The sequence below is a fragment of the Synechococcus sp. O70.2 genome, assembly GCF_047462135.1.
In the GTDB taxonomy this organism is placed as follows: domain Bacteria; phylum Cyanobacteriota; class Cyanobacteriia; order Thermostichales; family Thermostichaceae; genus Thermostichus.
The window spans coordinates 54,923-165,346 of record NZ_JANSIS010000005.1 but is presented as its reverse complement, the minus strand read 5'-3'; the positions used below and the strand labels follow the sequence as shown (position 1 = coordinate 165,346).

General features: G+C 59.4%; 112 protein-coding genes, 1 tRNA gene and 2 pseudogenes (2 of these 115 only partly in view). 55 read left to right on the top strand and 60 right to left on the bottom strand.

Annotated features, from left to right (window positions below):
- The 5 genes from NW812_RS07470 to menA form a co-directional block, all read right to left on the bottom strand.
- Positions 1-985 carry the 5' portion of an LL-diaminopimelate aminotransferase gene (locus NW812_RS07470; RefSeq protein ID WP_414395482.1) on the bottom strand. It extends 251 nt beyond the left edge of the window, so the window shows 985 of its 1,236 coding nt (coding positions 1-985); it begins with the start codon at positions 983-985; the stop codon falls past the left edge of the window.
- Positions 986-1,056: 71 nt separating this feature from the next.
- Positions 1,057-4,143, bottom strand: a complete 3,087-nt coding sequence (locus NW812_RS07465; RefSeq protein WP_414395480.1) for a hypothetical protein — start codon at positions 4,141-4,143, stop codon at positions 1,057-1,059.
- An 80-nt stretch (positions 4,144-4,223) separates the two neighbouring features.
- Positions 4,224-5,402 (bottom strand): LptF/LptG family permease, encoded by a 1,179-nt coding sequence (locus tag NW812_RS07460; RefSeq protein WP_414395478.1) that lies wholly within the window; start codon positions 5,400-5,402, stop codon positions 4,224-4,226.
- Between the two features lie 81 nt (positions 5,403-5,483).
- Positions 5,484-7,226 carry a hypothetical protein gene (locus NW812_RS07455; RefSeq protein WP_414395476.1) on the bottom strand — a complete coding sequence of 581 codons (1,743 nt, stop codon included), beginning with the start codon at positions 7,224-7,226 and terminating at the stop codon, positions 5,484-5,486.
- A gap of 169 nt (positions 7,227-7,395) precedes the next feature.
- The gene (menA, locus tag NW812_RS07450; protein ID WP_414395572.1) at positions 7,396-8,262 is read right to left on the bottom strand and encodes a 2-carboxy-1,4-naphthoquinone phytyltransferase; all 867 of its coding nucleotides are present in this window, start codon (positions 8,260-8,262) and stop codon (positions 7,396-7,398) included.
- A 330-nt stretch (positions 8,263-8,592) separates the two neighbouring features.
- On the opposite strand from menA, the gene NW812_RS07445 reads away from it, so the two are divergent.
- A complete protein-coding gene (locus NW812_RS07445) occupies positions 8,593-10,092 on the top strand; it encodes an isochorismate synthase (RefSeq protein ID WP_414395474.1) in 1,500 nt (499 codons plus the stop codon).
- 85 nt (positions 10,093-10,177) lie between these two features.
- A complete protein-coding gene (thrC, locus tag NW812_RS07440) occupies positions 10,178-11,290 on the top strand; it encodes a threonine synthase (RefSeq protein ID WP_414395472.1) in 1,113 nt (370 codons plus the stop codon).
- 108 nt (positions 11,291-11,398) lie between these two features.
- On the opposite strand, the gene NW812_RS07435 is transcribed toward thrC, so the two are convergent.
- The 3 genes from NW812_RS07435 to NW812_RS07425 form a co-directional block, all read right to left on the bottom strand.
- Entirely contained in the window at positions 11,399-12,043 is a 645-nt protein-coding gene (locus NW812_RS07435) for a (2Fe-2S) ferredoxin domain-containing protein (protein WP_414395470.1), read from the bottom strand.
- Positions 12,027-12,299: an Asr1405/Asl0597 family protein gene (locus NW812_RS07430; RefSeq protein ID WP_414395469.1), complete on the bottom strand. Its 273-nt coding sequence runs from the start codon at positions 12,297-12,299 to the stop codon at positions 12,027-12,029. Before NW812_RS07430 ends, NW812_RS07435 begins: the two co-directional genes overlap by 17 nt.
- A 140-nt stretch (positions 12,300-12,439) precedes the next feature.
- Positions 12,440-12,991, bottom strand: a complete 552-nt coding sequence (locus NW812_RS07425) for a Dps family protein (RefSeq protein ID WP_414395467.1) — start codon at positions 12,989-12,991, stop codon at positions 12,440-12,442.
- A gap of 236 nt (positions 12,992-13,227) precedes the next feature.
- Between NW812_RS07425 and NW812_RS07420 the strand changes: the two genes are divergently transcribed.
- Positions 13,228-14,454 (top strand): YcjF family protein, encoded by a 1,227-nt coding sequence (locus tag NW812_RS07420; protein ID WP_414395465.1) that lies wholly within the window; start codon positions 13,228-13,230, stop codon positions 14,452-14,454.
- A 9-nt stretch (positions 14,455-14,463) separates the two neighbouring features.
- On the opposite strand, the gene NW812_RS07415 is transcribed toward NW812_RS07420, so the two are convergent.
- Positions 14,464-15,471: a glycosyltransferase family 2 protein gene (locus NW812_RS07415; RefSeq protein WP_414395463.1), complete on the bottom strand. Its 1,008-nt coding sequence runs from the start codon at positions 15,469-15,471 to the stop codon at positions 14,464-14,466.
- A gap of 213 nt (positions 15,472-15,684) precedes the next feature.
- Positions 15,685-16,644 (bottom strand): Hsp33 family molecular chaperone HslO, encoded by a 960-nt coding sequence (gene hslO / locus NW812_RS07410; protein ID WP_414395461.1) that lies wholly within the window; start codon positions 16,642-16,644, stop codon positions 15,685-15,687.
- Between the two features lie 219 nt (positions 16,645-16,863).
- Here hslO and NW812_RS07405 point away from each other — a divergent pair, with 219 nt between their 5' ends.
- From NW812_RS07405 to NW812_RS07380, 6 genes and pseudogenes are all read left to right on the top strand, one after another.
- A complete protein-coding gene (locus NW812_RS07405; RefSeq protein ID WP_414395459.1) occupies positions 16,864-17,151 on the top strand; it encodes a DUF6464 family protein in 288 nt (95 codons plus the stop codon).
- Between the two features lie 138 nt (positions 17,152-17,289).
- Positions 17,290-17,763 (top strand): M67 family metallopeptidase, encoded by a 474-nt coding sequence (locus tag NW812_RS07400; protein ID WP_414395457.1) that lies wholly within the window; start codon positions 17,290-17,292, stop codon positions 17,761-17,763.
- 111 nt (positions 17,764-17,874) lie between these two features.
- The gene (locus tag NW812_RS07395; protein WP_414395455.1) at positions 17,875-18,156 is read left to right on the top strand and encodes a MoaD/ThiS family protein; all 282 of its coding nucleotides are present in this window, start codon (positions 17,875-17,877) and stop codon (positions 18,154-18,156) included.
- A gap of 2 nt (positions 18,157-18,158) precedes the next feature.
- Complete coding sequence (moeB, locus tag NW812_RS07390) at positions 18,159-19,319, top strand: molybdopterin-synthase adenylyltransferase MoeB (protein ID WP_414395453.1); 1,161 nt, start codon at positions 18,159-18,161, stop codon at positions 19,317-19,319.
- Positions 19,320-19,388: 69 nt separating this feature from the next.
- Positions 19,389-20,552: pseudogene (gene ribB / locus NW812_RS07385) on the top strand (3,4-dihydroxy-2-butanone-4-phosphate synthase); the annotation flags it as partial.
- 391 nt (positions 20,553-20,943) lie between these two features.
- Entirely contained in the window at positions 20,944-21,525 is a 582-nt protein-coding gene (locus NW812_RS07380; protein ID WP_414395451.1) for a DoxX family protein, read from the top strand.
- A 33-nt stretch (positions 21,526-21,558) separates the two neighbouring features.
- Here NW812_RS07380 and NW812_RS07375 read toward each other — a convergent pair whose 3' ends face one another.
- The 3 genes from NW812_RS07375 to NW812_RS07365 are packed head-to-tail and all read right to left on the bottom strand — an operon-like array spanning position 21,559 to position 25,600.
- Positions 21,559-23,724 (bottom strand): RNA degradosome polyphosphate kinase, encoded by a 2,166-nt coding sequence (locus NW812_RS07375; RefSeq protein WP_414395450.1) that lies wholly within the window; start codon positions 23,722-23,724, stop codon positions 21,559-21,561.
- A 41-nt stretch (positions 23,725-23,765) separates the two neighbouring features.
- Positions 23,766-24,743, bottom strand: coding sequence for a branched-chain amino acid ABC transporter permease (locus NW812_RS07370; protein WP_414395449.1), 978 nt, complete (start codon positions 24,741-24,743; stop codon positions 23,766-23,768).
- Positions 24,743-25,600: a branched-chain amino acid ABC transporter permease gene (locus NW812_RS07365; RefSeq protein ID WP_414395447.1), complete on the bottom strand. Its 858-nt coding sequence runs from the start codon at positions 25,598-25,600 to the stop codon at positions 24,743-24,745. The genes NW812_RS07370 and NW812_RS07365 overlap by 1 nt, the downstream gene beginning before the upstream one ends.
- A gap of 89 nt (positions 25,601-25,689) precedes the next feature.
- Here NW812_RS07365 and lptC point away from each other — a divergent pair, with 89 nt between their 5' ends.
- Both lptC and NW812_RS07355 read left to right on the top strand, forming a co-directional pair.
- The gene (gene lptC / locus NW812_RS07360) at positions 25,690-26,661 is read left to right on the top strand and encodes an LPS export ABC transporter periplasmic protein LptC (RefSeq protein WP_414395445.1); all 972 of its coding nucleotides are present in this window, start codon (positions 25,690-25,692) and stop codon (positions 26,659-26,661) included.
- Between the two features lie 76 nt (positions 26,662-26,737).
- A complete protein-coding gene (locus NW812_RS07355) occupies positions 26,738-28,399 on the top strand; it encodes a sulfatase (RefSeq protein WP_414395443.1) in 1,662 nt (553 codons plus the stop codon).
- 3 nt (positions 28,400-28,402) lie between these two features.
- On the opposite strand, the gene NW812_RS07350 is transcribed toward NW812_RS07355, so the two are convergent.
- The 3 genes from NW812_RS07350 to NW812_RS07340 form a co-directional block, all read right to left on the bottom strand.
- Entirely contained in the window at positions 28,403-28,888 is a 486-nt protein-coding gene (locus tag NW812_RS07350) for a DUF3531 family protein (RefSeq protein WP_414395441.1), read from the bottom strand.
- A 134-nt stretch (positions 28,889-29,022) separates the two neighbouring features.
- Positions 29,023-29,238 (bottom strand): zinc ribbon domain-containing protein, encoded by a 216-nt coding sequence (locus tag NW812_RS07345; RefSeq protein WP_414395570.1) that lies wholly within the window; start codon positions 29,236-29,238, stop codon positions 29,023-29,025.
- Between the two features lie 8 nt (positions 29,239-29,246).
- Positions 29,247-30,233, bottom strand: coding sequence for an RNA-guided endonuclease InsQ/TnpB family protein (locus NW812_RS07340; RefSeq protein WP_414395439.1), 987 nt, complete (start codon positions 30,231-30,233; stop codon positions 29,247-29,249).
- A 57-nt stretch (positions 30,234-30,290) separates the two neighbouring features.
- Here NW812_RS07340 and tnpA point away from each other — a divergent pair.
- Positions 30,291-30,696, top strand: a pseudogene (gene tnpA, locus NW812_RS07335) (IS200/IS605 family transposase).
- Positions 30,697-30,852: 156 nt separating this feature from the next.
- Positions 30,853-31,596 carry a 3-oxoacyl-[acyl-carrier-protein] reductase gene (fabG, locus tag NW812_RS07330; protein WP_414395568.1) on the top strand — a complete coding sequence of 248 codons (744 nt, stop codon included), beginning with the start codon at positions 30,853-30,855 and terminating at the stop codon, positions 31,594-31,596.
- Between the two features lie 44 nt (positions 31,597-31,640).
- Here the strand turns inward: fabG and NW812_RS07325 are convergent, their stop codons facing one another.
- The 6 genes from NW812_RS07325 to NW812_RS07300 all read right to left on the bottom strand — a co-directional run bounded on the left by NW812_RS07325 (position 31,641) and on the right by NW812_RS07300 (position 35,919).
- Positions 31,641-32,339, bottom strand: a complete 699-nt coding sequence (locus NW812_RS07325; RefSeq protein WP_414395437.1) for an HAD family hydrolase — start codon at positions 32,337-32,339, stop codon at positions 31,641-31,643.
- Between the two features lie 39 nt (positions 32,340-32,378).
- Complete coding sequence (locus NW812_RS07320) at positions 32,379-33,041, bottom strand: YqiA/YcfP family alpha/beta fold hydrolase (RefSeq protein ID WP_414395435.1); 663 nt, start codon at positions 33,039-33,041, stop codon at positions 32,379-32,381.
- A gap of 5 nt (positions 33,042-33,046) precedes the next feature.
- Positions 33,047-33,286 (bottom strand): preprotein translocase subunit SecG, encoded by a 240-nt coding sequence (secG, locus tag NW812_RS07315; RefSeq protein ID WP_414395434.1) that lies wholly within the window; start codon positions 33,284-33,286, stop codon positions 33,047-33,049.
- A 78-nt stretch (positions 33,287-33,364) separates the two neighbouring features.
- Positions 33,365-33,673, bottom strand: a complete 309-nt coding sequence (locus tag NW812_RS07310) for a hypothetical protein (RefSeq protein WP_414395433.1) — start codon at positions 33,671-33,673, stop codon at positions 33,365-33,367.
- 155 nt (positions 33,674-33,828) lie between these two features.
- On the bottom strand, positions 33,829-34,548 hold the full coding sequence (locus tag NW812_RS07305; RefSeq protein WP_414395431.1) for a hypothetical protein: 720 nt from the start codon (positions 34,546-34,548) through the stop codon (positions 33,829-33,831).
- A 45-nt stretch (positions 34,549-34,593) separates the two neighbouring features.
- Positions 34,594-35,919 (bottom strand): FAD-dependent oxidoreductase, encoded by a 1,326-nt coding sequence (locus NW812_RS07300; RefSeq protein WP_414395429.1) that lies wholly within the window; start codon positions 35,917-35,919, stop codon positions 34,594-34,596.
- Between the two features lie 146 nt (positions 35,920-36,065).
- On the opposite strand from NW812_RS07300, the gene NW812_RS07295 reads away from it, so the two are divergent.
- Positions 36,066-36,419, top strand: a complete 354-nt coding sequence (locus NW812_RS07295) for a DUF6464 family protein (protein ID WP_414395426.1) — start codon at positions 36,066-36,068, stop codon at positions 36,417-36,419.
- On the opposite strand, the gene NW812_RS07290 is transcribed toward NW812_RS07295, so the two are convergent.
- Positions 36,416-37,870, bottom strand: a complete 1,455-nt coding sequence (locus NW812_RS07290) for a BCD family MFS transporter (RefSeq protein ID WP_414395424.1) — start codon at positions 37,868-37,870, stop codon at positions 36,416-36,418. The genes NW812_RS07295 and NW812_RS07290 overlap by 4 nt on opposite strands.
- Complete coding sequence (locus tag NW812_RS07285) at positions 37,845-38,039, bottom strand: hypothetical protein (RefSeq protein WP_414395421.1); 195 nt, start codon at positions 38,037-38,039, stop codon at positions 37,845-37,847. Before NW812_RS07285 ends, NW812_RS07290 begins: the two co-directional genes overlap by 26 nt.
- A gap of 390 nt (positions 38,040-38,429) precedes the next feature.
- Here NW812_RS07285 and NW812_RS07280 point away from each other — a divergent pair, with 390 nt between their 5' ends.
- Positions 38,430-39,896, top strand: a complete 1,467-nt coding sequence (locus tag NW812_RS07280; RefSeq protein ID WP_414395419.1) for a hypothetical protein — start codon at positions 38,430-38,432, stop codon at positions 39,894-39,896.
- Here the strand turns inward: NW812_RS07280 and NW812_RS07275 are convergent.
- The 7 genes from NW812_RS07275 to NW812_RS07245 form a co-directional block, all read right to left on the bottom strand.
- Positions 39,893-40,612 (bottom strand): class I SAM-dependent methyltransferase, encoded by a 720-nt coding sequence (locus tag NW812_RS07275; protein WP_414395417.1) that lies wholly within the window; start codon positions 40,610-40,612, stop codon positions 39,893-39,895. The genes NW812_RS07280 and NW812_RS07275 overlap by 4 nt on opposite strands.
- A gap of 108 nt (positions 40,613-40,720) precedes the next feature.
- Positions 40,721-41,452 carry an FAD-dependent thymidylate synthase gene (thyX, locus tag NW812_RS07270; protein ID WP_414395414.1) on the bottom strand — a complete coding sequence of 244 codons (732 nt, stop codon included), beginning with the start codon at positions 41,450-41,452 and terminating at the stop codon, positions 40,721-40,723.
- Positions 41,453-41,483: 31 nt separating this feature from the next.
- A complete protein-coding gene (locus NW812_RS07265; RefSeq protein WP_414395412.1) occupies positions 41,484-42,185 on the bottom strand; it encodes a DUF4397 domain-containing protein in 702 nt (233 codons plus the stop codon).
- Positions 42,186-42,361: 176 nt separating this feature from the next.
- The gene (locus NW812_RS07260) at positions 42,362-43,627 is read right to left on the bottom strand and encodes a bifunctional sterol desaturase/short chain dehydrogenase (RefSeq protein WP_414395409.1); all 1,266 of its coding nucleotides are present in this window, start codon (positions 43,625-43,627) and stop codon (positions 42,362-42,364) included.
- 124 nt (positions 43,628-43,751) lie between these two features.
- Complete coding sequence (locus NW812_RS07255; RefSeq protein WP_414395407.1) at positions 43,752-44,264, bottom strand: DUF192 domain-containing protein; 513 nt, start codon at positions 44,262-44,264, stop codon at positions 43,752-43,754.
- 420 nt (positions 44,265-44,684) lie between these two features.
- Positions 44,685-45,047 (bottom strand): FHA domain-containing protein, encoded by a 363-nt coding sequence (locus NW812_RS07250; RefSeq protein WP_414395404.1) that lies wholly within the window; start codon positions 45,045-45,047, stop codon positions 44,685-44,687.
- Between the two features lie 84 nt (positions 45,048-45,131).
- Positions 45,132-45,950, bottom strand: coding sequence for an SDR family oxidoreductase (locus NW812_RS07245; protein WP_414395402.1), 819 nt, complete (start codon positions 45,948-45,950; stop codon positions 45,132-45,134).
- A gap of 118 nt (positions 45,951-46,068) precedes the next feature.
- On the opposite strand from NW812_RS07245, the gene NW812_RS07240 reads away from it, so the two are divergent.
- Both NW812_RS07240 and NW812_RS07235 read left to right on the top strand, forming a co-directional pair.
- Entirely contained in the window at positions 46,069-46,560 is a 492-nt protein-coding gene (locus tag NW812_RS07240; protein ID WP_414395400.1) for a YajQ family cyclic di-GMP-binding protein, read from the top strand.
- Positions 46,561-46,692: 132 nt separating this feature from the next.
- Positions 46,693-47,373 carry a DUF3318 domain-containing protein gene (locus tag NW812_RS07235; protein ID WP_414395397.1) on the top strand — a complete coding sequence of 227 codons (681 nt, stop codon included), beginning with the start codon at positions 46,693-46,695 and terminating at the stop codon, positions 47,371-47,373.
- Positions 47,374-47,406: 33 nt separating this feature from the next.
- On the opposite strand, the gene NW812_RS07230 is transcribed toward NW812_RS07235, so the two are convergent.
- The 4 genes from NW812_RS07230 to NW812_RS07215 all read right to left on the bottom strand — a co-directional run bounded on the left by NW812_RS07230 (position 47,407) and on the right by NW812_RS07215 (position 51,383).
- Entirely contained in the window at positions 47,407-48,642 is a 1,236-nt protein-coding gene (locus tag NW812_RS07230) for a BREX system ATP-binding domain-containing protein (RefSeq protein WP_414395394.1), read from the bottom strand.
- On the bottom strand, positions 48,639-49,589 hold the full coding sequence (locus tag NW812_RS07225) for a hypothetical protein (protein ID WP_414395392.1): 951 nt from the start codon (positions 49,587-49,589) through the stop codon (positions 48,639-48,641). Before NW812_RS07225 ends, NW812_RS07230 begins: the two co-directional genes overlap by 4 nt.
- Complete coding sequence (locus NW812_RS07220; protein ID WP_238376915.1) at positions 49,586-49,855, bottom strand: hypothetical protein; 270 nt, start codon at positions 49,853-49,855, stop codon at positions 49,586-49,588. The genes NW812_RS07225 and NW812_RS07220 overlap by 4 nt, the downstream gene beginning before the upstream one ends.
- Before the next feature lie 574 nt (positions 49,856-50,429).
- Positions 50,430-51,383, bottom strand: a complete 954-nt coding sequence (locus NW812_RS07215) for an asparaginase (protein WP_414395391.1) — start codon at positions 51,381-51,383, stop codon at positions 50,430-50,432.
- Positions 51,384-51,519: 136 nt separating this feature from the next.
- On the opposite strand from NW812_RS07215, the gene NW812_RS07210 reads away from it, so the two are divergent.
- From NW812_RS07210 to NW812_RS07195, 4 genes are all read left to right on the top strand, one after another.
- Entirely contained in the window at positions 51,520-52,278 is a 759-nt protein-coding gene (locus NW812_RS07210) for a sirohydrochlorin chelatase (RefSeq protein WP_414395389.1), read from the top strand.
- A gap of 66 nt (positions 52,279-52,344) precedes the next feature.
- Positions 52,345-53,109 (top strand): uroporphyrinogen-III C-methyltransferase, encoded by a 765-nt coding sequence (cobA, locus tag NW812_RS07205; RefSeq protein ID WP_414395386.1) that lies wholly within the window; start codon positions 52,345-52,347, stop codon positions 53,107-53,109.
- Positions 53,106-53,894 carry an ABC transporter permease gene (locus tag NW812_RS07200; protein WP_414395383.1) on the top strand — a complete coding sequence of 263 codons (789 nt, stop codon included), beginning with the start codon at positions 53,106-53,108 and terminating at the stop codon, positions 53,892-53,894. The genes cobA (NW812_RS07205) and NW812_RS07200 overlap by 4 nt, the downstream gene beginning before the upstream one ends.
- Positions 53,895-53,979: 85 nt before the next feature.
- Positions 53,980-54,678, top strand: a complete 699-nt coding sequence (locus tag NW812_RS07195; RefSeq protein ID WP_414395381.1) for a response regulator transcription factor — start codon at positions 53,980-53,982, stop codon at positions 54,676-54,678.
- Here NW812_RS07195 and NW812_RS07190 read toward each other — a convergent pair.
- A complete protein-coding gene (locus NW812_RS07190; RefSeq protein WP_414395378.1) occupies positions 54,658-54,921 on the bottom strand; it encodes a sulfiredoxin in 264 nt (87 codons plus the stop codon). The genes NW812_RS07195 and NW812_RS07190 overlap by 21 nt on opposite strands.
- A gap of 212 nt (positions 54,922-55,133) precedes the next feature.
- On the opposite strand from NW812_RS07190, the gene NW812_RS07185 reads away from it, so the two are divergent.
- The 6 genes from NW812_RS07185 to NW812_RS07160 all read left to right on the top strand — a co-directional run bounded on the left by NW812_RS07185 (position 55,134) and on the right by NW812_RS07160 (position 59,620).
- Positions 55,134-55,475: a hypothetical protein gene (locus NW812_RS07185; RefSeq protein ID WP_414395376.1), complete on the top strand. Its 342-nt coding sequence runs from the start codon at positions 55,134-55,136 to the stop codon at positions 55,473-55,475.
- Between the two features lie 17 nt (positions 55,476-55,492).
- A complete protein-coding gene (locus NW812_RS07180) occupies positions 55,493-55,975 on the top strand; it encodes an ABA4-like family protein (RefSeq protein ID WP_414395374.1) in 483 nt (160 codons plus the stop codon).
- Between the two features lie 107 nt (positions 55,976-56,082).
- Complete coding sequence (locus NW812_RS07175) at positions 56,083-56,853, top strand: hypothetical protein (protein ID WP_414395372.1); 771 nt, start codon at positions 56,083-56,085, stop codon at positions 56,851-56,853.
- A 66-nt stretch (positions 56,854-56,919) separates the two neighbouring features.
- Positions 56,920-57,342 (top strand): archease, encoded by a 423-nt coding sequence (locus NW812_RS07170; RefSeq protein ID WP_414395369.1) that lies wholly within the window; start codon positions 56,920-56,922, stop codon positions 57,340-57,342.
- A 13-nt stretch (positions 57,343-57,355) separates the two neighbouring features.
- The gene (locus tag NW812_RS07165) at positions 57,356-58,786 is read left to right on the top strand and encodes an RtcB family protein (RefSeq protein WP_414395366.1); all 1,431 of its coding nucleotides are present in this window, start codon (positions 57,356-57,358) and stop codon (positions 58,784-58,786) included.
- A 204-nt stretch (positions 58,787-58,990) separates the two neighbouring features.
- Positions 58,991-59,620: a biotin transporter BioY gene (locus tag NW812_RS07160; RefSeq protein ID WP_414395363.1), complete on the top strand. Its 630-nt coding sequence runs from the start codon at positions 58,991-58,993 to the stop codon at positions 59,618-59,620.
- 208 nt (positions 59,621-59,828) lie between these two features.
- On the opposite strand, the gene gshB is transcribed toward NW812_RS07160, so the two are convergent.
- The gene (gshB, locus tag NW812_RS07155) at positions 59,829-60,776 is read right to left on the bottom strand and encodes a glutathione synthase (RefSeq protein ID WP_414395361.1); all 948 of its coding nucleotides are present in this window, start codon (positions 60,774-60,776) and stop codon (positions 59,829-59,831) included.
- A gap of 203 nt (positions 60,777-60,979) precedes the next feature.
- On the opposite strand from gshB, the gene NW812_RS07150 reads away from it, so the two are divergent.
- The gene (locus tag NW812_RS07150) at positions 60,980-61,708 is read left to right on the top strand and encodes a pentapeptide repeat-containing protein (RefSeq protein ID WP_414395358.1); all 729 of its coding nucleotides are present in this window, start codon (positions 60,980-60,982) and stop codon (positions 61,706-61,708) included.
- A gap of 48 nt (positions 61,709-61,756) precedes the next feature.
- Here NW812_RS07150 and rpmB read toward each other — a convergent pair whose 3' ends face one another.
- The gene (gene rpmB / locus NW812_RS07145) at positions 61,757-61,993 is read right to left on the bottom strand and encodes a 50S ribosomal protein L28 (RefSeq protein WP_414395357.1); all 237 of its coding nucleotides are present in this window, start codon (positions 61,991-61,993) and stop codon (positions 61,757-61,759) included.
- 23 nt (positions 61,994-62,016) lie between these two features.
- Positions 62,017-62,373 carry a hypothetical protein gene (locus NW812_RS07140; RefSeq protein ID WP_414395355.1) on the bottom strand — a complete coding sequence of 119 codons (357 nt, stop codon included), beginning with the start codon at positions 62,371-62,373 and terminating at the stop codon, positions 62,017-62,019.
- A 179-nt stretch (positions 62,374-62,552) separates the two neighbouring features.
- Between NW812_RS07140 and NW812_RS07135 the strand changes: the two genes are divergently transcribed.
- The 5 genes from NW812_RS07135 (at position 62,553) to cobN (ending at position 67,921) form a co-directional block, all read left to right on the top strand.
- On the top strand, positions 62,553-63,659 hold the full coding sequence (locus tag NW812_RS07135; RefSeq protein WP_414395353.1) for a dockerin type I domain-containing protein: 1,107 nt from the start codon (positions 62,553-62,555) through the stop codon (positions 63,657-63,659).
- A 400-nt stretch (positions 63,660-64,059) separates the two neighbouring features.
- Positions 64,060-64,734: an SBBP repeat-containing protein gene (locus NW812_RS07130; RefSeq protein ID WP_414395350.1), complete on the top strand. Its 675-nt coding sequence runs from the start codon at positions 64,060-64,062 to the stop codon at positions 64,732-64,734.
- A 6-nt stretch (positions 64,735-64,740) separates the two neighbouring features.
- Positions 64,741-65,211 (top strand): hypothetical protein, encoded by a 471-nt coding sequence (locus NW812_RS07125; protein WP_414395348.1) that lies wholly within the window; start codon positions 64,741-64,743, stop codon positions 65,209-65,211.
- Positions 65,212-65,369: 158 nt separating this feature from the next.
- Positions 65,370-65,666, top strand: a complete 297-nt coding sequence (locus NW812_RS07120; protein WP_414395345.1) for an SBBP repeat-containing protein — start codon at positions 65,370-65,372, stop codon at positions 65,664-65,666.
- 50 nt (positions 65,667-65,716) lie between these two features.
- Entirely contained in the window at positions 65,717-67,921 is a 2,205-nt protein-coding gene (gene cobN / locus NW812_RS07115; protein ID WP_414395343.1) for a cobaltochelatase subunit CobN, read from the top strand.
- A 1-nt stretch (position 67,922) separates the two neighbouring features.
- Here cobN and NW812_RS07110 read toward each other — a convergent pair whose 3' ends face one another.
- Positions 67,923-70,661, bottom strand: a complete 2,739-nt coding sequence (locus tag NW812_RS07110) for a valine--tRNA ligase (protein WP_414395340.1) — start codon at positions 70,659-70,661, stop codon at positions 67,923-67,925.
- Positions 70,662-70,828: 167 nt separating this feature from the next.
- On the opposite strand from NW812_RS07110, the gene NW812_RS07105 reads away from it, so the two are divergent.
- A complete protein-coding gene (locus tag NW812_RS07105) occupies positions 70,829-71,239 on the top strand; it encodes a heavy metal-responsive transcriptional regulator (protein WP_414395338.1) in 411 nt (136 codons plus the stop codon).
- A gap of 59 nt (positions 71,240-71,298) precedes the next feature.
- On the top strand, positions 71,299-71,745 hold the full coding sequence (locus NW812_RS07100) for a putative iron-sulfur cluster-binding metallochaperone (RefSeq protein ID WP_414395336.1): 447 nt from the start codon (positions 71,299-71,301) through the stop codon (positions 71,743-71,745).
- On the opposite strand, the gene NW812_RS07095 is transcribed toward NW812_RS07100, so the two are convergent.
- On the bottom strand, positions 71,735-72,556 hold the full coding sequence (locus NW812_RS07095; protein WP_414395334.1) for a phosphatidate cytidylyltransferase: 822 nt from the start codon (positions 72,554-72,556) through the stop codon (positions 71,735-71,737). The genes NW812_RS07100 and NW812_RS07095 overlap by 11 nt on opposite strands.
- A gap of 74 nt (positions 72,557-72,630) precedes the next feature.
- On the opposite strand from NW812_RS07095, the gene NW812_RS07090 reads away from it, so the two are divergent.
- The 3 genes from NW812_RS07090 to NW812_RS07080 all read left to right on the top strand — a co-directional run bounded on the left by NW812_RS07090 (position 72,631) and on the right by NW812_RS07080 (position 75,607).
- On the top strand, positions 72,631-72,789 hold the full coding sequence (locus NW812_RS07090; RefSeq protein WP_414395332.1) for a hypothetical protein: 159 nt from the start codon (positions 72,631-72,633) through the stop codon (positions 72,787-72,789).
- Between the two features lie 43 nt (positions 72,790-72,832).
- Positions 72,833-73,834 carry a pyruvate dehydrogenase (acetyl-transferring) E1 component subunit alpha gene (pdhA, locus tag NW812_RS07085; RefSeq protein WP_414395329.1) on the top strand — a complete coding sequence of 334 codons (1,002 nt, stop codon included), beginning with the start codon at positions 72,833-72,835 and terminating at the stop codon, positions 73,832-73,834.
- Between the two features lie 192 nt (positions 73,835-74,026).
- Positions 74,027-75,607, top strand: coding sequence for an NAD(P)H-quinone oxidoreductase subunit 4 (locus NW812_RS07080; RefSeq protein WP_414395328.1), 1,581 nt, complete (start codon positions 74,027-74,029; stop codon positions 75,605-75,607).
- 121 nt (positions 75,608-75,728) lie between these two features.
- Here NW812_RS07080 and NW812_RS07075 read toward each other — a convergent pair whose 3' ends face one another.
- Positions 75,729-75,908: a hypothetical protein gene (locus tag NW812_RS07075; RefSeq protein WP_414395327.1), complete on the bottom strand. Its 180-nt coding sequence runs from the start codon at positions 75,906-75,908 to the stop codon at positions 75,729-75,731.
- A 507-nt stretch (positions 75,909-76,415) separates the two neighbouring features.
- Entirely contained in the window at positions 76,416-77,414 is a 999-nt protein-coding gene (locus NW812_RS07070; RefSeq protein WP_414395325.1) for an ABC transporter substrate-binding protein, read from the bottom strand.
- Between the two features lie 130 nt (positions 77,415-77,544).
- Between NW812_RS07070 and cobA (NW812_RS07065) the strand changes: the two genes are divergently transcribed.
- The 4 genes from cobA (NW812_RS07065) to grxC are packed head-to-tail and all read left to right on the top strand — an operon-like array spanning position 77,545 to position 83,042.
- Positions 77,545-79,053, top strand: coding sequence for a uroporphyrinogen-III C-methyltransferase (gene cobA / locus NW812_RS07065; RefSeq protein WP_414395322.1), 1,509 nt, complete (start codon positions 77,545-77,547; stop codon positions 79,051-79,053).
- A gap of 36 nt (positions 79,054-79,089) precedes the next feature.
- A complete protein-coding gene (gene menB, locus NW812_RS07060) occupies positions 79,090-79,914 on the top strand; it encodes a 1,4-dihydroxy-2-naphthoyl-CoA synthase (protein ID WP_414395320.1) in 825 nt (274 codons plus the stop codon).
- A gap of 44 nt (positions 79,915-79,958) precedes the next feature.
- The gene (gene polA / locus NW812_RS07055) at positions 79,959-82,745 is read left to right on the top strand and encodes a DNA polymerase I (protein ID WP_414395318.1); all 2,787 of its coding nucleotides are present in this window, start codon (positions 79,959-79,961) and stop codon (positions 82,743-82,745) included.
- A gap of 36 nt (positions 82,746-82,781) precedes the next feature.
- Positions 82,782-83,042, top strand: coding sequence for a glutaredoxin 3 (gene grxC, locus NW812_RS07050; protein ID WP_414395315.1), 261 nt, complete (start codon positions 82,782-82,784; stop codon positions 83,040-83,042).
- A gap of 69 nt (positions 83,043-83,111) precedes the next feature.
- Here grxC and NW812_RS07045 read toward each other — a convergent pair whose 3' ends face one another.
- Positions 83,112-83,408 (bottom strand): DUF2470 domain-containing protein, encoded by a 297-nt coding sequence (locus NW812_RS07045; RefSeq protein ID WP_414395313.1) that lies wholly within the window; start codon positions 83,406-83,408, stop codon positions 83,112-83,114.
- A 110-nt stretch (positions 83,409-83,518) separates the two neighbouring features.
- Between NW812_RS07045 and NW812_RS07040 the strand changes: the two genes are divergently transcribed.
- From NW812_RS07040 to NW812_RS07020, 5 genes are all read left to right on the top strand, one after another.
- Positions 83,519-83,950 (top strand): DUF29 domain-containing protein, encoded by a 432-nt coding sequence (locus NW812_RS07040; RefSeq protein WP_414395310.1) that lies wholly within the window; start codon positions 83,519-83,521, stop codon positions 83,948-83,950.
- Positions 83,951-83,958: 8 nt separating this feature from the next.
- Positions 83,959-84,375 (top strand): DUF29 domain-containing protein, encoded by a 417-nt coding sequence (locus tag NW812_RS07035; protein ID WP_414395307.1) that lies wholly within the window; start codon positions 83,959-83,961, stop codon positions 84,373-84,375.
- A gap of 439 nt (positions 84,376-84,814) precedes the next feature.
- Positions 84,815-85,090, top strand: a complete 276-nt coding sequence (locus tag NW812_RS07030) for a hypothetical protein (protein WP_414395304.1) — start codon at positions 84,815-84,817, stop codon at positions 85,088-85,090.
- A 113-nt stretch (positions 85,091-85,203) separates the two neighbouring features.
- A complete protein-coding gene (locus tag NW812_RS07025; protein WP_414395302.1) occupies positions 85,204-85,872 on the top strand; it encodes an RNA-guided endonuclease InsQ/TnpB family protein in 669 nt (222 codons plus the stop codon).
- Between the two features lie 84 nt (positions 85,873-85,956).
- A complete protein-coding gene (locus NW812_RS07020; protein WP_414395300.1) occupies positions 85,957-86,250 on the top strand; it encodes a hypothetical protein in 294 nt (97 codons plus the stop codon).
- A gap of 3 nt (positions 86,251-86,253) precedes the next feature.
- Here NW812_RS07020 and NW812_RS07015 read toward each other — a convergent pair whose 3' ends face one another.
- Positions 86,254-87,618 carry a CRTAC1 family protein gene (locus NW812_RS07015; RefSeq protein WP_414395298.1) on the bottom strand — a complete coding sequence of 455 codons (1,365 nt, stop codon included), beginning with the start codon at positions 87,616-87,618 and terminating at the stop codon, positions 86,254-86,256.
- An 89-nt stretch (positions 87,619-87,707) separates the two neighbouring features.
- On the opposite strand from NW812_RS07015, the gene rpsT reads away from it, so the two are divergent.
- Positions 87,708-88,013 carry a 30S ribosomal protein S20 gene (gene rpsT / locus NW812_RS07010; RefSeq protein ID WP_414395296.1) on the top strand — a complete coding sequence of 102 codons (306 nt, stop codon included), beginning with the start codon at positions 87,708-87,710 and terminating at the stop codon, positions 88,011-88,013.
- A gap of 40 nt (positions 88,014-88,053) precedes the next feature.
- Here rpsT and NW812_RS07005 read toward each other — a convergent pair whose 3' ends face one another.
- A complete protein-coding gene (locus tag NW812_RS07005; RefSeq protein WP_414395293.1) occupies positions 88,054-88,497 on the bottom strand; it encodes a hypothetical protein in 444 nt (147 codons plus the stop codon).
- Between the two features lie 141 nt (positions 88,498-88,638).
- Here NW812_RS07005 and NW812_RS07000 point away from each other — a divergent pair.
- Positions 88,639-88,711: transfer RNA gene (locus tag NW812_RS07000), tRNA-Arg, on the top strand.
- A gap of 240 nt (positions 88,712-88,951) precedes the next feature.
- Here NW812_RS07000 and hemL read toward each other — a convergent pair.
- From hemL to NW812_RS06985, 3 genes are all read right to left on the bottom strand, one after another.
- Complete coding sequence (gene hemL, locus NW812_RS06995) at positions 88,952-90,259, bottom strand: glutamate-1-semialdehyde 2,1-aminomutase (protein WP_414395291.1); 1,308 nt, start codon at positions 90,257-90,259, stop codon at positions 88,952-88,954.
- A gap of 51 nt (positions 90,260-90,310) precedes the next feature.
- Positions 90,311-91,540 carry a (E)-4-hydroxy-3-methylbut-2-enyl-diphosphate synthase gene (ispG, locus tag NW812_RS06990; RefSeq protein ID WP_414395289.1) on the bottom strand — a complete coding sequence of 410 codons (1,230 nt, stop codon included), beginning with the start codon at positions 91,538-91,540 and terminating at the stop codon, positions 90,311-90,313.
- A 140-nt stretch (positions 91,541-91,680) separates the two neighbouring features.
- Positions 91,681-92,208: a bifunctional nuclease family protein gene (locus NW812_RS06985; RefSeq protein WP_414395286.1), complete on the bottom strand. Its 528-nt coding sequence runs from the start codon at positions 92,206-92,208 to the stop codon at positions 91,681-91,683.
- Between the two features lie 65 nt (positions 92,209-92,273).
- Between NW812_RS06985 and NW812_RS06980 the strand changes: the two genes are divergently transcribed.
- Positions 92,274-93,050, top strand: coding sequence for a cobalt-precorrin-6A reductase (locus NW812_RS06980; RefSeq protein ID WP_414395283.1), 777 nt, complete (start codon positions 92,274-92,276; stop codon positions 93,048-93,050).
- Here the strand turns inward: NW812_RS06980 and NW812_RS06975 are convergent.
- On the bottom strand, positions 93,047-93,403 hold the full coding sequence (locus NW812_RS06975) for a single-stranded DNA-binding protein (protein WP_414395280.1): 357 nt from the start codon (positions 93,401-93,403) through the stop codon (positions 93,047-93,049). The genes NW812_RS06980 and NW812_RS06975 overlap by 4 nt on opposite strands.
- A 209-nt stretch (positions 93,404-93,612) precedes the next feature.
- On the opposite strand from NW812_RS06975, the gene NW812_RS06970 reads away from it, so the two are divergent.
- On the top strand, positions 93,613-95,769 hold the full coding sequence (locus tag NW812_RS06970) for an NAD(P)H-quinone oxidoreductase subunit 5 (RefSeq protein ID WP_414395278.1): 2,157 nt from the start codon (positions 93,613-93,615) through the stop codon (positions 95,767-95,769).
- Between the two features lie 112 nt (positions 95,770-95,881).
- On the opposite strand, the gene NW812_RS06965 is transcribed toward NW812_RS06970, so the two are convergent.
- Positions 95,882-96,532: a peroxiredoxin gene (locus NW812_RS06965; protein WP_414395276.1), complete on the bottom strand. Its 651-nt coding sequence runs from the start codon at positions 96,530-96,532 to the stop codon at positions 95,882-95,884.
- Between the two features lie 316 nt (positions 96,533-96,848).
- Here NW812_RS06965 and NW812_RS06960 point away from each other — a divergent pair, with 316 nt between their 5' ends.
- Positions 96,849-97,895: a hypothetical protein gene (locus NW812_RS06960; protein ID WP_414395273.1), complete on the top strand. Its 1,047-nt coding sequence runs from the start codon at positions 96,849-96,851 to the stop codon at positions 97,893-97,895.
- Positions 97,896-97,902: 7 nt separating this feature from the next.
- Here NW812_RS06960 and NW812_RS06955 read toward each other — a convergent pair whose 3' ends face one another.
- From NW812_RS06955 to psbU, 4 genes are all read right to left on the bottom strand, one after another.
- The gene (locus NW812_RS06955; protein ID WP_414395270.1) at positions 97,903-98,763 is read right to left on the bottom strand and encodes an alpha/beta hydrolase; all 861 of its coding nucleotides are present in this window, start codon (positions 98,761-98,763) and stop codon (positions 97,903-97,905) included.
- Between the two features lie 70 nt (positions 98,764-98,833).
- Positions 98,834-99,418 (bottom strand): type II CAAX prenyl endopeptidase Rce1 family protein, encoded by a 585-nt coding sequence (locus tag NW812_RS06950; protein ID WP_414395267.1) that lies wholly within the window; start codon positions 99,416-99,418, stop codon positions 98,834-98,836.
- Between the two features lie 106 nt (positions 99,419-99,524).
- Positions 99,525-100,604: a polysaccharide pyruvyl transferase CsaB gene (gene csaB / locus NW812_RS06945; protein WP_414395265.1), complete on the bottom strand. Its 1,080-nt coding sequence runs from the start codon at positions 100,602-100,604 to the stop codon at positions 99,525-99,527.
- Positions 100,605-100,752: 148 nt separating this feature from the next.
- Positions 100,753-101,115, bottom strand: coding sequence for a photosystem II complex extrinsic protein PsbU (gene psbU / locus NW812_RS06940; RefSeq protein ID WP_414395262.1), 363 nt, complete (start codon positions 101,113-101,115; stop codon positions 100,753-100,755).
- Between the two features lie 195 nt (positions 101,116-101,310).
- Here psbU and gcvP point away from each other — a divergent pair, with 195 nt between their 5' ends.
- The gene (gene gcvP / locus NW812_RS06935; RefSeq protein ID WP_414395259.1) at positions 101,311-104,247 is read left to right on the top strand and encodes an aminomethyl-transferring glycine dehydrogenase; all 2,937 of its coding nucleotides are present in this window, start codon (positions 101,311-101,313) and stop codon (positions 104,245-104,247) included.
- A gap of 7 nt (positions 104,248-104,254) precedes the next feature.
- Here gcvP and NW812_RS06930 read toward each other — a convergent pair whose 3' ends face one another.
- The 3 genes from NW812_RS06930 to NW812_RS06920 form a co-directional block, all read right to left on the bottom strand.
- A complete protein-coding gene (locus NW812_RS06930; protein ID WP_414395257.1) occupies positions 104,255-105,037 on the bottom strand; it encodes a hypothetical protein in 783 nt (260 codons plus the stop codon).
- A gap of 295 nt (positions 105,038-105,332) precedes the next feature.
- Positions 105,333-105,902, bottom strand: a complete 570-nt coding sequence (locus NW812_RS06925) for a hemerythrin domain-containing protein (protein ID WP_414395255.1) — start codon at positions 105,900-105,902, stop codon at positions 105,333-105,335.
- A 96-nt stretch (positions 105,903-105,998) separates the two neighbouring features.
- Positions 105,999-106,871, bottom strand: a complete 873-nt coding sequence (locus tag NW812_RS06920) for a tRNA (5-methylaminomethyl-2-thiouridine)(34)-methyltransferase MnmD (protein WP_414395252.1) — start codon at positions 106,869-106,871, stop codon at positions 105,999-106,001.
- A gap of 117 nt (positions 106,872-106,988) precedes the next feature.
- Here NW812_RS06920 and accD point away from each other — a divergent pair, with 117 nt between their 5' ends.
- Positions 106,989-107,933 carry an acetyl-CoA carboxylase, carboxyltransferase subunit beta gene (accD, locus tag NW812_RS06915; protein ID WP_414395249.1) on the top strand — a complete coding sequence of 315 codons (945 nt, stop codon included), beginning with the start codon at positions 106,989-106,991 and terminating at the stop codon, positions 107,931-107,933.
- Positions 107,934-108,103: 170 nt separating this feature from the next.
- A complete protein-coding gene (locus tag NW812_RS06910) occupies positions 108,104-108,478 on the top strand; it encodes an STAS domain-containing protein (RefSeq protein WP_414395247.1) in 375 nt (124 codons plus the stop codon).
- A 33-nt stretch (positions 108,479-108,511) separates the two neighbouring features.
- Here the strand turns inward: NW812_RS06910 and NW812_RS06905 are convergent, their stop codons facing one another.
- Both NW812_RS06905 and NW812_RS06900 read right to left on the bottom strand, forming a co-directional pair.
- Positions 108,512-109,588, bottom strand: coding sequence for a potassium channel family protein (locus NW812_RS06905; RefSeq protein ID WP_414395245.1), 1,077 nt, complete (start codon positions 109,586-109,588; stop codon positions 108,512-108,514).
- Between the two features lie 2 nt (positions 109,589-109,590).
- On the bottom strand, positions 109,591-110,424 hold the 3' portion of the coding sequence (locus NW812_RS06900; RefSeq protein ID WP_414395243.1) for an NAD-binding protein. Its footprint extends 273 nt past the window's final position; the window shows 834 of its 1,107 coding nt (coding positions 274-1,107); the start codon falls outside the window, past its right edge — the gene reads right to left on this strand; it ends in the stop codon at positions 109,591-109,593.

The following is a 110,424-nucleotide window of genomic DNA, read 5'->3' as shown; positions in this document are numbered from 1 at the left end:
GAATGATGCGGGCATTCTCCAGGTAAAACTGCACCAGAGCCCGCACCTGCGCCTGCCCCTCCTCAGAGTAGACAGCCTCAGCCCCTCGCTGCACAATGTAGGCCACACCGTTGAACTTGGTGGACTGGCGGCGATACCACAGGCTCCACAGATCCACCCAGGAGCCATCGGCAGCTTGGCCTCGCAGCGACTTGGGCACCACCGTAAAGGCGCAGCGGGTGCCGGTAAAGCCAGCCGTTTTGGAGAAGGAGCGGAACTCGATGGCACATTCCCTGGCCCCTGGGATCTCGTAGATGGAGTGCGGGATCCCGGGCTCGGTAATGTAGGCCTCGTAGGCAGCATCAAAGAGGATGAGCGAGTTGTGGGCGCGGGCATAGTCCACCCAGGCCTGCAGATGCTCCCGCGTGGCGACTGCACCAGTGGGGTTGTTGGGAAAGCAGAGGTAGATGACGTCCACCTTTTGCTCGGGCAGGCTGGCGGTGAAGTGGTTTTCCGCCGTCAGCGGCAGATAGACCAGGCCCTCGTATTCGCCCCGCTCGTTGGCTGGCCCCGTATGGCCCGCCATCACATTGGTGTCCACGTAAACCGGATAGACAGGATCCGTGATGGCAATGGTGTTGTCGTGGCCGAGAATATCCAGAATGTTGCCGCAGTCGCACTTGGAGCCATCGGAGATGAAGATCTCGGAAGCGTCGATGTCGCAGCCGCGGGCCTGAAAGTCGTGCTGGGCAATGGCCTGGCGCAGCCACTCGTAGCCCTGTTCCGGTCCATAGCCGCGGAAGGTAGCCCGATCCCCCATCTCCTCCACGGCCCGGATCATGGCGGCTCGACAGGCTGCCGGCAGCGGCTCGGTGACATCGCCAATGCCCATCTTGATGATCTGAGCTTCGGGATGGGCGGCGGCAAAGGCCTGCACGCGCCGGGCAATTTCGGGAAAGAGATAGCCAGCCTTGAGCTTGAGGAAATGGTCGTTGATCCTGGCCATAGGAGTTGAGCGCTGCAAAGAACCGTCGGCCCTCCAGTGTAGCCGAAGCCAATTCCCCGCTGCTTACCAGCTCACAGCCCCAGCCTCTCCAGGCTGAAGGCGCCCACTGGCGAGGTCAGTTGAAACTCCCCCCGCTCTTGCGTCAGGCCCACCGGGCGACTGGGGAAGGCCACCAGGATCCCTTCCAGGCGCAGTGACCCCGCCAGGGGATCGTAGGCCAAGCGCAGCTCCAAGTCCCGCAGGTCGCGGCGTACCTCAAGGCGGCGGATCCCTGCCTCCGTCAGGCCCAGGCGGAGCCGCCAGTGGTTTTGCCACTGCGTGCCAAGGGTGGCATCCAGGTCAAGGCCGTAGGTGGAAATTCCTCCCGACCGGGGATCGTAAACTGCCTGCAGCGCGTAGCTAATCCCCGGCTCATAGCTGTCTAGACCCGAGCGTTGATCCCGGTTGAAGGTGGTGCTGCTGCGCCCCCGGTACTCCAGCCGAATGGGTTGCCATTGCCCCTTGTTGAGGTCGTAGGAAGTTTGCACCTGGACGTTGAACAGCTCGGGCACGGTGTTCCAGGTAAAGTTGGCGTTGAGGGCATCCCACCTTTGGGCAACGAAATCATAGCCAAGGGTGGTGTCAAAGCGCAGCAGGTTCCTCACTTGCGCCTGCAGCTCCTGCAGGTTACGGGAGGCAATTGCTTCCAAGTCCTCCGGCGTGTCGTCGGGAAAAGTCAGGGCTATGGGCAGCTCGCCGGGCAGGTCATCTTCAAAGGCAAGGTAGCCGGGAGGCACGTTGGGCAAGAAATTGCGCGGGGTGAAGAAGCTAATGCTGGCGTTGAGGCGATCTACATCTTGGGGGCTGGCGGAAAGGGTTTGAAAAGGAGCGGAGTTGTTGCCGTAGAAGGTGCGGCTGTAGCGCAGGTCGATGGTGTTCCATTCAGCAGGCTTGAAGCTAAGGCGGGGGTTGAGGCTGACGGTGGACTCCTGGTTGGGAGTGGAGTATAGGACTTGAGTGTAATCGATGGAACCCGGTATGAAGGTGATCCAAGGAGCCGGTTGAATGTCGTTGAACTGAAGGCTGGAGCGCAGCTCGTAGCGATTGAAAAAGTTGAGGCCAGATCCCCCTTCTCGATTCGGCTGTTGCTCTTGGGTCAGGGTGAGGGCGCTGCTGAGGAAGATATCGGGACTGAGGCGGAGGAGATCGGGGTTGAAGGCCAGCTCGAAATTGCGGCGCGGCTCGGTGTCGCCGTTGGAGCTGCTGTAGGCGCGGTAGGCCAGGCGGTAGGTGCCACCCCAGCCAGGGGGGGTGAGCTGGGTGCCCAGCGTCAGCCGTGCGTCGGCAAAATCTGGCCCGTCTTTGACGCTTACCCGCTGGTTGTAGTCCAAGCGCAGATCCGACTGCAGCCAAGGCACGCCCCCATAGCGCTGCACGTGACTAAGAGTGAGGGGAAAGGTGTAGGTGCCGTTCTCCTGGGATCCGCTGCGGTTGATGTTGAGGGTGGTGGTCGAGAGATCCCCCTGGAAGGTGGCATTGAGGCGGAGATCGGCATTGTCGTTGCGCCCGCCGGCAGGGCGGTAGGTGTTGTCCAGGTTGAGGTTAAGCTGTCCCCGCAGTTGGCCTTCTTGGCCGAAGATGTTGGCGGCGTAGAAGTCGAAATTGTGGTCAAGGCGGAGGCGGCCGGAAAAGCGCTGCTCGTCGGCCTCGGTTACCAGGTAAAACTGGGCCCGCCCATAGTTGACGCTGTCGGGGATGGGGAGGATGTAGTCGTGGACAAAGCCAAGGCCCAGGCCTTTCTTCTGCAAGACATCCAGCCGCAGGCCGCCAAAGTTGTACTCGTTGAAGCGGTAGGCCCAACTGGACTTGACAAACACTCCTTCCGCCTTGCTCCGCCCTGGCAGCACCCACTGGTGATCTCGCAGGCTGTAAATGAAAAGGGGCAGGTAGGCAATCTGCAGCCCCGCCCGCAGTTCGCCCTCCTTGCTCAGCTCGCCGCCAGCAAAGACGCGGGCATTGTAAACGATAACCTGGTTGTCGGGAAACACCTCCACCCGTTCCCCTTGCACGTAGTGGGTGATGGGCGGTTCTGGTGAGGTGGTGAGGGTTGCCTTCTCAAGGAAGATCTGATCCCCCAGCAGGGCGGTGGTCTTTTGGCTGCGCACAAAGATCTTGGTGCCCGGCTCCTCCCCAGGCAGGATCACCAGCGAGTTTTCAAATTGAGCCCTGCGACCGGGAATATCCAAGTCCAGGTTTTGCCCTTCAATTTGCCGGATCCCGCGCCCCTGCGGCCCAGGAGGCCACTCCATGCGAAAAGGGCCCTCGCTGCGCAGGCGCCGTTCCCGCCGGTAAAACACCAGCCGCTCGCCGCTGATGCGGGTGCCGTCAGCCAGCTGGATCTGGGCGTTCCCCTCGGCAATGCCCACATCTTGTTCAGCAAGGTAGCTGAGCACATCCCCGCTGACATTGACTTGATCCGGGTCAAGAGGGATCTGCCGTTGGACAGTGGTGGCCAGTTGCTGGCGAATTTGGGATCCCTGGCCGACAGGGGGAGCAGCTTCTGGGCTTAGGTCCCGCAGCAGGGGGAACCGCTCCAACAACTGGGGAGCTAGGAGGGATCCGGCAGTGGGGGTGAATACCTCCGTCCCGCTTTGAGCGGTTCTCTGAGGGCTAGTATTCAAGTTCCCACCGGCTGGCGAGGTCAATGCCGTCTTTTGCCCTTGAGCAGTGGCCAGGCCCTCGACAGGGGAGAAGCCCCTTGCTTCGTTGGGCTGCTCTTCTACCTGCAAGTCAGCAGCTCGGGAAGTTATAGGCCAAAAGGAGCGAAGGGAGTCCAGAGTAGGAATAGCTGTAGTAGGCCGGGAAGACGGTGTTGCCTGGGCCTGTTGCGCCTGCTGCCGTGCATGGGCTGCTGCCCCCTCGGCCAAGAGCCACTGTAGCCGCTGCCGGCTGAGCTCTTCTGGCGTGAGGGCCTTTTCAGGAGGGGTGCTAGACGGCGGGGAGGATGGAGCAATGGGATCCCCCAACAGGCTGGCGCCGGTGGGAGCAGCCGGTTCTGGATTGGGAGCTCGGTGAGCCAGTTGTAGCTGCTGGGCCGAGGTTTGCGCTGCCCAAAAGCGCTGATAGCCCTCTAGGTTGGTAGGCAGGGGATCCGGCTGGGCAAAGACCGCCCTCTCCATTCCCACCCACAGGGAGCTGCCCCAGCAAAGGGCTAGCCACCTTGCCCATGGGCTGAAGCCCTGCGAGAAGCTACCAGATCTCACCGCAAAAACCGCCACAGCAGACCGAGGCCCACCCCACCGAAAATCATGTTCGGCAGCCAGGCAGCTAGCCAGGGATCGATATACCCAACTCGACCCATCGCACGTCCCAGGCTCATCAGTACATAGTAAACAAACACCAGAACAATCGCTAGCGCCACACTGCCGTAGCGGCCAGTCTGCCGCACCGTCTGCAAGCCCAGGGGCGCCGCTACCAAGATGGCAAAAAAGCTGGCCAAAGGAATGGCGAACTTGAGGTGGTATTCCGTCAGGCAGCGGGCCACATCGGCAGCAGGACGTTGCTCCTTCCGGTATCGCTGACATTGCTCCCACAGCTCTGCTGCCCGTTGCTCCTGGGGCACCTTTTCGGCATACACCAGGCCCACCAACTGGTTGACAATGTTGAGCTCCATCTCTGCCACGTGGCCTTCGTAGTAGGTGCGCCCCTGCTCGTCATAGCGACGGATCACCACCCCTTGCAAATGCCACACCTGGCCCACCCGTTGGGCCCTTTGGGCTGAGATCACTTGCGGGTAGCGCAGATGGCCCGTCTCAGCCTTGCGATCCAAAATCAACAAGTCCTGCATCAAGCCTGTCTTTGGGTCCATCGAGCCAACGTGAAACCAGAGGTCGCTGTCCACCCGGACCACCTCTCCGGGGTTGAAGGGCAGAGCATCCTGGGCCAGGATGAGGTTGGTGTTGAGGGTCTTCACCTTTTGGTTGGTCTGGGGCACAATCACCTCATGGGTAAAGAGCGCTAGGCCGCTAATCAGCAGGCCAATGCAGAGCAGGGGAATTAACACTTTGCGGTAGGGGATCCCAGCCGCCCGCAGCGCCGTCATCTCGCTATCAGCTCCCATCCTGCCCAGGGTAAGCAGGGTGGCAAAGAGGGCAGCAATGGGAAAGGTAACCACCAAAATAGCGGGCAAGTTGAGGAGGAGAATGTGCAAAATTGTTAGAGGAGGAGCTCCTTTTTTCACCAGCAAATCGGCATAGATAAAAAGCTGGTTGCCCAGCATCATCACTGCGCCCCCCGCCACTCCCAGGAAGAAGGGGCGGATCATCTCCTTAAAAAGATAAAACTCCAAAAAAAAGCCTCCAAGCCTCAGGGATCCCCAAAAGCTCCCCTCCCCCGCAGCAGCTTTGCGCCGTTTACCCTTGGTCAATTGGGTGGGCATTTGCCTTGACCACCTCGGACTGGAGTGCAACTTTGGCCGCCCCAGCCGGCATAGACGACGGAAGGCAAGAGCTGGATCCCTTCAGAGGGCATCGGTGAGGCGAAATTGAACCATCCCCTGCCGCTCTCCGTCCCCTTCGACGGTGTACTCATCCTGCTTTATATTCAGGGTGACCAGCTTGCCGCTGAGGCGGTTGGCGCCTCGGCACAGGTGATCCAGAGCATCGCGGCCGGGCAGCCCCTCGGTCGTTTTGCGGGGAATTGGATTGAGCTCGCCGCGATCGCAAAGCAGAACAGGAGCCCGCTCAGCGGTAATTCTGAAAATCTGCTCTTGGTCGGAGTACTCCGCCCGATCCCCTTCGACAGCGCGGTTGGCTTGCACAATGACCACCTGACCAAAGAAACGGGCGTCGCCGCTGGCTTGCTCAATTTCCACGTGGTTGGCGTAGATCACCGTCGGTTGATCCACATCCGCTTGAGTCTGGGGGTTTTGGAGGCGCCGCGCCAGCCAGTCTCCCTCGATCTGCTCGATCACCACCTCTCCCCGCAGCTCCACCTTCTCAGGGGTGATGATGGCCTGGTTGGCCTTGGCTTTCCGCCCCCGCTGGATAAACTCGACGGCCCCACTGAACTCCGAGGTGCCGGTGCGGGAGTTGTAAACCAGGCGGGCAGCCCGCACCTCCGTTTCAGCCTGGCGCAGCTCCTCCGTCAGGGATCCGCCGCCGCCAGCCGGCGTGGAGGTGGCCATCTGCCGGTAGAGCACATTCTCTTCAAAGACGAAGATCTTGTCGCGGTGGTTGCCCTCCAAACGAGCAGCCGTGAGCACCCGCCCAGGCTCGCGCAGGGTAACTCCCCCTGTCAACAGGCTTTGGGACTCGCGACGGCGGTAGATGCCCTGAGCTGCCTGGATGGTGGTTTCCCCCTGTTGAACTTCCAGGTTGCCTTCCCCGCGGGCAACTTGCGTGTTGCGGTCGTAGGTGAGGCGGTCGGCAATGATGGTAACTTCCTGGTTCTGGGGGTTTGGAGTTGCCGCGGAAGCGGGAGCAGCCTGGGCCAAGCGCAGGTCGGCCAGGAGGGGATCCCGGCTGCTTTTAGCAGCCACCTCCTGCAACACCACGCCACCCGAGAGAATGCTTTGCGCCTGTTGGCGTAGGTAGGTGCCTTGGGGGGCGCGAATCTCAAGACCCCCTTCGCGGATGCGCAGGTTGCCCTTCCCCTCGGCCACCTGCTGGCTGCGGTCGTAGGTGAGCTGGTCAGCGGTAATGGTGGTGGAGGTGGCGCCGTCCAGGCCATCCCCCGGCAGGACAACGAGCTTGCCCTGCTCGGCCCTGAGGAGGGCAAAGGGAAAGTTAAACGAGCCGGAGCGGCCTTGCAGCACCATTTCTTGCCCTTTGACGGTAAACGCTGCTGGCACTTCTATGCGCTCTGCAGGGGTAATCCTCAAGGCGCTAGTCAGGAGCAAGCTGCCGTCGTCACTTCTAACCTCCACTTCTTCCTCCAGGTACAGCTCGTCGGCAGTGGCATCGTAGCGGGCTCGCTTGGCCCGCCAAGTCACCTGCTTGCTGCTGGCAAAAAACGGACTCGGCGCGCCTTCCCCCGCATCGACACCGTCTCCATAGAAGTAGCCCCGCGCTCCCTGCTCGAACACCTGTTGCCCGGCAGCCAGCTTTACCTGTTCGGCGATGAGTCGCCAACGACGGCGTCCCCCCTGCTGTCCGACAATGTCCACCTTGCGGCTGACCGAAAGGGGCTGATCTGGGGGAGAAGGCTCCACTTTCACTGCTTCAATTTCAAGAGCCAAGGCCCAGGCAACCAAAGCCGCCAAGAGCCCGCTCCCCAAGAGCGCTACCCCTAGATTGGAATGGAAAAATTGCCGCATCCTTACGACTTCTCCGCTTTGATCCCCAGCTCCTCAACCCGGCAGTTAGGCTGTAGCTTAGCGCAGTTTGCCAGCAGCAGGAGGATCTAGATCACAACCCCCGTCTTCCCCCTAACTAACCCAAGCGGCTGAGGATAAAGCCCAGCCCCAGAAACAGCCCCAGCCAAAAGTGGAGGCCAACAGCAATGAACTTGGAATGACTAATCCGCTGCGGCTGATCGTGATAGGTGCCCAGCAGCCGGGAAAGCCGCACGGCAGACGGGATCCCGGCACAACCCAGAAGCGTCCAAGCTGGGAAAATCCCCAGCCCCACAAACAGCAGCAGCAGGCCAAAAACACTGCCGCAGATCCAGGGGACGAGGCGGGCGGAGCGGCGGGTGCCCAGGCGAACCACTGGCGAGCGCTTGCCGGCAGCGCGATCATCTTCCACTTGATGGAAATGGGAGCAAAACAGGATCAAGCTGGTTGCTATCCCCACCACCACCGAGGCTGCCAAGGCCGGCAGCGACCAAGTCCGACTTTGGCTGTAGTGGGCAGCCAAAACCGCCAGTGGCCCAAAGCTCAAAAAGCAGAGGATCTCCCCAAGCCCTTGGTAGCCCAGGCGCAGCGGCGGCCCCTGGTAGGCGTAGCCTAGCCCGCAGGCCAGCAGCACCAACAGCAACACCGTGGGATCCCCCTGCCTCCAGCTCAGCCAGAGGATCCCGGCTAGCCCCAGGGCCAGAAAGGCGTTGCCAACCCAGAACACCTGCGCCGGCTTGCCCGTCAGGTTGACTAGCGAGTGGAGCTTGTTTTTGTCCACTCCTGTCTGGGCATCGAACACGTCATTGCTGAGGTTGACCCAAGCCAGGAGGCAAACGGCCGCCCCCAAAAACACCAGCAAAATCTCCACGTCCATTGCACCCACCTGGGCGTAGGCAATGGCGGATCCCACCCAAATGGGCATGATGGCCACGCTGTAGATGGGGGGCTTGAGGGCAGCCATCCACAGCTGTCGCCGCAAGGAAGCATCGCGGCTGCTCTCTTCCCCAAGCTGGCCTTGGCTAGCCTTTGGATTTGTCTTAGGCGGCTGCGGCTGGGCAGGCATGGTGGTATTGGCTTGGTCCCGTACTTGTTAGGTTAGGGGGCTCCTGTTCCCATCTCCAAAGATCTAAGGAACTTTGCAATCTGTGAAGAAGCTCCTCAAGTTTCGCCCCTGGCTCCTCTCCTTGTCTTGTTCGCGGAAGCGAACCGTAGGTTCAAGCGCCCTGCCAAGTCTCTATCGACGCTTGTCTTGTTTTCGGCCAAGGTGAGATTATCCCCCTCTTTTTTGCGCATGACTTCCTCTCTTTTCCCCTGGAATGTCCACGGCGCGGCAAGAGCCGGGCGGCCGCCGCTAAGCCCTGCTGATTGGCCAGAGAAGGAAAAGCCCCTCCTAGAAGCCTACCAACAGCTAGCGCGGGCAAAGGGGGTTCCTCAGATTCTCAGCTTGGCCTGGCCCTTCCCCGGGCTCAATCCCCTGGCGGCCCTGGCCCAAGAGTTGAGCTTGCTTCCTCTCCAGCACCTTCCTAGCTATTGCTACTTTGCCCACACGGTGCAGGGGGAACGGGTGCAAGTGCTGGGGTGGGGATCCCTGCGGCGGGCTGATCTTGCCGGAGAGAAGCGATTCCAGGTGGCGCGAGACTTTGTGCAAGCCCTGCAGCCTCATGTTCACACCGCTCCGGCTCCAAGTAGCCCCCAGGAGCGCCTATTGTGCTTCTGCCGTTTTGGCTTTGCCCCCCACAGTGGCGGCGGAGCAGCGCTGGTTCTGCCGCGCTGGCAGCTATGGCAGGTGCAGGGGAAGTTGACGGTGGCGCGGCTCAACCTAGAAATTGGCCCCGACAGCGACTTGGCAGCCTTAGCTGGCCAGATCGCCGCCTTTTTTGCCCACATGCAGCGCCTTGCCCAGGCCCCCTTGCCCGCCTGGAGGCCCCAGCCCCCTCTGGAGGTGGCCCTGGCAGAAGAGGCCCTCTTGGCGCGAATTGAAAAGGCCCTGCAAGTCATTCGGGCGGGATCCCTTGAGAAAGTGGTGCTGGCGGAAGCGGTAGACCTGGCGTTGCCCTCTCCCCCCGCCATCCCTTCGCTGCTGGCCTACCTGGAGGCCTATCATCCCGACTGCAGCGTCTTTGCCTTTGCCTCAGAAAGCAAGGGGGATTTGCCTCCCCAAGTCTTTTTGGGAGCCAGCCCAGAGCGACTGCTTTCGGTGTGGCAAGGCCGGGTGCAGATCGATGCCTTGGCAGGCTCGGCTGCCCGCGGCTCTACCGAGCCCCAGGATTGCCGCTTGGCCGAGGAGCTGCTCCGCAGCCCCAAAAACCGCCGCGAACACCAGTGGGTGGTGCGCTCAATTCAGGAGGCTCTGGGCTGGCTGGGGATGGATCCCTGGATCTCCCCTCAGCCACGGCTGCGCCGTTTGGCCCACATCCAGCACCTGCAAACTGTTATCGAAGCGGAACTTCCCGACCACGTCCACCTGTTTGACCTGTTGGCCCAACTCCACCCCACTGCCGCTGTAGGAGGCTACCCCCAGCAGGCAGCACTGCAGTGGCTGGCGCAGCTAGAGCCCTTTGATCGGGCAAGCTATGCCGCCCCCTTGGGCTGGGTGGACTTACAGGGCAATGGCGAGTTGGTGGTCGGGATCCGCTCAGCCCTGATTGAGGGAAAGCGGGCCCGCCTGTATGCTGGCGCTGGCATCGTAGCCGACTCCAAGCCCGAGCAGGAGGTGGCTGAGATCCGCCTCAAGCTGCACGCGCTGGTCCAGGCCCTGGCCCTCCGGCCGCCAGATCCCCTGGGTCCTTAGCCGAGAGCTGGCCAAGCCGCTACAACGGTCTTCGAACAGTTAAATTAGAGAGCTGGCCCTCCAACGGCCTCGACTTGTCGGCAGCATGGTTACCCTCAATCCCACCTATTCCCTGCCCAGGGCCGGATCCCGCGCCCAAGTGGGTCTCTGGCCCGGCGTTATCGAGCATTACCGGGAGTGGCTCCCCGTCAGTCCCAACACCCCCGTAGTGACGCTGCATGAGGGCAATACCCCTTTGATCCCTGCTCCTGCGCTGAGCCGACGGCTGGGGCGAGACTGCCAGGTTTACCTGAAGCTGGAAGGCCTCAATCCCACGGGCAGCTTCAAGGATCGGGGCATGACCCTGGCGGTGTCCAAAGCCAAAGAGGCGGGGGCAGAGGCCATCATCTGTGCCAGCACCGGCAATACCTCGGCAGCAGCCGCTGCCTATGCAGCCAAAGGGGGCTTGCGGGCCTACGTGCTGATCCCTGATGGCTATGTGGCCAAGGGCAAGCTGGCCCAAACCCTGATGTATGGGGCGGAGATCATTGCCATTCGGGGCAACTTTGACCAGGCACTGGCCATGGTGCGGCAACTGGCGGAAGCCTACCCGGTGGCACTGGTCAATTCTGTCAACCGCTTTCGGCTGGAGGGGCAGAAAACTGCCGCCTTTGAGGTGGTGGATGCCTTGGGAGATGCCCCCGATTGGCTCTGTATTCCGGTGGGCAACGCCGGCAACATCACCGCCTATTGGATGGGCTTTTGCCACTACTACCAGCGAGGCAAGGCCAGCCGTCGCCCACGGCTCTACGGCTTTGAGGCTGCTGGCGCCGCCCCCATCGTCCTCAACCGTGTCGTGGAGCACCCAGAAACGGTGGCCACGGCCATCCGCATTGGCAACCCTGCCAGTTGGGCGAAGGCCAAAGCGGCCGTCCAAGTCAGCGGTGGGCGGGTAGACAGTGTAACTGACGAGGAGATCTTGGCCGCCTATCATCTGTTGGCAAGAGAGGAAGGGATCTTCTGCGAGCCGGCCAGTGCCGCTGCGGTGGCTGGATTGTTGAAATGGCGGGATCAGGTGCCTGCCGGCGCCCAGGTGGTGTGCGTGCTCACCGGCAACGGCCTTAAGGATCCCGACACGGCCGCCCAACAGGGATCTGCTCCCATCCACACGGGGGTTGTCCCCGATTTGGCTGCTGTGGCCCGCTTGATGGGCTTTTAGGGCTGCCGGATTTGGGTAGCGGGAGCATGACCTCCTCGCTCAACGTACTCCTAGGCAAATGAACTTGCTGCTGTTGCGAACGAGGACTACCGGCATTTCGCTCGTCTGCTACAGCGCCGAGGCCCGCTTGCGCTCTTCGGGCTGTACACCTTGGCTTGCAGCAGCCTGGCTTTGGTCAGCCTGCTGAACTAGCGGAAAGTGCCGCTTTAGCAAGGCGGGGACAGCTTGCGGAGAAACACCGCTGTAGCGAACTTTGTCGGGCAGGAACACCAGGTTTGGGCCCCGCTGGCAATCTTTCAGACAGCCCACCCCCTCCACGCAAATTGAGCCGGAGTAGGCAGCTAAATGGAAGTCTAGGGCCTGCATAACCGCTCCAGCTCCACGCCGATAACAGTTGGATTTTTGGCAGACCAGCACCTTACCTTTAGCCTTTGGAGCAACCAGCTTAGGATCTGCCTCGGCCCCGGAAGCTATACACCCCGCCCTCTCTCCGAGCGGAACCACGCGGTAGAGCACCCATTTCTCCCGCTCCTTGAGCCGATCGACTTCCCGTTCCCCCGCAATCTGCACCCTATCCCCTGGCTTGAGGGTACGGTAGAGGGCGGAACGCAGCGGCTTGGGGATCTTGCCGACAAACACTTCTGCTGCGGCCTGCCAGCGCAAGTACTTGAGCTTGCCATCCTTGTCGGGAAGAAATCCCAGGAACTGGCCCTCTACCTCAAACGGGATCCTTTGCTTAGCAAACTTGCTCATCTTGTCCGCCAGCCTCTGCGTTGAGGCGCCAACAAGCCTCTAGGCTGTCCAACAACTCCTGCCGCCGCGCCGTGTATTGGCGGATCACGCTGCGCACCTGCACCACAGCCAAAGGCGAGTCCACCTGCACCTGCAAATAGCCCTCTCCCGTACAGGTTGCTGGGATCCCCAACTCCACCAGCCGCCGCCGGATGCGCCAGCGCTCCCCTAGCGGGATCTGCAAGCAATAGCCACTTCCATAGGACAGGGGGTTCATGGCCAGAAGCAAAGTCTCGGCAAATAAGTCTAAACGCAGCTAGGCAATAGTGATATAAGTTTTCAACAAGACGTTGCAAAAATGAGGTCCGCCTGCAAGCAGCAGGCCCCCTTGACCGGCAAGCCTGCTCTGGATCTGGGCTAGGCTCTGGCGTCCATCAAGCCAAACACTAGGCTGTCATCGGCCAGGAAGTGATTGAGGTGAAAGGCCCGATCCTCCGTCTTCAGCAAGATCTGCTCGTAGAGGTAGCGGGTGGCGCGATCCCCTAAGCTCTCCGCCTGAGCAGCCTGGCGCCGCAGCAGATCGATGATGGCCTGCTCCGCAGCCAGATCGTTCTTCAACATTTGCCGGGCCTCGAAAGCGCCATCGGGCTCAGGGGTAAAGCAGCAGAGCTTGGTCAAGCTGCTAAAGGTAGCCACTGGCACACCCCCCAAACCTGCGAGGCGCTCTCCCAGGTCGTGGACGTGTTCCCTCACCTGCTCGTAGTGATCCTTGAACAGTTGGTGTAGGGGGTAGAACTCAGTGCCCTCCACCACAAAGTGGTGCTTTTGGTATTGCAAGTACAGCCCTTGGAAGCTGGCCAGAAGGGCGTTCATCCCCTCGCAGATTGGCTGGGTGACCTCCGGGCCGAGCAGGACAGCGTTGTTGCGGACGGTGTTGAAGGCCTGACGCAGGGTTGAGGTTTCAGACATAGGGCAGGGTTCTCCAAAGTGAGGATACAGCTATCTATCCAGACTACCCAACGGAGTTGATTGAGTCGACGCAGGGGTTTTTGGTGTTGACTTTTCCCCAGCATAGGGCAAACCAGTAGCTCTTGTGAGTAGCTCTCAATAAAGCTTCTTGAACAAGCGCCAGGGGCAGAAACTGTGGGGGAGAGGATGGCACACTGGATTAGGGATCCCGTACCGACCCTCACTGGGGAAAGATCATGTCGCGGACGGAGGCGAGAATGCCCTCCTGGATTGAAAGACTTATTCACGTGACCCAGCGGGCTGTTGCGCGTGCTCGGGGGCAAGAGGGGAACCCAGAAGGTTGGGCCGGCTACCTGCTCCAAGAGAGCCTGCTAGAGGCGGAGGCCGAAATGGGCCATTGCAACGTCCTGGTGATTGGCAAAAGCGGGGTGGGCAAAAGCACTTTAGTTAACGCGGTGTTTAAAGACGAGCTGGCCCGCACTGGAGTTGGCAGCCCTGTTACCCGCCACATTCGCAAGTACTCGAAGCAGGGTTGCCCAATTACCATCTACGATACACCTGGCATGGAATTGGCGGGAGAACAAAATACCCAAATCCGTCTCGAGGTGGCCCAACTCATCGACGAGCTGCGCTTTAAGGATCCCAAACATCACATTCACATTGTTTGGTATTGCATCCACCACGAGCTAAAGCGGCTGGAGGAAACCGAGCGCGAGTGGCTAAGAGAGTTAGAACTCAAAGATGTGCCAGTCATCCTGGTCTTGACCCAATGTCTGGAATACCCAAATCCCGAAGAGAGCGAGTTTTTCCAGTACTTGCAGCGCCAAAATCTGCCCGTTCGCTACATCGTTCCTGTTTTGGCCCGGGACAAGGTCATTAACCGACACCTCACCATACCCGCCCATGGGCTGGAGCACCTGATTGGCTGTACGTCGGAGCTACTGCCGGAAGCCGCTCGCCTTGCTTTCATCCGGCAGCAGTTGTTGCGGGTAGATCTCAAAGCTGATGCTGCTTTTAAGTATGTGTCGGCCTATGTGGCTAGCGCAGCGTTCATCGGGGCCGCACCCCTTCCTTTTGCGGATGCCCCTCTACTGGTAGCGTCACAAGTGGGCATGATTGCCAATATTAGCTTTATCTTTGGCTACAAAGCTTCTCCTTCTTTTTACTACTCTCTGATAGCGAGTCTGGCGGGCATTGGGGGCGCAGTGGTCACTGGGCGGGCGATTGTCTCCAACTTGCTAAAGATGATTCCTGGCGCGGGATCCCTTGCAGGCGGCATTATCCAATCCACCACAGCAGCCACCCTCACCCTTTCCCTGGGCTTGGCTTACATTGAGCTGATGAAAGCCATTGCTCGCGCTGAAATTCGAGGGATCCAGCTCTCCCAAAAGGAAGTGCAGGAGATCTTTGTGCGCGAGTACCGACAATATGCGGCCTCTAGGCGCACTGCTCTAAAAGAGTGAGGGCCGCTCCTATTGGCTAGGCAGCGAACTGGAGCTGTAGATGGATTGGGACTCTGCTGCAGGCAAAGGGGGGGAGCTCTCCAGCCCAAAGGTGCCATTGACTAGGTACAAAGGGCGGCCCTTGACCTCTTCAAAAACGCGGCCCAAGTACTCTCCAATCACGCCTAGACTAATCAACTGGATCCCGCCCAAAAACAAGATCATCACCGCCAAAGAGGCGTAGCCAGGCACATCAGATCCAAACAGCAAGGTACGGACGACGAGGAAAAGGCCATACAGCAGAGCGGCTAGCGAGATCCCCAAGCCCAGATAGCTCCACACCCGCAGCGGCCAGGAGCTAAAAGAAGTGATGCCTTCTATGGCTAGGTTCCACAGCCGCCAGTAATTCCACTGGCTTTTGCCGCGAAAACGGGGGGCGCGGTCGTAAAAAATGGCCACCTGGCGGTAGCCCACCCAGGCGAAGATCCCCTTCATGAAGCGGGTGCGCTCCCGCAGTTGCTTGATAGCATCCACCACCTGCCGATCCAAGAGGCGAAAATCCCCCGTATTGCGCGGGATCGGCACCTGGCTCAGCTGCTCGATCACCCAGTAAAACCCGTTGGCCGTTAGGCGTTTTAGCCAGCTTTCCCCTTGGCGACTGCGGCGCACAGCGTAGACCACCTGGTACCCTTGCCGCCATAGCTGCAGCATCTGGGGGATCAGCTCGGGTGGGTCTTGCAGGTCAGCGTCGATGGGAACAACAGCCCTGCCGGAGGCATAATCCAGACCCGCCGTGAGGGCAATCTCCTTGCCAAAACAGCGGGAAAGGTTGACCACCTTGATGCGAGGATCGCGGCGATGGAAAGCAATGAGCTTTTCTAGGGTGTCGTCCTGGCTGCCGTCGTTGACACAGATAACCTCGTAGGGGATCCCCAGGGGATCCAAGGTGAGCTGCAAGCGCTCAAACAGGTGCTCTAGGTTGTCTGCCTCATTCTTGCAGGGGATGACAACCGAGAGCTCAGGAGTAAGGGGAGACATCGGAAAAAAAGTAGGGATTCTTTCTCTAGCAACTCTTGTGTTGAGCGCTGGGCCAGGGGGGACTTTAAGCCACTGTTGCCGCTTTTGGCCTCCCACTTAATTGAGCCTTTGACCCGCCCACGAGATTGGCTCTCGCCATCGGCCTGGTAAGTAATCTAGGACAAGGATGAAAGCTTGTCCACCAAGATTTGTCGACAAACTCAACCCTTACCCTCACTGGCTTGCCGACATCTCAGCCACAATCGAGCGCAGCTCGTCTTCGGAAAGGCGGTAGACCTTGTTGCAGAATTGGCAAACCACCTCCGCCCCCCCATCGGTTTGGATCATCTCCAGGAGCTCATCCCGCTCTAGCATGCGCAGTGCCCCCTTCACCCGCTCGGAATTGCAGGGGCAATGGAAGCGGACAGGGAGCACCTCTGGCGCTAGCTTGAGATCCAAGTCACCTAGCCAAATTTCTAGCAGCTCCTGCAAAGCTTTGCCGCGGGCCAGTTGGGGGGTGAATTCCTCCACCTGGCTTAGCCGAGACTCTATCTCCGAGATCAAGTTGGCCGGCGCGCCTGGCAGGAGCTGCACCAGCACTCCACCGGCAGCACGGACTCGCTGGGAATCGAGGCTCACCCCCAGCAGAACCGCTGAGGGGATCTGCTCAGAGGAAGTGAGGTAGTAGCTGACGTCATCTCCCACTTCTCCTGAAACCAGCTCTACAGTGCTGGTGTAGGGCTGGCCGTAGCCTAAGTCCCGCACGACGTGCAAATAGCCGTAGCGCCCAACCGCCTGGCCTACATCCAACTTGCCCTCAGGGGTGAGGGGAAGTTCAATAGCCGGGTTGCTCACGTAGCCGCGCACTGTACCGTCCACGCCGGCATCGACGTGAATGCCACCAAGGGGGCCATTGCCCCTAATTTGCAGGCCAATCCGGGCTTGGGGTTCCTTCAGGTCAGCCGCCAGCAGTAGAGCTGCACTCATGGCTCGCCCCAGCGCCACTGTTGCTACATAGGAGAGCTGGTGCCGCTCCCGCGCTTCCTGGACTGCCTGAGTGGAAACAACGCTCACCACGCGAATGTTGTCTTCTGCCGCCGTACCTCGGACTAGGTAATCCGGAGGAGAGGGGGGAAGACTTTCAGAGATGGCTTTTGGGTTTTGCCATTGCTCTGAGCCGCAGGCGCCTTTCATCACAACCTCGATACTCCTCTCAGAAGCCAGCTTGCCGGGATCTCCTAGCGGCTTGGGCTTGCTGCAACTTCCTAAAATCAAAGCTAGCTTGCCCCATACCATCATAGGCAGCTTATCCCCAGGGCAAAGAGAGTTTGCAATTTTTCCCTCCCCTTACTAAGGTGTGCCATCCTGAGGATCCAGGCCAATCCAACACAACTCCTCGCCTTCTGGCCTTTTATGGTGGATCACCTCACCGCCCAACTCTTACAACATGCAGCCAAGCGTCGCTGGCAAGAACACGCCTATAGCCGATTTTTGCGGGACTGGCGCCGACAAGTGGTATTGCTGCGCCGCCAGCGTGCTGGAGAGTTTGGCCAACCGCTAGGGGATCCCTCCTGTGCCTTTAGCGCTCGCTCGGCATGGTTGCGCTGCGCGGTCAATCCCCAGGGGCCCTGTCAGGGCTGCCCCCACTACCTGCCTCTTATCCCTCCAGCGCCGGCCTCCCGCCACAGCGGCTCGGAGTAGCTGCAGGATAACCCCAGGGCGCGACAAGCGGCGTTTTCCGTGCTCTACACCGCTGGCGCAAGCAGAGGGGGGAGGATACGCCCGGGCCCATTTGTGCCAGAATAAAGGACGATAATTCCATCGGCAAAGGCGGGATTCATGGCCCTCTACCTTTCGGCAGAGCACCTCCACGCCATCCGCCAACACGGCGAACAGGCCTTCCCCTACGAGGGCTGCGGCATTTTAATTGGCGAGCTCAAGGGATCTGACAAGCTCGTCCACGAGCTTTGGCCGGTGGCCAACAGCTGGGATCAGGCTGAAAACCCCTTGGCGGATGGGGAGTCCAGCCGCCGTCGTTTCTTGATCGAGCCAGCTGACTTCAAGCGAGCCAGCGACTATGCTCGTGGCAAGGGCCTAGGGATCCTAGGCACCTACCATTCCCATCCCAACCACCCTGCCCTCCCCTCCGAGTTCGACCGGCAGCATGCCTTCCCCTGGGGCTTTTCCTGCGTGATCGTCAGCGTGCGCGAGGGCAAGGCAGAAGAGGTGGCCAGCTGGGTTTTGGACGAGCAGGAACAACCGCAGCGGGAGCCCATCCAGGTTTGGGCGGAGGCATCTCCTGCCTTGCTCTAAGCCTCTCTTTGGCTGGGGAGCAAAGCGGTAGTCTGGACTGGAGAGTTGGCCAGAGGATCCCAGAGCCTCAAGTGTTCCCTCAAGATCGCTAGACTCTTTTCCCGAACCCCTATGGCAACCAAGATCTTGATCCCTGCCCCCTTGCGGCCTTACACCGACAATCTGGAAGCGGTCGAAATCGAAGGTAGCAGCGTTGGCGAGGTGATGCGCAACCTAGTTACCCGCTACAGTGAGCTCAAGCGGCACCTCTACACGGAGGATGGCAAGCTGCGCAACTTCGTCAACGTTTACCTCAATGACGAGGACGTGCGCAACTTGGCCCAGGGCGATGACACCCCTGTAGGCGAAGAGGCTGTCATTAGCATCGTCCCTGCCATTGCCGGAGGGTGGTGACCATGTTGAACCTAGACACCAGCCAAGTCACGCTCTCCCGCGAGGAGATGGAGCGATTTTCCCGCCACTTGATCCTGCCGGAGGTGGGCCTGGAAGGGCAGAAGCGGCTAAAGGCGGGCAAGGTGTTGTGCATTGGCACAGGCGGCCTTGGCTCGCCCCTGCTGCTTTACTTGGCCGCAGCCGGCGTGGGGCGGATTGGCATTGTTGACTTTGATGTGGTTGACGTGTCCAACCTGCAGCGGCAGGTCATCCACGGCACCTCCTGGGTGGGCAAGCCCAAGGTGGAATCGGCCAAAAACCGCATCCTGGAGATCAACCCCTACTGCCAGGTGGATGTCTACAACACCGCCCTGAAGGCTGACAATGCCCTAGAGCTGTTTGCCAACTACGACGTGATTGTCGATGGCACTGACAATTTCCCCACCCGCTACCTGGTCAACGATGCCTGTGTTTTAACGGGCAAGCCCAACGTCTACGGCTCCATCTTCCGTTTCGAGGGGCAGGCAACGGTTTTCAACTACGAGGGCGGTCCCAACTACCGCGACCTCTACCCCGAGCCACCCCCGCCAGGCTTGGTGCCCTCCTGTGCTGAGGGGGGGGTGTTGGGGATCCTCCCGGGCATCATTGGCCTCATCCAGGCAACTGAGACCGTGAAAATCCTGCTGGGCATCGGCACGACGCTAAGCGGGCGGCTGCTCCTTTACGATGCCCTGAAGATGAGCTTCCGCGAGCTAAAGCTGCGCAAGAATCCTGACACCCCGCCCATTACTCGGCTCATCGACTACGAGCAGTTCTGCGGCATCCCGCAAGCGCGGGCTGGAGAACAGGCAGAAATCCCCGAGATCACGGTAGACGAGCTGAAAGCATGGATGGATGCCGGCAAGGATTTTGTGCTTGTCGATGTGCGCAATCCCAACGAGTGGGAGCTTGGCCGGATTCCGGGTGCCCACTTGATCCCGTTGCCCCAGATTGAAAACGGGGACGGAGTGGAGCAGGTGCGGCGGCTCCTCAACGGCTCAGAGCTAGTCGTCCACTGCAAAAGTGGGGTGCGCTCGGCCAAAGCCTTGAAGATCCTGAAGGCAGCCGGGATCGAGGGGAAAAACCTGCGCGGTGGTATCCTCGCCTGGGCTGAAGCCTACGATCCCTCCATTCCCAAATACTAGTAGTCCATAGCTCTGGCCCTCCCTGGTGGTCCGCCCTAGGATAGACTGGAGGGCTCTTTCATTACCTCCATGAGCGCCATTTTGCCAGCGGAGACGGAAACCCTCTTCCACTCCATCCCCGAAGCCCTGGAAGACCTTAGGGGTGGCCGCATGGTCATCGTGGTCGATGACGAGAATCGGGAAAACGAAGGGGATCTCATCTGTGCTGCCCAGTTTGCCACGCCAGAGGTGATCAACTTCATGGCCACCCATGGGCGGGGCCTTATCTGTCTAGCCATGCAGGGATCCCGCCTCGACGAGCTGAAGATCCCGCTGATGGTGGGGCAGAACACTGACAGCAACCAGACTGCCTTCACGGTCAGCATCGATGCCGGGCCAGAGTTAGGGGTTTCCACGGGCATTTCCGCTGCCGATCGCGCTCGTACCATCCAGGCGGCCATCCATCCCCATACGCGGCCGGAAGACCTGCGCCGACCGGGGCATGTCTTTCCCTTGCGGGCAAGAGAAGGTGGGGTGCTCAAGCGGGCCGGGCACACCGAAGCAGCGGTGGATTTGGCCTTATTGGCAGGGCTTTACCCGGCAGGCGTGCTCTGCGAGATCCAAAACCCGGATGGCTCCATGGCTCGCTTGCCCCAGTTGGTTGAGTTTGCTCGCAAGCACAATCTTAAGATCATCACCATTGCCCATCTCATCGAGTACCGGCTGCGCACGGAGCGGTTGGTCCATCGTGGGGCTACCGCCACCCTGCCGACGGAGTTTGGCCAGTTTCAGGTCTACGGCTACCGCGACACCCTCAACCAGGTAGAACACTTAGCACTCGTGAAAGGGGATCCGACCCAATTTGCCGCCGAGCCTGTCCTGGTGCGCGTGCAAGCGGAGTGCCCCCTGGGGGATGCATTGGGATCCCTGCGCTGCGACTGTCGTCGCCAACTGACTGCTGCCCTGAAGATGATCGACCACCAGGGCAAGGGGGTGCTGGTGTACCTGCGGCGCCCAGAGCTTAGCCTCATCGAGCAAATTCAGTCCTATGCCCGGCAGGATCTAGGCCTTGCCGAGACGGTGCCAGCAGGGGCAATGGACCTGCGCGATTACGGCATTGGCGCCCAGATTTTGCGGGATGTGGGGGTGCGAAAGATGCGTCTTATCAGCAACACCTCCCGCCACATCAGCGGCTTGAGGGGATTTGGCCTGGAAGTAGCCGAGCGGGTGCCCCTGCTACTGGAAGAGTCGGATCTCAGTTTGCAGATGGAGCCCTCCTGCTCTCTTACCGGAAAGTTTGAACCGCAGCTCCACTCCGGTCTAGGACGGTAGGGCAGTGGAGGGTCGAGGGCCCTAGCCCAAAGACGGCGCAGGATCTGCTCTCGACGCCGGAAGCGCTAGAAGAGCTCCTTGCGGCAGCAGGTGCTGTGCCAGAACGGGGACTTCGGACTGCAGTCGCAAGAAGCGAACGAAGACAGGGATCGCTGGCCAGGAAAGCCGCGCCAGTACCCCTTGGGAACTGCTCCGGCAAACCTTAGGGGATCTCCTCTCCTAGCGGGAGTGGCGACGCTCCGGCTTCGTCTTGCTGCAGACCATTCAGAATCGTTACAGTAGTTTACGTTCCTTAGCAGAGCAGGTTTCCCCTATGGCCCTCCTTCAGCGGTTTCTCGGGCTGCTGACTTCTGTCCTGCGTCACGACAGCGTTGGCCCGCGGTGGTCTCAGGTGGGCTGGACAATCCTGCGGGGGGTGGCAGGGCTCTTCATGATCCACAACGGCCTCGATAAACTGGCGGATGTCGAAGGGTTTGCAGCGGCTTACGTAGAAGTCATCGGCTTGCCCTTCCCAATCTTTTTCTCCTATGTAGCTGCCTACACTGAACTGATCGCGGCCCCCCTGGTAGCCCTCGGCCTGTTCACCCGGCCTGCCGCGTTGAGCTTGGTAGCAACAATGGCGGTGGCCATGTTTCACCACATCAAGGTGGCTGGTTTCAGCGTTTCCTACCTGGAGCTATCAGCTATCTACGCGGCCATCTTCTTGGCCTTTGCTGTGAATGGTGGCGGCTGGTTTTCGGGGGATCAGCTTTTGGTGAACGCCATCGAATCGTGGTTAAACCGCGCTAGCCGAGAAAAGCTGGAGAGCTTGCAGTCTTCTTTGCAAGCGGCTACAGAGCAGGTTAGGGCAGCGGAGAAAGAAGCGGCCGAAGCCCCTCCGCCGCCTCCCTCCTGAGCTGGTCCCTTCCCTCAGGTCTGCGGGTGAGGGCTAAGCGCGACCGGCAGCCCGCTCCATCAGGCGTTGATGGGTGGAGCGCACAGGCTCTCCCGGCTTAGGCCGTCGCTGCACGTAGGTGCCGTCAGGACGCAGCTCCCAAGCCTGCCGGTTGTCTGTCAGGCAGATGTCCAAAATAACCTTCAGCTCCTGCTTCAACACCGGATCCTCCACGGGGGCAACCACCTCAACGCGGCGATCCAGGTTGCGGGTCATGTAGTCGGCGCTGCCGATGAAGTACTCTTCCTGGCCGCCATTGTAGAAGTAGAAGATGCGGGAGTGCTCCAGGAAGCGCCCGATGATGCTGATCACGCGGATGCGCTCGCTCAAGCCTGGGATCCCTGGCCTTAGGCAGCACATGCCGCGCACAATGAGGTCAATCTCCACCCCTGCCTGGCTAGCCTCGTAGAGCAGCCGGATCATTTCCGGATCAGTGAGGGAGTTGATCTTGACGATGATCCGCCCCTGACCCCCTGCCTGAGCGTGGCGCATCTCGCGGCGAATGAGAGCTTCCATCCCCTGGCGCAGCGTGCGGGGAGCTACCAGGAGCTTGCGGAAGTGCCGCTGCCGCGAGTAGCCAGTGAGCACGTTAAACAACTCGGTAACATCGTGGCAGAGCGTCTCGTTGCAGGTAAACAGGCCTAGGTCGGTGTAGATACGGGCAGTTTTGGGGTTGTAGTTGCCGGTGCCGATGTGGACGTAGCGGCGCAGGGATCCCTCCTCTTCTCGCACCACCAAAGCCAGTTTGCAGTGGATCTTCAGCCCCGGCAGGCCATAGGCCACGTGAACCCCGGCTTTTTCCAGCTTCTTGGCCCAGAGGATGTTGTTTTCTTCGTCAAATCGAGCCTTCAGCTCCACCACAGCGGCCACCTGCTTGCCATTTTCGGCAGCTTGGATGAGGGATCCCACCACTGAGGAGTCCCCGGAGGTGCGGTAGAGGGTTTGCTTAATGGTGAGCACCTGGGGATCGTTGGCCGCTTCCTCCAAAAATCGCTCTACGCTGGCGGCAAAAGACTCGTAGGGGTGGTGCACCAGCAGATCCCCTTCCCGAATGACGGCAAAAATATCCACCGGCTCCTCGCTCACCGAAGCAGTGCGCAGGCGGGGCGGTGTGACGGGCCCCCAAGGCGGATCCTTCAAGTCGGGCCGGTCTAGGTTGAGGAACGCCATGAGCCCGCCCAGGTTAAGAAGGCCATCCACTTCGTACACCAAGTCGGCATCCAGGTGGAGCTCCTCACACAGCCGCTGGCGGATGGCAGGGGGCATCGACTTGGCAACCTCCATGCGCACCACCGAGCCGAAGCGGCGCTTGCGCAGCTCTTCCTGAATGGCGGCAAGCAGATCGTCGGCTTCGTCCTCCTGGATGGCCAGATCAGCGTCGCGGGTGATGCGGAAGGGATGGTACTCCAGCACCTCCATGCCGACAAACAGCGCCTCCAGGTGGTGGGCAATCACCTGCTCCAGCGGCACAAAGCTCACCCCATCCCGTAGGGGCACAAAGCGGGGCAGGGTGTTGGGCACTTTGACGCGGGCAAAATGCTCCTTGCCCGTTTCTGGATCCCGCACCACCACCGCCAGGTTAAGGCTGAGGTTGGAAATATAGGGGAAAGGATGGCCCGGATCCACCGCCAGGGGGGTGAGCAGGGGAAACAGGCGGCGATCGAAATACTCCCGCAGTTCCTGCCGCTCTGCCTCCGTCAGGTCGCTAAAGTTGCGGATGTGAATGCCTTGCTCTGCCAGCTTAGGCACCAGCTCTTGCCGAAAGCACTCGTGCAACTTTTGAATCAGGGGCCGTAGGTGCTGGGAAATCTGGCGCAATTGCTGCTGGGGGGTGAGGCCATCGGGGGTTGGCAGCAGCACGCCTGTTTCCAACTGGCGGCGGATCACTGCTACCCGCACCATAAAGAATTCGTCCAGGTTGCTCTCGAAAATAGCCAGAAACTTCAGCCGCTCCAGCAAGGGAGTGCGCTCGTCCAGGGCCTCGTGCAACACCCGGGCGTTGAACTCAATCCAACTGAGCTCGCGGTTAAAGTAATGCTCGGGCAGGGCATAGCCCTCTTTGATGGGGGCAGTCGGGATCCTACCCGGGTCAACCCCAACTTCTGCAGGGCAACTGCCTGGGCCAAGCTCAGAGGAAGGAGGGTTTCCTGGAGGCAACATCGTCATCAGGCGGGATTGGCGAGGGGGCAGCCGACCCCATCCTATCCTGCTGACTCTCCCTCAGGGGTTCTGCTCGCCCTGGACAAAGAAGAGGCATCCCCAACCGGCTGGGGCGGACGTTCCGGCAGCAGACCCTGCGGGCGGGTGAGGAGAATAACCTGCAGGAGGAGCCCGATGAGCAGAATGCGCAAAGGACCAGCCCGCGTAGCCCACTGGGGCGGCAGACGATTGGTGAACAGTTCACTGGCCGACCACACCCCCCAAATGGCCAGCGCCCCCAGCAAAGCGCCACGGTTGTTGCCACTGCCCCCGGCAATCAACATCACCCAGACAATGAAGGTGGCAAACTCGGGCTGAAAGGCTTCCGGGCTGATGAAGTTGACAAAATGGGCATAGAGGGCCCCTGCCAACCCCATGAGCATGGATCCCAGGACAAATGCCTGGAGACGAAACTGGAGGACATCTTTGCCCGCAGCTAGGGCTGCCGGCTCGTCCTCCCGAATGGCCCGCAGCACCCGTCCCCAAGGGGAGCGATAGGCCCGCTCGCTTAGCCAGTAAACGCCTGCCAAAACCAAGAGCACCAAGCCCAGGTACAGCAGCGTATCCTGCCCTGGGATCCAACCGCGAAAGGGCCGCGGGATGCGAGTGATACCGCGTACGCCGTTGGTTAGCCAGCCCTCGTTTTTCAGGATTTGGCTGATGATCTCGGCAATGCCAATGGTGGCGATGGCCAGGTAGTCAGAGCGTAGGTTTAGGGTAATCAAGCCAATCAAAAAAGCAATGGCTCCCGCCACTACCGCTGCCACCGCAAAGCCCACCCAAAAGGGCAGCGCAAAGCCCCCCAGATGTTCAGGGCTTGGCGGCGTCGTAACAATAGCGCTGGCGTAGGCCCCCAGGGCAAAAAAGGCCCCCACGCCAATGTTGAACATACCGGCGTAGCCCCACTGGATGTTGAGGCCCAGCGCCAGTACGCTGTAGATCCCGACCAAAATCAAGAAGAAAATGGCATAGCTCAGCATCAGGCTCGCCCCCCCACTAGCCCAGTAGGCCGGAAGATCAGCAGGAGGACCAGGATAGCAAAGGCCACCCCCGTCTTGTAGGCTGGGCTAATCACCAAGGTCGAGAACTCCTCCGCTAGGCCAATCACCAACCCCCCAGCAATGGCTCCGTAAGGACGACCAATGCCGCCGAGGATGGCGGCAGCGAAAACGGGCAGCAACAGCCGCCAGCCCATCGTAGGGTGCAGCCGGGTATCTAGGCCGAGGAAAATGCCCGCCAGACAGGCCAAAGCCGCCCCGAGGGTCCAGGTCCAGAGAATGATCTGCTCCGTATCGATGCCGGTCACCTTGGCCAAGTCAAAGTTGTCGGCCATGGCCCGCATGGCTTTCCCCACCCGCGTGTGCTGCAAGAACAGGTGCAGCGCCACCACCAGCAGCGCCGTTCCCGCCAAAATCACCACCCAGTCTGGCTTAATGCGCAGCCCACCCACCTCCCAGGGGATCTGGATGCCCTGGCGGTACACCTGGTTGTCGGGCCCCCAGAGAATCTGCACCAGGCTGCGCAAAATCAGGGCCGTGCCAAAGGAGGAAATGAGCAAAATAACGGGGGCCTCCCGGCGCAGGCGACGATAGACCCATTGGTCGATCCCCACCGCACACACTGCCGTTGCCAAGGCTGCCGGGATCCAACTGACCCCCAAGGGCCAGCCCCAGCCGACAAAGGTCAGGGCAAAATAGGCCCCTAAGGTCATCAGATCCCCGTGGGCGAAGTTGGCAAAGCGCAAAATGCCAAAGGTCAGGGACACGCCAATTGCCCCCAGGGCGTAGATGCTGCCCAACACAAGGCCGTAAATGAACAGTTGCAACAGTTGCTCCACAGCTGTGCCGCCATCTCTTGCCTGATGATGCCACAGGCGGATCTCAGTAGGATAGCGCTAGGGTAGGAGGAGGCGCCCAAGAGAGAGCCGTGCCGTCTCATTCTTTTTGGATGCTGGGGTGGCTCGTAGCTTTCGCTCTGCTGGGCCCTGCCTGTAGTGGGCCGGAGCTGCCGGCAAGCAGGGATCCCACACCTGCAGCCTCCCTTCCCACCCCCCAGTTACTCTACGAAGACATCACTCTTACCCAGGCCAAGCCCGACGGTGGTCTGCTCTGGCGCTTGAAGGCACGCCTAGCCAAGTACGAGCCGCCGCCGTCAGAGGCTACCCCCGTGCAGTTGGGATCCGCCCATTTGGAGGCCATTGAGGGAGAGTTTTTTGACGAAGACGACCGCGCCGTTCGCGTCCGGGCCAAGCAGGGATCTGCCTACCCCAGCCAACGGCGACTGGAATTGAGGGGGCAAGTCGAGGTAGAGTCCGAGCGGGATAACCTGCGCCTGCAGGCCCAGCGGCTGGAGTGGCTGCCAGCCCAGCGCCTGCTCAAGGCTGAAGGCGAGGTAAAAGTGGAGCTGTTGGAGGATCAGGGCTTCCTGCAGGGGGATCGCCTGCTGATGGACTTTGGCCAAGGGCAGATGCAGGTGGAGAACTTGGATCCCACGCAACCAGTACGGGCGGAGTATCGGGAGCTGGAGCTGGCTGCTAGGCGCTTCCTGTGGCAGTTTGGCGCGAGGAAAGTGCAGGCGGTGGGAGCAGTAGAGGTGTATGCCCCCCGGCAAAGCGTGCGCCTTAGTGGCGAGGAGTTGCGGGCTCCCCTGCCTCTAGCTGAGCTGCGCCTGGTGGGCAATGCGAAAGCCGAAACCGCCCGCATCAGCAGGGCAGCGTCCCTCGAGGCCCAGGAGATCCGGTGGCGCATCGGCTCCACCCAACTGCAGGCTCTGGGCCAGGTGCGCTACCGCCAACCTGGTCAGGCTTTGACTGTGAGTGGCGACAGGGGCCTGCTCGACTGGCAGAGCAACACCATCCGGATCCAAGGCAACAGCCAAACCCATCTCACCCTGCCCTAAGGGCCAAAAGGCCGGCGGGAGCGTGTCAAGATAGTTTAAGAACCCTCTGGGGTGGGTTGTGGTGAGGTTTCCAGAAATGGCAGAGATCCCGAAGGGGGAGCGCCCCAATATCCTGTTGATTGTGCTCGATACCCAGCGGGCAGATCGTCTCTCTTGCTACTGGTCGGAGGAAGAGCGGGCCCGCCAAGTCCCCACTAGCCCCAACCTGGATCGGCTGGCTGCAGAATCCACTCTCTTCGAACGGGCCATTGCCCCTGCCCAGTGGACGATCCCCTCCCACGCCTCCCTGTTTACAGGAGAGTACCCCAGCACCCACCAGACCATTCAGGCAGACCTAGAGCTGAGTCCTACCCTACCCACCCTGGCAGAGCTGCTGAAGCTGGTTGGCTACACCACCGTTGGCTTCTGCAACAACCCCCTAGTCGGGATCTTGAAAAATGGCCTGCGGCGCGGCTTTGACACCTTCTACAACTACGGCGGGGCTCTGCCCACCCGCCCCCCTGAGGGCAACCCTCTGCCGCCTCCCCTCAACCGCTGGCTGGCCGCCTACACCCAGTTTTGGCGCCGCCTCTCCTACCCCGTGCAAAATGCCTTTGCTCGCTCCGACACCCTTTTTCAGTTGGCCCTGCACCCCTGGTTTGCCTCCCTCTGGACCTGCTTGATGAACTTTAAGGGCAACACCGCTGCCTCCATTGCCGACCTCAATCGCTACCTCCAGCAAATGGCCCGCCGCCCTGCGGGGGCGCCTCCTTTTTTTTGCTTTGTCAACCTAATGGAGACGCACCTGCCCTACTGGCCGCCAGAGCCTTTTGTGCAGAAATACGCCCCCTACTTTAAGAGCAGCCGAGAGGCCCGGGATTTCCTGCGCCAGTACAACGCTGAGCCCTACCGCTGGATGGCACCCCTACCGCAGCCGCTTTCTCCCCTGCAGGCGCGGGTGCTGCGGGACATCTACGATGCAGAAGTAGCCTACCAGGATCACCTGCTGGGATCTGTCTTTGCCACCTTGCGCCACACTGGCCTGGAGCAAAACACTCTGCTGGCCATCGTCGCCGATCACGGCGAAGGCTTAGGAGAGCACGATTTCGTCGGCCACGCCTTTGTGGTTTACGAAGAGCTCATCCGCGTGCCCCTGATCCTGCACTACCCCGGCCACTTTCCTGCAGGAAAGCGGGTGGCCACCCCCGTTTCCACCCGCCGCCTCTTCCACACTCTCCTGGAGGCTGCCGGCTTTGGCCCCAGCCTTTCTCTAGCCGACGGCACCCCTCGGGTTAGCCTCCGGCTCCGCCGCGAAGTTGCCCGCCTTAGCCTAAGCCGTACCCTGGCTGGGGAGGATCCTGAGCAAGGCGTAGTGCTTAGCGAGGCCTTCCCGCCGCAGATTCTCTTGCGGGCCATGGAAAGCCGCAACGACAGCCTCTTGCAGGCCCGCGCCTGCTACGCCACCCGCCGCGCCCTCTACGAAGGAGGGATCAAACTCATCCAAACTGGGGAGAGCCCTAGCCTCTACAACCTAGAGCAGGATCCGGCGGAGCAGCGGGATCTGCTCTTGGCTGAGCCTGGGGATCCGGCGTTGGGATCCCTTTCTCCCCAAGCTTGGCTAATTCGCCTGCAACAAGGGCTAAGGCGGTGGCTGGAGTGGGCTGAATCGCGCCGCCCCAGCTTGGCTCCTCGCAAGGTGGATGTGGAAAGCGATGCAGACTTGCTGCGGCGGATGCAGGAGCTGGGCTACCTAGAGTAGAAGCTACTCCAGCTCTCCTTCTTCCCCCCAGTGATCCTGGAGGTAGCTGTGGAGATCGTAGGCGTCAGTCTCCTCGAGATCCGGCGCTGGCCAATCCTCGTTTTGCCCGCCGATGATGACGCGGGTAAGGCCAATGTACTCTAAGCTAAGGGTGCGCAGGGCATTGATCAACACGTCCAGCGCCATTGCGTCGGCAGTGCCCAGGTCAAACCAGCAGCGGGCCCAGTTGCCCTTCTCCTCGAGGGATCCCATGTTGTGCATGAGCGAGGTGACGGGAGGCAAGTCACTGGGGTACTCCAGGTAGCTGAGATCCGCCTCAGCCTCCTGAACCACCAAGCGCTCGGCGTTAAATCCTCCCAGCTTGCCCAGCACATACCACGATTCCAGCACTTCCCTGAGGTACTCCAGCTCTGCCGGCACGGGCGGCTCGGCAAACTCAAACCAAATCCAGAGGTTGCCTGGATCGCACTCCCGAAACTCCACTTGCATGGACGGTTTCTCTGCCAGAAGCCAACTTTCTATCGTGACATACTCCCGCCCTCATCCTGTCGGGTAGAGTGCGGGCTTCATGGCTTACGCCACGCTTCGCTAACAGTGACTCCGGTTAAGGACATTTCCTGAGCTTAAGGACTCCGTCCCGCTGGCGCGAAAAGGACGGGATGCCCCACCGCCCTGTACTTGATAAGTAAGGCAGAGTTCTGTTCGCGTAAGCGGGACGTAGTCCTTTCCCTGGGCAACTCCAAGCCGCAGTGAGGGCAGGAATGCCACCTCTCACTCAGGCTTTTGGGAACTTTCCGACCGCACCCAGAACACTCTTGACTTGTGCCGTTGGGGTTCACTGCAATCGTCAACAGCCCAGCTCTCTCAGCCTTACTGTGAGAATGCGCAAGAAACTGGTCCACCCGGCATCCAGAACAGATTTGGCTAGGTTGGTTCTGGCAAGACCCTTAACGTTAAGTGCCTCATGGGCAATATGTTTTCCCTTGCTTAATAACCACTTGGCTACCTTGTCGTGGAAGTCTTTGCGCTGATTGGCTACTTTCAGGTGTGCCTTTGCCAACCGCTTCAAGGCTTTCTTGTAGCGGTTTGACCCCTTCCGCTTACGGGACAAAGACCGCTGCAATTGCTTCAACCTTTTTTGTGCCCTGCGATAGTACCGTGGAACTGGAATGGCTTCCCCCTGGTCAGTCACCAGAAACGAATCCAACCCCATATCGATCCCTATCGTGTTTTCCAGGGTTGGAGGGTCGGGATCAAGTTCGGGAACAGAAGAGTCTTGCAGGCTCAACGTCACATACCAGCCATCAGCCTTACGGGTGACGGTAGCCGTCTTAATCACAAAACCTTCAGGCAGAGGACGGTTCTGGATGAGCTTGACCAAGCCGATTTTAGGCAGGTGGATAAACTTTCCCCGAATACAGTTCTGTTTCATCTGGGGATACGTAAAGGAACGATACCGACCTGCCCCCTTAAACCTTGGCTTGCCTAGCCTCTTGCCGTTAATGTTTCCTTTCAGCCAGCGGTCAAAGGCTTGCTGTACTCGCTCTATGCAGTTTTGCAAGACTTGCGAGTGAATGGTCTTGTACTCCGGAAAGAGTGCTTTTGTGTTTACTAGGTCGCGCTTCTGTGAGTAGTAGTCTGGCTCATCTTTCAGCTCAGGTAAGTGACAGACCAGTAGAGAACAGGCATGGACATCGCAGCGGTTTTGTTTCCACCACTTGAAGCGCTCTGCTAAGCGATAGTTGTACTGCTTGCGCAGCAACTCTAGCCACTTCTCCATCAGGGCAATCTGGCTAGAGGTAGGACGCAAGCGGTACTGGTAGGCAACTCTCACGTAAGAGTATCCAAGAGCTACTACACTGATTATAGCAGCAGTGAAAGCTGAAGGGCTATGAAAGACGACTTTGTCTCTAGCGGCAGGGCTGTGTCCGATTTAAAGGCGCACTTAGTCTTAACGACCAAGTACCGCCGCCAGGTACTCACTGCTGAGATGTTACAGCGCTTACATGAGATCCTGTATAATCTCTGCCAAAAATGGAACTGCAAGCTTATTGAGCTTAACGGTGAAGCAGATCATGCTCACCTTCTATTTCAATACTACCCACAGATAACTTTGTCCAAGTTTGTGAATAATATTAAATCTGTCTCTAGTCGCAGACTGAGAAAAAGATGTTCTGTGGAATGAATCGTATTTCATTGCTTCGTGTGGCGGCGTTACCGTTTCGGTTTTGCGTCAGTACATTGAAAACCAAGGTGTCCCCGCCTCTCATCCCGACCCAAGCGCTCCGCGCCGCTAGCGCGAACACCCTGGCGGGTAGAGGGCGGGGCTTCTCGGCGGGGCTAGCTAACGGGCCGTGGCCGACGGCAAGGCTCCAAAGGAAGCCAAAGCGTCCTATACTAGTGCGGCTATCGCCCTTGCATGGAGGCTCCTGCCTATGTCTGAACTCCTCCCCTTGCCCTCGCTCCACAACCAGGTGGCCGTGGTTACGGGAGCCAGCCGAGGCATTGGCCGGGCCATTGCCCTGCATCTAGGAGCCATTGGTGCCAAGGTAGTCGTCAACTACGCCCACTCTGCCGCCGAGGCCGAAGCGCTAGTGCAGGAGATTGCCGCCGTGGGAGGGGAGGGGATGGCCCTGGCTGCCGATGTCTCCCAACCCCTAGAAGTGGAGCGGCTCTTTGAGCAGGTGATGGAGCGGTGGGGCCGGGTGGACGTGCTGGTTAACAATGCTGGCATTACCCGCGATGCCCTCTTGTTGCGCCTAAAGCCGGAAGACTGGCAGGCAGTGCTGGATCTCAACCTTACGGGAGTCTTCCTCTGCCTGAAAGCAGCCGCCAAGATCATGGTCAAGCAGCGGCAGGGACGCATCATCAACATCACCTCAGTGGTGGGCTTGGTGGGCAACGCCGGCCAGGCCAACTACAGCGCTGCCAAAGCGGGGGTAATTGGTCTAACCAAGACAGCAGCCCGCGAGCTGGCCAGCCGCAACATCACCGTCAACGCTGTCGCCCCTGGCTTTATCACTACCCAGATGACGGAAAAGCTGGATCCTGGCCCCATCCTGGCCCAAATTCCTCTGGGGCGACTGGGATCCCCGGCGGAAGTGGCGGGGCTAGTGCGCTTTTTGGCGGCTGACCCGGCGGCGGCCTACATCACCGGCCAAGTCTTTGCCATCGACGGCGGCATGACGATGGGCTAAAGCTTTCCGCTTCTGGAAGACTTGTCCTGCCTCCACGATTCTTCCTACTCCAGCTCCAGAAGTTCTGCCAATTCGGCAAAGCTGTCCACCACAGCATCGGCGCCTGCCTGACGCAGCTCTAGTGGTGTAAAGGCAGTGGTGAGGCCCACCGCAAGGCAGCCTGCCCCCTTAGCCGCGCGGATCCCGTGGGCAGAGTCTTCAACCACCAAACACAAGCTAGGATCCAAGCCCACTTTGGCAGCTGTTTTCAAATAGGGCTCGGGGTCGGGCTTGGCTCGCTGGATATCTTCAGCGGTAATCACAGCGTCAAACCAGCGGCCTAGGTCAAAGCGTTGGAAAATCTGCTCCTGATCCCGACGGGTAGCAGAGGTGGTGAGGGCAAGGGCTGAAAAGCGACGGCGGCTGAGCTCCAGAAACTCCAACACCCCCGGCACCAAGAGCACCTCTTCCAACAGCTCCCCGAAAGCCCTGGCCTTTTCCTCAATCAAGCGCTGCACCAGCAGGGGCCGCTCTGCGGGCGGGGTGTCCGTCAAGTGTTCCACGAGATACTCAAACATGTCCTGGTCAGTGCGCCCCTTAAACTGCAGGGAGACAGGAGCCAGATCTAGAGCAAGCCGGCAGCGCTCCAAGGCAATAGCGCCGGCACGGGCGTGGATTGGCTCCGAATCCACGATGACCCCGTCCATATCCAAAAAGAGGCCGGCAGTTGCCTCAGCGGCACGGAGCACTTTGGGGGGCAGCATGGGGCTGAAGGACGTTGGGGGGCCAAAACGGCAGATAGGCTAGGAGGGCGTTTCCGAAGGCAACTGGGACCAGCCACAGAAGCGGCTGACCACCTCCCAGAGGGTTTCTAGAACATCGGTGAGGGCATGGTCACTCTCCACAGCTACCAGTTGCGCCCAGGGGCGATGGGCGACGTAGTTGCGGCTGGCTTGGATGGGGATGACTTCGTCGCGGGTCCCATGCACAATCAGGGTGGGCACAGGCCGGCGCAGTGCCTCCTCGGGGTAGCGCTGGGCATCGGTAACAAAGTCATAGGCCAAGGGCAGCGGCCGCCCTTCTTGGTGGTGAAAGACCAGCATTTGCCCGCTGCGTTGCCAAGCTTCCACGGCTTCAGCCCCTAGCCGCGGCAGCCAATGTTGCAAGAAGCCAAAGGCCGGTGCCAGCAACACCAGCCGTTCCACGCAAGACTGCTGCTCAGCTACCCAGGCAGCCACTACACCTCCCAGGCTAGAGCCAATCAGGGTAACAGGAGGATGCCCCATGGCAGCCAACTGTTCAGAAACTTGCCGGATCTGGCGAGAGAGAGTGAGCTGGGTAAAGTTGCCTTGGTTGAGATCCGGCACCTCCAGAGGGATCCCAAGCCGCTGCAGCCGCTGGCGGAAAAAGGCAGCCTTGGCTGATTGCGGCCCCGAGCCAAAGCCGTGCAAGTAGATGACTGCCACGCTACTTATTGCCCTGCGCCTGTGGAGAGCCAGCCTGCTCCCAGCACCACACTGATGGAGAGAAAAAGGGTAGCCACCGTCCAGGTGAGGCGGTTCAGATTTTGCTCAGCGCTCTTGGGGCTGGCAAACAACTGGGCTTGCCCGCTAATAGCCGCCAGGCCATCTCCCTTGGGGCTATGCAACAGCACCAAGATCACCAGCAAAATAGCCGAGGCAGACCAGAGAAACTCGAAAAAAGCTTCCATTGCAGAGGATCCCACTAGGGCACATTGCTGGAGTTATTATCACTCGGATTCCAACTCTAATGCACCCTGGGCCTTCCCCTAGCTAACTTTAGGGTTGTGCGCTCGACTCAGCTCACAAGGTTGGGGCTGAGCCTCCTCGACTTTGTCGGTCACTAGAGGGGCGCCAAAGCAACCCCTGGCTACTGGGTTGGGCAAGCTTGGCACTTGACGGATGGATCCCTGGCGCAAGCAGGAGTGCAGGCGACGCAGCAGGAAGAAATCCGCCTCGGAACAGCCATCTTGAAATAGCCTCAGGTTCAGCTCGTGTTCTTGAGCAGCGGTAAGCAGACCAGTCCTCATAGCTGCTTGGATGATCCGCTGGATGGCGGTTGCCCTAGCTTCGCTCATAGCAGAGGTGATCCCGGGGGAGGTCTCTTGTCTATTCTCGACAAGAGTTCCTGCTCTGGGCTCCGCTAAATGGCGGATTGAGCGTCTGCACTTTGGGTCTGCCCTTGTAAACTCCAGGGTTACGAAAAGCCCCCGGCTTGAGCGGCGAGGCAAAGCTAGGCCGCCTGCCCCTTCAACTGCTGCAGGGATCGGAACAGGAGAACCTCATAGACCCAGAAGATGGGCATAACGGCTGTGGCAGCAGCAGCCGCAACCATTCTCACCCCAAAGTCGCCAACATCAGCCACAACTCTACTGACAAGTACAACTATCAATCCAACCCCAAAACCGAGAATAAAGCCCCTAATCAGAAGGGCCCAAAACACGCCCCACCAACGACCTTTGACGAGATTCCAACTGTAGCGCAGCCCTCCTGTAGTTCCTTGATTTTCTAGAGCAATGGCACAAGGTGTGAGGGCCAGCTTAACCCCTACATAAATGCCTGGAATGATCAGAAAGATGGAGGCAAGGCAAGAGAGGAGTGCTGCTAAGAGGGTGCTCAGAACTAGAGGCACTGCCTTCGAGACCGCTCGGTTGAGGCTGTTGCCCAGCAGGGGAGCTTGCCGCTTCAGGTGCTGATCCACTAGCCACAAGGCTGCTCCGCCTAGGATCGGTGCAACAATGCCATAGGCCAGTTGGAGGATCCGGATCCCCCCGAGAAGTGGGGTCAGCTCCGTGACGATGGCCAGGATAAAGCCTGGAGAGGCCAGGATCAGCAGCGGCCAGTAGATGGGACCTACCAACTCAAACGACCGCCGCAGGAGCAGAATCGGGCTAAGGGTGGCGTTTTGCATGGCGGAGGGATCCCTGTGGGCGATGAAGTCCACCCCCTTCATACCACGGGATCCCAGCTTTGGTTCCGGGAGTAGAGTTAAGAAAGTCTACAAGGCCGATTTTTGCAGGATCCAGGCCGCTGCCTGTTCGCCGCTGCGCAGGGATCCCTCGATGCTGCTCTGGTGAGTGTACTCTCCAGCCCAGAGAAGGCCTGGCAGGCCGCTATGGGTGGGAACCAAATGCTGCTGGAAGCCAGGCGGCTGCACAAACTGGGCAAAAGGGATGCGATACACCCGCAGCAGGCGCAACTGTTTCAAGGGGGCTTTGGGAAAATAGACCTGCAGCTCGGCCCGACAGGTTTGGGCCAGCTCCTCGTCGCTTAAGGGGGGATCCCCCAATACCGTCACCGAATAGAGGTGTTGGCCAGGAGGAGCTAGTGCCGGGCTAATGCGGGTGAGCTGAACCCAGTGGTTGACCCAGCCTTGGCCGCTGGCGTTGAGGTACAAGTAGGCGCCGCGGGCTAGAGAAAAGGGAGCGCAGAAGTAGAGACAGGTAACCGACCGTCCCTGGGTGGGGATGGGCACAGCGGCGTGGGGACAGAGCTCGGCTTGCCAGGCCCGCGCCTGAGGGGCCTCGGTGGCGCAGACTACCCACTCGGCAGGGATCTCCTCTCCGCCGGCGGTGCGGATCCCGCGCACTCTCCCTTCCTCGACCAGGATGCGCTCCACCGGGGTTTGGTAGCGGATCTGCTCTGGGGAAAGGTAGCTGGCCAGTTGGCGGGCAAGTTCTCCCATGCCCAGCGCTGGGGTGACAATGGCCCCCTCGGCCATCATCTTGAAATAGAACGCCAAGAGACGGGCACTGCTGGCCAGCTCTGGATCCAGAAGAATGCCGCGGAAAAAGGGGTAGAAGAAGTGCTGGCAGATCTTGGCGGAGAACCCGTACCCCTCTAGGAACTCTCGCACCGAGCCATCGGATCCCCCCAGCCCTTCCTGGAAGACCTGCTCCGGCGTGCGCTGCGCCAGCTCCGCTCGCAACTGCAGCACCTTGAGCTTGTCCCCAAAGCTAGCCAGGGGGTTGAATAGGGAAGAGACGAGGCTGGCTGGATCCCGCAGCGGATCCCCTAACAGCCAGCAGCGACCGGATCGGGCCAGGATAGCTCCCGGACGGTAGGGGCAGGGGTCAAGTCTGCTCAGATCCAGGTGCCGCCGCACCTGAGGGTAGGCCGTAAACAGCACCTGAAAGCCGCGATCCAGGCGAAAGCCCTCCACCTCGTCGGTGCGCACCCGGCCCCCGGGGCCGTCGCTTTTTTCCAAAACTAGGACATCCCTCCACCCCGCCTGACTCAGCACCTTGGCGCAGGTTAAGCCGGCCAGCCCCGCCCCGATAACCACTACTTTGCCCATGCTCTGCCGGGGTCCTTTCTCGCCCACGTATTCTAGCTGCCTCCTTCTCTCACCTGAGCCGTCCAGCCACCCCGGGAAATCCACTACACTGAGTAAAGCTGGTAGTACAAGCCAGCCTGCGTCCATCCCTTCGTTTGCCGAGCTGTTCTCCAGGCTGGCTGCCGCTGTGCCCTATGGCTTCTGTCAACCCAACCTTGCCCATTCAGTGGATCGATGCCGATTCGGGAGAGGTGGTAGACGAATGCCCCTGGGAAACCAGCCCCCATCCGGGCACCTACGTTCAACTAGCCGAGCAGCACTACCTGGTTTTAGAAAAGCGCCACTCCTACCAGTTGCGGCAGGGCAAATATCACCTCTGTGGCATCCGCGCCCTCATTCGCCCAGTGAGCCCACCCCCTGAAGCAGGCCAGTTTTTGGGGGATCCCTCCTGTCGCTTCAATGCCCGCTCGCCCCTGTTGCGCTGCGCCGTTAACCCCAGTGGGCCCTGCCAGGGTTGCCCGCACTACGAGCCGGTGCCACGGCGTTAGCCCTCTAACTCAAGCGCTAGCACTTTGGTGAGAGCGCGGCTGGTGTTTTCCCGAAACTCCGCTACGCTCACCCGGCCCAGCAGATACACTGCCAGCAACATCACCCCTGCCTCCACTCCAAAGACGGTGGCATAGGCCAGCACCGAGGAAGTGGGGAAAAGTAGCCGCCCCAGATCGAGCAAAGCGCCGCCAATGAGGGTAGAAAGCGCCTGCGACATCGCCTGGGCCAAGCCCCACGCGCCGATGAAGGTGCCGGCGGTCTCTGCTGCTGTCAAATCCAACATTAGGCTAATGGCGCCGTTGGTGGTGATCCCTGAGGCTAAGCCGAACAGGATCATACATAGCTGCAGCAGCTGCGGCTTGCCTGTAAACCCTGCGGCAATGGTCAGCCCAAAAGAAAGGGCCACCAGCAGGCAGCCCAAGCGGGCAGTCGTCTGCTTGCCCAGCCTAGGCACGATGAGAAAGCCAGTCACCACAATCCCTACCAAGACGCCTATACTCCAAAAGGCGTTGAGCTGGGTGCTCTGGGCTACCGTCATGCCAAACACCTCGCCGCCATAGGGCTCGAGAACCGGCTGTTGGATGAACAGGCCCATGGTCATCAGGGCCAAAAAGCTGAAGAAGATCAGGGTTTGGCGGCTGGCGGTGAGCACCTTGAGGGCCGTGCCCAGGGTAATCTGATCCTCCCGCCCGGCCAAGGTGGAACGGGATCCATAGCGGGAATAGCGCTTTTCTACCCCCCAGGTAGCGATGACCCCCAGCAGGATCACCACGGCAGGAATGACGATAAAGAGGCGGTTAATCGTACTCTGGAGATTCTCTAGATCCAGGCCGCGCAGCAGCACCGCCGAGCCAATTGCTCCCCCGGCAATGCCCAACATCAGCATCGACCAGACGATCCCCACCAACTGGGAGCGGTTGTGCTCATCGGAAACGTCCACCAGCAGCGCCGCAAAGGGCGTGGAGCAGGCACTGAGGCAAAGCCCGTAAAGAGCAAACATGAAGGCGGCCAGAGCAATCCAGCCATAGGTGGCCAGCGACCAGCCACTTCTAGCAAAGCTCTGCCCCAAACCCCACACCACCTGCACCGCCAAAAAGATGCACAGGGCAAAGAGCACCGATCCCAGGCGTACATAGCCGCTGCGGTGCGTCCCAAACAAAGGCTTGGCATCGGAAAGCTGCCCAAACCAGACGCGGGCCGGAGACACCAACTGGTGCATGGCCAGGGATCCCCCTGCTACCGTGGCCGGGATGGCCAAGAGATTGGGGTCAATCATGACCCGGTTGAGCACCCCCAGCGTCAGCAGCGACATCATCCCCAAGCCCATCTGAAATAGGCCCAAGCGAAACATGACGTGCAACGGCAAGGAGGGGATCGCCGGCTGGGGGTTTTGGGCAAGAGCCGAAGCAGCCGACAAGTTGACCTCAGGATCCCGTTGAAGATTGGCCATGATCTGGGAAAGTTGGCAGGAGCGCTACAATTTCTATATGGTAGCCCAGGTGGCTTGGGATCCCGGCAGAGGCATTGGGCTGCCGAACGTGAATAAGGGAGGTCAGGTTACAATCCAGTCCTACAAAGCCACCGACAATGGTGCGATCTTCGCCGACGATGTAGCCCAAATTACCGCCAGATTGCCCGCGTCTACCGAGAGGCCGACTCCGTGGGCAGCTTGGCGATCCAGCCAGAGACGGACCGCCCAACCGAGTACGACCGCGACGCAGAGACAGAGCGTCCCTTTCCCTTTCCTTGGTTTCCTTGGTGGCCGCGACACTAGGGCCTGCTGCGCATTTTTCCCACAACCTGCCGCCAGGTGGCAACATCTTCTCGCGCCTGGGTTTCTCCACTACACTGACTACTGACCTGACGCCAAGGGGAATGGGTGTCGGCCCGATATCCTCGGCAAGGTCAGGGTCTGCAGAGACAGTTGCCAAGGTCTCATTTCTTGAGGCCATGGTGCTTGTCTGTGCCAGCTCTTGCCCAAGGCAGTGGGGATCTTTTCCGGCAACCCTATGGCTGAGGCAGTTCCCATTCGGCGCTACGACCTGTTTGTGCAAGCTTCACGGCTACTGCAGCGCTACCGGCAGTTGACGCCGGAACTGCGTCCAGTAGGGCTGGAGGTAGCTCTGGCTATCCAGTACCATCGCGCCCAGGCCGGCTCGCGATCCCTTCTGCCGCCGGTGGGATCTCCCCATGGCCTGCCCCTGGAGCAGGTGGCCCAGCGCATTTGTGACCCGTTTTACACCAAAACTCACCCTCTCTTACCCACGCTGCCAGAGACAGGGGAGCCCCTGGTGTGGCCCCTGTTTAACCAAGGGGAAAATGGCCTTGTTCGGCCTCTGGCGCCAAGCAAAGTGGGGGGCAAATTGGTCGAACGCCGCTGGCTCAAAGCCTGCAACAGCCAGGAAGGCATTGGTTGTCATGCCCTGGCCGCCCACTTGTGGCAGGACGAGCGTTTTTTAGCAGCAGACCGGGATCTGTGTCCCTTTCGCCTCTACGACGGGCGCTACCCCCTAAGCGTGGATCAAGGGCGGCAAACCTGTGGCTTCGACGACCATCCCTGTGGTTGGCAGCCCGGCCACCCCAAAATGCTGCAGGTGGTGGGCAAAGGCAGACAGGCCGAGATCCTGCTTCCCCACTGGACTGACGCGATGTGGGCCATGCTTATCCCGCCCCATCGCCCTCTACCCATCTATCCTCTCCTGGTAATGCTCTACTTTGGCCAGGAGACTCTGCAAAAGGGTCGGGATCGCCTTTCTGTGGAACAGTTCCGTCTAGATTTTCAGTTTAGCCACTCCCAACTCAAGCTGTTGTTTGACACCCACCCGGAACACCCTCTCAACCGCCCTCTGCTTGCCCTGGCTGCGCAGCCGGAGGTGGAGTGGGGAGCCGTCGAGCTGTTGCCCTCTGTGCCACCCCTCTTGCACCAACCTGCAGGGGGTAGGGTGGTTTTGGATCCCGATGAGCCGCCCCAGTTTTGCAGCAGTGGTATCCCCTCTTCTGCCGGGACAGACCCGCTGATGGCAGAGCGCCGCCGCCGGCGTCAGTTGGAGCGCAGCGAGCGCCACAACGAAATCTTGCACCAGTTTCGCCGCTGGTTCCGTCTGGCTGGATTGGAAGTGCGCGAAGACCAGCACACCTTTGACTTCTTAGCGGTTGCAGACGGGCAGCTGCTTTTGGCCGAGGTGAAATTGCTACACCACAAAGATGCAGCAGAGGTCATGCAGGAGGTGGTGGGGCAGTTGCTCTACTACGAGCGTTTTGCCCTCACGCCTTGGCTAGAGCAGGGCTTTTCCGTCCAAAAAGCCGCCGTTTTTGACGGGCCGCCGCCGGATCCTTACATCCGCTTCCTTGAGGACCTGGGCATTGCCACCTACTGGATCAACGAGCAGCAGATGATCGATGGGCCGGAAAGCTCGCTGCGGCTGCTGCGCCAGATGGAAGTGCGGGTACGGCCGGATCCCGAGTTGGGAGACTAGGCCAACGCATCTTTCCTAGGACTAGCCACTGCCAACAGAGACAGGCCAAAGGGCAGGGGGAACTTGGGGATCAAATAGGCTTCTGCAGCAAAGATCTCAGCTAAAAGCCAGTTGACCCAGGGCAAGGGCATCTTCAGATCCTGGCTCTCCCTGAGGCGTAGGCTCTTTTGGGCTAGGCGGATCCCTGCTGCCAATGGAAAGAGAAAGCTGTTGAAAAAGGTAAAGATATAAGTTTCCAAGCCGACGCTTTTAAGTAGGGAGCGAAGTTGTTCCGGCGTGTAGCGTCTCTTGTGGTGATTGAGTTCGTCGTGGGTACTCCACAGCCAGGGGTAGGCCGGTACCGTAATCACCATGTAGCCAGGGGGCTTTAGCCTCTTGGTAAGGGCTTCCAGAGCCGCTTTGTCTTCCTCCAAATGCTCTAGGACATCCAGCAGAGCAATCAAATCAAATTGTTGAGAACCAAAAGGGATCCGATGTGGCAATTCCCCTTCGGCCACAACTCCAATTCCACGGGCCCGAGCAATAGGCAATGCTATCTCGCTTCTTTCCACTGCGAAGACCTGGCCAAATTGAGACAACATTTCCAGGTTGCCACCGCTGCCACAGCCGACTTCCAAAATACAAGCTGCGGGAGGAAGAGGGATCCTTGCAATAACCCGGCTGAGAATGCGACGGCGGCCCAGAAACCACCAATGCCGATCTTCTAGGCTCGCCATTTGTTCATAAGCTTTGGGATCCATAAACCCCTAGCCAAAAGGCGAGGTTAAAGCTCAGGGAATTCTAAGCCTTGACTCTAGGCTTTGTAGGGCGTTCTCATCCAATTTCTAAGGAGATAACCTAGCCTTGCCCCAGCGGTGCTTGCGGTACCACGCCGCAATGTGCGGGCACCACGCTTCAAAGTGGGGCCAAATCAGGTCGCACAACTCCCGAATTTCGCGCTGCGCATCTGCCTTGGCACGTAGATCCAAAAAATGCATCAAGCTACGGCAGTTAAAACTCACCACGAAGTGCTGCCGAATGCCGTAGCCTAAAACGCAGCGAGCATCCTCAGGCGGTACACCGCACTCGGTTACTAAGCGGCGGTAGGCGGCCACTTGGCTGCGGTATTGCTCTAGCACAATGCCCAGCGCTTCTGGGGAGATGGGGCAAACTCCCTCGCGGGTCTTGGCCTGCCCCTCCTTGATGTTGGCGGGGACATAGAACACCTGCTCCAGTTGGTCAGGGCTGGGATCGGATCCCAGTTCCAGAAGCTGCTTCCCAGTGTACCGAAACGACTGCACATCGAACGACACCCCAATACGGTGCGTGCGCGCCTGCTGCACCACTAAGTGCGGAAAATACCCCACAGCAAACGTAATCTGCGGATGCTCCAAAGGCCCATAATGCCCACGGTCACCCTCCAATAGGTGCCGCACCACCGCCTCACCGTAATTGGCCGGGACGCGACTGGCAGCCGTAACGTACTCCGCACTGTAGTCCTGGTGCATCGCCAGCCAGATCACCCGCTCGGGATCTGGGGTTTGGCTGAGCACCTCCACCCGGAATAGGGTATCCACTGTTACTTCCCGAAGGGTAGGGGGAAGACACCTAGAGAAGGCGACGAGCCCGCGTTTCTTCCGCTAGCACCCCACTCAAGCTTGGATTGCTACGCAGCAACCCTGCCACATAAAGGGTATAGACTTTGCCTGCCTCCAATTGCAGGTCAAAGCGTTGCAGGGGGATCCTGGGAGCGACGGTGAACACCTGGACTTGGGTAAAGCCGGGGCGCATCACCTGAAAGGTAGAAGCCTGCCCAAAGGCCAACTGGGGTATCAGCACTCGTCCCCGCTCCCCTTGCCATTGCAGAGGGGGCGCGTCGGGGGCAGCGTGGACAAACCGCACCAGGGCCTGATCGAACAGGGGGTTAATATTGTCTTCTAGTACCAAGGCCGTCACGCGATTGGGCTCGTCAGCGGCCACCACTGAGAATACTCCCCCACCTCTAAAGTTGGCCACCACCTGAGAAGACGAGGACGTCTCGGGCGTTGCAAGCAACAGGATGTCGTACTCTCCTGTCGGCAGGCGGGTATACTCGCTCACCAAGCCATAGGCTACACTGCGCGCTACCTTGACGCCCCCCACTTCCAAGTCAAGGGGAGGGGTATTGGGGGCCACATGTACTAGGCGCACCTGAACCTCGGCGACCCCTGCAGCGGCTATGGGGATGGCACAGCCGGACAAAAGCCCCGGTATCCAGGCGCCACCCACTAGGCAAAGCACTGCGCGCGCCCATTGTTGCGCAATTTTCATCGCTCACTCCTACTCCTCACACCCAACGTTCATTTGGAGAGCGAGCTGCTGAATTCTCCAAAAGGGCATTTTCGCTCCCCGAAGGGATCCCATCCTGCTGACGCCAAAGAACCTGCTTTTGTCTTACTCCACCTTTGCGCCCAATGCCATAAGCTGGCTAGGACTTGCCCGACTCCCTAGATTGGGATCCCAGCGCTGGGATCGGGGACGGCTAGTGGAGAAGAGCGGCGGCTGAACAAGCGGAAATAGGTGCTGACGGCCAACTCTTTCAGCGGGAAAAGTAGGTAGGTGAGGGGGTTGATGGTGACGATGATGTTGCGGCAGTCGCGTTTGGCCTGGGCCAGGATTTGGGCGGCCACCCAATCCCCCGACATAACTCCAATCGGGTTGAGCTGGCTCTTGAAAGGGCCAAGGATAAGCTTGCGCACCACGCAGGGAGCATCGAGACGGCGCAGGGTCACCAGGTCGCCCAGGGCCCGTTTGGAGAGCTCGTAGAGGGGGCTAAAAGCAGGGCTGGCCTCGGCTTCGGAGGTGTTCACCCAGACCTCTTTGGTGGCCATTTCCCGATTGCTGCGCACCGTCTGGAAAAATAGCTCCATCAGGCGCCATGCCGAGAAGGTGTTGACGGCATAGGACTGGCGAACCGATTCGGGATCCCGTTGCCTATGGACGTTTAGGCCGTGGTTGATTACCAGGATATCGACCTCCTCCAGGAGCTCGGCCAGGGATCCCTCCTCCCCCACCTGCCAGCGAACAGTCGGCACCGGCTGGAGTTGTCCATCCACTTCGATGGAAACCGAATCCGCATGGGAGCTAAGGGCGATGACTTGGGCCCCATGGCGGGAAAAGTGCTTCAAGAGGGCCCGGCCCAGGGTGCCAGAGGCGCCAGTGATGGCCACGCGCTTGCCTTTAAAGGAGAGACTGCTGCCCATGATCCGATCCAGCAAGGTTAGGGTGCCGCAGAAGTAGGCGTTGGTGTCGTCGAAGTGGTGCCGCCAGTGGTAGGCGCGGTTGACATGCCACTGGCTGGGAGGAGTAGGGAAAGGCCCTGGCTGGTGGGTAATATCCGTTTGCAGAGCTAGCCCGCAGCCCCGCAGCAGGCCAGCAGCTAAGAAACTGGCCGAGTAGACCACTCCCACCGCCGCTGCCAGGCCGTACAGCCAGGATCCCTGTCCCAACAGCACCACCCAGGGGATCCCAGCCAGAAGCATCGTCGCCGCTTCCGGGACGTCGTGGTGCCACTGGGATTCCCGGTATAACTTTGGGTCTACCACGCTGAGATCGGGGCGAAACAGGCGGTGGTGCAGGGTGTGTTTGGGCATCAGCCAGGGCCACTGGTGGGCTAACCAATGGCGCACATCCCGCACAATCTCGGCCCAAAGCACACAAGCCAGGGCCACAGCCCCGACCCCCAGCCACTGGGCTACGCTGCTAACCTCCATAGGGCTTTGCTGGCAATAGCCGAACCATCCTGAGCTCGCCGTCGCCTCTTTGCATCAGCGACCCCTAGGAAGAATCATCGCAAAGAGGCCATCCCAATCGCAATCAAGACGGCAGACGGGATCCTCAAGGGGTTCTGGGCGAGAGCTCGCGGATCTCAACCGTATCTCCAACTTGCAAGCCCAAGGCCGCTGCCGTCCCGCCACGGAACTCCAGCACGCTGTCCACTAGCTGGCTGGGGGGAGGCCCATAGGTGGGGCAGGGCAGGGCGGGACAGCCGGGCACATTGGCGGCGATGTACACCACCCGGCCTTGGTGGAGAAAGATAATGTCCAGGTTCAGCGGTGTGTTGAACATCCAGAAGGCAACCGGCTGGGGTGGGTCGAAGGGGAACCACATGCCGCGATTGGGCGGCAAATCGGTGCGGAACATCAGGCCCAGCCGCTGTTGCTCAGGGGTGCGAGCCACTTCCAGATCAAAGCGCCGACCGGCAAGGGTTACTTCTGCTTCCACGGGCAGGCGCTGGGGCTCTCCTTTGGCGGGGGTAGCGTTGGCCACGGCTGCCGTCCCCTGGGCTTCCAAAGATGAGGAGGCACATCCCAGCAGCAGCAGAGCCAGGCCCAAGGCAATCCCGCCCACGGGGACAACTGGTAGGAGCGCCGACCCCTCTGTGACTGCCAACTCATCCGCTCTGAGAGACCTACGAAACGCTAACAAACACTCCCATGATCCATGACTGGTAGCAGGCTCAACGCCTACCGCGCCGCCAGAGGGATCTCCACAGCCCTCACCTCCCGTCGAGCTGACAGTGGTTGCTCCTTGCCCTGGATAGAGCCCACAGGCTAGAGACGGAGCCAACTTTAGCCCAGGCAAAATGCCTAGAAAAAAGGCACCTGCCAGCTTACTGGCTTAGCTAGTCCACGTCAAGGCAGAAGGTGCGTTGGCGAAATTGCACATTGTGCCACAAGGTAGCGAATTGTCCGGCAACTCCGCACCGCTGTCGCGAACGAGGACTAGAGGAAAACCCTCAAGAAGAAGGCAAACCCAATAAAGGTCAAGCTAGGGGTTCTTGACGATGTAGGTAGCCTTGGCGTCTGGACCAAAGCTGATGACATCTCCCGACTTAAGCTGGTGGGTAGAGACTTTCTGGCCGTTGATCAACAGGCCGTTGGTGCTGGGCCGGCCCTCCAGATCCCCGTCCAGTATGCGATAGGAGTATTCTCCCTCCTTTTCAGCAGGGATGCGCAACAGCATGGCATGGTGGCGGGAGGCGTACTGAGAGTTAAGACAGATATCGTTGGCCAGGTCGCGACCGATGAAGTACTTTGCAGCCGTCAGCACCTGCGTGCGGCGTCCATCTCGATCTTCCACGATGAGAAGATGCTGCTGAGCACTTGGAGGAGAAGGCACAGGGTCTACCATAGATCCTCAGGATCCTTCCGCTGCAACTGGCAGGGCCTACCATACACTATACCCGCCTCTGAACTGGCGAAGTTGAGCCTAGGATCAGTCGGGCAAACTTTGCAGCAACGGACCAACCCAGCCAGGGAAGAGAGTGTAGGCTGCTACTGCCCACTGGGCCATGCCGACGACCACTTCTGACTTGGAGTGGCAGACAGCCTCCCAGATGGCTGCGGCCACATCTTCCGGCTGGCTAACCCAAAAGCTCTCCAGGGCCTGCTGCATTCGCTGCCGTGCCCTGCTTGGGTGGGTCAAGTTGTCCTCTCCCGGCTCCTCGAGAAAAATGGCCCGCTTGAGGAAGTTGCTGTTGACCAGGCCCGGATGGACACCGATGACCTGGATGCCGTGGGGTTGCAGCTCTAGACGCAGCGCCTCCGTCAGCCCGCTAACTGCATACTTGCTGGCACAATAGGCAGCCATCTGAGGCAGGGGCATTTTGCCACCTATAGAGCCGACGTTGACAATCTGGCCTCTTTTACGCTTCAGCATGTCGGGGAGCACTGCCCGGATGGTGTGCAAATAGCCCCAGAAGTTAACTGCCATCAGCGCCTGCCAGTGTTCCAACGTCGTCTGCAGGAAAGGGCCACTCAGACAGATGCCGGCGTTGTTGATCAGGCAGTCGATGCGACCATAGCGCTCCAGGGTAGCCTCGACCAGCTTTTGCACCTGATCCGGCTGCGTCACATCGGTAGGGACGGCCAATACTTCCGCATTGAGGCTTTGCTCCAGCTCGATGGCTGTTTGCTTCAGGGTTTCGGCCGTGCGGGCAGCCAGTGCCAGGCGGTAGCCACCGCGGGCAAAGGTAAAGGCAGTTGCCCTGCCGATACCCTCGGAAGCGCCTGTAATTAAAACAACATCGCCCATCTTGCTGCTTTAGCAACTGAAGGGGAGCACAGGGCTCCCTGTTTCTGTTGTAGCCTCTCCCGCACCTGCGAAGCCCTTGATAGGCTTAAACTACGGAACGCCAGTGAAGAGGAGGGCTATGGCCTCCACCCACTCGTTTGATATTGTCAGCGACTTCAACCGGCAGGAGTTGGTGAATGCGCTAGACCAGGTTCAGCGGGAGGTTAAGCAGCGCTACGACCTCAAGGATACCCAGACGGAAATTAAGCTGGAGGAGGGATCCCTGACCATCACCACCGCCAGCGAGATGGCTCTCAACTCTATTCGGGATCTTCTCCTAGCCAAAGCAGCTAAGCGGGGCCTCTCCCTGAAGATCTTCGACTTTCAAGCTCCGGAAAGTGCCGCTGGCAACCGGGTGCGCCAGGTAGTTCGCCTCAAAAGAGGCATTGACCCGGCGTTGGCCAAGCAGATTGCCAAGCAAATCCGCGACAACTTCAAGAAGGTGCAGCCTTCGATTCAGGGAGATCTGGTGCGGGTTTTCGGCAAAGACAAGGATGAGCTGCAGGCGGTAATTCAAATGCTCAAGCAGCAGGATTACCCGGTGGCACTGCAGTTTGTCAATTACCGGTAGCAGGGCAACAATCCAGTTCGCGTAGCCCCTTGGCTCTAGGCTTTTTGGGAGCTAGCCCCCAGAGAAGACCAGAATCCTTTACCATAGGTAGGTAGTGATCTCCATCTCCAACTGCAGCTCTACCGCGCCGGTATGTACACCATTTCTGAGTTCGATCGCCTGATCCAGTTTCTCCCGGTGGAGATCCGACCTGAGGTGCAGATCGAGATTGGATCCCCTGACCAGTCTCGGGTTGTGCAGCCGCTCTGGCGCTTCCCCTGGCAGAAGTACACCCGCTTTGCCATCGACCTTAGCCGTTGGCAGAAGCTGAGCCCTGATCAACAGAAGATCTACTTTTTGCGGGAAGCCGTGATGGCCACCGAGCTGGCCTTGGGAGACAACTGGTCGGCGCTGTTGCTGTACCCTGCTCTCATTGGAGCGGGCACAATGGGCATCCTGGTGGAGCTGCAGATGGGGGACAACCTTGGCGTGGCTCTGGCCGCTGGTTTGGCGGCGTCAGCGGTGTTCCTTTTGCGCAAAGCGGAGAAAGGCCAGAAGGCCCAGGTGGCAGCCGACGAGTTTGCCGTGCGCTATGCCTCCCAGAATGGCTACACGTCCGAACAGGCAGCTTCCATTTTGCTAAGTGCGCTGCAGCAGGTGGCTATTCTAGAAGATCGCGTTAAAACTGACTACGACACCACCATGCGCCACCGCAACCTGGAGTTTTTGGCGCAGCGAGGCCTGGGAGCTGGCACCCTGACCATCAACCCCAAGTACCGCAACAAGGGGCAAAGCTCCAGCCCGAATCCTTTCCAAAACCCTTTCCAGCGCTGAGGCCTCTCAAAGCTAGTTAGGGATTGACTGGGCTTATTCTTCGTCCTCTTCCAACTCTGGAAGCTCCTCAGTTGGGGTAGACTTGATCGCCTCATCTTCTACAATCACAATTTCTGTATCGGGGCTGTAATACCGACGCACATCCCACTCCGTAATCCAGCGGCGAATAATTGACCGCACAGTGGTTGTGCTGTAGAGCTCAGGAAGCTGTGGCGGCGATGGGCGTACCCAATCGGGATAAGCTTTCTGGTAGAGATCCGCTACCCTATGCCACATGGATTGAATGGCCTCGCGGGCTTCTAAGCAGGAACGGAGAGGGGTAGCTTGGCTAATAGCCTCCATGCCGGCCTTTACGACTTCCTCAGACATATGCTTCTGGAGAGCTATCTTAGGTGCTTTCTCCCAATCTCCTTTTTCTTGTAGAATGACCCTCTCGAAATCGCGGGTTACTGCTCCTACGAAAACCAGCGGAGCTTTCTTTATTTCTTCAGGCAGGGTTGTTGTACCAAACAAGTGCCCAAGAACGCGGTACGACTTAACCCGCTGAAGAAGACTGTACTGGGCAATAAGCTCAATCTCATCCACCAAAACCACCAAGCCCCCAAACCCTATGGCCCGACATAGCTGGGCACAGAAGGCCAGGCGCTGCCAGTGTAGGCTTTCTGCAGGGGGTAGCTTGCCAATGGGATAAGCACCTGCCAAGCCGTGATCCCGTAGGCTTCGCCTTACCTCTGAGGACTTCAGAGTGGGCTCACCAGCCCAAAAGCGGACAATGGCGTCTAGCTTCTCGTCATCGCCTCCTAACCTTTGGTACAGAGCCAAGGTGGCCGGCCACCAGCCTGACCCAAACTGCCACTGGTTAACCCAAAGCTGGAACTTCTGGAAAGAAGGCGAGGAGTACTGTAGCCGGGCTGCCATGCCTTGGATCCCACGCTCAACCATGTCAGGGAGCTCGACCTGGGCAAGGAGGCGGGGAATCAGGCGATTGGGGTTACCGAGGGGCAACTCTTTGGAGACGACAACTAGGGAGGTGGCAAAATTATTCTTCCTTGCTCGCTCCTGCAGGGTTAGTAGAAGATGGGACTTGCCTGTCCCAAAATCCCCCTTTATCAGCATTCCTGCAGGGCCTGAACTAGCACCCTTGCACAGCTCTTGAAAACGCTCCTCAATCTGAGACTGCCAAGAGCCAAGTTCTGCAACTGCGAACCGGTTAGGAACGCCATTTCGTAGGGCTTCAATGGCCCGCCTAGCTGCAATCGCTACATTCATAGAAGCTGCACCATAGCTGTGCATGGATTAGGCTTTTGAAGAGAAGAAACCTCATTCTCAATTCGAGTTTGCAAAGCTCGATATCTATGATAAGACAGACGCTCAGATTCAATAAACTCTGGAGGAGCTAAGAAAATTAACACAGTTTTTTCTAGTTCACTCTCCGCATCGATAAACTCACGCAAAGTCTCGTAGAGCTCAAGGATTTGTCGACTGGTAAAGTTAGGGCGTCCACTGGGGGTCCGCTCGTAGTAGTGAAGCAAGCTGACAAGGACTGCTACTAAGCCGGATCGTCGTGTAAATAGTCTTAAGAAAGAAAGTAGAATCTCTCGAGCATTTGTCCTGTCAATCTTTCGAAAAATAGCCGCTTCACGCACCCGGCTGATAGAGCTCAGCGTACCTTTAAGCCACTCTTGAATTGCAGAGCATAGACCTTCCAGAGTGCCTGGGCTTTGAAGGGGTTCGTAGACAAGTCGGACTATGGCTTTGCGAAAGTCAAGGGCTAGTGAGTAATCCAGAAAAATACCTCTCTTAATTTCCCGCTGAAACTCTAGTTTGATCTCACGGGCTTCAATCTGATAGAATTCGGCCAACTGCTCTAAAGTGCAGTCCTGCAGATCTAGCCTGGGAGGGTATCCAATTTTTTGGAGAATGTTGAAGCGCAGATCTTTGGCAAAAGTCTCCCAATCTACTCTCTGAGCAAGGGCAAACCAAAGCTGTTCGACTGAATGCAGCTTTAAGCACTCCTCTGTCAAATCAAAAATATGAAAGGAATACTGGTTAAGCTTTTCCAGCAGCGCTTTCCGCACCCAAGAGTAGGAATCTTTCGGAACAACGGCCAGCTTGACAGTGGCACCACCTTCAGGGATAAAAGAACGCAAGTAGTCTTCTTCCAGACAGCGCAGCCACAAACCAGGCTCTAGCCGACCCTGGCCCTCTTCGCTCATAGCTTCTCAAACTCCAAAAGATAGTAGGCGTGCTCCACCCCAGCTTCGTCTCGAATGCGGTAGTAGCGACCCGAGCGCGTGCCTGTAGACGCGGAGAAGATCAAGCGGTAGCCCTCCACATGGTTGGTGCCATTTCGATCCAAGAGGTAAAGATGCCGCGTAAACTCCACTTCGGTGTAGTCTGGGTTGTTGAGGTGGAGCACCTCGAAGACATCGCGAGCAGGTACTTGAAGAGAACGAGGCAGCTCTGCGCTTGACTTTCTCAAGTAACCCGCTGCAATTTTTGCCGCTTTCCAGATGCGTTCAAGAACTACCTCTGGATTAGTTTCTTTCCCTTTGGTCATTCTTGCTCGGAGAATCTTCTCTGCAATGGCACTGGGCCGTTGAGAGCGTAGAAGCTTGCGATCTATGCGCACTCCCTCCCTGGAAAAGCGCACTAAGGCGGGGAAAGCTACAAAGACATGGGGGCTTTCCGTAGGCAGCCAAGGCTGGCCGACTCGTTCTCCTACCTCGCTAGCAAGTTCTTCAAGAGAAGTTCTCTCCAAAACCTGCTGGGTTTGTTCAAGGGCTTGTCTTACCGTCTCCACCTGGGAAAGAGCCTCGCTGAGGACAGAGCTACAGCCTTGTAGCTGGCGGCTCAGGGCTGGAACTTGCCCTCCTTTACAAGCGACTTGGGCTTTCCCTGCGGTCTCCTTTGCTTTCTTAGTCAGGGCAAATAGCTTGCCCAGCTCGTCGTCAAGAGTCTTGAAGAGGGCTTCAATCATTAGTTTTTGGGCCTTTTCTTCGAGAAAACTAGCATCACCAAGAGTTTGGGTGCAAGGCCTTCCCACCTCCAGCTCTTCAAGGCATACGCAGTTCCCCTTCCACCTCAAGGCGGGTGTAAGGGCCAATGGAGAGGAAGCGCTCCCCTAACATTTCGGCAGCAGCAGGCTGAATCCAGCCCATACGCTGCAGCAGGTGCAAAGCCAAGGCATATTTGGCCCGCGCTGCCCCATCCTGGACCTTGATGGCCAGGCCCATCCCCTCTCCGACGCGTCCAATGCACTGGATCCCCTCGGCGCCGGACTTGCTGACCAGCTCGCCTTGGGCAGCTCGCATCAACTCGGTGTCGAAGCATCCCTCGCCCGCCACCATTTCCGGACAGTGGGTCATGGCGCGGACAATGGCTTCCAGCTCAGGCCGCTCTCCTGCAGTTAGTTGAGCATACAGGTAAGCCAGCTGGTTAAGTTGCAACTGGTAGGTGGGCACGCCGCAGTCATCGCGGGCAAATAAAAACTCTTCCGAGGGCATTTGCAACAAATCGGCCAACTTAGCCCGCACCAGAGCCTGAACGGGGTGTTGCCGCTGGGCGTAGTCCTGCAAAGTCCAGTTCTGGGCGCGGCTTGCTAGCAGCATGCCAGCGTGCTTGCCGGAGCAGTTGTGGCACAGTGGGCTAGGCTTGCCGGGTGGGGTGGGGCAGACCAGCAGCTCGGGGGAAAGATCAGCGCGCCAGAGCATGCTGAACACTTGCCGCGCATGGGCCGTAGTGCCCTGATGGGAGGCGCACATGATGGCGATGTCTTTCTCGCCAAGCCGATAGCGCTCGCGGATGCCCGTGGAGAGCATGGCCAGCGCCTGAAAGGGCTTGAGGGCAGAGCGGGCAAAGACGGGTGTGGTGCTTTTGCCGGCTACGGCCAGGGAGCGCCCGCGGCTATCGGCCACCACGGCTTGGCAATAATGGGTAGATTCGGTCAAGCCCTCCCGCAAAACGTGGATCAGCAGTTCGGGGGCAGTGGAGCGGTTCTCAAATGACATGAAACCCTGGGAAAGGGCCGGCGAGTCTAGAAAAGGGGCGTGTACATTATCTCAAATCATACGTCCAGATCTGGCGCGAAACCTTGCCAGTAGGGAGCAAAATGGAACAAGTGCGTCTGGATCCCTAAGCTCTGTCATGTCTTCACCTCCCCTGGTGTTTTTGGTCTGTCACGGCAGCCGGGATCCGGAATACCAGCAGGCGGCAGCGGACTTGCTGGCGAGGGTGCGGCAGCAGCTAGCTCCTCAAGTGGTGGAGCTGGTTCAGTTGGAAGGCAAGTCCCTGGGCCTGGCGGAGCAGATTCACAGGTACTTGGCGGCTCGGCTGCCCAGGTGCGACAACCCAGTGGTGTTGGTATCGCTCTTCATGGGGAGGGGAGCCCATGTGGAGGAGGATCTGCCAGCGGTGCTGGAGGAGCTTCGGGCTCGCTGGCCCTGCCTAAAGCTGCTGTTGACACCGCCGATTGGCCAGCATCCAGCCCTGCTTGATCTGGTGGCAGCGCGCGTAGCAGCGGCGCAGCAGTTGGGGGAGTTGATCCACGCCTGGATCCTGTTCGGCCATGGCAGCCGTCTGCCCGAGTTTGCCGCCCAGCTGCAAGCTGAGATCCAAGCTTTAAAACAGCACCTGCTTGGGATCCCGATTCACCTGGCTTTTGCCGCCCAGCCTCCTACGCTAGAGACCACCGTCGTTCACTGCTTGCGCCTTAGCCAGTACCGCCTGCGGGTGCTGCCCTTTTTCCTCTTCCCGGGCAGCTTGCTGCGCTCCTTACAAGACCAGGTTCAGCGGTTGCGGCGGCAGTGGCCCTTGTTGCAGCTTGAGCTGGAGCCACCCCTCTGGCGCGATCCTCAACTGCTGCAGGCCATTGTTGAGACGGTGCGGACGGCCTGTTCTCGCTAGATGGGCTGGTCAAAGCCGTCTTGCTTAAGCAAGATGGATCTTTCCAAGAGGCTGTTGGGAGACAAGATGGGCAAAGTGTATCTGGTGGGGGCAGGGCCCGGAGATCCGGGCTTGCTGACCGTTAAGGGCAAGACCCTGCTTGCCCATGCGGATGTAGTCATCTACGATGCCCTGGTGGGATCCCCCATCTTGGATCTGATCCCCCCCACAGCAGAGCGCATCTATGCTGGCAAACAGCGGGGGGCTCACACCTTGCCCCAGGAGCAGGTCACGGCCCTGTTGATTGAGAAAGCGCAGACACGAGCTGTGGTGGTGCGGCTCAAGGGCGGGGATCCTTTCATCTTCGGCCGGGGGGGCGAGGAGATGCTGGCCCTAGTCCAGGCGGGGATCCCCGTGGAAGTGGTGCCCGGGGTTACTGCAGGCATCGCCGCCAGCGCCTATGCCGGGATCCCTCTCACCCATCGGGAGTTCAGCTCCTCAGTTGCCTTTGTTACCGGCCATGAGGCGGCAGGGAAATACCGCCCCCGAGTCAACTGGCGCGCCTTGGCAGGAGCGGTGGAAACGCTGGTGATCTACATGGGGATCCACAACCTCGGCCATATTGCCGCTGAACTGTTGGCTGGGGGGAAAGCTCCCGATACGCCGGTGGCCTTGATCCGCTGGGGTACCACCCCAGAGCAGGAGGTTCACCTGCTGCGTTTGGACAGCCTGGTTGTGCAGCCGCCGCCGGTGTTGCCCCCGGCCATTGTGGTTGTCGGAGCGGTAGTTACTCTTGCCAACTTCTTGCCTGCCTTGCGTCCACTAGATCCCTTGCCAGCAGGGTCTTCATGAAGGCTTTTTTGCGCAAACTGGCTGCCCTCTGCTCCGCCTACTACGCCTATATGCTGGAGTACCGGGCGGAACTCCTTTTGTGGGCGCTGGCTGGATCTCTGCCTCTGATCATGATGGGGCTCTGGAGCGAGGCTGCTCGCGCAGGGAACTTCTCGCTCTCTTCCCTGGAGTTCATCCGCTATTTCCTAGCGGTGTTCCTGGTGCGCCAGTTTAGCATCATCTGGGTCATCTGGGACTTTGAGCAGGAGGTGGTCGAGGGCAAGTTGTCTCCCCGCCTACTACAGCCTCTGGATCCCGCCTGGCACCACGTGGCCAGCCACCTGATGGAACGCCTCGCCCGCCTCCCCTTTACTGTGGCTTTAATTGCCCTCTTTTTCCTACTCTATCCCCGCGCTTTTTGGATCCCCTCTTGGCAACAAGTGGCGCTGGGATCCTTGGCTATTCTCTTGGCTTTTGCCCTGCGTTTTCTTATGCAGTACACGCTAGCGCTGCTGGCCTTTTGGGTAGAGAGGATATCAGCCCTGGAGCAATTTCACTTTTTGGTGTACTTGTTCCTCTCGGGGGTGATCGCCCCCTTAGAAGTGTTTCCGCCAGCGGTGCGCCAGGTCTTAGGCTGGACGCCCTTTCCCTACTTGGTGCATTTTCCCGCCAGTCTCTGGGTAGGGCTCCCCCAGGACATCCTGCGCGGCTTTGCCATGGGCCTGGCCTGGCTGGGGCTATTTTGGCTGGTCAACCGTTGGCTCTGGTGGAAGGGTCTGCAGCGCTACTCGGGAATGGGGGCTTAAGAACTGCCTTGAGCCGCCGCAGCTATTATCATGGGCTAGGGATCTCCAGCTTGGCTGCCAGTCTTCGGCTCCCCCTCAGGTCATCATGAAGCGCGTCCTAGTCGTAGATGACGATCCCATTTCCCTCAAGGTTCTGAGCCGCCATCTCAGCCAGCATGGCTATCGGGTTCGCACAGCCACTTCCGGCAGAGAAGGATTGCGCCTGTTTGCTGAAGAGCAGCCGGATGTGGTGGTGTCAGATGTGGTGATGCCGGAAATGAATGGTTTCGAGTTCTGCCGGCAGCTACGCCAACAGCGAGGCGGCGAGCTTGTTCCCTTTATCTTTCTCTCTTCCCGTGGCGAACTAGGCGACCGCATTCAGGGGTATGAGTGGGGAGCCGACGACTACATCATCAAGCCCTTTGAGCCCCTGGAATTGGTGGCCAAGATTGAGGCGCAGATTGAACGATCCCGCCGCACGCAATTGGAGATCCTCCGTCTCATCCGGCAGCAGAACTCCGCTAAGGCTGATGTTGCCCCTCGCCCCCGCTTGGAGGAGCTCAACCTAACCCCTGCCGAAGAGCGGGTGTTCCGGGAGGTTATCCAGGGCTACACCAACAAGCAGATTGGCGAAAGGCTATGCATTAGCCCGCGCACTGTCCAGACCCACTTGACCAATATTCTCAGCAAGCTTTCTCTGGAAAACCGCTCCCAGCTGGTGCGCTTTGCCTATGAGCAGGGCTACGTTTCTCGAGAGGAAGGAGGCAACAAAAGGATCCCTCCCTCAGGCCAAATGAAGTCTTAAAACAGCAGGCGTGGCCCTACGCACTCGACACGGGATCCGATCCCTGCCCAGGCGGACAAAGGCCTCGTAGCGGTGGCAGCCCGAGAAGCTGTAGTACTTTCCCTCCACCTCTAAAACCTCAATTGGCTCCTGCAGACCTATTTCCTGGATGGAAGCCATCAGCGCCTGCACCTTCCCCGGATCCGTCTGCCGCGGCAGCGGACGGCGAATCTGAGCCAGGGGAATCTCGCGAATCTCCACCATGGTGGGTCTCTTCTCAGTTCGGCTTCTTCATCATACTCGTTATGAGTTTATCTTGTCAGCCCTTGGCGGAGGGATAGACTCTGAGAGCAAGGCATGGCAGGATAGCACCAGCCTGGACTTATGAGTTGCGCTGGAAGCTAAGCCATATGTGGCAACTCCTCAAAGTTCTGTGGGGAAAGGTTGCGGGTCAACTTCCCTCTGCCCCATCCAAGATGCCGGCAGATCCGCTTGGCAAAGTGCCAGTTCAGCAGCCTTCTCCCCAGAAGGCCCCTGCTGCGGAGACTACCCCCAAGCCCACCTGGGAACCTGCTGCCTCCAAGGTCATGGCAGCCCAGCGGGGTGAGGAACCCAGGGAGTGGCTGAGATCCCCCGACGCGGAGGCAGGAGAATCCGGCATCGGCCCAGCTCAACCTACCTCCACAGCCAAAAGCATCAGCAATCTTTGGGGCATGGGCGATAGCGGATCCCGGATTTCCCGCATTGCTGCCGCCAGCAACAGTAGCCTTGCTGTCAGCTCTATTGCCAGGGCTGCTGGGCCGATAATAGATAGGTAATGCTGGGGGTTCCAAGCATGCCGGAGATAGTCTTTAACGCAGCCAACTGGTTTGCGCTACCTTTCTGGGCCCTGATGATCCTGTTGCCGGGTTGGAGGGTAACCCGCAGGGTGATGGAATCGCTCTTGCCCATTGCCTTTTTGGCAGCAGTCTATCTCTACCTTCTGCTTAGCGGGTTTAGCGCAGCGACTCTTAGAGAGTTTTTCAATCCCCAGCTATCTCTGAGCAATCTAACAGCTCTATTCAGCCAGCCCTCGGTGATGGCGACGGGGTGGGTTCACTACATCGTCATGGATTTGTTTGTAGGACGATGGATCTTCCTGGAGGGGTGGGAAAAGCGGGTTTGGACAACCCATTCCCTGCTGCTGTGCTTGTTTGCCGGGCCAGTGGGCTTGCTCTCCCATTTGCTTACGGTGGCAGTTGTCCAGGCACGCCGGCAAAACCAGGCGCAAGGAAGGACTCAAGAGACAGGAGTGCCACAAGAGTTGGCTAACCCCTAGGGATAGGCTCCATCGAAAGGGATCCAGGCTCGCATAGCAGGAGGAAGTCCTAAGAGGCTAGGATCAGGGGTAGGAGCCCTCGGCCTTGAGGCCAGAGGAACTGTTTGATGAGGAGTGGAGGCATAGCCTGGTTTTTGCGTCCTCAGCGGTGGCTGTGGAGCGGCCTTGGAGCAGCAGCCCTTGTGGCCCTCACGGCTGGGGCTAGTTGGGCACGGCTTTTGTTGGAAGTGCGCATGACCATGGGCCTGCCCATTAGCCCTAACTACTGGTACATGGTGGCCCTTAGCCGAGCCGGTAGCCCTGGCCCCACCGCCAACCTGGTAGATCCCAATGTCCGGGTTGGGCCCAACGAGTACACCTTTGTGCGCGACTGGGACTACCTGATTCGGGTTACCCCTCTGAACGAGGAGGCCGTTTTGCAAGCTACCATCCAGCGCTTTGGTGAGCAGGAGCGAGAGTTTGCCGTTGGCTTTAACCAGGTGCGGGTGGAGCGCGTTAACCGGGATCGCGACACCCTTAGGTTCCGGATTGACCTTTCGGAGCTCCAAGGTCTGGACGGGCAAAACCAGGATATCCAGGTGGCTTTGCTCACTGCCCGCGCTCCTTTTCGCGTTGCTCCTGAAGAGACCAATCTGGCCATTGATGCCACCCGCGGCGAACTGCCCAACTACTATCGCCTTAGTCTCTCCAACCAGCGGCAGGTGGTTGTCGACGATCCCCAGCGCCAAGAGACCATGCGCCGCAGCCGTGAGTTACTCCAGCAAAGTGGATCTGGAAGCGGCCTCGCCCGCGAGCTCATTGAGGGAGGAGCCCTGGAGATTTTGGCTGCCAACATCCTCACCTTTGAGCTACGCCTTCTTTCCTCCTCCAGTTTCTAGAGAGAAACTTTAATCTATCCAGGTGGCCTCTGGCTTTGGCCTGAGAATGAGAGCAGGGGGACTGCCGTGGTGCGGGCAAGATGGGAGCACTTTGAACACATGGCCGACATTGGTGTGCGCGGCTATGGGGCAACGCCGGAGGAAGCCTTTGCCCAGGCAGCTTTGGCCCTGACTGCGGTGGTCACTAGCGTGGATGAAGTAGCTCCCAGAGAACACCTAGAGATCGAGCTAGGAAATGCAGGCGATCTGGAACTGTTGTTGGTGGATTTCCTGAACGCAGTGATCTACGAGATGGCCGTCAGAGGCATGCTCTTTGGAAAAGTCGAAGTGCACCTGGCAAAAGAGCATCTCAAGGCCAGCCTGTGGGGGGAAAGAGTTGACCCTGCCAGACACCGACCGGCGGTAGAAGTTAAGGGGGCAACTTACACGGAACTCAAGGTAGCCCAAGAGGGTGAGCTTTGGGTGGCCCAGTGCGTGGTGGACGTGTAAGGGGAGGCAACCTATGGATATCAAGAAACTTGAGCGTGTGGATGAGACAGTCTGGCGCATTCCTCCAAAAGGCAGAATGCGTGTCCCGGTCTTGATCTTTGCCGACGAGGAGTTAATCCGGGAAATGGACGACAAAGTGGCCGAGCAGGCCAGCAACGTGACCACCTTGCCAGGGATCGTTGGAGCCTGCTACGTGATGCCAGACGCCCACTGGGGCTATGGCTTTCCCATCGGTGGGGTGGCGGCCTTTGATGCGGAAGAAGGGGGGGTGATTTCCGCCGGCGGCGTGGGATTTGACATCTCCTGCGGCGTGAGAACCTTGCGAACCGGGCTAAAGCGCGAGGAAGTGGAGGAGATGGCAGAGCCCCTAGCCAATGCCCTGTACGCGAGCGTACCGGTAGGGCTCGGCAGCCGCAGCAAGATCTCGTTGAGCGACAAAGAGATGGAAGCTATGCTCGAAGGCGGAGCAGAATGGGCTGTTGCTCAAGGCTACGGCAAGAAAGAGGATCTGGAGCGCATCGAAGAACATGGCCGCATGCGCGGAGCAATGCCGAGCGAAGTCTCCGCCTACGCCCGTGAGCGCCAGCGGCGCGAGATGGGAACCCTCGGTTCGGGTAACCACTACCTCGAAGTCCAAGTTGTTGACGAGATCTACGATCCCGAGATTGCCAAAGGCTTTGGCCTTAAGTCGGGGGAAGTGGTGATTACTATCCACTGCGGCTCCCGTGGCTTGGGTCACCAGATCGGCACTGAGTACTTGAAGAAGATGCAACAGGCGGCTAAAGAACACGGCATAGAGCTACCTGATCGCGAGCTGGCCTGTGCGCCCTTGAAGTCCAAAGTGGGGCAAAGCTACCTGGGAGCAATGCGGGCGGCAACCAACTGCGCTTTGGCTAACCGCCAGATCATCACCCACTGGGTGCGCGAGGTGTTCGCTGAGCTTTTCCCCAAAGCTGAACTCGACCTTATTTACGACGTCTCCCACAACACCTGTAAGGAGGAAACCCACGAGATAGAGGGGAAAAAGCGCCGCCTGTTCGTTCACCGCAAAGGGGCAACGCGCGCTTTTGGGCCTGGCCACCCAGAGCTTCCTCAAGCTTTTCGCTCTATCGGTCAGCCCGTCATCATCGGTGGCTCCATGGGCACGGCTTCCTACATTCTGGTCGGCACCGCGCAAGGGGAGGCCCTTTCCCTCTCCTCAGCCTGCCACGGCGCTGGGAGGGCGATGAGTCGCAACCAGGCCCTCAAAGCCTGGACAGGGCAGGAGATTATCGAACAACTGAGACGGCGCGGCGTCATCGTGCGCAGTCCCTCTTTGCGGGGGGTAGCTGAAGAAGCGCCCCAGGCCTACAAAAACGTCGACAAAGTGGTGCGCGCTGCCGATCAAGCCAAGATTGCGAAACTTGTAGCGCGCTTAAAGCCAATTCTGTGTATCAAAGGCTAGCTATTTGCTGAAAGGGGAAGCTATTTTTGGGGGCTTAATGCCCTTTTTTTGTTGCTTCCAAGTGATGCTTTGCTGCGTTTGTGAGTTATTCCCCAAGCTGTGCTTGCCCAAGCGCGAATGCCTTAGGAAAGGGTTAGTGTGTACTTGCCCTCTTCTTTGCATTTCCCTATACTGACCTTCATGTCTCGACACTCCAGGTGCTCTATGACTGCGAGTTACCTACCCTTGGCCCAGACTTTTCTGCCCCGTTCTTCTCGCATTCGCGATCTACTGCTGGTGGTGGGAGGGAGCCTATTCGTAGCAGCTCTGGCGCAGGTGAGGATCCCTCTGCCTTTTACACCGGTGCCCATCACTGGACAAACCTTTGGGGTAATGCTGGTGGGAGCAGGCTTTGGGGCCAGGCTGGGCTTTCTCGCCTTGCTGCTGTACCTGCTGGAGGGGCTCTTGGGATTGCCCTTCTTCAGCGGCGGCGGCTCTGGGCTCAGCCACCTAGCGGGGGCAACAGGAGGCTACCTGCTGGCTTTTCCCTTTGCCGCAGGGCTGATGGGCTGGTTTGTGGAGCGCTGGGGGGTAGATCGCAGTCCCTGGAAGATGGCAGCGGCAATGCTCTCCTGCTCGGCTTTGATCTACGCTTTGGGGGCTACCTGGCTGGGGGTGTGGCTGAACGAGAATGTTGGACCTACCTCCGCCTTGGCGGTGCTCAGCAAGGGGGTGTTTCCCTTCATTCCCGGGGATCTATTGAAGTGTGCGCTGGCCGCAGCCCTGCTGCCCACCACTTGGCGCTGGCTAGGGCGGGGGAAGTCGGCAGCCGATCCCAAGTCACCCTCCCCCTAGGAGCAGAATCTAAAAAAAAGATGATGTTTGCTGGGACCGAGTTTTTTTTCTGGGATCCTAGTACTTGATCAAAGCGGTGTTCAAAGCCACCCATTAATGGAGCGCGTCTTTATATTGCTCTAGAGCTTTGTAGGTCGCTGGCCGGTCGCGACATGCCCCCGTTGGGGGCCCTTTTTATTGGCCCTACAACGTTGAAGGGCACGCTAGCTTAGGTTTTAACAGGTACCTTTTTCTCCAGCCACTCGGCCACTTGGTTAGCCAGATCAACTCCCTGCAACTGACTGATCTCCCGCAACATGGTTGGGCTAGTAACGTTAACCTCCGTCAGCCGCTCGCCAATCACGTCAATGCCTACAAAATAGAGTTTCTCCTGGCGCAGTACTGGCGCCAAGGCTGCGCAGAGAGCCCGTTCCTTTTCGGTAATCTCAGTTTTCTCCACCCGACCCCCAGCAGCCACATTGCCCCGGAAATCTCCCTCGCTGGGGACGCGGTTGACTGCACCTAAAGGTTCTCCCTCCAGCAACAAAATGCGCTTATCTCCCGCTGCTGCCTGGGGCAGATACTCTTGCACCATCACGGGCAGCCGGCCAAATTGAGTGCTCAGCTCGATGAGGGAATTGAGGTTGGGATCCCCGGCAGTGAGCCGTAGGATTCCTTCTCCCCCTTTGCCGCCCAGAGGCTTAAGCACTGCCTGCCCCACCTGCTCGACGAATTGGCGGAGCAAGGCCTTATTGCTGCTAACACAGGTGCGCGGGATCCACTCCTTAAATTGCAGGGCGTAGAGCTTTTCGTTGGCCGAGCGGATGCCAGCGGGGTGGTTGAGCACTAGGGTACGGCTGGGAGGGAGGTGATCCAAGAGGTAGGTGGCATAGAGATAGGCCGTATCCACCGGCGGATCCTTGCGCATCCATACCGCCTGCATATGACTCAAGGGCACTAGGCGCCGTTCTTTGACCTCATACCAGGGATCTGCCTTTAGATCCAGCACGATTTCGGATACCGACCCCCACGTTTCCCCTTGATCCCAGTAGAGATCGCCCAATTCCAGACAGAAAACGCGGTGTCCTCGTCGCTGTAGCGCCTCCATCAGGGCAATGCTGGTGTCGTGGTTTACCTGCAACTGGGACAGCGGATCGACGATAAAGGCTACCTGCATGGGTGGTTAGGGTTCGCAAACAAAAGGCTGCCCCGAGTATGCAATAAATCTGAGCGAATTCAGCAGGGCTGGCTTTATTAACATCCTCTTAACCTCAGCAAGCAGCACAAACGTTAGCTTGATAAATGGAATTCCTAGTTAGCCCTCCATCCTCGGCTAGGTTGACCGGGTTTCTGGTTCAGTTTGTGAGGAATAGCCCATCCGTGAGTGCTCCTTCTTCTCAACCCTTGGAGCCGGTTCGCATTGAAACTACGCGGGATCTGCTGGAAGCCCTGCGGCAGGGACGTTCCCTGGTGGGTGCCAACCTCGAAGGCGCTTACCTCTCGCGGGGCCTGTTCGACCGCATTCGGATGCCCAAGGCCAACTTGACGCAGGCCAACCTGCGCTCGCTCAGCATGCAGCAGGCGGATCTGCGGCTGTGCAACTTTCGCCGCGCCGAGATGGAGCGGGCCAATTTTGCCGCCTCAGATCTGCGGGGCTCCAGCTTTAGCCAGGCTCTGGGGGACTATAGCAACTTCACCGCTGCCAAGCTGGACAAAAGTAGCTTTCAGGAGGGCCATTTCAGCCACTCCATCTTTCGCGAGGCCAGCTTGGTGGCTGCCAACCTAACGGGAGGCAACTTTTTTGCCGCTGACTTTCGCCAAGCCAACCTATTTCGCTGCAACCTCTCGCAGGCAGTCCTGGCTTGTTGTCAGCTGCAACAGGCTAACTTCGACCAAGCCCTCTTGGTGGGAGCCAACCTGCAAGAAGCCCAAATCGAAGGGGCCAGCTTTGTCGGCGCCGACTTTACCGACGCCAAGCTCTCCGAGGAAATGCGCAAGTTCTTGATTGAGCACGCCAGCGGCACCAACGAGCTGACCCAGCGGGACACTCTCACCACGCTGCTGGCAGGACTAAGGCCTAAGTCGCGCAAGCTGTTTGGGCTGCTGTAGGCTGGGTACAAATCCTAGGTTGGCCCTGAGAGGTCGGAATCCCAAACCTTAAAATTGGTTGAGGTCGATGCCAGCCTCGCGGGCCATAGCTCCTAGCCCTTTGGTCTTAAGGGTTTTCAGAGCCTTGGTGGAGACACGCAGACGAACGAACCGCTTACCTTCTTCCCACCAGATGCGCTTCCACTGCAGGTTTACTTCCTGCAAGCGCTTGGTGCGTCGGTGAGAGTGGGAGATGGCAAAGGCGTTGTTGCGCTTTTTGTTGGTCAGTTGGCAGCGACGTGCCATAGGAGGCAAGCAACTCAGCGCCGCTATTGTATAGCGCCTTTCCGCTGGGCAGCAAGTTGGGCTTGCAACTGGGCTAGCTCTGCCCTCAATCGGGCAAAGGTTTGTTGGCAGTGGTTGACGCTTCTCAAGGGCAGCTCTTCGTTTTTGGCAATGCAAGTTATCTGAACAGGCCCGTCGGGGCCTTGGCCAGTGCGATCCACCAACACTTCCACGGTTACCAGCTTGGTGTAGGGGTTTTTTCCGGGGGGCTCGCCAGCCACCCAGTAGTCAGGACTGTGGTGGAGGATGGTGAGCTGGCAACGCTCCAAAAGGGCGCGGATGGCTTCGCTCAACTGCTCGGCCGAGCCCGTAAGCTGGGCAGTACAAGAATATCGAGCCATAGGACGGCAAGTCACCACGGCTATCCTACCATCAAGTCTTTGGCTCCTGCAGCCAAAGGCAAGCAAAATTGGGCTCGAGAGTACTCTGCTCCGGCTCTGCCAGTTCTAACTGGGAGAAAATGAACTGGGCTAAAAAAACATAAGGAGCCCCTTCCAGAGCTCTCGCCGGGGAAGTTGCGATGTCTAGGGTTTCCCCTCTAGCCCCTTCTCTCTTGCTGCTGGGATCCCTTGCTCTAGCTTGGATAGGCGTGGCTTCTGCCCAAGCGCGGCCTTTTCAACCGGGCGATCTGGATGGGGATGGCCGTTTGACGGTGCAGGATCGTAACCTGTTGGGGGCCTATTTGCGGGGGGAGCAGGGGTTGACCGACAACCAGATCCTGGCTGCCGATGTCGATCAGGACGGGCGGATTACGGAAGCCGATTGGCAGGTTCTGCAGCAGCGCCTTCAGACAGCTCCGGAAGCTCCCACCGGACAGGTGCAGTTGGATTCTGCCTACTCTGGGCAGGTGGTGGACCGCCTCACAGGGCAGCCCTTGGCTGGGGTGGAGGTAGCCATCCCAGGGGCAGGGATTGCAGTGCGCACCGATGCCCAGGGGCGGTTTCGCCTGCCAGGGCCGCTGCCGGCAGAAGAGATTTTGGTGGCGCGGCTGGAGAACTATTTGCCCTATTCCCAGAGCACAGGCAACGGAGAGATCGGCCGGGATCGACCTCTGCAGTTGCAGTTGGAGCGCTGGGATCCCAACACTACGCTGGTGCTGGAGGCCAATGTCATTCGCCTCGGCGATAACCGGTATTCGCCTGAGTCGGCGGCTGCCGGCCAGTTTCTGGGGCCTGCCCAAGCAGTAGAGATGACCCGCTCCTTCACCTTGGAACGCCTGCCGCCTCGCCCACCGGTTTTGCGGATTGGATCCCTGATTGGGTTGGATACTGCCGCTGCCTATCGGGCTGGTCAATCCCGGATCCCTAGCGCCAACATGTCCCCTCTACAAGTCCTTCTGAATGGGGTGGAAGTTGAGCAACTTCAGCTAGGAGGAGACGACCTGCGCATCCCCCTGCCGCTACAGCACTTGCGCCTAGGTTCAAACACCGTAACGCTGCGCACTGGCAAAACTTGGGTTCAGACAGGCGGGATCGTCAGCGGCCCCCGTGTCAGTATCCCTCTTTTTGGTGGATCCCTGCAAATTCTACTGCCGCTAGGAGGTAACCCCCTCAGCCAGCAGGGTGGAGCGTGGGTGGATTACGACGATGTGCAGTTAGCCAACGTCACGATTGAGCTCCGCAACTAACCTAACTTGCGCTGGCTAGGGATCCTGGCCAAAGCCCTTCCGAAAGGGCAGATGGCCTGCTGTTACCTCTGCCCCAGCACCTATGGAGAGGATTCCCAACATTTGCGGGTGCGTTATGTCAGCGTCGAAGGGGATGCTTCGAGGACGTATCTGCAGGTCGCAAGCCCATTCGCCACAGCTTCATCCGCCCCGCCCGCCCATCGAACGTGAAACCCACCCTTGGGCCGTGGCCGTACGGCGGAATCCGGAGTTCACCTGCCCCAGCTTGCCCAGACATGCCACGGCTGTTGCGGGGAGAGAGGCGGATAGCTACTCTATCGAGAGGACAGGTTCCTTTGCCAAGCGCCGGCCTAGGCCTATGGACAGGAAGCAAGCGCTGAGTAGGGTAGTTCTCTCTGGTGTGGCTCTTGCTAGCTCAGCGCTTCTAGCTGCCTGTGGCCGGGATCCTGGCCCTTGGCTCCACCAGTTTGGCACCCCTTCCTCCGACGAGGCGCGCGCCCTTGCTGAGGACGGGCAGGGGAATGTCTGGGTGGCAGGGATCACCGAAGGAAGCCTTCCCGGCCAAAGTTCTGCGGGGGGCAGTGACGTTTTCTTGCGCAAGTACAACGCCCAGGGCCGAGAGCTCTGGACGCGGCAGTTTGGTACCCCTGCTTCGGACGAGGTTGTTGCCCTGGCAGTGGACAGGAGGGGGAATGCCTGGGTGGCAGGGATGACCCACGGTGCCTTCCCTGGCTACAGCAATGCCGGCGAAGAAGACATCTTCCTGCGCAAGTACGATCCCCAAGGCAGAGAGCTCTGGACGCAGCAGTTGGGTAGCGCTGGGCCTGACCAAGTCGTTGCCATCGCTGTGGATGGCAAGAGCAACGTCTGGGTTGCAGGAACAGGGGCAGGCAAGAGCTTTGTGCGCCAGTACAACGCCGACGGCAAGCCGCTTTGGGTCCGCGAGTTGGGAGCCCACCAGCAGGTCGCTGCCCTGGCTCCCGATGGGGCAGGAAACCTCTGGATAGCCGGATTCGTCCACGACCGCGCAAGAGCCGGTGGCTTTGTCTGCAAGCACGATCCCAGTGGCAACTAGGTTTGGATGCGCCAGTTTTCCCACCGAGGAGGCGACGGCGCTCTTTCCGTGGCCGTGGGAGGGGAGGGGAAGGTTTGGGTGGCAGGCTACGCCCAGGGCAAGAATCCGTCCAAGGCCTATGAGGTCTTCGCCCATCAGTACGATCTGTACGGCAACGAGCTCTGGAGCCGCCAATTTGCAGGTGGGCAAGGGGAGCGCGTCCTAGCCATTGCTGTGGATGGGAGTGGAAGGATTTGGGTAGCAGGCCACACGCAGGGGTCTTCCTCGAGGCGCAGCGACGCCTTCGTCCGCCTTTACGAGACCAACGGCGGCGAGCTCTGGCGCCATCAGTTCGGCAGCGCCGACTTCGACTGGATCCAGGCCATTGCTGTAGGCCAAGAGGGCAACCTCGTGGTGGCAGGCGTAACCTGGGGATCCCTTGCCAACCAGTCCCATGCTGGGATGAAGGATGTCTTTGTGCGCAAGTACGGTCGTTAGTCCGGGGTCATTTTCCTGGAGCAGGATCCGGCTCCCCTTGTTGTTCTTTCGGCAGCCGATACAGATCTCACAGCTAAACAGGTGTCAGCTGCAGAAAGCTACGCCGTGCTAGGCTCTAGGCGGTGCGGCTTTGGTTGCAAGGGGAGAACTTGAGAGAGATGAAAAAAAGGGTGTCTAGGATAGCTCTTTTAGGAGCCTTAACTTCTTTTGCTGGTTCAACTTTCTGGGGAGCCTGCAGTTTCTTTCCAATCGATTTAGGTTTAGCCAGCCGTTCAACCGATTTGGGTTCAACCGAGTGGATCCGCCAGTTCGGAACCCCTGCGGATGAGGGGGCTGAGTCTGTTGCTGTCGATGGGCAGGGGAACGTTTGGGTAGCGGGATCCACTGGGGGAGCCCTTCCCGGCCCCTCGAGCGCTGGCGGTCGAGATGTCTTTGTGCTCAAGTACAGTCGCTAGTCAGGACGTACCTTGAGAAAGGTTTCATGAGGGTCACCTAGCGCTAGGCCATGCACCGAATAGCAGCTTTGCCCGGAGGATGGGATCCCACCCAGTCCGGGGTTATTTTTCTGGAGCAGGATCCGGCTCCCCTTGTGGTTCTTTCGGCAGCCGATACGGATCTCACCGCCCTGAGCGCGGCTCTTTCGCTTCTGCCCCAAGACTTCCCGGAGGTGCGGGCTGCCAATCTCTTGCACTTGCAGCAGCCCCTGAGCATTGACGACTACGCCGAGAAGGTATTGCAGCAAGCTCAAGTTATCCTCATTCGCCTGTTGGGGGGAAGGGCCTACTGGAGCTACGGCCTAGAGGTGGCCAAACAGGTGGCAGCCGACGCGGGATCCACCCTAATCGTCATTCCCGGCGATGATCGCCCTGACTGGGATCTGGTGAGCCATTCCACTGTGCCCCTGGGCGTGGCGGATCGGGTGTGGCGGTACTGGCTGGAGGGGGGAGCGGAGAATGTGGCGGCCTGTCTGCTGTTTCTAGCCAGGGAATTTTTGGGGCGCCAATATCCCGTGCCGGATCCTCAAGTGTTGCCTCGCCTGGGGGTCTACCACCCTCCTGTCGCTCTGCCGGCCCCTTCCCCGGCTCCCAAGGTGGGGATTTTGCTCTACCGGGCCCATGTGCTGGCGGGAAACACCCAGCCCATCGATGCTTTGGCCAGAGCCCTGCTGGAGCGAGGGTTGCAGCCCTTTTGCCTTTACACCTATAGCCTTCAAGACCCCGACTTGCCTCAAGCCCTTCGGGATCACTTTGGTGGCCAGATTGAGGTGTTGCTCAATACCACCAGTTTTTCGCTAGCGCGCTTGGACAGCCAGCAGCCCGATGTGAAACTATGGCAGGAGTTGGATGTGCCCGTTTTGCAGGTCATCCTCAGCAGCGGATCCCGGCAGAGCTGGGAGGACTCGACGCGGGGTTTGGGGGCGCGGGATCTGGCCATGAATGTGGCTTTGCCCGAGGTGGATGGGCGCATTATTAGCCGCGCCATTTCCTTTAAAGCTGTTCAACAGCGGGATCCCCGCTTGCAAACGGAAGTCGTGGCCTATGAGGCGGTGCCGGATCGGGTGGAGTTTGTAGCCGATCTAGCAGCCAACTGGGTAAAACTGCGGCGCACTCCCCCTCCCCAGCGGCGACTGGCTTTGATTTTGGCCAACTACCCTAGCCGGGATGGACGCCTGGCCAATGGAGTTGGGTTGGATACGCCAGCTAGCTGTGTCGAGATCCTCAAGGCCCTGAAAGACAACGGCTACCAAGTGGGCCCCCTGCCCCAGAGCGGCGATGAGTTGATTGGCTGGCTAACCCAAAGCCAAACCTATGACCCGCTGGGATCCCTGCGGCCGGCTCGGCAATGCCTTTCCGCTGACCTTTACCGCGAGTGGTTTGCCCGCTTGCCGGAGCCCATCCAAACCGACCTCGTCCGGCAATGGGGGGATCCGCCCTCTCAGGATATTCCCGTGGTGGGACTGCAGCTAGGGCACGTTTTTGTCGGCATCCAGCCGCCGCGGGGCTACGACCGGGATCCTTCCTTGAACTACCACGCCCCAGATCTGGTGCCCCCCCACGAGTACTTGGCCTTTTACCTGTGGCTGCGGCAGGTCTTTGGCGTGCAGGCGGTGGTGCATGTGGGCAAGCACGGCAACTTAGAATGGCTGCCCGGCAAGGGATCCGCCCTTTCCTCTACCTGCTACCCGGAGATTGCCCTGGGGCCCCTGCCCCACTTCTACCCTTTTATCGTCAACGATCCGGGGGAAGGGTCCCAGGCCAAGCGGCGAGCCCAAGCCGTGATTATCGACCACCTCACCCCGCCCCTCACCCGCGCCGAGCTGTACGGCCCCTTGGCAGAGTTGGAGCGGCTAATGGATGAGTACGTGCAGGCCCAACAGTTGGATCCCAGCCGCTGCCCCCTCATTCGCGCCCAGATTGAGGAGCTGGTCCGCTCAGAGCACCTGGATCCTCTGTTCAATCTGGAAAAAGAGGAAGATTGGAGCCGCCTGGATGGCTATCTCTGCGAGCTCAAAGAATCCCAAATCCGGGACGGGCTGCACATCTTTGGCCGCATGCCCAGCGGCGAGCAACTGGTAGATCTTCTGGTGTCCCTAGCCCGCTACCCCGGCCATGGACAACTGGGCCTCACCCAAGCCATTGCCCGCGACTGGGGATGGGACTGGGATCCCTTGACCGCCGACCTGACGGATCCCTGGCCGGACAAGCCATAGCCTAGCCCAGCTTCTCCAAGCGGGCCTGCAAGAGCTGCATCTGGGCCTCCAGCTCCGCCAGTTGCTTGCGGCTAGCCTGCACCACGTCAGAGTTGGCGCGGCTCAAGAAGTTGGGGTTTTCCAGGCGAGTGCGGATCCCTTGGGCCTCTTTTTCCAGTTTGGCTAGGTCTTTCTGCAGCTTGGCCCGCAGCGCCTCCACGTCCACCAGCCCCGCCAGGGGCACTAGCACCTGCACCGTGCCCACCACGGCCGCCGCCACCTGCTTGGGCTCCGTGGCCAGGGATCCTGCAATCTCCAGCGACTCAACCTTGGCCAGCTCGCGGATATAGGCCTGGGCGGCGGTGAGAATCCGCTGCTCTTCAGGATCCTCGGTAACCAGCAGCGCGGCGATGGTTTGATGGGGCTTGAGGCCAGCTTCCGCTCGCAGGTTGCGCAGGCTGGTGATGACTTGGGTGACCAAGCCAAACTCCCGCTCCAGTTGGGGGTTAACCCAGCTGGGGTCAGGGGTGGGATAGGGCTGCACCGAGATGGAAGTAGTCTGGTTAGCCTGGGTAAGCAGTTGCCAGACTTCTTCGGTGACGTGGGGCATCCACGGGTGGAGCAGCCGGAGGATGGTCTCTAGCACCTTGGCCAACACCTGCTGCGCCGTGCGCTTGGAGGCCAGGTCTTCTCCCCGCAGCCGAGGTTTAGCCAGCTCGATGTACCAGTCACAAAAGTCGTCCCAAATTAGGGAGTACAGAAGCCGCGCCCCCTCGCCCAGGCCGTAGGCTTCCAGCTCCTCGATCACTTGGGTGGCTGTGGAGTGCAGCCGGGAGAGGATCCAGCGATCGGCCAGCTCCAGCGCTTCCGGGACAGGGGATCCCAGTTGGGCGGGGGTCTGTCCCTCCAAGTTCATCAACACAAAGCGGGAGGCGTTCCAGATCTTGTTGGCAAAGTTGCGGGCTGCCTCCACGCTGGCGCTCTCGCCGGTCTTGCGGTCGTAAGCTAAGCGGATATCCTGCCCAGCCCCCACCACTTCCCTGACCAGAGCGTAGCGCAGGGCATCGGTGCCGTACTTGTCCAAGAGCTCGATGGGATCGATGCCGTTGCCCTTGGACTTGGACATCTTTGCCCCGTGCTCGTCCCGCACCAGGCCGTTGATGTAGACATCTTTGAAGGGGATCTGGCCGGTAAACTGCACCCCCATCATGGCCATGCGGGCCACCCAGAAAAAGATGATGTCGAAGCCCGTCGACATCAGGGAGGTGGGGTAGTAGCGCTTGAAGTCCTCTGTCTCCTCTGGCCAGCCCAGCGTGGAAAAGGGCCACAGCGCTGAGCTAAACCAGGTGTCCAAAACATCGGGATCCCGCTCCAGCCGCTCAACTTCTGGACCAAACTTCTCCCGCGCCTTGATCCAGGCTTCCTCCTCATTGCGAGCCACCACAAAAACCTGGGGATCCTCAGGGAGCTGGCCGTTGATGACCGGATACCAGGCTGGGATCTGGTGCCCCCACCACAGTTGTCGCGAGATGCACCAGGGGCGCAGCTTCTCCAGCCAGCCCGTGTAAACCTTGGTCCAGCGCTCCGGAATAAAGCGGGGGTTGTGGTGTTCCCGCTCCTCCTGCAAGCAACGAGCTGCCATCCCCGAGACATCGCAAAACCACTGGATGGAGAGCAAAGGCTCAATGGGCACACCCCCCCGGTCGCTATAGGGCACGGTGTGGGTGTACTCTTCCACCTTCTCCAGCAGGCCGTGCTCGGCAAACCACTGCACCACCTTCTCGCGGGCCACAAAGCGATCCAGGCCAGTGAAGGGATCCCCGTTCTCGTTGAGGGTGCCGTCCTTGTTGAGGATGTTGATCAAGGGCAACTGGTGGCGCCGGCCCATCTCAAAGTCGTTGGGGTCGTGAGCTGGGGTAACCTTGACGCATCCAGACCCAAAGGTGGGATCCACATACTCGTCGGCAATGATGGGGATAAGGCGATCCTTGATGGGCAGCCGGACAAACTGGCCGATGAGATGGCGGTAGCGCTCGTCTTGGGGGTTGACCGCCACGGCTGTATCCCCCAGCATTGTCTCAGGGCGGGTGGTGGCCACCACCAGGTACTGGCTGGGGTCGGCGGCCAAGGGGTAGCGGAAATGCCAGAGGTGGCCCTTGACCTCTTTGTTGTCCACCTCGATGTCGGAGACCGCCGACTGGGTGGCCGGACACCAGTTGACCAAGTACTCGCCCCGATAGATGAGCCCTGCTTCGTAGAGGCGGACAAAGGCTTCCGTAACGGCCCGGCTCAGCCCCTCATCGAGAGTAAAGCGATCCCGTGTCCAGTCCAGCGACAAGCCCAGCCGCCGCAGTTGGCTTTTGATGGTGCCCTGCGACTCCTCCTTCCAAGCCCAGGCCCGCTCCAGAAAAGCCTCGCGGCCCAGGTCAAAGCGGCTCTTGCCCTCCTGGCGCAGTTGGTTTTCCAGAATGGTGTGCACGGCAATGCTGGCATGATCCGTGCCCGGCAGCCAGAGGACGTTGTAGCCGCGCATGCGCTTGTAGCGCACCACCACATCTGGCAGGGTAAAGGCAAAGGCATGGCCCATGTGCAGGCTGCCCGTAACATTGGGCGGGGGCAGCACCATGCTGAAGGCTTCCCCCGGCGCCTTGGGATCCGCCACGTAAAACCCCTTTTCCTCCCAAAAGCGCTGCCACTTGGGCTCGGTCTCAAAGGGGTTGTACTGGCTGGGCAGGTTGGCGAGGGAAGGTGCAGCAGTCATGCGGAGGCCGGGTTGCTCAAGGGACTACCCTAACTAGGTTAGCAAGCTTACTCCCAGCCGTCGGGCTCTTTTGGGGAGGTGGGCTTTCTGGGGATCCCTCTTGACCTTGTAGTTAGCTACAGGGTTTAGGCTAAGAGAGCTTCTGGAGAGAGGGTAGAGAACCCGGCATGTCTGAGCTGCTGCGGGTGGGTCAGGTAGCCGAGAAGTTGGGCATCAGCCCCCAAACCCTCTACTTCTACGAGCGCCTGGGGCTCATCCCCAAGCCCCGTAGGACAGAGGGGGGCTACCGCCTCTACGGAGAAGCTGAGCTGGAGCGGCTAGCTTTCATTGCCCGCGCTAAGGCTTTGGGACTTACCCTGGCCGAGATCAAAGAATTGCTCCTGCTTCAGGAGAACGGGCAAGCCCTGCCCTGTTGGCAGGTGTACGTAAAGCTAACCGAAAAACTAAGACAAATCGACAAGTCAATTGCCCATCTCCAGGAACTTAGAGGGGAGTTATCGACACTCATTGAAAAGTGTCAACAACAATTTTCTGAGCAGGAGAAAAGTTCCTCTTGCGCTATCTTTCAACAGCAATAGCTTAATAACCCATGACAAGAGAACCCTTTTTCCCATTTTCTGCTAAAGCTTGGCAGCCCTTGTGTCCAAAGAGCGGGGAGCAAGGGATCCCAATTCAGCTGACTACGCTGAAGAGCCTTCTGTCTCCTACAGCTTTGGAGCAACTTAATGCTAACGCCAGCTATGCGTTTTGTCGGGATCCCCTTTGCCCCGTCGTCTATTTTTCTGAGGAAGGTCAAAGCTTTGGGGTTGACGACCTCAAGGTTCCCGTCTTTCAAAAAGAAAGTGGCGAGGACGTGCCTGTCTGCTACTGTTTTGGATGGACGCGCCGGCGCATTTGGCAAGAGCTCCAGGGATCCAAAACGCCCCAGGCTATCCTCGAGGGGATTGCCGACCACATCAAAGCCAGGGGCTGTGGCTGTCAGGTGAACAACCCGCAGGGATTTTGCTGTCTGGAAAACGTCAGACAAGTCATCTTGGAGATGCAGCAAAGGAAGGCTGAGGAACAAAACCCGATTATTGACTGAAATAGGCGTTGAGCCATTCCAGACATCCCATAAAGTAAAACACCAGCGGCCCGGTAAAGACGTAGCTATCGCCCCGATCCAAAATGCCGCCGTGGCCGGGAATGAGATCCCCGGAGTCTTTTACTCCCGCATCCCGTTTCATGAGGGACTCGGTGAGATCCCCCAGCAGGCTAGTTAACCCAATCAAAAACCCCAACACGCTGCCGCTCAGCCAGCTCCAGGGCCAGTTTAGGTAGTGGGCTCCCAGCATAGCCAGGGCCATGCTGGCTGCGATCCCGGCCACTGCCCCTTCCACCGTCTTCTTAGGGCTGAGGGTGGAGAGCTTGGTGCGCCCAAAGGCCCGACCACACAGGTAGGCCGCTACATCGGCAGCAATGACACAGCCAATGGCCAACAGCGTAATCCATAGCCCTTCGCCAATGCCCTTGGATAAAGACAAAGCCCTGACCCGAATCCAAAAACTGGGCAGCAGAGCACAGTAAAACAGTCCCAAAATTGAGGTGGCAATATCGGCAATGGTGGCCACCTTGGGCTTAAAGAGCAAATAAAAACAGATGATGGATCCCGCCACAATAAAAGCAGGGCTGGTCCACTCGGGCTTGACCTGCTGCAAAATCACCAGCACCTGGCTGGAAAACATGGTGGTGCGCATGGCCGGCGCATTGCCCTTAGCCCGTACCAGCCGAAAGAACTCCAGTTGGGCCAGAAAAATAATCAGCCCAAGGGCTGCCGTGAAGTACCAGCCCCCTAGCAGGGTAACCGTCAGGGCAAACAGCACCGCCACGAAACCGCTAACCCAACGGGCTCCCATAGGCGCACCCCGCTATGTTGGCCAGCCGTTGCGGTTCGGGGGAGAGATCCCAGCCACCCGAGACCCTTGCCAGGATGCCTGCTCTTGCGGCCTTCGCCTCAGCGGGACGGAGTTTTGACTTCGACGTGGCTGCTGCAACGGCAATGCCTCCTGCCTTAACCTTTCAGTCTACCGCTGGGATCCCCCTCGATCTCCAGTTGGCGGGATCGCAGGTGTTCCTGAGCGTGGGATAATTGAAAAACTGCAAGAACGGGTTACCCTCAATTGAATTTCAGAATGGTTCAGGAACTTACCCCTCCCGTGGCTAGTCCCCGCATCTCCGCCGAAGAGGCTCGAATGCTCTACGAAGACATGGTGCTGGGCCGCCTGTTTGAGGACAAGTGCGCCGAGATGTACTACAAGGGCAAGATGTTCGGCTTTGTGCACCTGTACAACGGGCAGGAGGCTGTGTCCACGGGGGTGATCAAGGCGCTCAAGCCCACCGACTATATCTGCAGCACCTACCGAGATCACGTGCATGCCCTCAGCGCTGGGATCCCGCCGCGAGCGGTGATGGCGGAGCTCTTCGGCAAGGCCACTGGCTGCAGCAAGGGTCGGGGCGGCTCCATGCATCTGTTTTCGGCAGAGCACAACTTTTTGGGAGGCTATGCCTTTGTGGCCGAAGGGATCCCTGTGGCTACAGGGGCAGCGTTTTCGGCCAAGTACCGCGGCACTGACCAGGTAACCGTCTGCTTTTTTGGGGATGGGGCCTGCAACAACGGCCAATTTTACGAATGTCTCAACATGGCCGCCCTCTGGAAGTTGCCTATCGTCTACGTGGTGGAGAACAACTTCTGGGCTATTGGCATGGCCCACAGGCGTGCCACTTCGGTAACCGACATCTACCTCAAGGGCCCAGCCTTTGGCATGCCTGGCTACCAAGTAGACGGCATGGACGTGCTGGCAGTGCGGGAAGCAGCTCAACAGGCCATCGCCCGCGCCCGTGCCGGAGAAGGCCCCACTCTCCTGGAGTGCCTCACTTACCGCTTCCGCGGCCATTCTTTGGCTGACCCCGACGAGCTGCGCAGCCCCGAAGAAAAGGAATTTTGGCGGCAGCGGGATCCCATCAAACGCCTGGAGCGCTACGCCTTGGAACACAACTTGATGACTGAGGCAGACTTCCAGGCCATTCACGAGAAAGTGAGCGCCGTAGTGGAAGACGCAGTCCTTTTTGCCCTGGAAAGCCCAGAGCCCACCCTGGACGAATTGCACCGCTTTGTTTTTGCCGAAGATGAGTAGCTAGGCATTGGGGCAGCGCAGCTTGCCCTCGGGCCGCCATTGCCGCCCTCTTGCCAAGCCTTGATGCTTACCATCAGAGAAACCTTGTCCAGGTCTGCGCTCTTGCGCAGATTTTTTTGTAAAGGTTGCTTTCCATTTGTTTACATAGCTTCATATCATTGAGATGTTGAGTATAAGTACCTATTTTCAATCATGAGCAGTCCTCTTGAGTTTCCCTGGCTGTCGGCCCTGGTGCTCCTGCCGCTGCTGGGTGCCTTCGGGATCCCCCTGCTTCCCCAGAGCCGCTGGGCGCGTTGGTATGCCCTTGCCGTGGGGGCTTTGGATTTGGGCCTGATGGCCTACATCTTTGGGTGGCACTACGACCTGCGGGATTTTTCGCTGCAACTGGCCGAGCGTTACGCCTGGGTGCCCCAGATCGGGTTCCACTGGTCGCTGGCGGTGGACGGCCTGTCCTTCCCGCTGGTGCTGCTGTCGGGCTTGATTACGACTTTGGCGATTGTGGCAGCTTGGGAGGTGGCCTACAAGCCGCGTCTATTTTTCTTTTTGCTGCTGCTCCTGTACGGCGCCCAGGTGGGTGTGTTCTTGGCGCAGGATCTGCTCCTCTTTTTCTTGATGTGGGAGATTGAGCTAGTGCCTGTTTATCTCCTCATCGCCATCTGGGGCGGGCCGCAGCGCCAGTATGCTGCCACTAAGTTCATCCTCTACACCGCCGCTGCTTCGATCTTTATCTTGGTGGGATCCCTGACAATGGCCTTTGCTGGCGAGGGCTTTAGCCTGGAGATGGCAGAGCTAGGTGCTAAGTCCTACCCGCGGGCCCTGCAGATCTTGGCGTATACGGCTTTCCTCATGGCCTTCGGGGTCAAGCTCCCGATTTTTCCCCTCCACACTTGGCTGCCCGATGCCCACAGCGAAGCCTCGGCGCCCATTTCTATGATCCTGGCCGGGGTACTGCTCAAGATGGGGGGCTATGGCCTCATCCGCCTAAACGCGAATCTCCTAGCGGAGGCCCACGTGTACTTTGCCCCGGTGCTGGCGGTGCTGGGGGCAGTGAACATCATCTATGGGGCGCTGGCGGCCTTGGGACAAAACCACCTCAAGCGGCGGCTGGCCTACTCCTCCATTGCCCACATGGGCTTTGTGTTGATTGGCATGGCAACTTTTACGGAGCTGGGGCTTAATGGCGCTCTGCTGCAGATGATCTCCCACGGGCTGATCGCGGCGGTGCTCTTCTTCCTAACAGGGATCACCTATGAGCGCACCCACACCCTTTTTCTGGAGAAGTTGGGAGGATTGGCCAAGCAACTGCCCAAGACCTTTGCCCTGTTTACGGCAGGAGCTTTGGCCTCTTTGGCGCTGCCGGGGATGAGCGGCTTTGTGGCCGAGCTGACGGTATTTTTGGGCTTGACCACCAGCGATGCCTATGCACCAGCCTTCAAAGCAGGGGTGGCGCTGCTGGCGGCAGTGGGTCTTATCTTGACGCCTGTCTACTTGCTTTCTCTGCTGCGGCAGACTTTCTATGGCCCTTCGGATCCCAGCCTGGTGCTGGAAGAGTACCTGGGCGATCTGCGCCCGCGGGAAATGGCAGTGGCCCTGTGCCTGCTCTTGCCAATTCTTGGCATTGGCTTCTACCCACGTTTGGCTATCCAGAGCTATGATGTGACGACGGTGGCGGTGGCAGCCCACTTGCGCAGTGCCCTGGCAACGGAAATTGCCCAGCGGCCCCTTTTGCCAGCGCAACCAGCTCAGGTAGCAGCGCTGCCCACCCGTAACTGAGAACTTTGCGGCTTGCTTAACAGGAAGAGCTGGTACTTTTCAGCTCTTCTTTTGCTTTTTTTAATGTTTGAGCTTGGACTTGAGGGGGAGGATGTCTTCAACCCTGCTGGGGGTGTTAACTCTAGCGAGGATCGGAAGGAATAGAGTTGTGTTCCATCAGGTTGAGTTGCACCACCAGCCACCATAGGGTGATGTCGGAGTAGGTTCCCCGCTGCTTCAGACGGGAGATAGAGTGAACCGGGTTTTGGCTGTCGATCATCCACTCCGAAGCAATGATTTGGCTACGTTCGCGGGCTTCCATTTTTTCTCTCCCCTCGCCAACTCTCAAAGCTTGAGATAGCTCCTATTTTCAGGATGGCGAATTTGGCGGGGAGCGTGTGAAAAAATATATTACGCGGGAATCCCAAGGAGAGCTAACTTTCTTAGCAATTGCAATCCCAGGGGCCAGTTAGTTGGGCGCTTGCCGACTGCGAGGGCCAGAGAAGCTTGACAAAGGGTCGAAATTTTTGCCAGGGGGATAGGGATACCCTGACGGTAAGCCGATCCAAAATCTCATCGTAGGAGAGGCCTTTGCGAACCCATCCTTCACAGCTGTGCAGCTGCTGGGCGGCGCCGAGGAGAAAGCGGTTGAGAGGTGGTCTGTACGCAGACTAGATCCCGTCCTGAGAGCACCAAGAAGAAGCCCGCCAGTATCCCCCCTCCAGATACATCTTGGTCTAGCAGGGTTCAATGCTATCGACTCGGCGGAGTGCTGCCGCACTTTGGCAACGACCCTCTGCCCCACCCGACGCTGCCGAGCTTGGCGGTATTAAGCACTCTGGCTAGGAAGAAAGTCAAGAGTGTAGGCTTGCTGGACGTCCAAGCCAGCTTCGACGACTCCCAGGGCAACCATTTCCTGAAAATAGGTCTGCCAGCGCTGGTGGGTCATGGCGCCGATCCCCAGGGTAGCCGCGTCGCCGGCAGTGAGGAGGCCGTAGTCTTTTAGGGCCTGGTGGGCGTAGGCCAAGAGGGCCTCGCTCATGTTGGGGTTGTCCTGCCGAATGAGGCGGTTGCCGGGGCGGGGATCCTCTAGGTAGCTTTGCCACCCTTCAATGGAGGCGGCCACAAACTTGCGCACTTGGTCAGGGTACTGTTCGGCAAAGGGGCGGGTGGTCTCCAGGGTAGTGGCATAAGGGGAATAGCCGTAGTCGGCCAAGAGAAAGACGATGGGATCAAAACCGCCCTCCTGGCGCACGCGGAAGGGCTCGGAGGTGACATAGCCCTGCTGGGCGGAATACTTGTCGAGCAGGAAGGGGGTGAGGCTGAGGTTGTAGGGGCGCTTTTGGTCGTCGGTGAAGCCAAATTTGGCCCGCAAGAACGGCCAGTAGGTGAGGTTGGCCCCTGGCGAGACCCAGATGGGCTTGCCCCGCAAGTCCTCTAGGCGCTCAATGCCCACCCCCGGATGGGCCAAGAGACACTGGGGATCCTTTTGGAAAAAGGCAGCCACGGTGAGCACCGGGATCCCGGATTGCAGGGCGGCCAGGGCGTCAGGGCTGCCGCCAAGAACAAAGTCCGCCGCTCCCCCCGCCAGCAGGTGCCGCCCGTTGCCCGCCGTTCCCCCCAGGCGGTGTTCCCCCTGCAGGCCGTAGTCGGCGTAGATGCCCAGGGCCAGGGCTTGGTAGAAGCCGCCGTGTTCGGCTTGGGCATACCAGTTGGTTACTAGCCGCAGAGGCCGGGATTGGCGGGATCCCGCTCCCACCGCCAGTAGAGCAGCTCCAGCAGCCAGAAACTGCCGGCGCGGCCAAGGCTTTGCAACGGCGTTAGCCATGGGCTTCCACGCTTTTCCGTCAAGGGGCAGGGCTCTTCTTAGCCTAGCTGGAAGATTGGAGAGAGGGGGCTAAGATCCTGCTTTTGCGGCAGGATGGGATAGTTGAGACCAAAGACAGCAGCACATCCCCATGGGCAAGGTGTATCTGGTGGGAGCGGGGCTGGGCGGGCGGGCGGGCCTGACGCAAGGGGCGCTGGAGATCCTGCGGCAGGCCGAGGCAGTTTGGGTGGATGAGCTGGTGGACGAGCGCCTGTTGGCAGAGCTGCCCCCGCAGGCGCAGGTGTGGCGACGTTCCGGAGAAGCGGGTTTGCAGGAGGGCATTCGCTGGCTCATCCAGCGCTGCCGAGAAGGCAAGCAGGTGGTTCACCTCAAGTCGGGGGATCCCTTGATCTTTGGCCGCGCCCGTGAGGAAGTGCAGGCCCTGCGGGAGGCAGGCTGTCCGTTTGAGATCTGGCCAGGCTTGTCGTCGGCCCTAGCCGGCCCTTTATGGGCTGGGATCCCGTTGACCGATAAACACCTGAGCCGCGCCTTTGCTGTTCTCACCGCCCATGAGCTGGAGGCTCTGCCCTGGGGCGCTCTGGCCCAGTTGGATACGCTGGTGATTTTGATGGGATCCCGGCAGCGGCAATCCATTGGCACCCGGTTGCTGGAGTCTGGGATCCCGGCAGACCGCCCAGTGGCCCTGATCTGGGGGGCGGGGCAGGCGGAGCAGCGGGTTTGGGTGGGCACCTTGGCGGAGCTGCAGCAGGGGGAAGGAGGAGAGCTAGAAGCTGGGGAGAAGCTGCCGGCGCTCTTGGTAGTGGGCGAGGTGGTGCGGCTGCGGCAGGAATTTTTGCCGGGGATCCCACCGTTGCCGCCACCGGCTCCTTTGGCAGGCAAGACGGTGCTGGTCACCCGTGCTGAGGGGCAGTCGCCGGCTTTTCGCGAGCTGCTGCGGGCTCAGGGGGCGCGGGTGGTGGAGATGCCTGCCCTGGTGATCCAGCCTCCTAGCAGTTGGGATCCCCTGGACACCGCCATTGCCAACTTGCAACAGTTCAACTGGCTGCTGCTGACTTCGGCCAATGGGGTGCAGGCTTTTTTCGAGCGGCTGCAGCAGCAGGGGCGAGATAGCCGGGCGCTCCACTCCCTGCAAGTGGCGGTGGTGGGATCCAAAACGGCGGCGGTGCTGGCTCAGTATGGCATCCGCCCAGATTTGATGCCCTCCGCGTTTGTGGCCGAAGCCTTGCTGCCCATTTGGCCGGAGCCGGTGCAGGGGCAGCGCATCCTCTTTCCCCGCGTCGAATCTGGAGGCCGGGAGGAGCTGGTTCAGGGGCTGCGGCAACGCGGAGCTGAGGTGGTGGAGGTGGCTGCTTATCAATCGACCTGTCCGGCAGCGGCGGATCCCCAAGTCCTGGAAGCCCTAAAGACCCGCCAGGTGGATATTCTCACCTTTGCCAGCTCCAAAACGGTGCAGCATTTTGCCCATCTCCTGCGCCAGGCAGGGCTAGGCCCTGAAGTCTGGGATCCACCGGTACAGATTGCTGCCATCGGCCCCAAAACGGCGGAAACCTGCAAGAAGGTCTTAGGGCGGGTAGATGTGGTGGCTCAGGAGTACACCCTGGAAGGGCTGTTGGGATCCCTCCTCCGGGCCACCCCCTAGCGGGATAATGGGAGGGCAGTTGGGACTCTGGACACCATGTGGCAGACGGCCAAGCTCTACGAAGACATCCTCTACGAGAAGACGGACGGCATCGCCAAGATCACCATCAACCGGCCCCACAAGCGCAATGCCTTCCGCCCCAAGACCATCGTCGAAATGATTGATGCCTTTCTGGATGCGCGGGAGGATCCCAGTATTGGAGTCGTGCTCTTGACGGGCGCCGGGCCCCATACGGATGGAAAGTATGCTTTCTGCGCCGGCGGGGATCAGAGCGTGCGGGGAGAGGCCGGCTACCTGGATGAGGCCGGGGTTCCCCGTCTTAACGTCTTGGATCTCCAGCGCATCATCCGCTCCCTGCCCAAGGTGGTGATTGCCCTAGTGGCCGGCTACGCCATTGGTGGGGGCAATGTTTTGCATCTCATCTGCGACCTGACCATCGCTGCCGACAACGCCATCTTTGGCCAGGCCGGGCCACGGGTGGGCAGCTTTGACGGCGGCTTTGGGGCCAGCTACCTAGCGCGGGTGGTGGGCCAGAAGAAAGCGCGCGAAATCTGGTTTCTTTGCCGCCAGTACACCGCAGCGCAAGCCCTGGAGATGGGCCTGGTCAATGCGGTGGTGCCGGTGGAGGAACTGGAAGCCGAAGGGATCCGCTGGGCGCGGGAGATCCTCCAACACAGTCCTCTGGCCATCCGCTGCCTCAAGGCTGCTTTCAACGCCGATTGCGACGGCCAGATGGGACTGCAGGAGCTGGCGGGAGACGCGACGCTCTTGTATTACATGACCGAGGAAGCTGCCGAGGGCAGACGCGCTTTTTTGGAGAAGCGTCCTCCCAACTTTCGCCAGTTTCCCTGGCGGCCCTAGGGGGCAGCAAACGATAGGCTGGACTCAGTTCTTGGTCTTGGCCGATGGCTTCCCACCCTCCGAGGCTGCTTTTGGTCGATGGCCACTCCCTGGCCTACCGCTCTTTTTACGCCTTTGCCCATAGCCGCGAGGGGGGCTTGCGCACCTCCACTGGGATCCCGACCAGTGTCAGCTTTGGCTTTTTGAAATCGCTACTGGAGGTCTTGGAGAAATACCCCCCCACCCACATAGCTGTTGCCTTTGATACCCGGCAGCCCACCTTTCGCCACGAGGCCGATGAAACCTACAAAGCAGGCCGTCCGGAAACGCCGCCGGAGTTTATTGAGGATGTGGAAAACCTCAGGCAGGTGTTGGCGGCGCTGCGCATTCCGATTTTGGCAGTGCCCGGCTTTGAGGCCGACGATATTCTGGGTACACTCTGCAGGCTTGCCCCCCAAGAGTATCGGGTGCAGATCTTAAGCGGCGACCAGGATCTCTTTCAGTTGATTGACCCCGAGGGAAGAATTCGGGTTCTGCATCTCAACAGCAAAGATCGCGTCAGCGAATTTGGCCCCCAAGAGGTCAAAGAGAAATTGGGCATCTGGCCTTGGCAAGTGGTCGACTACAAAGCCCTCTGTGGTGACCCCTCCGACAACATTCCCGGCGTCAAGGGGATCGGCCCCAAGCGAGCGGCAGAGCTCTTACAGCGCTACGGCAGCTTGGAGGAGATTTTCAACCATCTGGAGGAGATCCCTGGCAAAGTCCAGCAGTACCTCAAGGAAGGGATCACCGCAGCCCAGCACTCCCAATTTCTGGCTCGGATTCACTGTGATGTCCCCCTTTTGCCCGACTGGGAGAGCATGAGGCTGACCGGGTTTGACCCGGCGGAAGTGCTGCCGCTTTTGGAGAAACTAGAGTTTCGCAGTTTCATTGCTCAAGTGCGCAAGCTGCAAGCCACTTTGGGCGGGATCCCAGCCCAAGCCTCTGAAGCCAGGACAGGTTCAAAGAATGGCTCTGCCGACGACGAGGCCCTTTGGTTTGATTTTGCTGCACATCCCCCCCCTTCTCTGCCGCCGGTACGCATTGTGGATACCCCTGAGCAGTTGGAGCGGTTGCGGCAGGAGCTGTTGGCTTGCTCCGGGATCGTAGCCTGGGACACGGAAACCACGAGTCTAGATCCCCGCGACGCCCAACTGGTGGGGATTGGCTGCTGTTGGTCGGAGCGGGATGTTGCCTATTTGCCCATTGGCCACCGCCAGGGATCCAACTTGGACTGGAACCTAGTCAAACAGAGCCTACAGCCCATTTGGGAGGATCCCAGTCGCCCCAAAAGCCTGCAAAACTGCAAGTATGATCTCAGCATTTTTCGCGCTCATGGCATTCGCCTACAAGGGATCCAATTTGATCCCATGTTGGCTAGCTATGTGCTCAATCCAGAAGCTAGCCACAACTTGGCTGATTTGGCAGCTACCTATCTAAATTTACCCACCACCAACTACGAAAAGCTGCTGGGTAAAGCAGAGTCCATTGCCGATCTGCCTATCCCCAAAGTGGCAGAATATTGCGGAACTGATGCCTACTGCGCCTATCGCTTGGTGCCCATCCTCACCGAAAAGCTACAGCAAACTGACCCACGCCTCTGGAATCTTTTTATCCAGGTGGAGCTGCCCTTGGCTCACGTTTTGGAAGAAATGGAGTGGGTCGGCATCCGCATCGACACTGAGTTTCTCAAGCAGTTTTCTCAGGAACTGGAGAAAGAGCTGCAGACTTTGGAGCAGAAAGCCTACGCCCAAGCAGGCGAGGTTTTTAACCTCAACTCTCCCAAGCAACTGGGATCCCTGCTTTTTGAAAAGCTAAAGCTAGATATCCGAAAAACTCGCAAGACAGCCACCGGCTACTCCACCGATGCTTCGGTTTTGGAGAAGCTGGAAGGAGATCACCCAGTTGTTGAAACGATTCTCCAGTACCGCACTCTGGCCAAGCTCAAATCCACCTATGTGGACGCGCTGCCAGCTCTGGTAAGACGCGATACGGGCAGGGTGCACACCAACTTCAACCAGACTGTTACCGCTACTGGCCGACTCAGCTCCTCTAACCCCAACCTACAAAACATCCCCATCCGCAGCGAGTTCAGCCGCCGCATTCGCCAGGCCTTCATTCCCCAGGAGGGGTGGCTATTGGCCTCGGCTGACTACTCGCAAATTGAGCTGCGCATCTTGGCCCACCTCAGCCAAGAGCCAACGCTCATCGAGGGCTTTCGCTCAGGGGAAGATGTGCACACCCTTACTGCTCGCTTGCTCTTTGAAAAACAAGAGGTAACTAGCGAAGAACGTCGCCTTGCCAAGACAATCAATTATGGAGTTATTTACGGCATGGGGGCGCAGCGTTTTGCCCGCACTGCTGGCGTATCTCTGGCAGAAGCCAAGGAATTTTTGCGGCGATTTAACGAGCGCTATGCCGGCGTTTTTGCCTATCTCCGCGCCACCCAAGCCTTTGTGGAAGAACATGGCTATGTGGAAACCATCTTGGGCCGCCGTCGCTATTTCCCCAATTTGTCTCAGCTGTCGGGCCATCGCAAGCAAGCTGAGCTGCGGGCTGCCGTGAACGCCCCCATTCAGGGATCCGCTTCAGACATCATCAAAGTGGCCATGGTTCGCCTGCAGGAAAAGCTGCAGAACTTTCGCTCGCGTTTGCTTTTGCAGGTTCACGACGAGCTGGTGTTTGAAGTAGAGCCCTCAGAATGGCAGGACTTACAGCCACTCATTCAAAGAGAAATGGAAGGGGCAGTGCCCCTCTCCATACCCCTGGTGGTGGATATCCAAATCGGCCACAACTGGAAGGAGGCCAACTGAAATGTTAAGCTATGTGAAAGCGTTCGTTCTCTCCCTATGGCTGTTGAGATCTACACATGGCGTTTTTGTCCCTTCTGCATTCGCGCCAAGCAGCTGCTAGACCGCAAGGGAGTCAAGTACATCGAATACGCCATTGATGGGGACGAGGCAGCGCGAGCGGAGATGGCCAAGCGGGCCAACGGGCGCCGGTCAGTGCCCCAGATTTTCATCAACAACCAGCACATCGGCGGTTGTGACGACCTCTACGCCCTTGATGCCCAGGGCAAGTTAGATCTGCTCCTGCAGCAGGCTACCTAGATCCGTCCCTTGCTCGGGGCCTCGGCTAGCTACTTGAGGCAGACGGATGCACGGGCAAGGAGACTCAGCCTAGACACTGCCCTGCTTAACCCGAGCGCGTGCTTGTTTCAGCATGGCAATCAGGGTGTGGTGGGCATCTTCGGAATCCTTGAGAGGGTGATCAAAGGAAATGCGCAGCGTTTGTACGGCTCCGTCAACCTCTACCTGCAAGTCCATCCCTTCCGAGTCGATAGCCTGCATGCGGGCCTGGGTCACCCCTTCCACCTGACCGAAGACTCTGGCATAGAGCGCTAGGGCATCGGCGTGGTCTTCGTTCATGTGCTTGCAGATGCGCTCGCTAACCTGAGGGGTGAGAGGGTCGGCCATAGAAGTGAGAGTTGCAAAAGGGATGTCCAGGTTTTAGTCTAGCGGACTCTTGGCTCAAACGAATCTTTTCACAGGCAAGGCCCAGCAGCTGAAACCAGACGGGGGTGGACATGCAGCTTTACGAGCGTGACTTCTATGCCTGGACCCAGGAGCAGGCGACGCTGCTGCGCACGGGCCGACTGGAGCAGCTAGATACTGAGCACTTGGCAGAGGAAATCGAGGCTTTGGGCAGACAGGAGCGCCGCGAATTGGTCAATCGACTGGGGATCCTGCTGGGACACCTCCTCAAGTGGCAGTTTCAGCCCCAGCTTCGCGGTAAAAGCTGGCAGGCTACGATCATCGAACAGCGGCAGGATATCCAGGAACTCATTGCGGAGAGTCCCAGCCTCAAATCTTATCTAGCTGAAGCGATGGAGAAGGCCTATCGCAAAGGACTGCTCCTGGTGGTGAGAGAAACGCCCCTCTCTCTACAGGATTTGCCTGATCAGTGTCCCTACACGTTTGAGCAAGTGATGGATCCCAGCTTTTACCCTGAAAAATAGGAGTGAGTATGCAGCTTTACGAGCGCGACTTCTATGCCTGGACCCAGGAGCAGGCGGCACTGCTGAGGTCGGGGCAGTTGGAGCGACTGGACAGAGTTCATTTGGCAGAGGAAATTGAGGCTTTGGGCAGGCAGGAGCGCCGGGAACTGGTCAATCGACTGGGGATCCTGCTAGGCCATTTGCTGAAATGGCAGTTCCAACCTCACTTGCGAGGTAAAAGCTGGCGAGCAACCCTTAGCGAGCAACGCCGCCAAATTCAGCGACTCCTCAAAGAGAGTCCTAGCCTCAAACCGGAGCTGGCGGCAGCTCTGGCAGAGGCTTACCAAGACGGGATCCTGCTCGTAGTAAAGGAAACACCGCTTGCTGAAGACGACCTGCCCGCCGAGTGCCCCTACACTCTTAATCTCGGCTTTTATCCGGGATGAGAACAGCTCAAAGGGCTTTGCTCGCCCTCGAGAAATGCCGCCTCTTGCAACCTGACAGAGAAAGCTGGGTTGTCCAGACCAATCTGTCCCCCAAGAGCTGCAACCAGAGCTTTGGGAGGGCCGACACCAGCAGGCCGAGAAGCTTATCACTGCTCATGCCAACACACTGAGAATCTTAATAACAACGGCAGGCCTCAAGGCTCACGAAAGCTGAAGTGAATTCCTCCTCGTGCTAGCGGGACAGGGTTCCTCTAGGGGGCAAGTGCTGCTAGGCTTTGCGCTCCGCGCCGCTAACGCGAGCAAGACTGAGCTCAGGCTCAACAACAAACAGCGGACACTGACAGCCCAACATGCCGGTGTAGCCCGCCGTGCCTACAACTAGGGCCTGGCCATCTGCCAACAGGCCATTGAGGCCAAGCCGAAACTACCCACGGCCAAAGTGCTCCGCACCGCTGTCGCGAACGACCTGCACAAGCGGCTGGTGGTGGGGGTCAAGAAGGCCAACCCCTGGTACTACCAAGTCTCCAAGTGCGCCCCGCAGCAGGCACTCCGCAGCTTAGAGCAAGCCTGCGCGCTACGCGCCGCTGACGCGAACAAACGCTGGCGGAGTGGACTGGGCCGGTTTCCCCGCTTCAAGCGCAAGGGGGTACGGGACAGCTTTTATCTCGAAGGCAACATCCACATCTCCGGCAACCGCATCAAGGTACCTATCTAAGGCCTCCGGCCCGCTTGGTGAGTGGCTGGTTACGCTGTGCGGAGATCCCCCCTACTGCCACCCCCCAGAACGTCGTGATCAGCCTGCGGGCTGGGCGGTGGTACATCTCTTAAGTGCTACGCACCGCTGAAGCGAACAAGTACGAGGCCCTGTCTCCGCAGGTTGAGGAGACGGGGGAGGGGGTAGGGGTGGGCTCGGGCGCGAACCAGCTGGCCACCTGCGCCAGTGGGGAAATGTTTGATAACCCCAAGCCCTACCGCAAAGCCCAGAAGCGCTTGGTGAGGCTGCATCGGCGGCTGAGTCGCAAGCAAAAGGGATCCGCCAACCGCAAGAAGGCAGTGGTGCAGCTTGCTAGGGCCCACAAACGGGTGGCGGACATACGACTAGACAACTTGCACAAGCTGACCAGCTGCTTGGCCAAGAAGTACCGGGTGGTGGTGATTGAGGACTTGCAGGTAAAAAACCTCCTCAAGAATCACCGCCTGGCCGGATCTTTAGCCGATTGTGGCTTCTATGAGTTAAGGACTCCGTCCCGCTATCGCGAACGGCGACAGCTAGAGTACAAGGCCCAACTCTACGGCTGTCAGTTGGTGGTGGTGAATAGGTTTTATCCATCCAGCCAACTGTGTTCACGGTGTGGGCACCGACAGAAGATGCCACTTTGCCAGCGGGTGTTTCGGTGTGAAAGGTGCGGCCTGGAGATCGACAGGGATCTGAATGCTGCTCGAAAGCTACATGCTGCGGCACCTAAGCCGCTGCAAAGATCAAGCCAGGAGAGCTGAATAGGATAGAGATCCGCAGGAGCTAGTTAGCCAGCAGGTGCGCTATTTCCAGCGGCTTTATGTTTGGCGCCTGCCGAGGCAGAGTTGACCTGGCTGCAAGCCCCAGCGCGCTTGACCGATGAAGAAATTCTCACGCTGGTTCGAGAGGTGTTTTTGCCCTTGGGGATCGATGGTTTTCGCCTCACCAACGGCGAACCTCTGCTCAGGCTGGGCTCAGATGTGGCCCTCACACCAACAGCTTCAACCTCAGTCAAAAAGCCCAACTTCTCTATGGGGCGGGGCTACGCTGCATCAATGATCACAGATTGGGATCGCTGGCAGCAGATCTGGGCCAAAATCCAAGTTGCCCACCAAGTGGGGTTCGATGTTTCAGATTAGCGACTAGCCAGGATAGGGGATCCGCAGGAGCTGGTTAACGGGGGGGTTGACCACTTGCACTTCTTTCCCGTCCGGCCACTGGATCTGGATTTCCTTGACCACCGTCTCGGATCCTAGGCCAAAGTGGGCCACCGGCTCCATTTGGCAGAGGTAGCCGCTGCCGGCATCGATGGGCCGAATCTGCAGGCGGCCAGGAGTTACTAGCCGCACCAGAGCGCCGCGGGCTGGGGATCCCTGGCGAGTTAGGGGCAAGACCCTCAGCCAGTTATTGGCATTAGCCAGGGGCCGGTAAAAGCTTAGAGGCTGGGCGCCCGATTCCCCGTGGGCAATGAGCAGCTCCAGGCGCCCATCCCCATCCACATCCGCCACCGCTGCGCCTGTCCCCAGTCCCTGAGGCTCAGCCGCCTCCCCAATATCGATAGCCTGCCAGGAGCCGGAGCGCCAGCCAAACAGGCGGTTGGGCTCACCGATGTTGTTAAAAAACAGCTCCGGGTAGCCGTCGTTGTCGAAGTCGGCAGCGATGACCGTGCGGATGCGGGAGGGCCTGGCCAGCTCGGGGGGAGCCACGTTTTTGAAAATGCCACTGGGGGTTTGGATCCAGAGGCGATGCGGCCCTTCCCAATTGCCGTACACCAAGTCCAGCCGCCCGTCCCCATCCAGATCCACTGCTGCCACGCCGCGCCCGTGCTCGTTGGGATCCGCCAGCCCCACCTCGGCGGCGATTTCCTCAAAGGTGCCATCCCCGCGGTTGCGGAACAAAAAATTGGGCCCCTGCTCGTTGACGGCGAAAATATCCATCCGCTGGGAGACCAGAGGCACGGCCACCAGCCCTCGCCCACCTGTAATCCGGTTCACCCCCGCCTCGGGCGCTACATCAGCGATCATCTGGTTGGAGCCCAGCTCGTAAAGCCGCATGGGGCCGCCGTAGTTGGCGACGAAGAACCCGTACTGTCCCCGGCCCAGGCGATCCACACAGGCCACCGAGCGTCCGGCAGTGAGGTTGAGGGCATCTTGGTTGTGGGGCAGCGAGAACAGATCCACCCAGCGGGAGCCCTGCCAGTCGAAGAGGCGATCCCCAAAGCGCTTGCGCCCGCCGAAAGTATCGGTATTCAAAACGTAGAGTTCTTCTTGGCCGTCACCGTCAAAGTCGCCAGCAGCTACCCCAATGGCCATGCGCCCCGCATCGGCCAGGGTGTCGTCCACCAGATCCACCAGCGCCTGCCCGTTCCACTTCAAAACCCGGTTCGGGCCGCGGAAGCCGCACACAAATAGCTCAAAAGCCCCGTCCCGATCCAAGTCGCAAACGGCAACCCCATAGAAAAGGGCAGGCGGGTTGAACTGGATGAGGGAGCTGCAATCGCAAAACATGGGGATCCCGTCCGACGGCTGGGGGAGGAACTCGTGGGACTCTAGGCTCTGATGGTATGCTAGATCCTCGCTGTTCTTCCCTTTCAACCATGCCACGTACCAAATCCGCTATCAAGCGCCTCAAGATTGCCGAGCGAAACCGACTGCGCAACAAGGCTACCAAGGCCATGGTGCGCGCGCTCATGAAGAAGGTGATCTCTCTCTCTTCTGCCTACGCGGCCAACCCTCAGCCGGAAACCCTGCAAGAGATCCAGGCGGCAATGAGCGCTGCCTTTAGCCGCATCGACAAGGCGGCCCAAAAAGGTGTGCTGCACAAAAACACCGCCGCTCGTCGTAAGGCTCGTCTGTCCCGGATTGTGCAACGCTCGATAGCTGCTGCTCCTAGCTCCTCCTAGGTCAGCATCTGGGAGGCCTTGCCAGCCGGGATGGCTTCTGTTAGCAGGGATCCAGGGTGCACACCAGCCAGCGCCGCAGAGGGTGCCAGGCAGGCAAAGACAGGATCCAGCGGGACTGTTGCTCGAGCATCTGGCGCTCGAAGGGGTAAAGCCCAAACAGCTCGTAGCGGCTTTGGGCAACCAGGATCCCTACGGTGAAACTGACGCAAAGCAACAGGCCAAAGGTGGGCCAGCTAGGGCGGTAAAAGAGGGCATAGCGCAGGCCCGTCCAGGTGAAGTGTTGCCAGAGGCGGAGGAGATCTGCCCGCAGCGCCCAAAGACTAGGGATCCCGACCAACAGCCACAGCAGGCCCAAAAAGACGAAACTGCCGCCGTGGTAGAGCCGCAGCAAGCGTCTAGCCGCCGGCGAGAGGGATTCCAGGCCGGGAGGAACGCGAACGGCTTTCTTCTCCTCAACGAAGCTAGGATCAGGGGGCAGTGGCATAGGGATCCCTCCTGTAGGCGTAGAAAGCACCTGTTGAAAGCAGGCCTTTGTCATCATAGGGCTAAAGGTTCTTTGACGACCCTTGGGGGGACCGACCTTCCGGTAGGCAAGCTTCCCAAGGCTATAATGGCTCTGGATTCTGCCTTGCTAGCTCAATGGATAGAGCACCGACCTTCTAAGTCGATGGTTGCAGGTTCGAGTCCTGCGCAAGGCGCTGGGCAAATTCCCCACAAGCTGGAGCTGGCCTCTAGCCGTATTTGAAGAACGAGGGCTGGAGCAACGGTGCCTCCCAGGGGCAGTGGCCTCTGCCTAGGGCACCCCTATGCACTCCCTGTAGCTTGCCAAGAGGAAGAACCCCTACCCTCCAAGGCTGGGAAGAGCGTTAAGCCGCCTCCAGGGAAGAACCTGGCTCTGGTCTCCCCAATCCAACGCTGCCTAGAGCGAGTGCAGGAGCCTAGAGGGCCCGCAGCACCTCTCGCGCTGCCTCCAGGGTTCTTTCCACATCCGCCTCCGTGTGGGCCAGGGAAGTAAAGCCCGCCTCAAACTGCGAGGGCGCCAGATACACCCCCCGCTCCAGCATGCCGCGGTGAAAACGGGCAAACTTTTGCAAGTCTGACTGCCTGGCTTCCTCGTAGTTGCGCACTGGGCCGGCAGTGAAAAAGAAGCCGAACATGCCCGGCAGATAACCTCCGCACATTTCGTGCCCAGTCTCCCGGGCAATCTCCAGCAGCCCTGTCAGCAGCTTCTCAGTAATGCGCTCCAGATACTCATAGGTGCCTGGGCGGCGCAAAATCTCAAGCGTCTTGATGCCGGCAGTCATGGCTAGAGGGTTGCCGGACAGCGTACCCGCCTGGTACATTGGCCCCGCGGGCGCTACCATCTCCATGATTTCCCGCCGACCGCCATAGGCGCCTACCGGCAGGCCACCGCCAATGACCTTACCCAGGGTGGTCAGGTCAGGGATGACGCCAAACTTGCCCTGGGCGCCACCGTAGCTGATGCGAAAGCCGGTCATCACCTCGTCAAACACCAGCAGAGCGCCATACTTTCGGGTGAGCTCGCGCAAACCCTCCAAAAAGCCTGGCTGCGGCGGAATAAAGCCAGCGTTGCCCACCACCGGCTCGAGGATCACGCCGGCAATCGAATCAGGATACTGCTCAAACAGCGCCTTGACCGCCTCTAGGTCGTTGTAGGGAGCCGTCAGCGTAGCGCTAGTAGCCGCCTTGGGCACTCCTGGCGAGTCCGGTAGGCCCAGAGTAGCCACTCCCGAGCCAGCCTTGACCAAGAACATGTCCGCATGGCCGTGGTAGCAGCCCTCGAACTTGATCACCTTTTCCCGGCCCGTGTAGGCCCGCATCAGGCGCAACGCTGCCATGCAGGCTTCGGTGCCGGAGTTCACAAAGCGCACCATCTCCACGCTGGGCACCGCCTCGATCACCCGCTCCGCCAGCTCGTTTTCTAGAACAGAAGGGGCGCCAAAGCTGGTGCCTTTCTCCAGAGCCTGCCGCAATGCCTCGATGACTTCAGGATGAGCGTGGCCCACAATGGCTGGCCCCCAACTGCCGATGTAGTCAATGTACTGGTTGCCGTCCACATCCCAGGCGTAGGCCCCTGAGACTCGGTCAAACACGACGGGATCCCCGCCCACGGACTTGAAGGCGCGCACCGGTGAGCTAACCCCGCCGGGCATCAACTGCTGGGCGCGGGCGAAGATCTCTCTGGAGCGGGCGGTATTAAAAGTGGGACGAAGAGTGCTGGTCATAGTAGGGCGGCTACTCGAGGTACTTCCTAGGCTAACAGGAAGGGGAGCTGGCTAATTGTTGGGACTTCCAGGCGGATCCACCCAGCGACCATCGGCTTTGATGAGCTCGATCAAAGCCTGGACAGCCTCCGCTTCCGGTACTCTTTTCACTTCTTCTTTGCCGCGGTAGAGGGAAATTACTCCTGGCGTCCTGCCCACATAGCCGTAGTCGGCGTCGGCCATTTCCCCAGGCCCGTTGACAATGCAGCCCATGACGGCAATGTCGAGGCCCACCAGATGCTGGGTTGCCGCCCGCACCTTCTGCAGCACTTCCTCCAGGTTGAAGAGGGTACGCCCACAGGAAGGACAGGCCACGTATTCCACCATGGCCTTGCGCAGGTTGAGAGCCTGCAAAATACCGTAGGCCACCGGGATCTCTTTTTCCGGCGCTTCCGTGAGAGAGACGCGGATGGTGTCGCCAATCCCTTCAGCCAAGAGCGTCCCGATCCCTACCGCTGACTTGATGCGGCCGTACTCTCCGTCTCCAGCCTCGGTTACACCCAGATGGAAGGGATAGTTTAGCCCTAGGGCGTCGAAGCGGCGAGCTGCCAAGCGGTAGGCGGCCAACATCACCTGGGGACGGGAAGCCTTGAACGAGAGAACTACATTGTGGAAGTCTTGCTCAGCGCAGATCTCGGCATACTCCAGAGCCGACTCCACCATCCCCTCAGGCGTGTCACCGTAGAGAAAGAGCATCCGCTCCGCGAGGGATCCGTGGTTGACGCCAATGCGTAGGGCTTTGTTCTGGGCCTTGAGGGCCTGTACAAGGGGGACAAAAGCCTCGCGGATCTCGCTGCGGATGGCCTCTAGTTCAGCTTTTGTGTACTCCGTGCGCCCCGGCTGCGGCTTCTCCACAACGAACAAGCCAGGATTGATGCGCACTTTGTCAACGTACTTGGCCACTTCCAGGGCCACCTTGAGACCGTTGTGGTGGACGTCAGCCACCAGCGGCACTGGCTTGTAGGTTTGAATCAGCCTCTCCCGAATGACCTCCATGGCCTTGGCGTGGGCCAGGCTGGGAACGGCAACCCGCACGATTTCCGAGCCCGCTTCGTGCAGCCGGCGAATTGCAGCCACCGCCGCGTCAATATTGAGCACGTCTTCGTTGATCATCGACTGCACCACCACTGGGTGCTGGCTGCCGATCAACACCTCGCCAACTGCCACCGTGCGGGTGGGGCGACGGGGGTAGACCGGTTCTGGGTAGGGCTGCTGGGGGTTGGGCCGCTCCAGAGTTGGCATAGCTTGCTCAAAAGGGCTGCTCTAGCTTGATTGTAGGCGGAAACGTCCCCCTAGCGGCTACCCTTAGAAAGGCTTTCCAGGCAGCCCACCGCCTGCCCTACCCAGCTCAACTCCAGCAGACGGGGAAAAAAGACAGTGACTTAGCTGTCTGCCTCTGTGGGGGAATCCGTCGGGTAGTCTGGGAGGGGTCGGTTGCGAATAAAGTCTCTGGGCGTTACGTTTTCCACAAACTTGCGGAAGGCCTCCCGCTCCGCTTCATCGGCATCCTGATTCATGGGGATCGAGGCTTCGGCAATGACCTCCTCTACCGTCCAGATGGGGGCGTGGGCTCGCAGAGCCAGGGCAATACCATCGCTGGGACGGCAGTCGATCTCCTGCTTTTTGTCACCGCTAACGGTAACCAGCACCGCATAAAAAGTGTTGTCCAGCAAGGCGTGGATAATGACCCGCTCCAGCTTGATTCCCCAGGCCTTCCAGGAGTTGAGGATAAGATCGTGGGTCATGGGACGGAGCGGCTTCTGATCATCCAACGCTTGCAAAATGGCATTGGCTTCTGCTTTTCCTACCCAGATAGGCAGAGCACGACGCCCATGGGTATCGCGCAGGATGACAATGGGGCTCTGGTTAACGGCATCAACCGCAATCCCAGCCACCTCCATCTCAATCATGGTCAACTGCCTCCAGCCTTTGGATCTCGATCGTATCTACGGGCAGAAAACTTTGGCAACACGGCATGAGCTTAATCGGGAAATCAAGGGCGGTAGCTCTCCTTGGCGGCACCCGTGAAAGCCGCTGCATAGCCCTGGCCCTTAGTCAGGAAGGGATCCCCTGGATAGCCACGGTTACCACGGAAAGGGGCAGCCGGCTCTACCAGGGTTTGCCGGGTCAGGTGATGGTCACTTGCTTCTCGGCTGTATCTTTGGAACAATTCCTGCGAGAGTACCGGATTGGCGTGCTGGTGGATGCCTCTCATCCCTTTGCCCAGCAGATCTCGCAACTGGCCATTCAGGTAACAGCCCAAGTTGGGATCCCCTACCTGCGCTACGAACGTCCTTCGGAAAATCTAGAGCCCTGGGTGCAGGTAGTGCCGGACTGGCAGGCAGTCCTAGCCGAGAGCGTGCTGGCGGGACGGCGGGTGCTCTTGACAGTGGGGGTGAAGCCGTTGCCCTTGTTTGTCCCCTGGCAGAATCGCTGCCAGTTGTACGCGCGGGTGCTGCCGGAGTCAGTTTCCCAGGCAGTGCAGGCTGGGATTGCTGCTGAGCGGGTGATTGGCAGGCGTTTGCCCCTTAGCTTTGAGGAGGAACTGCAGCTTTGGCGGAAGCTAGAGCCCCAAGTGGTTATCAGTAAGAACTCTGGAGAAGCTGGCGGTCTTCTCATTAAGCAGGCCGTGGCCAAAACCCTGGAGATCCCCCTCTTGGTGATCCAGCGGCCTTCCTTAAGCTACCCCTGGTGTAGCCAGGATTTGGCTGAGGTGGTGCGGGAGTGCAAGCGTCGGTTGGAGGGGACTTAGAACGGCTCCTCTACTGGTAGCTCAGGCTCGCGATCTTGACGGGATCCCAGCAGCTCCAGCCGCTCTACGGCAATAACGGGCCGCTGGCGCTCCTCACCTGTGGATCTATCTTTCCAGCGCTCAAACTTAAGACTGCCCGTCACCCCGACGAGGCTGCCTTTACGCACATATTCTCCGGCCACTTCAGCGGTGCGCCCCCACAGCTCCAGGTTAAACCAATCGGGCTTGTCTTCACCTTTGCGGAAGCGGTTTACCGCCAGGCTAAAGGTACACACCACCTTGCCCGACTCGAAGTAGCGCACTTCCGGATCCATACCCGCCCGGCCCACTAGGGTCACCAGGTTTAGGCTCATGGGCTTTTCTCCAGACCACTGACCGCCTTTGGCTCTAGTTGTAGCGCCTGCCAGGGCATCTTGTTGCAGGAGAGGCGTTGATGGTGTTGCAAAGATTTACAATGTCAGAAGCCCCAGAGCAACTGCCAGCCTCTATCCCATAGGCAGATGCTCACCGGCCAGCAGGGAGGGTTTACTCCGGCAAGAGGACGCATTCAGCACCGTTGGCTATGGAATTTATCTACACATACGCCTGGTTGATCCCCGTCTATCCCTTGGTGGCAGCTTTTCTACTTGGCTTGGGCATTTTGGTGTTCAACGCCTGGACAAGGGCCAACCGGGCTCTGGCTGCCTTTTTGAGTGTATTTGCGACGGGGACGGCAATGGTCCACGCCTTTGCCCTCTTGGCCAGCCAACTCCAAGGCCATGAGACTGTCCTCAAGACCATTAGCTGGGCTCAGGCGGGCTCCTTCTCCCTCGACATGGGCTTTGTGGTGGATCACCTGAGCGCCATGATGCTGGTGGTGGTGACCACGGTGGCCTTCTTGGTGCAGATCTACTCCGACGGCTACATGGCTCAGGATCCCGGCTATGTGCGTTTCTACGCCTACCTGAGCCTATTTGCTTCCTCGATGCTGGGTCTGGTTCTTAGCCCCAACCTGGTGCAGATCTACATTTTCTGGGAGCTGGTGGGGATGTGCTCCTACCTGCTGATTGGGTTTTGGTACGACCGGCAGACGGCAGCGGAGGCAGCCCAGAAGGCATTTGTCGTCAACCGGGTGGGGGACTTTGGACTGCTGCTAGGCATTTTGGGCTTTTACTGGGTCTCCGGCACTTTTGGGTTTGAGGAGCTGGCCCACAATCTAGAACAGAGGGTGGCCAGTGGGGCGGTAAGCAGCAGCCTAGTGGCCCTCTTTGCCGTGTTGGTGTTCTTGGGGCCGGTGGCCAAGTCGGCTCAGTTTCCGCTACACGTGTGGCTGCCGGATGCCATGGAAGGTCCCACGCCCATTTCCGCCCTCATCCACGCGGCCACGATGGTGGCAGCAGGGGTATTCCTGTTGGCGCGCATGTTCCCGGTGCTGGAAGGGATCCCGCTGGCCATGGATCTCATTGCCTGGACGGGGGCAGGCACGGCTTTCTTGGGGGCCAGCATTGCCATCACCCAAAACGACATCAAAAAGGGCCTGGCCTACTCCACCATTTCCCAACTGGGCTACATGGTCATGGCCATGGGATCCGGTGCCTATGGGGCTAGCTTGTTTCACCTAATGACCCACGCCTACTTCAAGGCGCTGCTCTTTCTGTGCTCTGGCTCGGTCATCCACGGTATGGAAGCAGTGGTGGGCCACGACCCGGTTTTGGCCCAGGACATGCGTTTGATGGGGGGCCTGCGCAAATACATGCCAGTTACGGCCATTACGTTCTTAATTGGCACGCTGGCCATCTGTGGGATCCCGCCCTTTGCCGGCTTTTGGTCTAAGGATGAGATCTTGGCTTCAGTTTTTGAGCACAACCCGGCCCTCTGGGGGGTGAGCTTCCTCACGGCAGGGATCACTGCCTTCTACATGTTCCGCATCTACTTCCTCACCTTTGAAGGGGAGTTCCGCGGCACCAACCTGAGACTGCGCCAGGAGGTAGCCGTCAGCCAAGGTCGACCGGTGCCAGCTTTTGCCTATGCGTTTGCCGGGAAGGGGGCAGCCTTTGGGCCTGGAGCCATGAACATCCACGAAAAGCCCCAGCCGAGCAGCCACCCTGAAGCTGGGGAAGACGGACACGATAGGCACGATCACGCCACCAAGCCGCATGAGTCTCCTCTGTCGATGACGATTCCGCTGGTGGCGCTGGCTGTTCCCTCGGTGCTGATTGGCTTAGTGGGTACTCCCTTTGCCAACTTCTTCGAGGCGTTCATCCCTCCGCCCAGCGAGTCGGCAACAGAGGTCAGCTCCCCCTGGGCCCGGGTGGCAGCCGAGTGGCAGGGGGTGCTCGGCGGTCACTTCAACTGGACGGAGTTTGCCATCATGGCAGGCAGCTCGGTGGGCATTGGGCTAATTGGGATTGCCCTGGCCGGTCTCATCTACTGGCAGAAGCGCCTTGATCCCAGCACTTTCCCCCGCAGCCTGCAGCCGCTGTACTACTTCTCCCTCAACAAGTGGTACCTCGACGACCTCTACGAGCGCGTCTTTGTGCGGGGCACCCGCTTTGTGGCACGGGAGGCGCTGGAAGTGGACAGCCGCATTGTGGACGGGGTGGTCAACCTGACGGGACTGGTGGCGATGGTCGGCGGCGAGGTGATGAAATACCTGGAGAATGGTAAGGCCCAGTTCTATGCCCTGATCATCTTCGCGGCGGTGGTGGTGATGGTGGTACTTGCTGGGGTTGGAATTTAGGCTGGGGCAGCGCTGCCCACACTAAAAGGATCCCCTGGCCGGGGATCCTAGCTGGGGAAGAGATCACAGCCTCCAGCAAAGAAGGGATCCCTTCCTGCCAAGTGGGTTGGACTTACTTATTGGGCTGAGGGGTGACCCGCAAGTAGGGTTTGAGCTCCTTGTAGCCCTTCGGGAACTTTTCTTTCAGCACCTCTGGATCTTGCAGGGAAGGCGGGATGATGACGTCGTCGCCATCTTTCCAGTCAGCAGGGGTAACGACGTTGTACTTATCCGACAACTGCAGAGCATCAATGACCCGCAAGATCTCATCAAAATTGCGGCCTGTGCTGGCTGGGTAGGTGATGATCAAGCGTATCTTCTTGTTGGGATCGATGATAAATACCGACCGGACGGTTAGGGGCAGCCCCTCTTGGTTGAGGTTGGTCTGATCCAGCATGCCGTAGAGCTGGGAGACCTTGCGGTCGGCATCCGCCAAAATGGGATAGGTCACCTGGGCATTCTGGGTTTCCTCAATGTCTTTCACCCAGCCAACGTGGGAGTCCACGTCGTCCACACTGAGGCCCAGCACTTTCACGCCCCGCTTCTCAAATTCGGGCATTAGCTTGGCAACCCTGCCCAGTTCGGTGGTGCAGACCGGCGTGTAGTCGGCAGGGTGCGAGAACAACACTACCCAGCTATCCCCAGCCCAGGAATAGAAGTCGATGTCGCCATGGGTGGACTTTTGCGTAAAGTTAGGGGCAGTGTCCCCAAGTCGGAGAGACATACGCTCTATCCTCCCTAAGATGCAGTGCGGTAAGACAGGGATCCGAAACCCTTCAATCCCGTTTCTTTTGATCTTGCCACACAAACCCCACTTTTCCGAGCGGATTTAGGTAATTTTAAGATCATCGTCACCTTGCCGGCAGCAGGAAGGGCTTTTCGCTGCTAGGTTGCGTTGCAAACAGGACGCGCGGATCCCGACATCCCCTTAAGTTCTTTTAAGTTCTTTATGGTCTGCAACGAGGAGGGGTAGCATTCTAAACAAGCAGTGGCATTCCAGGAGTATGCTGGATAACCTAGTTCCCCCAGCAGGAGAACTAATGGAAAACGCGGAGACAGTCACAATCTATAGCTTGGCCACTCTGTGGGCCCAAAAATATGTAGACAAGCTGAGGGCGCAGGCGGCTGGGGGTGGGCCGCTAGGCCTGCAACTAGCCGACAAGGTGAAGGGATCCCTGCGCTTTGCCAGCTCCCAGGCCTGGGCGAAAACGGAAAAGCTCTTGGCTTCCGAAATACCACGGCAGGGACTGGATCCGGACTTAATCGATCCCTGGAAAATTGCGGAGGACTCTCAAAGTCTCTTTGAGCAGGCAGCCCAGAGCTGCGAGGAGGGCATCCCTCCCTCCCGCTTTTCGGTGAAGATCGCGCCCCTCTGCGGTCAACTGCGGGCTCGTTACAGCGAGCGGGATCCGCGAGTGCTCGGCTTCTTGAGCATGCAGTTCCACTACACCGGACAAATGCTGCTGCAGGCCCTGTTGCCTGAGGAGCGCAGCCTCTTCTACCCCTACTTGAAGGTGATGGACGACCACCTGTACATGCCGCTGCAGAAGATGTACAAGGCTGCTGCCGACCAGGCGGGGGACAGTCCTTCTGTTTCTCTAGTGGCCATTCAGGAACTGTTACCCATTGTTACCAGCGTAGCTGAGTTCATCTGTGCCGAGGTGGCAGAACGTTTCAGCGGCTACTGCTGCGAGAGTGGCCCCCTGACAGATCTTGGAGTGCGGGCTTCCAGCATCCGTGATGTGGAGATGTTTCAGGTGTACCTGGGCCTCTGTGCTCTAGAAGGCAGCCTCGCCTCTGTGCAGCAGGAGCTGTTTCCCCTTTGCGTAATGCTTTATCCCCCTCTGAAGGTGGGCTGGGAGCTGGTGCGGCAGATGTTGGAGCTGCTGGACAAGTCTCTGCAATCTCGTCTGACCCCGGCTAGCTATGCCGTCTTGTTGCCTTACCTGAAAGCTGTGCAGGGCATGTTCTCGCTGGAGGTTTTCCCTGAAAACGACCCCATCTGGAGCTATCACCCCGACGTGGTGCGCCTTCTGGAGCCGGCGCGGCAGCTCTTGCAAGAACTTCTGAATCAAAAGGCCGGCTGAGTATTCCCTACTTCCCCGAGAAGCGGCTAGGCTCCACCAGCTCGGCCACAAATTGGTGCAAAAGGGGCAGGTAGCGCTCTCCGGCCACCTGTAGCAGGTTGTTGTGATCTGCTCCCTTAATGGCCACTAAGCGCTTGGGATCCCGTGCTGCTTGGTAAAGAGCTTCGGCATGCCAGAAGGGGATCAGGCGATCCTGGGTGCCGTGCAAGATCAGCAGCGGACAGTTGATGTGGGCAATGCGGCTGAGGTTGTCGAAGCGATCAAAGGGCAGCAGCGGGAGGCGGGTCAAGACGCGAAAGGCGCTTACAAAGGTCGACTCCAGGATCAGACCCCCCACCGGCTTTTGGGTTGCTAAGTAAACCGAGGGCCCGCCTCCCACCGAGCGCCCGTAGACCAAAATCCGCTCCGGCGGGATCCCTTGGGCAATGAGATAGGCGTAGGCTGCCTCAATGTCCCTATAGGCGCCGGCCTCGGAAGGGATCCCTTCGCTGGTGCCGTAGCCCCGGTAGTCGTAGGCTAGGACGGCAAATCCTCCCTGCTGCAGGCCCACTAGGCGAGGCAAGATATCTCCCAAGTCCTCGGCGTTGCCGTGGCTGTAGAGAAGGGTATAGGTGGCTTGGGGATTGGGCAGGTACACCGCCGAAATCTGCAGGCCATCAGAGGTGGTGAGCTTGAGAATGGCATCCCCATCCTGGTAGCTGGCGGGGCGGGGCAGAAAGATCAGCCGCTCCGATTGAAACCAGCCCAGCCAGAGCAGGTAGCCGTACACCCCTAGGCCAACAAGCAGCAGGGATCGCCCCAGCCGCAGCCACGGGAAGAACCCGAAACTCAAAGGCTTGCCCATCGCTCGACTTGGCCTCCAGACCATTCCCCTCACCCTCAGACCCTCTAGGATAGGGGGGACGGGTGGCGTGCCGGCAGCGGCGATGTCGGGCACTTCAGGATTCGGCTGGCAGGGCAGAACATTTCCAGAGGCAAACCCCAATCCAGTTGACCAGGGTGTGGGCGACGATGGTTACCAACAAGTTTCCCGACAGCCACACTCCCATCCCCAGCAGAATGCCCACGGCGCTGGCCCAGAGGGCATAGGGCCAACCCTGCCACTCTAGCCAATGCAAAACCCCAAACAAGAAGCCGCTCAAGAGGATTCCACCCGTCCACCCCAAGGGGCTGGCCGCCAGGGCTGCCATCAGCACGCCGCGAAATAGCCATTCCTCGCTCCAGCCCGGCAGCACCCCCACCCAGAAGATATCCCGCCACTGCAAGGGATCCGCCACGAGGTGCAAGTAGCTAGAGGCCGCCCGGCGATAGGCTGGCCAAAGCCAGTAAGCCCCGCCGCTAAGCAGCGCCACCCCCAGCCCTAGGGCTGCCCCCCAGGCCAAAGCCAGGGGATCCCAGCGAAAGGGTACCGATAGGGATCCCAGCCAGATCCAGAGGCCAGCGATGAGCGCCAGGAGCAGGCTGGTCAGGCTCATCCCCATCAAGATCTGTTGGCGCGTGCAGGGCTGAATCTCGGCACTCATGGGAAGGGTCGCTCGGGCACCCTATTCCCAGCGTAGAGCGAATCCCGACGAGAACGGCTATGCTTTCTCCAGCCCTCGAGGGCGGAGCTTGGGATTCCCCCTTTTTTCAAGACAAGTGCTGCCTTAGCAACTGGGCGTGCTGGGCCGATCGCTCTACCCAAACGGCCACCTGGTCAGGGCTGAGGGCTGGCCCGTCGGCATAGCAGGCTAGCCAAGCCTGGTGCAGCGCCTCGGGATCTTCCGGGATCTCCTCTAGATCCCAGCCGGGCATGCCCAATTCCTCAAGCAGCGTTTTCACTTTGGGATCGTAGCTGAGGCCAAAGCAGGCACAGCCCTCGGCTGCCGCCATCACCAAGCCGTGGTAGCGCATAACAATGGCCAATCTCACCCCCCGAAAGACCCCCTTTAAAAGATAGGGATCCCGGATTTCCACCACCTGGCTGTGGTGGGGCAGGCGATGGTAAAGCTGCTGGGCCAAGTGGTAGTCTGGCCCTAGGTCAAGGGATCCGGGAGGAGCTAGCTGAAAGGGCACGAAAAGAAGATAGGCCCCCGTGGCAGCCTGGAGGCGTCGCAAGGCTTCCGCCAAAGTTTCCAGTCGCGCTGGAGTAAGCTGGGGATGCTGCCGCAGGACCACAGCAATGCGGGGCTGAGGCCATCTTTCCCACTCCGACAGAGTTTTGGCAGGCAGGCCCCAAACCGGATCCGGGGCTACTTGGTGGGGGATCCCCCACTCCTGGAGGTAGCGGGAGGCCACTCCGTCACGCACGCTGATGGCTGTACAGCTTGCTAGAGAGTGGCGGGCCAGCTTGCGGATCCAGCGCCGCTCCAAGGGGCCGATCCCCTGCGCCCAAGCCAAGGTTTTTAGCCCCCGCCGCTGGGCCCAGAGCATCAGTCCCAGGTAGTAGAGGGGGCTGCGCCAACTGGTGCGATCCTGCAGCAGGCTACCCCCGCCCCAGATGAAAGCCTGAGCCTGGGCCAAACAGCGCTGCAAAGCCCAGGCATCAAAGCGTGGACAGGCCAGCACCCCATAGGTGGCAGCGGTTGCTGCAGGGGAGGGAGAAAGCACCACCGGCTGTACAGGGTTGGGCAACTGCCGGAGCTGCTGCAGCAGAGCCAACAACAAGGCCTCGTCGCCGGCATTGCCGTAGCCGTAGTAGCCACAGATCAAAACCTGTGGCCGTTTCATCGCGCCTCCTCGGCTGGTTTGCCCCAGACGGAATCCTCAGGGTTTGCTGGAGAGCTCTGGGGATCCCAGCGCCAGCAGGCAAGGGACTCGGGAAGCCCCTCTACCCGCTAGACGTGTCGTACTAGGGGAATTGCACTTCTTGGGAGAATCAGCCGTAGTAGCCTTGGTTGATGCGGTTTTCCAGCTGGCTAGCCCCTTCGCGGTACTCGCCAAACACAAAGTTCTCCGCATTGGCCCTAATCAGCGCCTTTTGCTGCTCTGTCAGCTCCGGGATCTTCAGCATGTCCTCTAGGCTCTTATAGGGAGCGTTTTTCACCAGGATGCGAGCCAGAGTAGGGTAGAAGCCAGGCAACTGGCGGTAGTTGCGCAGGATGGTGTTGTTGACGTCAATGGGAGTGTCAAGGTGTCTTACCGGCGGCAGCTCCGCCGCCACGGCAGGGATCCCCAAGGAGGCCAAGCCCAGGCAAAGCAGCAAGAGGAAGGGCAACCAAGTCGACAGCAGCCGGCGCATAGCACCACCTCTCCAGACAGGGTTGAAAGCAGCCATACCAACGCTCACGGGATAGATTTTAGTGTCTCATCCTCGCTACCTTGCATCGAGCCTCAAACTCGGATTTGTATACCGGCGGAAATAATTTTTAACAACTATGATCAGGAAACAGCTCGCTTGCAGCTGGCTGACTTCCTCTTGCCCTTAGCTTGTCCTATGTCCAACTCCACACAGCTCCACCCCCATCCCCTTGGCTCCTCTGGGCAGCACGCTCTTCAACCTCCCCTTGCCCCCGATCCCGAGCTAGAGCTGCTAGAGCAGCGGGAACTCTTCGTCTGGCGGCACCTCGGGCCGGATGCTCGGCAGATCCGCCAGATGCTGCAGGCCCTGGGGCTGAGCTCCCTCCGAGAGCTAGTGGAAAAGGCAGTGCCAGCAACCCTTCGCAGCAATCGGCCCTTGCAGTTGGGATCTCCCTGCAGCGAGCAGGAGGTGTTGGCGGAGCTGAGGGCAATGGCGGCCCAGAACCAGGTGTGGCGCTCTTTTTTGGGCATGGGCTATTCCAACTGCCTGACGCCGCCGGTAATCCAGCGCAACATCCTGGAAAACCCTGCCTGGTACACGCCCTACACTCCCTACCAGGCGGAGATTGCCCAGGGGCGGCTAGAAGCCCTGCTCAACTTCCAGACAATGGTTGTGGATCTAACGGGAATGGAGATCGCCAACGCCTCTCTACTGGACGAGGCGACTGCGGCTGCCGAAGCCATGAGCCTGGCCTACACCTTGGCGGGCAAGCGATCTCCAGTTTTTTGGGTGGATTGCGGCTGCCATCCCCAGACCATTGCCGTAGTGCAGACACGGGCAGAGCCCTTGGGGATCCAGGTGCGCGTGGCGGATCCTTCGCAGTTTGAGCTTGAGCATGGCTTTGGCGTGCTCTTACAGTATCCCAACACCTACGGGGAGATCCGGGATTACCGCGACCTGGTGGAGCGGGCCCACCAAAGAGAGATGGTGGTAACGGTAGCCGCCGACTTGCTCAGCCTAACTCTCTTGCAACCGCCAGGAGAGTGGGGGGCGGACGTTGTAGTGGGAACCACCCAGCGCTTCGGGGTGCCCCTGGGCTACGGCGGCCCCCATGCGGCTTACTTTGCCACCCGTGAGGCCCACAAACGGCTGCTGCCAGGGCGCCTGGTGGGGATCTCCCAAGATGCCCAGGGAAGGCCGGCCCTGCGCCTGGCCCTGCAAACCCGAGAGCAGCACATCCGCCGCGACAAGGCCACCAGCAACATCTGCACTGCCCAGGTCCTCTTGGCCGTGGTGGCCTCCATGTATGCCGTCTACCACGGCCCGCGCGGCCTACGGCAAATTGCCGAACGCATCCACCGCCAGGCCCATCAGCTAGCCGCCGCAATCCGCCAGTTGGGCTACAGGGTGGGGCCAGAGTATTTCTTCGACACCTTCTGGGTAAGGGCAGCCTCCCCAGAGCAGGTGCAGCAGCTCCAGGAGCGGGCCGCCCAGAAGCGCATTAACCTGCGGCGGATCGACGACGTCACCCTGGGGATCAGCTTGGACGAGGCCACCACCGCTCAGGACCTGCGCGATCTCTGGCAGATCTTTGCCGGTTCTGAAGAGCTAGGCTGGGATCCCGAGGGCCTGAGTTTGGATCCCAACCAAAGCCTGCCGCCTCAGCTCTTGCGCTCCACTCCCTACCTCACCCATCCGGTGTTCAACCGCTACCACTCGGAAACGGAGCTGCAGCGCTATATCCACCGTCTGCAGAGCCGGGATCTCTCCCTCGTCCACGCGATGATCCCCCTCGGCTCCTGCACCATGAAGCTCAATGCCGCAGCAGAGATGCTGCCCATAACCTGGCCGGAGTTTGCCCAGCTCCACCCCTTTGTGCCCCTGGAGCAGGCGCGGGGCTATCAAACCCTCTTTGCCCAGCTGGAGCGGATGCTGGCGGAGATCACGGGCTTTGCCGGTGTCTCCCTGCAGCCCAACGCCGGCTCCCAGGGGGAATATGCCGGCTTGCTGGCCATTCGCCGCTATCACCAAGCCCGCGGGGAAAGCCAGCGCCAGGTGTGCCTGATCCCTACTTCCGCCCATGGCACCAACCCCGCTAGCGCCGTCATGGCGGGGATGCAGGTAGTGAGCGTGGCCTGCGACAGGGCCGGCAACATTGACCTCGAAGACCTGCGGGCCAAGGTGGAGCAGCATCGGGAACGCCTGGCAGCTTTGATGATCACCTACCCTTCCACCCATGGGGTATTTGAGGAGGGGATCCGCGAGATTTGCCAGATGATCCACGAGGCGGGGGGGCAGGTGTACATGGATGGGGCCAACCTCAATGCCCAGGTGGGCCTCTGCCGTCCTGCGGAGCTGGGAGCGGATGTCTGCCACCTCAACCTGCACAAGACCTTCTGCATCCCCCACGGCGGGGGCGGGCCGGGGGTGGGGCCGATTGCGGTTGCCCATCATCTACTGCCCTATTTGCCTGGCCATCCCTTTTTGCCCGGCTGCAATGGCCCGGTCAGCGCCGCCCCTTGGGGTAGTGCCAGCATCCTGCCCATCGCCTGGGCCTACATCCGCCTCATGGGATCCGCTGGCCTCACCCTGGCCACCCAGGTGGCCATCCTCAACGCCAATTACATTGCCAGGCGGCTAGATCCCTACTACCCAGTGCTCTACAAAGGGCCGGGGGGGTGGGTGGCCCACGAGTGCATCTTGGACTTGCGCCCCCTCAAGAAAAGCGCCGGCATTGAGGTAGAAGATGTAGCCAAGCGGCTGATGGACTACGGCTTCCATGCCCCCACCATCTCTTGGCCGGTGCCGGGGACAATGATGGTGGAGCCCACCGAGAGCGAATCCCTGGAGGAACTGGATCGCTTCTGCGAGGCGATGATTGCCATTCGCCAAGAGATTGCTGCCATTGAGCGGGGGGAGATGGATCCCGTGCGCAATCCCCTTAAACTTGCCCCCCACACCGCCGAGGTGGTGGCCGCTGACTACTGGGATCGCCCCTACCCCCGCTCCCTGGCTGCCTACCCCCTTCCGTGGGTGAAAAGCCGAAAGTTTTGGCCCAGTGTCAGCCGCATCGACAACGCCTACGGGGATCGCCACCTAGTGTGCAGTTGTCAACCCTGGCTAGAAGGCTAACTCTGAATCAAGCCGCCTGCGGCTCCATCTGGGCCAGCTCTGAGCAAGAGGAGAGGAGTTGCTCGGCCTCTGGCACAAGGCGCTCATTCTCTTGCAGCGAGGCCAGCACCAGCGGCAGCACCTCCCTATCGGCCTCAACGGCCTTCTCTGTTTCTTGCAGGAGGTTTACCGAGTCCTCGGTAAGCAGGTCAGCCACCTGAGACAGCTGCGCCTTCAGCAAGGCATTCTCTTGCTCCAATTGAGCCAGCCGCTCCTGCAGGCTATCAATTTGCCGATCCCGCTCTCCCAGGGCTGCTTCTAGCTCACGGTTGCGGGCCTCCAACCCTTGGCGGGCTGCCTCTAGGTGGTTCAGCCGTTCTGTCAAGCTTGCTAGTTCACCCTCCAAGTTGGTGAGGCCACTCACTTGTTCCAGAAGTTGGGCATTCTCCGCCTTCAGTTTCTCAGTCAACGCCTGAGCGCTCACCAGATCTGCCTTGGTGGACTCCAGCTCGTGACAGACTTGGTCATGTCTGGCAATCAGCTCGCCCAGCCGAGCTTCTTTCTCCTGCAGGTCTCCTTGCAGGGAACGAATCAAGCGATCCCTCTGTTCGACACACTGCTGTAACTGTTCGATGTGCTGTTGTAAGATGGGCAGTTTAACCAAAGCCTTCTGGGCCGTGCCAAGAAGTTTCCTGAAGCTCTCCTGCAGGCGGCTGTGGGATTGATCCAGTTTGTCGAAAGCTTCGTTAAGGGAAAGGTAGGCCTCGCATAGTTTCATATAGCGCTGGGCCAGAGAAGGAGAGTAATCCATGGTAGGGGCTCCAGGTGGGGCATTGCCTCTATTTTATCGATCCTTTTTTAAAAGCATTGTTTGCTACAAACACCTTGGGATTAATCTTGCTTTAACGTTTTCGCCTCAGTCTTCACCGGGATAAACTCCATGGCACTGCCTTCGGGCCAGCTTTGGATTCCAGGCTGACATGGGTTTAGGCCCTAGGAATCTGCCTGGGTCAGAAATCCTCCCCAGCCGGCAACAACTGCAAGATGAAGACTGAAGCAGCCCTCGTCGGCTAGAGAGTAGCGGCCAGCGCTGCGTCTTGGGAGGGCTAGCAGCGTTCAGGGGACAAGACAGGGCGGGTTACCGCTTGTCGCTCCCACTCCTCCATTTTGGTGCGACGGCTGTTGGCGGAACTTTGGAAGGTAGTGCTAGCCTGCAGCCGTTTGCGGAACAGGCGCAGTTGCTGCTCTTCCGCCTCGAGAGAAACATGTTGGGCAAAGAGCGGCTGTACAACTTTCTCCTCCTGCATAAACTGAGCCCGCAATTGCTGGTACAGATGCAGGGCTGCCCCCAGATCCAACCGCTGCGGGTCACGCTCCGCCTGGTGCAAAAAGCAAGTCAACTCCGGGATCTGATCCCGCATCTGCTGCTCCAACCCATCGAGCTGGCTGAGGCGATCAGGATCCGCCCCTAGAGCCGCCCTAAGCAGGGGGTAGAGGGCGTGGCGCTCCAATTGAATGTGGCGGGAGAGGCGCTGCCGCAACCTTTGGACCAAGAGGCGCTGCTGCTCCAGATCCAACTGAGAAGCTCGGGACAGGTTCAGAAAGGCCTGCAGGATGACCCGGTGCTGATTGGCCCAAAGATCAGCCAATGTACCGCCAGCGGGGGAGGAAGCCACGGCTACCTCAGGAAATCGCTCTCCTCATCGTAACTTTACTTCATCAAGACAAGATTACGAAGCGAGGCAGTAGACTCCCGCCTCTTTCCTCCTGAATTAGGTTTGGCCAAGCCAGCGGCGTTTCCAAGCAGAAGTGGGCTCAAGGGGTGAAGTTTGCTGTTCTCGCTGTCGCTGCAGCCGGATTTGGGCTCTGTCTCCCCTCAAGGTGGGATCCCGGTAGGGCACAGCGGCGCGGGTTTTCAGGTGCTCCCACTCCATAGGCGAGAGAGGCGGTAGGTAGTCTGGCTGAGGTGAGGCCACCGTGCCCGGCCAGGGGCGGCCCAGCGGGGGCGTAGAGCCGATAAACAGCCCCGCCTCCAGAAGAGCTGCCCGCACTGCCGCTGCACAGGAATAGGTGGCCAAGATGCCGCTGGGGCGCATTCGCTCAGCCACCGCCCGCAAGAAGTCCACCGTCCACAACTCCGGGCAAACGGCAGGAGAAAAGGGATCCAAAAACACCGCGTCCGCCCATCCCCGCGGCACCTGGAATAGGGTTTGGCGGGCATCTCCCCACAGCAGAGTTCCGCGCCAGCGGGGTGATTGCCAGGATCCCTTCTCGATAAAGTGTTGCCACTCCTGGCTAAAGCTCCAAGTGGATCCCACCCCCACCTGCCAGGCCTGGCGGGGCACCTCTGGGGATCGCTCTAGGCCAATGATTTCCACGCGGCAGTCGGGCCGCACCTGCCAAATGGTCTCCAAGGCCAGGCCGGAGTTGTAGCCAAGGCCAAAGCAGATATCCAAAAGGCAGATGGGCTCCTTGGGGTCCCGCTCCAGGGGCAGCCGATCCAGCCGGCAAGGGCGGACGAACTTCTCCAGCGCCTCCTGGGCAGCGCCGCTGACGTTGTGGAAAGCCTGCCCGAACTCCTGAGAGAAAAAAGTCAGGGAACCATCCCCTGTGGTCAGTACCTGCCACTGGGTCTCTGGAGTCATGGTCTCTATCCAGTTTGGCGATTGCCTGAGGGCTTGAAGACGTTAAGATAGATTTCAAGGCTTACCAGCAGGGCCTGAGGATCTCAGCGCTTGCTATCCTCAGCCAGGGGAGGAACTATGTCTCTACTGGATTGGTTTGCCGAGCGGCGCAAGCAGACTTCCCTTAACTTAACTGGCAGTAGCCCCTTTGACAAAGAGCGGCAAGTGCGGGAGATTGCCGACGGCCTCTGGCAGAAGTGTCCAGCTTGCGACGCCCTCACCTACACCAAGGATCTGCAGCAGAACTGGCAGGTTTGCCCGAGCTGCGGCTACCACTATCGCATTACCGCCCCAGAGCGGCTGCAACAGCTTTTGGATCCCGGCTCCTGGCAGCCCCTCGACGACCACCTGGCGCCTACCGATCCGCTGCACTTTTTTGACCAAAAGCCTTACAGCGAGCGTTTGGCCTCTTACCAAGAGCGCACCCAGCTCAAGGATGCCGTCCTGACTGGGTTGGGCACTTTGGAAGGCAGGAGGGTGGCCATTGGGGTCATGGATTTCCGCTTTATGGGCGGCAGCATGGGCTCGGTAGTCGGCGAGAAGATCACCCGCCTTACCGAACGGGCCACCTGCGATCACCTGCCCCTGATCATTTTCTCGGCCTCGGGGGGAGCCCGCATGCAGGAAGGGATCCTCAGCCTCATGCAGATGGCCAAGACAGCAGCCGCCCTGCAGAGGCACCGCGAAGCCGGGCAGTTGTTTATTTCGGTACTTACCCATCCCACCTACGGGGGGGTAACAGCCAGCTTTGCCATGTTGGGGGATTTGATCCTAGCTGAGCCCGGTGCCCAGGTGGGGTTTGCCGGGCCCAATGTTATCGAGCAAACCATCGGCAAGGGCAAGCTTCCAGAGGGCTTCCAGACTGCCGAATACCTGCTGGCTCACGGGCTTATCGACGCAATTGTGCCGCGGACCGAGCTGCGCAAGCGCTTGGCCCAGTTGCTGGCTATGCACCGCCCTCGCTTGCCCAGGTCCCTTCCCGCGTTCGATTCGACTTACGCCCTCGATCCGGCCAAAGTCTGAATAAAGTCCCATTGGAGAGGTGGGTGACTGGGGAAGCCAGATCTAGCTAGCTCCCGTCTTCCCTTTTGGCTGCAAAAGAAGTTTCTGGCGTAAGCTATATAGCGGAGTTTTCGCGGGATTTTCTGCAACCGAGGGTGCTAAGGTGGGGCATGAGGTTTTGACGGGAAACGATGAATTTTAAGCTGCGCATCCGTACCGCTGAAACTCCGCAAGGGCAAAAGCTAGCCATTGTGCCCCTGGAGGGTCGTTTTGATGCCAAGGCCACTTCCGAAGCCCGGCAGTTGCTGCAGCAGGTTTTGGATTTTGGCTACACCAACCTGTTGATCGACATGTCAGCGGTTACTTTTATGGATAGCTCCGGCCTGGGGGTGCTGATCTCAGCCTTGCGCAAGTGCCGGGCTGCCGGTGGCAATCTCGGCCTCTGTTGCGTTCCCGAAAGCGTCGCCCTTGTCCTCCGCCTGACCTCAATGGAAAAGGTCTTGACCTGTTTTGACGACCTGGAAACGGGCATCGCCAACTTCCCCACCGCTTCCTCCAACCCCTAGCCGATACCTTTTCTATGCCCCTGACCTTGAGGCTCAGCCATGTAGCCGGCCTCGATACCTTGGGATCCGCTCGCTGGCCTGCACGTGGGCAAAGACCTGCACCTCGGTGCTCATTTTGCGAAGCTGGCGGGCCAACTGAATGGCCTTGTCGCGGGGGAGAGGGGGACTCACTACCGCCGGCAGACAGCGCAACAGTGGCCTCAGCGCCGTTTTGGGCAGCCGCGCATAAAACGCCAAGGTGGAGAGAATCTCGTCTTCAAAGTAGGGGTTGCGATCTTCCAAGAGCCGCACTTGATAGAGCTCCGGCGGCAGGGGCCGCCCCTGGGCCAGGCGAATCAGGGATCCCACCGTCCCCATCACGTACAAGCGATCCCCCCGTTTCAACACAGTCTCCCCCTCTTTCTGCCAGATCTTGGGAAAAACACAGGGCCGGTCCGGTCGGGAGTGATGCAGCAGGATCGCCAGGTCGTAATCCTGGGCCAGTTGGCGCAAGGATAGCCCCAGGTAAGGGTCATGGGCCGAGACCTCCAGCAGCGTTTCCCCCTCCCAAGTCAAGGTGCCGTAAACGGCTCCCGCCAGCGCTGCAGTAGCAAAAGCGCGCGCCCCCAGGGCGGTGGGGCTGTAGCTGATCCCCAGGGCCTGCAGATGCCGCTGCATTCGCGCCGCCACCTCGGCATCAGTAATCCGCAAAATGGTGCGGATGCCGGGGTGTAGGCTGTGGGCAGTTAGGGCAGTCTCGAGGTTGGTGAGATCGTCAGGAGTCGTGCAGATCAGGCAGCGGCTGCTTTGGATGCGGGCCTGTTGCAGGGTGCTTGCTAGAGCGTAGTTGCCCCGGATCACCACCGCCCCCTCCCGTTCTGCCGCCCCCAGCAGGGGATTGTCGGCGTCGGGCTCCACCGCCACCACCTCATAGCCCATCTGCCGCAGCAACTGCAGCACCAAGTAGCTCAGCCGTCCCAACCCCGCGATCACCCCATGATCCCCTTTGGGCATATGGGCAGCTCGGCCCAAGCCGAAGCGGCTGCTTACCAACTTGTCGGTCACCAACCCATAGATCAACCCCACCAGAGCAGCCCCCACCAAGGTCATGACCACCGCCACTACCTTCACTCCTAGGGGGGTCTCCGCCTGCTGAAAAGCCTCGATGTCGCCATACCCCCCGTCAACACCACGATGGTTAGCAACAGAGCGTCGAAGACCGGCTTGCCGATCACCCTGAAATTGATCACCCCCAGCACCAGCATGGCCCCCAAGGTGAAGGCGAGGGTGCGCACGATGGGCTTGACCTGCAGCAGTCCTTGCAGGCTTCTGCGCAGCCAAGATAGGAGCCGGCTGAACGACTTGCCGCGCCGTCGTTGTCGTTTGTCTTGCACCTGTCCACTGGCCCAGCGTTGCGCCCGCGAAGAGCCGCGCCTTCCGTTGCGCTCCAACAGTTGCAGGTAGGCCCGGGGGTCACAGATAACCAAAATGCGATCCCCTTCCAGCAGCTTTGCTTCGTGGTCGAAGTCATCAAAAATCCGAGACTTGGAAAAGTTGGACAGCCCGTCCACCGGGTAGTGAAACAGCACCCCCGCCCGGAAGGTCTCCTCCAGTTCCGAGAGGGGCATGTGCAGCAGACGGGAGTTGTAGCCAATGGTCAGCTCCACCACGTTCCAGAGGGTGGTCTCTTGGGGGGCGCCAAAATAAAGCGGATCCGCTAGCTCCGGCGGCAGCGTGGCCGGCTGCGCCTCCAGCTGAGGCAGCTCGAAGTAGCCGACAAATTCGTCCGAGACAGCCTTGAGGGCAAAGGCCGGAGCCGCCAAGCCCGCAACCGACAGGGAAAAATGCTGCGGCAAAATCGAGTCCAGGTAGCGGGCAAGGCCAGTGTTAAACCGACGAGAGACAATGCGCGCCTGCGGGTTGAGATCTCGAATCAAGAGGGCCAGCTCGAAGTTGGCTTGGTCATT

Bases quoted from the DNA above. Each gene is read 5' to 3' on its own strand.
- NW812_RS07015 (WP_414395298.1), bottom strand. From the start codon at position 87,618: ATGTTTTGCGATTGCAGCTCCCTCATCCAGTTCAACCCGCCTGCCCTT.
- NW812_RS07195 (WP_414395381.1), top strand. From the start codon at position 53,980: ATGAAGCGCGTCCTAGTCGTAGATGACGATCCCATTTCCCTCAAGGTT.
- NW812_RS07305 (WP_414395431.1), bottom strand. From the start codon at position 34,548: ATGAAGGGGGTGGACTTCATCGCCCACAGGGATCCCTCCGCCATGCAA.
- NW812_RS07135 (WP_414395353.1), top strand. From the start codon at position 62,553: ATGTCTAGGGTTTCCCCTCTAGCCCCTTCTCTCTTGCTGCTGGGATCC.
- NW812_RS07075 (WP_414395327.1), bottom strand. From the start codon at position 75,908: ATGGAAGCCCGCGAACGTAGCCAAATCATTGCTTCGGAGTGGATGATC.
- NW812_RS07415 (WP_414395463.1), bottom strand. From the start codon at position 15,471: ATGTCTCCCCTTACTCCTGAGCTCTCGGTTGTCATCCCCTGCAAGAAT.
- NW812_RS07265 (WP_414395412.1), bottom strand. From the start codon at position 42,185: ATGAAAATTGCGCAACAATGGGCGCGCGCAGTGCTTTGCCTAGTGGGT.
- NW812_RS07430 (WP_414395469.1), bottom strand. From the start codon at position 12,299: ATGAACCCCCTGTCCTATGGAAGTGGCTATTGCTTGCAGATCCCGCTA.
- cobA (WP_414395386.1), top strand. From the start codon at position 52,345: ATGGGCAAAGTGTATCTGGTGGGGGCAGGGCCCGGAGATCCGGGCTTG.
- rpsT (WP_414395296.1), top strand. From the start codon at position 87,708: ATGCCACGTACCAAATCCGCTATCAAGCGCCTCAAGATTGCCGAGCGA.
- NW812_RS07425 (WP_414395467.1), bottom strand. From the start codon at position 12,991: ATGTCTGAAACCTCAACCCTGCGTCAGGCCTTCAACACCGTCCGCAAC.
- gcvP (WP_414395259.1), top strand. From the start codon at position 101,311: ATGTCCAACTCCACACAGCTCCACCCCCATCCCCTTGGCTCCTCTGGG.
- NW812_RS07420 (WP_414395465.1), top strand. From the start codon at position 13,228: ATGTCGCGGACGGAGGCGAGAATGCCCTCCTGGATTGAAAGACTTATT.
- NW812_RS07160 (WP_414395363.1), top strand. From the start codon at position 58,991: ATGACTGCGAGTTACCTACCCTTGGCCCAGACTTTTCTGCCCCGTTCT.
- NW812_RS07005 (WP_414395293.1), bottom strand. From the start codon at position 88,497: ATGCCACTGCCCCCTGATCCTAGCTTCGTTGAGGAGAAGAAAGCCGTT.
- csaB (WP_414395265.1), bottom strand. From the start codon at position 100,604: ATGAAACGGCCACAGGTTTTGATCTGTGGCTACTACGGCTACGGCAAT.
- NW812_RS07125 (WP_414395348.1), top strand. From the start codon at position 64,741: ATGCGCCAGTTTTCCCACCGAGGAGGCGACGGCGCTCTTTCCGTGGCC.
- cobN (WP_414395343.1), top strand. From the start codon at position 65,717: ATGCACCGAATAGCAGCTTTGCCCGGAGGATGGGATCCCACCCAGTCC.
- NW812_RS06965 (WP_414395276.1), bottom strand. From the start codon at position 96,532: ATGTCTCTCCGACTTGGGGACACTGCCCCTAACTTTACGCAAAAGTCC.
- NW812_RS07110 (WP_414395340.1), bottom strand. From the start codon at position 70,661: ATGACTGCTGCACCTTCCCTCGCCAACCTGCCCAGCCAGTACAACCCC.
- NW812_RS07190 (WP_414395378.1), bottom strand. From the start codon at position 54,921: ATGGTGGAGATTCGCGAGATTCCCCTGGCTCAGATTCGCCGTCCGCTG.
- NW812_RS07040 (WP_414395310.1), top strand. From the start codon at position 83,519: ATGCAGCTTTACGAGCGTGACTTCTATGCCTGGACCCAGGAGCAGGCG.
- NW812_RS07200 (WP_414395383.1), top strand. From the start codon at position 53,106: ATGAAGGCTTTTTTGCGCAAACTGGCTGCCCTCTGCTCCGCCTACTAC.
- NW812_RS06980 (WP_414395283.1), top strand. From the start codon at position 92,274: ATGAGCTTAATCGGGAAATCAAGGGCGGTAGCTCTCCTTGGCGGCACC.
- secG (WP_414395434.1), bottom strand. From the start codon at position 33,286: ATGGAAGCTTTTTTCGAGTTTCTCTGGTCTGCCTCGGCTATTTTGCTG.
- NW812_RS07140 (WP_414395355.1), bottom strand. From the start codon at position 62,373: ATGGCTCGATATTCTTGTACTGCCCAGCTTACGGGCTCGGCCGAGCAG.
- NW812_RS07280 (WP_414395419.1), top strand. From the start codon at position 38,430: ATGGCTGAGGCAGTTCCCATTCGGCGCTACGACCTGTTTGTGCAAGCT.
- NW812_RS07380 (WP_414395451.1), top strand. From the start codon at position 20,944: ATGGCCCTCCTTCAGCGGTTTCTCGGGCTGCTGACTTCTGTCCTGCGT.
- NW812_RS06970 (WP_414395278.1), top strand. From the start codon at position 93,613: ATGGAATTTATCTACACATACGCCTGGTTGATCCCCGTCTATCCCTTG.
- NW812_RS07080 (WP_414395328.1), top strand. From the start codon at position 74,027: ATGAGCAGTCCTCTTGAGTTTCCCTGGCTGTCGGCCCTGGTGCTCCTG.
- ispG (WP_414395289.1), bottom strand. From the start codon at position 91,540: ATGCCAACTCTGGAGCGGCCCAACCCCCAGCAGCCCTACCCAGAACCG.
- NW812_RS07165 (WP_414395366.1), top strand. From the start codon at position 57,356: ATGGATATCAAGAAACTTGAGCGTGTGGATGAGACAGTCTGGCGCATT.
- NW812_RS07105 (WP_414395338.1), top strand. From the start codon at position 70,829: ATGTCTGAGCTGCTGCGGGTGGGTCAGGTAGCCGAGAAGTTGGGCATC.
- NW812_RS06910 (WP_414395247.1), top strand. From the start codon at position 108,104: ATGAATTTTAAGCTGCGCATCCGTACCGCTGAAACTCCGCAAGGGCAA.
- grxC (WP_414395315.1), top strand. From the start codon at position 82,782: ATGGCTGTTGAGATCTACACATGGCGTTTTTGTCCCTTCTGCATTCGC.
- gshB (WP_414395361.1), bottom strand. From the start codon at position 60,776: ATGCAGGTAGCCTTTATCGTCGATCCGCTGTCCCAGTTGCAGGTAAAC.
- NW812_RS07250 (WP_414395404.1), bottom strand. From the start codon at position 45,047: ATGGTAGACCCTGTGCCTTCTCCTCCAAGTGCTCAGCAGCATCTTCTC.
- NW812_RS07090 (WP_414395332.1), top strand. From the start codon at position 72,631: ATGCCTGCTCTTGCGGCCTTCGCCTCAGCGGGACGGAGTTTTGACTTC.
- NW812_RS07035 (WP_414395307.1), top strand. From the start codon at position 83,959: ATGCAGCTTTACGAGCGCGACTTCTATGCCTGGACCCAGGAGCAGGCG.
- NW812_RS06955 (WP_414395270.1), bottom strand. From the start codon at position 98,763: ATGGTCTGGAGGCCAAGTCGAGCGATGGGCAAGCCTTTGAGTTTCGGG.
- NW812_RS07400 (WP_414395457.1), top strand. From the start codon at position 17,290: ATGGCCCTCTACCTTTCGGCAGAGCACCTCCACGCCATCCGCCAACAC.
- NW812_RS07225 (WP_414395392.1), bottom strand. From the start codon at position 49,589: ATGAGCGAAGAGGGCCAGGGTCGGCTAGAGCCTGGTTTGTGGCTGCGC.
- NW812_RS06950 (WP_414395267.1), bottom strand. From the start codon at position 99,418: ATGAGTGCCGAGATTCAGCCCTGCACGCGCCAACAGATCTTGATGGGG.
- NW812_RS07445 (WP_414395474.1), top strand. From the start codon at position 8,593: ATGACTTCCTCTCTTTTCCCCTGGAATGTCCACGGCGCGGCAAGAGCC.
- hslO (WP_414395461.1), bottom strand. From the start codon at position 16,644: ATGAAAGGCGCCTGCGGCTCAGAGCAATGGCAAAACCCAAAAGCCATC.
- NW812_RS07465 (WP_414395480.1), bottom strand. From the start codon at position 4,143: ATGGAGAGGGCGGTCTTTGCCCAGCCGGATCCCCTGCCTACCAACCTA.
- NW812_RS07290 (WP_414395424.1), bottom strand. From the start codon at position 37,870: ATGGCCAATCTTCAACGGGATCCTGAGGTCAACTTGTCGGCTGCTTCG.
- menB (WP_414395320.1), top strand. From the start codon at position 79,090: ATGTGGCAGACGGCCAAGCTCTACGAAGACATCCTCTACGAGAAGACG.
- NW812_RS07310 (WP_414395433.1), bottom strand. From the start codon at position 33,673: ATGAGCGAAGCTAGGGCAACCGCCATCCAGCGGATCATCCAAGCAGCT.
- NW812_RS07275 (WP_414395417.1), bottom strand. From the start codon at position 40,612: ATGGCGAGCCTAGAAGATCGGCATTGGTGGTTTCTGGGCCGCCGTCGC.
- NW812_RS07240 (WP_414395400.1), top strand. From the start codon at position 46,069: ATGGCCTCCACCCACTCGTTTGATATTGTCAGCGACTTCAACCGGCAG.
- NW812_RS07435 (WP_414395470.1), bottom strand. From the start codon at position 12,043: ATGAGCAAGTTTGCTAAGCAAAGGATCCCGTTTGAGGTAGAGGGCCAG.
- NW812_RS06975 (WP_414395280.1), bottom strand. From the start codon at position 93,403: ATGAGCCTAAACCTGGTGACCCTAGTGGGCCGGGCGGGTATGGATCCG.
- NW812_RS06960 (WP_414395273.1), top strand. From the start codon at position 96,849: ATGGAAAACGCGGAGACAGTCACAATCTATAGCTTGGCCACTCTGTGG.
- NW812_RS07370 (WP_414395449.1), bottom strand. From the start codon at position 24,743: ATGCTGAGCTATGCCATTTTCTTCTTGATTTTGGTCGGGATCTACAGC.
- psbU (WP_414395262.1), bottom strand. From the start codon at position 101,115: ATGCGCCGGCTGCTGTCGACTTGGTTGCCCTTCCTCTTGCTGCTTTGC.
- NW812_RS07395 (WP_414395455.1), top strand. From the start codon at position 17,875: ATGGCAACCAAGATCTTGATCCCTGCCCCCTTGCGGCCTTACACCGAC.
- NW812_RS07095 (WP_414395334.1), bottom strand. From the start codon at position 72,556: ATGGGAGCCCGTTGGGTTAGCGGTTTCGTGGCGGTGCTGTTTGCCCTG.
- NW812_RS07295 (WP_414395426.1), top strand. From the start codon at position 36,066: ATGGCTTCTGTCAACCCAACCTTGCCCATTCAGTGGATCGATGCCGAT.
- hemL (WP_414395291.1), bottom strand. From the start codon at position 90,259: ATGACCAGCACTCTTCGTCCCACTTTTAATACCGCCCGCTCCAGAGAG.
- cobA (WP_414395322.1), top strand. From the start codon at position 77,545: ATGGGCAAGGTGTATCTGGTGGGAGCGGGGCTGGGCGGGCGGGCGGGC.
- thrC (WP_414395472.1), top strand. From the start codon at position 10,178: ATGGTTACCCTCAATCCCACCTATTCCCTGCCCAGGGCCGGATCCCGC.
- menA (WP_414395572.1), bottom strand. From the start codon at position 8,262: ATGGCTGCCCTCAAGCCCCCCATCTACAGCGTGGCCATCATGCCCATT.
- NW812_RS06985 (WP_414395286.1), bottom strand. From the start codon at position 92,208: ATGATTGAGATGGAGGTGGCTGGGATTGCGGTTGATGCCGTTAACCAG.
- accD (WP_414395249.1), top strand. From the start codon at position 106,989: ATGTCTCTACTGGATTGGTTTGCCGAGCGGCGCAAGCAGACTTCCCTT.
- NW812_RS07120 (WP_414395345.1), top strand. From the start codon at position 65,370: ATGAAAAAAAGGGTGTCTAGGATAGCTCTTTTAGGAGCCTTAACTTCT.
- NW812_RS07185 (WP_414395376.1), top strand. From the start codon at position 55,134: ATGCCGGCAGATCCGCTTGGCAAAGTGCCAGTTCAGCAGCCTTCTCCC.
- NW812_RS07180 (WP_414395374.1), top strand. From the start codon at position 55,493: ATGCCGGAGATAGTCTTTAACGCAGCCAACTGGTTTGCGCTACCTTTC.
- NW812_RS07460 (WP_414395478.1), bottom strand. From the start codon at position 5,402: ATGCCCACCCAATTGACCAAGGGTAAACGGCGCAAAGCTGCTGCGGGG.
- NW812_RS07325 (WP_414395437.1), bottom strand. From the start codon at position 32,339: ATGCTGCCCCCCAAAGTGCTCCGTGCCGCTGAGGCAACTGCCGGCCTC.
- NW812_RS07355 (WP_414395443.1), top strand. From the start codon at position 26,738: ATGGCAGAGATCCCGAAGGGGGAGCGCCCCAATATCCTGTTGATTGTG.
- rpmB (WP_414395357.1), bottom strand. From the start codon at position 61,993: ATGGCACGTCGCTGCCAACTGACCAACAAAAAGCGCAACAACGCCTTT.
- NW812_RS07260 (WP_414395409.1), bottom strand. From the start codon at position 43,627: ATGGAGGTTAGCAGCGTAGCCCAGTGGCTGGGGGTCGGGGCTGTGGCC.
- NW812_RS07045 (WP_414395313.1), bottom strand. From the start codon at position 83,408: ATGGCCGACCCTCTCACCCCTCAGGTTAGCGAGCGCATCTGCAAGCAC.
- pdhA (WP_414395329.1), top strand. From the start codon at position 72,833: ATGGTTCAGGAACTTACCCCTCCCGTGGCTAGTCCCCGCATCTCCGCC.
- NW812_RS07350 (WP_414395441.1), bottom strand. From the start codon at position 28,888: ATGCAAGTGGAGTTTCGGGAGTGCGATCCAGGCAACCTCTGGATTTGG.
- NW812_RS07235 (WP_414395397.1), top strand. From the start codon at position 46,693: ATGTACACCATTTCTGAGTTCGATCGCCTGATCCAGTTTCTCCCGGTG.
- moeB (WP_414395453.1), top strand. From the start codon at position 18,159: ATGTTGAACCTAGACACCAGCCAAGTCACGCTCTCCCGCGAGGAGATG.
- NW812_RS07215 (WP_414395391.1), bottom strand. From the start codon at position 51,383: ATGTCATTTGAGAACCGCTCCACTGCCCCCGAACTGCTGATCCACGTT.
- polA (WP_414395318.1), top strand. From the start codon at position 79,959: ATGGCTTCCCACCCTCCGAGGCTGCTTTTGGTCGATGGCCACTCCCTG.
- NW812_RS07230 (WP_414395394.1), bottom strand. From the start codon at position 48,642: ATGAATGTAGCGATTGCAGCTAGGCGGGCCATTGAAGCCCTACGAAAT.
- NW812_RS06920 (WP_414395252.1), bottom strand. From the start codon at position 106,871: ATGACTCCAGAGACCCAGTGGCAGGTACTGACCACAGGGGATGGTTCC.
- NW812_RS06930 (WP_414395257.1), bottom strand. From the start codon at position 105,037: ATGGATTACTCTCCTTCTCTGGCCCAGCGCTATATGAAACTATGCGAG.
- NW812_RS07375 (WP_414395450.1), bottom strand. From the start codon at position 23,724: ATGTTGCCTCCAGGAAACCCTCCTTCCTCTGAGCTTGGCCCAGGCAGT.
- NW812_RS07070 (WP_414395325.1), bottom strand. From the start codon at position 77,414: ATGGCTAACGCCGTTGCAAAGCCTTGGCCGCGCCGGCAGTTTCTGGCT.
- NW812_RS07175 (WP_414395372.1), top strand. From the start codon at position 56,083: ATGAGGAGTGGAGGCATAGCCTGGTTTTTGCGTCCTCAGCGGTGGCTG.
- NW812_RS07405 (WP_414395459.1), top strand. From the start codon at position 16,864: ATGGTGGATCACCTCACCGCCCAACTCTTACAACATGCAGCCAAGCGT.
- NW812_RS07210 (WP_414395389.1), top strand. From the start codon at position 51,520: ATGTCTTCACCTCCCCTGGTGTTTTTGGTCTGTCACGGCAGCCGGGAT.
- NW812_RS07245 (WP_414395402.1), bottom strand. From the start codon at position 45,950: ATGGGCGATGTTGTTTTAATTACAGGCGCTTCCGAGGGTATCGGCAGG.